The organism is Burkholderia sp. MSMB1078WGS (assembly GCF_001528895.1).
GTDB lineage: Bacteria > Pseudomonadota > Gammaproteobacteria > Burkholderiales > Burkholderiaceae > Burkholderia.
Window position 1 is genome coordinate 55,530 of sequence record NZ_LPDI01000037.1, and the last position, 107,435, is coordinate 162,964.

Consider the following 107,435-nt stretch of genomic DNA (forward strand, 5'->3'; position numbering starts at 1 on the left):
CGGCCATGCGGCCTGTTCGGCGAGCCGTTCGTCCGCATCGCCCGCCAGCAGATCGACCCACGCGACGAGCGCCGACGGCAGCGCGTGCGCGGCCGCGACCTCGTGCAGCCAGCGCGTTTCCGCGAGCGCCTCATCGCGCGCACGTTCGGCTTCGACGTGCACGCTGGCGACGAGCGGTGCACACTGCGCCGTGCGCCGGAAATCGTCGACGCCGAAGTTGCGGCACAGCGCCGCGTAGTCGCCGAACATGAAGCGCGCCGGGTCGTAGTGCGTCTGCAGCCACGGGTAGTGCGCGCCCGCATCGAGTCGCCACAGATGATGATGCGCGTCGACGAGCGCGTCGGGCATGCCGTCGGGCGGCGCTTCGTCGCGCATGTCAGAGCGCGCCGGCGAGCACGTACGACGCATCGGGCTCGCGCAGCGTCGGCAGCGCACCGACGAAGTGCCATGCGTCGAGGTCGAGTTCGCGCACGTGGTCGTCCTGGAACGATACGTATGCGACGCGCCGCGACGGATGAAACGACAGCGCGGTCGGGTTCGCGGGCAGCGCGATGCGCTCGATCTCCTCGAGCTGCCGCGCATCGAATACCGAGATCGACTGCTCGCCCGAATTGGTCAACAGCAGCAGGTCGCGACCGTCGGGCGCGCTCGCCCGGTAGATGCGGTTCGGATCGCTGCGGGTTTTGACGCGACGGCGGCAGGTCATCGTTTCGGTGTCGATCTCGACCAGCGTGTCGTCGCCGCGATTCGCGACGAACAGCGTGCGCTCGTCGCTCGACAGTGCATTGCCTTCGGGGCGCGGGCCGGGCATCACCGCGCGCGGCGCGACCGTCGCGTCGCGCGGATGGAATTGCGTGACCGTGTTCGACAGCAGATGCACGCCGTACGCGCGGCTCGCGTCGCGCGTGAGCGTCACGAGGTGCGTTTTCACGCCGCCGGACGGCACGGCCATGTTCGGTACCGGCTGCCGGGTCGGCTCGTCGAATACGAGCAGCATGTCGTGCGCCTCGCTCATCGCGTACAGCCGGCCGTCGCGGTCGCTCGCCATCCCGTGCGGCCGGTAGTACGGCCACAGGTCGAGCATGCGCGTGTGCGTGCGCTCGACGAGATCGATCTCGGCGATCCGGTGATCGCCTTCATGGCCGCGCGACCATGCGGTCTCGATCCCGAAAATGCCGACGTACGCGTAGCGGTCGTTCACGTCGACGGTGAACTCGTGCGGAAAGTTCGGCAACACGATGTGCTTGAGCGCGGCTTTGGTTTCGAGATCGTAGAAGCTGAAGGTGTGGGCGCATTTCTGCACCAGCAACAGGATGTCGTTCATGGTGTGTCTCCGTTGTTTCGTTCGCGTGCCCGCCGTGTGTCGGCGCGCGCGTCAGTCTTCGCAGCGGCGGGGCAGCGTCAACGCGAGCAAGCCTGCCACGGCCAGCGTGACGGCGAGGCTGTACACGCCGGCCGCCGCGCTCACGTGCTGCGTCAGCACGCCGACCGCATACGGGCCGCAGAAGCCGCCGAGGTTGCCGAGCGCGTTGATCAGGCCGCGTGCACTGCCGGCCGCCTCGACGCTGCAGAGCTTCGGCGGAATCGCCCAGAACACGCCGGCCGCCGCCTGCAGGAAGAAGCCGCAGCCGATCAGGAACGCGAACGACACGACCATCGACGCATGCGTGAGCACCGACAGCGCGAGGCACGCGGCGAAGCCGACGAGCGGCAGCAGCACGAACAGCCGCCGCTTGCCGGTCCGGTCGGACCAATACGACGTGACGAGCATCCCGATCACCATCGCGACGTACGGCAGCATCGCGAGCACGCCGATCCTGCCCATCCCGCTGTGCGTGAGGTTTTTCAGCAGGGTCGGCAGCCACATCGTATAGCCGTAGATACCGGCCTGATAGCAGAAGTTGATCGCGATGAGCAGCCAGATCGTCGGGTGGCGCAGCAGCGCGCCGAACGAGGCGGCAGCCGGCGTGCCGGCCGCGCGCTTGCGTTCCTGCTCGTCGCGCAGCGCGTCGAGGATGTACGCCTTCTCGCGCGGCGACACCCAGCGTGCGGTCTGCGGACCGTCGTCGGCGAACAGCATCCACACGACCAGGCACAGCAGCGACAGCGCGCCCGCGCTGAAGAACAGGTGATGCCAGTCGTACGCGGCGAGAATGAAGCCGGACAGCGGCGCGGTGATCATGCCGGCGAGCGGCACGAACAGGATGACCATCGCATTCGCGCGGCCGCGTTCGCGATCGGGAAACCAGTGGCTGACCATCGTCAGCACGACGGGCAGCATCCCGCCCTCGGCCACGCCGAGCAGGAAGCGTAGCGTCAACAGTTGCCACGTATGGGTGACGAGCCCGGTCAGTGCCGACAGCACGGCCCAGCTCACGAGCGACCACGCGATGAAGGTCTTGCCGCTGCCGAGCGCCGCATGCCGGCCGCCGGGAATCTGCAGGAACAGGTAGCCGAAGAAGAAGATGCCGCCGGCGAGACCGGCCATCGTCGCGTTCATGCCGAGATCGGCGTTCATTCCGCCCGGCATCGCGAACGCGATGTTCACGCGGTCCATGTAGGAAATGATGCAGGCGAGCAGCAGCGGCGGGATCACGCGCAGCCAGCGGCGGCGCGGAATGGCTTCGCCGGCTTCGTATGCCGGGGTCGCGGGGTTCAGCAGATTCATGGTGTCTCCGTCCATCCGATGAGCGGCGGCGGCTTTCTGTCGGGCCGCTGTCACGCCGATGCGCAACGCACGCGCGTTGCGGGTGAAAAAACGATGTCTAGCGCCCCCAGCGCAGTACGAGCGGGTCGAGCCGCCGCGCCGTGTCGAGCAGGCCGGCACGTACCTGCGGATGCAGCTCGGGCCACGGCGCGCGCGGCCGGTCGCACGCGATCACGCCGCCTTCCTTCATCAGCGCCTTCGCGGTGAGGAAGCCCGACTGGCGGTTCTCGTAGTTGATCAGCGGCAGCCAGCGCGCGTATTCGTCGTACGCGTCGTCGCGACGCCCGGCGAAATACGCGTCGGTGATCCGGCGAATCCCGTCCGGATAGCCGCCGCCCGTCATCGCGCCGGTCGCGCCGGCATCGAGGTCGGCGAGCAACGTGATGCCTTCCTCGCCGTCCCACGGCCCTTCGATCGCGTCGCCGCCGAGCGCGATCAGCTCGCGCAGCTTCGACGCGGCGCCGGCGGTCTCGATCTTGAAGTACGACACCGCGTCGATCTCGCGCGCGAGCGCCGCGAGCAGAGACGCGGGCAGTGCGACGCCACTGGCCGGTGCGTCCTGGATCATCAGCGGAATGGCGAGGCCGTCGGCGATTTCGCGGAAGTACGCGCGGATCTGCGCGTCGGAGACGCGGAACGTCGCGCCGTGGTACGGCGGCATCGCCATCACCATCGCGGCGCCGAGCGCCTGGGCGTGCCGGTTGCGTTGCGCGCAGATCCGCGCGCTGAAGTGCGACGTCGTGACGATCACCGGCACGCGGGCCGCGACGTGCTCGAGCGTGGTGCGCGTGAGCAGATCGCGTTCGTCGTCGCCGAGCGCGAACTGCTCGGAATAGTTCGCGTGGATGCAAAGGCCGTGCGAGCCGGCATCGATCATGAAATCGATGCAGCGGCGCTGGCCGTCGAGATCGAGCGCGCCGTGCGCGTCGAAAATCGTCGGCACGACGGGAAAGACGCCCTGGTAGCGTGTGCTCATGGCCGGCCTCACTCGACGATGTCGAACTGGTCGAGGAATTCGGTCTTCAACGTGAGGCCGAGGCCCGGCACGTCGTCGCGCAGTTGCAGGAAGCCGTTCTCGGCCACCGGCTCGCCGTCGAAGATGTAATAGAACAGCTCGTTGCCGACCTCGACGTCGAACATCGGGAAGTACTCGCTCATCGGCGACGCGAGCGTGCTCATCGTCAGATGGTAGTTGTGCATCTGGCCCGCGTGCGGAATCACCGGCACGCTGTACGCCTCGCACAGCGCGTTGATCTTGTGCGCCATCGTGATCCCGCCGACGCGGTTCGTGTCGTACTGGACGACCGACACGGCCTTGCGGTCGAGCAACTGCTTGAAGCCGTACAGCGTGAATTCGTGCTCGCCGCCGGAGATCGGGATGGTCGTGAGCCGGTTCAGTTCCGCGTAGCCGTCGATGTCGTCGGCGATCACCGGCTCTTCCAGCCAGCGCGGCTGGTACTTCTCCAGCTTCGGCAGGATGCGCTTCGCATACTCGAGGTTCCAGCCCATGTAGCACTCGAGCATCAGGTCGTTGTCGTAGCCGATCACCTCGCGGATCGCCGCGACCGACTTCAGGTTCTCGACCACGCCCTGCTGCCCGTGCGCGGGCCCGTAGCCGAAGCGCATCTTGAACGCGCGAAAGCCTTCCTTCAGGTACTGCTGCGCTTCCTCCTGCATTGCCCTCAGGTCGGTGCGGTAGAGCTTCGAGTAGTAGCACGGGATCCGTTCCTTGGTGCGGCCGCCGAGCAGCTTGAACACAGGCTTGCCGACGCTCTTGCCGAGGATGTCCCAGATCGCGATGTCGACCGCCGAGATCGCGGCCATGCCGATGCCCTTGCGGCCCCAGGCGTGCGTCGCGCGGTACATGCGCTGGCTCAGGTACTCGTAGTCCCACGGGTCCTGGCCGATCACGAGCGGCGCGAGGTACTGGTCGACGATCGCCTTCGCGACGTGCGGCGCGAGCGCGACGTTGCCGAGGCCGACGATGCCGTCGTCGGTTTCGACTTCGACGACCGTCCACGCATGGAAGCGGAACGTGCTCATTGTTTCCTGCGGCGCATACAGCAGGTCCATCGCGTTCGAGCAGAAGTTGCCTTGCGGCGGGACGGTCTTGCCTTTCCACTGGAATACGCGGGCGCGTACGGAGCGAATCTTCATGGTGGTGTCTCCGGAATCGATGTCGTCGGTGTAGAGGGCGTGCGAGCGTCACGCCGAAACGGTGGGCGAGCGCCGCGCGGCGCCCATTCGGCACGCGATCTGCAGCGCCTGCCAGGATGCGCCGACGTCGGCCGTGCCGCGGCCCGCGATGTCGTACGCGGTGCCGTGCGCGGGCGTCGTGATCGGCACGGGCAGCCCGCCCTGCACGGTCACGCCGCGCGAGAAGCCGAGCAGCTTGATCGCGATCTGCCCCTGGTCGTGATACATCGTGACGACCGCCTGGTAATCGCCGGCCTGTGCCTTCAGGAAGATCGTGTCGGCCGGGAACGGGCCGTGGAACGGCGCGTCGGTCGGCCAGTCGCGTGCCTGCAACCGGCGCACGGCCGGCTCGATGACGTCGACTTCCTCGCGGCCGCAACTGCCGCCGTCGCCGCCGTGCGGGTTGAACGCGGCGATCGCGACCTTCGGCGCGGCGACGCCGTTCGCGAGCAGCGACCGGTAGATCAGCTCCGACGCCTGTTCGATCCGTTCGATGCTCAGCTGGGCGGCCGCATCCTTGAGCGGAATGTGCGACGAGATCCGCGCCGTCCACAGTTCGCCAAGCGTGTTGAATTCGCAGAAGTAGCCGGTCACGCCGAGCGCTTCGGCGAAGTGGTGCAGTTCGTCGTCGTGACGCAGGCCGCCGAGCTTCATCGCGTACTTGTTCAGGGGTGCGAAGCAGATCGCATCGACGTCGCCGGCGCGCGCGGCGTCGAGGCAACGGTCGAGCACGGTCAGCGCCGAGCGGCCGCCGGCAGCGCCCGCCTCGCCGACCGTGACCAGCGCGGGATCGATCGTATCGACCGCGACGAACGCGGCGCGCTCGGTGGACGGCCGGCCGCGCACGGCGGCGAGCGACGCGACGGGTTCGACGTCGACCTCGACGCCGGCGACACGCTGGCCGGCTTCCCACAGCCAGCGATCGCCGATCAGTACGAGGTTCGCGCGGGCGGTCGCATCGGGGCGGGCGAGCAGTTTCGCGATCAGTTCGGCGCCGATGCCGGCGGGGTCGCCGAGCGTCAGCGCGACGACGGGCAGGGCGGCGTCGGTCGAGAGGGTGTGCATGCGGTGTCTCCGGTGGCGGCGCACGGCCGTTGGTCTATGGGGTTGATGCTAGGTAGACGGAATGAGTCGGTAAATTGAAAACTCTTGATGAATCGATAACCAGGAGTAATCGAAGATGGGCTCGATCGACCGACGAGATTCGACCCCGCAATTGCTGAACCGGCTGCGCATGCGCCAGATCGCGCTGCTGCTCGCCGTGGACGAATGCTCGACGCTGCGCGCGGCGGCCGAGCAGATGGGCCTTACGCAACCGGCCGCGACGAAGATGCTGGCCGAACTGGAGAGCGCGCTCGGCCAGCGGCTGTTCGATCGCATCGGGCGCGGGCTCGTGCTGAATCCGGCCGGCGAGCGCGTGCTCGGCTATTTCCGCGGCATCCGCGGCAGCATGGAGGCACTGAACCGCGAACTCGGCGAGCTGCAACTGGGCAGCGCGGGGCGGCTCGCGATCGGCAGCATCATGGCGGCGTCGCCGGGGCGGCTGACCGAGGCGCTGGTGCGGTTGAAGGCGCGTTATCCGCTGCTTGCGATCGACATCGCGGTGGATACGAGCGACCGGCTGATGCCGCAGCTTCGCGAAGGCGTGCTCGAAGTGGTGATCGGGCGCAACGTGGGGACCGACTGCGACTTCCGCGTGGTCGACGACGAGGCGCTCGCGATCATCGCGGGCCGCGACCATCCGCTCGCGGGCGCGGGGCCGGTCGAATTCGACGCGTTGCTCGAGTACGCGTGGATCCTGCAGCCGGCCGGCAGCCCGGCGCGCGAGGTCGTCGAGCGCGAATTCCGCGCGCGTCACCAGCCGATGCCGCGCGGGCTCGTCGAAACGGGCTCGATCCTGACCACGATGAACCTCGTCGACCGTTCGTCGATGCTCGGCGTGATTCCGCTGACGGTCGCGCAGCGCAACGCGGCGCACGGGCTCGTCGCGATCGTCGATTACACGCTGGAGCAGAAGCTGCCGTCGTACGGCAGCCTCGTGCGGCGCGACCGGCCGTTGAGCATCCCCGCCCGGCAGTTTCTCGCGCTGTTTCACCAGGACGCCGTGGGCGCGGACGGCGGCGCCTGATCCGGCGGTGCGCCGCCGCGTCGGTCACGTGTCGCGGAACGCGGCGATGCGTGACGACGGCGCGGAAGGGACGACAGAGGCAGCGAAGACCGGCTTCAGTGTGCCGACGGCGCGGCGGGCGCGTCGGCGAGCGCCGGCATCGAGTCGGACAGCGCGCGGTCCGGCCGAATCCGCAGCGCGGCGACGATGCCGAACAGCAGCATCGCGACCGAGCCGATGAACGGCACCGTCCAACTGCCGGTGCGATCGACGAGATAGCCGAACAGGATCGGCGACAGGATTCCCGAGATCGCGGAACCGGCGTTCATCATTCCGCTCGCGATGCCGGCATGGGCCGGCGCGATATCGCTCGGCACGGCCCAGATCGGCCCGATCGTCAGTTCGAGGCACAGGAACGAGCCCGACAGGCACAGCGCGACGCCGGCCGTCGAGTGCACGAAGGCGAGCGGCAGCAGGCAGGCGAGCGCACCGACGAAGCTCGTCACGATCACGCTCTGGCGCGACAGCGCGAGGTTGCCGGTCTTCCGGTAGATGCGGTCGCAGAGCCAGCCGCCGAGCGTGTCGCCGACGACGCCCGCGAAGAACACGCCGGACGCGAACAACGCGGTCGATTTCAGGTTGAGGCCCTGGCCGTTCAAGAAAAAGGTCGGCAGCCACGTGAAGAACAGCCACGCGGTCCAGCCGTAGCAGAAGTACACGAAGATGGTCGGCGCCATCCGGCGCAACAGCGGGCCCCACGGCGTGGGCCCGGAGAGTGCGGCGGGGCGGCGGGTGCGCGTGCGGCCATCGTCGTCGCCGAGCGGATGCTCGCGGAAACCGGCGATCCACCATGCGAGCCACGCCAGCGTGACCGCGCCGATCACGAAGAACGCCGCGCGCCACGACAGCCACGTCATCAGCGCGGCGACGATCGGCGGCGTGACCGCGTTGCCGAGCCGGGAGAACGAATGCGTGAAGCCCTGCACGACGCCGCGCCGCTCGCGCGGGAACCACTGCGTGATCGCTCGGGCCTGGGCCGGCAGCGTCGCGCCTTCGCCGATGCCGAGCAGCAGGCGCGCGGCGAACAGCAGCCCGAGGCTGTGCACGAGCCCGGTCGCGAACGTGGAGACGACCCAGATCAGCCCGCAGCCGATCAGCGTGATGCGGGCGCCGAACCGGTCGGCGATCCAGCCGCCGCCGATCTGGCAAATTGCATACGAATACGCGAACGCGGAGAAGGCGACGCCAAGCTCGGTATTCGACAGCCCGAGTTCGGCCTTGATCGCGCCGGCTGCGGTCGCGAGATTGACGCGGTCGACGTAGAGGATGAACGAAAGCGCGCACAGCAGCCACAGCGTGTGGCGCCGTTGACGGTGGTCGGTGGGCATCTGTCTCACTCCATGTTCGTGCGCGGCGTTGCAATGACGCTGCGTTCACGGGCCGGCCCAGCATCGCGCGGCGGTGGAGACGCTGTCCAATGAATCTTTGGGATCAATCGATAACCCCAGGTGTTCATTTCCGCTTCAGCCGCACGTGTCCGGCGCGGTGCGCAAGCTGGCGATTGCGCGAAGCGAGGCACTGGAGGTGGTGCGCTACGTGACCATCCGCACGCGGCCGGCATTCGACTGTGCCGGCGCCGTGCGCGCGGGGGCGTGCAGCGCGCGGCCGGGAAGGGGACGGTGCCCGTGATGGTGCATACGACGCCGGGTTCGGTCCGCCGCTCGAACAGGTCGGGCGCGAGCCGCGCGCGTGAGCGCCGGGGCCCGCGCGTTACGCCGGGAAGCGCTCGCCGTCGGGCGCCGGCACGAGATCGTCGGGCCACTGCACGTCGAACCGCGTGCCGCCCGCGCCGGTCGGCACGCACAGCGCTTCGCCGCGATGCGCATGCGCGATCGCCGCGACGACGGCGAGCCCGAGGCCGGTGCCGCCGGGTTGCGACTCGTCGACGCGCCGGAACGCCTGGAACACGTGCGGCGCGAACTCGGCGGGAATGCCCGGGCCGTCGTCCTCGACGCGCAGCCGGCACATTCCGTTCTCGATGCGTGTCTGGATCCGGATCGCGCCGGGCACCGCATGGCGGCGTGCGTTCTCCAGCAGCGCGAGCAATGCCTGGCGGACGCGGACCGGGTCGCAGCGCATGCGACGCGGGTCGAGGTCGAGTTCCGGATGCTGGCCGGCGGCCTGCAGCGCGTGCGCGAACACGTCGACCACGGCGCGCACTTCGGCGCCGAGATCGGTGTCGCGGATCTCGATGCTCAGGTGGCCGCTGTCGGCGAGGCTGACCACGCGCAGATCCTCGATCAGCCGCGTCAGCCCTTCGACTTGCGCGAGCAGGCTGCGGTACAGCGCCTCGCTCGGCGTGAACACGCCTTCGGCGAGCCCCTGCAGCCGGCCGCGCAGCACGGTCACGGGCGTGCGCAGCTCGTGCGCGATCGCCGCGTTCCAGAAGGTTTGTTCGTCGGTCACGCGCTGCAGCTCGCTCGCGAGCGCGTTGAAGTTGTCGGCGAGCAGCGCCGCTTCCTTCAACGAACGGTCGCCGGCAACCGCGCGTGCGCCGAGATCGCCGCGCGCGACCCGGCGAATGCTGTCCGTCACCGAATTCAGCGGCACGAGGATGCGGCGCGACAGGTTGATCGCGACGACGATCGCGATCAGCAGGCCGACCAGCGTGGTCGAGATGATCCATACCCACTCCGGCCCGCTCGGGAGCCAGCTCTGCGGCTGGAACGACTCCGGCGAGTACTGGTACAGCAGGTAGTAGAACGCATAGGCCGTCACGACGATCAGCACCGTGACGCCGAAGGCGATCGCGCCCATCGTCAGCGCGATCTGGCGGCTCAGGCCATCGAGTCTCACTCGCCGCTCCACAGTTTGTAGCCGACGCCGCGCACGCTGGCCGGCACGCCCGCGACGCCGAGATCGTCGAGTTTCTTGCGCAGCTTGCTGACGTGGCTGTCGACCGTGCGCTCCAGCGCGTCGCCTTCCGGCAGGCAGGTGGCCATCAGCTCGGCGCGGCTGAACACGCGGCGCGGCGCGCGCGCGAGCTGCGCGAGCAGCTTGAATTCGGTGAGCGTCAGCACGAGCGTGTGGCGCGCGCCGTCGATTTCGACCGTCGCTTCGTGGTGCTCGAGATCGATCTCGAACGGTGCGGCGCGCAGCACGCGCTGCTCTTCCTGGCGCGAGCCGCCCATCGACCGGCGCAGCACCACCTGGGCGCGCGCGACGACTTCGGCCGGGTTGAACGGCTTGACCACGTAGTCGTCGGCGCCGATGCGCAGCCCGGTCAGCTTGTCGATGTCCTGGTCGAGCGCGGTCAGCATGATGACCGGCGTATCGCCGCGATGGCGGATCTCGGCGAGCACCTTCCAGCCGTCGACGTGCGGCATCTGCACGTCGAGCAGCACGAGATCGGGCTTCAGCGACAGGTGGAGTTCGAGCGCGCGGCGGCCGTCGGCGGCGTGCACGGTACGCAGGCCGTTGCGCGCGAAATAGGCGATCAGGATCTCGGCGATCTCGGGTTCGTCCTCGGCGATGAGGACGAGCGCCTGTGCGCGCTGGCCGGCGCCGGGAGATGAAGAAAATTCGGGCATGGCCACTCGTTCGGATCTATCGGGGTTCCATCGAATCGCCATACTACCGCACGGCCCGCGCAACCGAACGGAGACGGGCGAAGCCGCGCCGATCATCGTCGCGTGCGCGGGCTTTCCGCGACCTTTCGGAAGCGCTGCGATGCATTGCCCGACAGGGGAATACCCTGTCTTTTTTTTTCGATCCTGTTTTATGTATCATGACCTAACTTTTGCAACATGTACTAATTAGAGGCGCCGGAAAATCCATATCGGTACGGGCAGTCCGGCGCGTGTTCAGGCAGGAATGCGAACCGGATTCGCGCGCGCCGTCAGAGGGGCGGGTGGGCCGGCGGCAGGTGAAGCGGATCGGGATCGCATCCCGTCGTCAGACTCCGCGCGAACGATGGCTGTCTCCCGGCAGGGCGGCCGGCGTTCGCGCCCATTGCAGGCGTCATTTACCGATCATGTCCAGGAAGTCATCCATCAGCGGGTCGGCCGACCTGCAGCGCAGGCAGTGGCTCAAGGCCGCGGGCGCGTCGGTCGCGGCGAGCGGTCTTGCACTCGGCGCTGCGCGGGCGAAGGCCGATTCGGCGTCAGCCGCCGGCCAGGGCGGCGACGTCCTCGATGTCGCGATCGTCGGCGCCGGGTTGGCCGGCCTGACGGCCGCGCGCGACCTGCGCTACGCGGGCTGCGAATCCTTCGTCGTGCTGGAGGCGCGCGACCGCGTGGGCGGCCGCACGCTGAACTACGACGTCGGCGGCGGCTTCGTGACCGAAGTCGGCGGCCAGTGGATCGGCCCGGGCCAGACGGCGATCGCCGATCTTGCCCGCGAGCTGGAAGTCGGCACGTTTCCGAGCTACTACGCGGGCAAGACGGTGATCCTGGGCGGCGACGGGCGCGCCGAGATCGACCTGGAGGGCACCTTCGGCACCGACGAGGCCGTCGCGGCGAAGCTCGGCAGGTTGTCGCGCGACGTGCCGTCCGGTGCGCCGTGGACGTCGCCGAAGGTCGGCGAGCTCGACCGGCTGTCGGTCGGCGACTGGCTCGCGACACAGGGCATCAAGGCGGAAGACCGGATGGGCTGGAACGCATCGATCTCGCTGTCGGGCGGCGTCGCGCCGGCGAAGATGGGGCTGCTGCACTTCCTGTCGATGATCAACTCCGCCGATTGCGATTACGCGCAGCTCGACTCGATCAAGCACAGCGCACAGGAAACGCGGTTCGTCGGCGGCTCGCAGCGCCTGAGCATCCGGATGGCGCAGCAACTGGGCGACAAGGTGCGGCTGTCGTCGCCGGTGCGGCGGATCGTCGGCTGGGATCGCGACGTCGTCACGTTGCAGACCGATCGCGGCACGGTGCGCGCGAAAAAGGTCGTGATGGCGCTTCACCCGGCGCTGTGCCACCAGGTGCAGTTCGATCCGCCGCTGCCTGAAAAGCGCCACGCGCTGCAGCGCGCGTGGCCGGCCCATTCGCCGGCGCGCAAGACGGCGATGGTCTATCGCCGCCCGTTCTGGCGCGACAAGGGACTGAACGGCCACATCTTCCAGACCGACGGGCCGATCTTCTGGGCCTACGACAATTCGCCGCCGGGCGGCGAGATCGGCGTGATCAACGCATTCGTGCGGAATGCGCTGATGCCGTCGGATCCGCAGGCCGCGCAGCAGATGCACATGGATCTCTATGCGCAGGCGTGGGGCGACGAAGCGCGTGCGCCGGTGTCGTACCACGATCGCGACTGGGGGCTGGCCGACCCGTGGACGATCACGTGCGTGTCGGCGATCCCGCCCGGCTTCTGGAGCGCGCACGGCGACGCGTTGCGCGCGCCGTGCGGCAACCTGATCTGGTCGGGCACCGAGACCGCGAACATCTGGGCCGGCTACATGGACGGCGCCGTGCGTGCCGGTCACCAAAGCGCGCTTCAGGCGCTCAATGCGCTGCGTCGTGCTTAGGAGACCGAAAATGAAGAAACGCATGCTGCTCGTCGCGGCGCTCGTGGTGATCGGTGCGTTGCTGGTGCTCTACGGCCCGACGCTGCTCGGCTTCTATCGCCTGCAGCGCCATATCGATACGGCCGCGCAAGCCGATGACGCCGACGGCGGCCCGTGGCCGCGCGTGACCGACGCGTGCATGGGCTGCCATGGCATGAAGGGCACGTCGCTCAGCCAGGCGTATCCGAGCCTCGCCGGCCAGCCGGCGCAATACGTGGCCGCGCAGCTTCGCGCGTTTGCGGGCGGGCAACGCACGAACCCGACGATGGGCCCGCTCGCGATGACGATGAGCGAAGCCGAGATCACGCGTGTGGCCGGCTATTACGCGAAGCAGGCGCCGCTGGACAACCGCTATTTCAAGCCGGATGCACGACTGCGCGCGAAAGGCGAACAACTCGTGACGGCCGGCGCGTGCGCGGCCTGCCACGGCGCACGGCTGACGGGGCAGGCGCAGTTCCCGCGTCTGGCCGGCCAGGGCTACGACTATCTGCTCGCGCAGCTCGACGCGTTCGCGATGGGCTCGCGCAGCGAGGCGACCGGCACGATGCAGCGCGTCGCGCAGGCGATGTCGGCGGACGATCGGGCGGCGGTGGCGACCTATCTTGCAAGCCTCGGCCCCGCCAGGCAGTGAATCAACGGCAGCAATCGACTTCGGGAGTTCGAACCATGGATCACAGATCACTTGTCCTTTGTCTTGCCAGCGCGACGCTCGCGATGACGACCGGCGTCTACGGCTTCAAGTTCGTGCGCAAGCGCAACTTCCTGCTCGGCTTCGAATGGTGGATCGTGACGATCTCCGCGTCCAACGCAGTGATCTTCTTCGCGACGGAATCGCCGGTGTCGTACTTCGTTTCGCACTTCCTCGACGCGTTCTCGCGCGGGTTCGGGATGCCGGTGATCGCGGTCGCGGGCCTGATGGCCGTCACGCACGGCTACCGGCCGTCGATGCGGCAGGACGTGACGCTGTTCGTGCTCGCGACGCTCGGGACGGTCGCGCTCGTGGCCGGCGCGTTGCAGCATGCGCTGCCGTACTTTTACGTGGCGATGTGGACGCTGATGTCGATCTATCTCGCCGGTTTCGTGTGGCGGCTCGTGCGTGCCGGCCACGCGGTCCACGCGCTGACGACGACGCTCGCGCTCGTCGCTTCGCAGGCGATCGCGTGCATCTACGATTTCTACAAGATTCCCGGCGAGGAAACCAACGTCGTGTTCAATTTCTACGTACTGGCGTTGCTGACCTGGTCGTACCTGACCGCCACGCTCTATTACGCGTATTGCGCGCTGGAGCGCGACGCCGGGCCCGGCAAGGTGAACGCGAGCGTCCTGTCGTATCCGAAATGAGTCGCGCCATCGAGGAAGCGGACACGGCACGCGCCGGTCGCGGGTCTGGCTGCGGCGATCGCGGAGCGCGCGGATGGACCGGGTTCGCCTGACCCGCGCCGAGCGGCGCAATGCGACGCGCGAACGCCTGATCGATGCCGCGCGCGCGATCTTCGCGGAGAAGGGGTATGCGGCCGCGAGCGTGGAAGACATTGCCGCGACGGCCGGGCATACCCGCGGCGCGTTCTACTCGAACTTCCGCGGCAAGGCCGACGCGCTGTTCGAGTTGCTACGACGCGATCAGGGCGAGGCTGCCGCGGCATTGCAGCGGATCGTCGGTTCGCATGACCCCGCCGACGACGCGCAGCGCGCGATGCTCGCGTACTGGCGAAGGGGCACGACCCGGTCTGCATCGCGCCTGATGTGGCTCGACGCGCAGCTCCAGGCGGCGCGCGATACGCGGTTCCGCGCGCGCTTCGGCGCGTTGCTGCGCGAGCGGCAGGCGCTCGCGGTCGCGTGCATCGACGCGTATGCGGCGCGGGCCGGCGTGTCGCTGCCGTTGCCTGCGCCGGTGCTGGCGCGCGGCCTGACCGCGCTGTGCGACGGCATGCAGTCGGACGGCGCGGCCGATGCACGGAGCACGGTCGACGCGCCGGCCGACGCGGTGTTGGACGGCTTCATCACGCACATGGTGTTCGACCGCGTGCGCGGATGAACGCGCGAAGAAGCGGCGGCGGTGCGTTGTCGTGTGCGTGTATGAAGGCCGAAAGCCGATTGTCATGACGGGCCGGCGGCGGACGGCGACGGACGTTCGATCATGCAGACGAAACAGGGAATACCCCGTCTTTTTCTTTTCATTATTTTTGTCATGATGACCTAACATAGTCATCGTGTTCTACTGGTGACCGGCAATGAAGGCGAACCGCCGGTCGTGGCTGAACGAATCGGGAGATGGACGATGGATGCAATGACGCGCAAGGCGTTCTTCGAGGACGGAGCCGTGCTCATCGAAGGCGTGCTGAACGACGAACAACTCGCGCAATGCCGCGCGGTGTTCGACTGGGGGATGGAGAACCCGGGCCCGATGGCGACGACGCTGCTCGACGGCACCGAATACAAGTCGCACAACGACAACGCGAATCCGTACGCGAAGGCGCGGCTCGACGCACTGGTCGGCACGCTGCCGTTCGGGCAACTGTTCGCCGACCTTTGGGGCTCGAAGCACGTGTGGTACTTCGCCGAGGAGCTGTTCATGAAGGCCGGCGGCAAGAGCGCACGCTCGCCGTGGCACCAGGACACGTCGTACCTGCCGTGGCAGGGGATGCATTTCGGCAACGCGTGGATCAGCTTCGAGCACGTCCCGAAGCGCAATGCGCTCGAGATCGTGCGCGGCTCGCATCACGGTGTGCGCCATGACGGCACGACGTTCCAGAACGCCGACGATCCGACCGACCCGTTGCATGGCGGCGACGTGTGGCCGCGCTTGCCGGACATCGAGGCCGAGCGCCGTGCGGCGCCGGATGCGTACGACATCCTGTCGTGGGAAACGAAACCGGGCGACGTGCTGCTGCTTCATCCGGGCGTGCTGCACGGCGGCGGCGCGGTCGACGCCGATTTCCCCGATCGCCACACGCTCGTGCTGCGCTTTTTCGGCGACGACGCGGTGTTCAGTCCGCTGCCCGACGAAAGCCGCTCGGGATTCACGCCGGCCGGCGTGCTGTTCGTCGAGGAACTCGCCGCGCTGAAGGCCGGCGATCCGTTTCGCGCGCCGTGTTTCCGTCAACTCGTCTGAACCGGGAGATTTTCAACATGACAGCCACTCCGAAGCGGCAATCGATCGTGCCGGCAGCGTTCCAGCCGTGGTACGACGCGTACCACTTTTCGCCGGCGACGCGCGTCGGCGACACGATCTGGGTGTCGGGCCAAGTCGGCCTCGACGCGCAGATGCAGCCGGCCGACGGCGTGCAAGCGCAGGCGCGGATCGCGTTCGAATGCCTGAAGACGATTCTCGAGGAAGCCGGCGCGAGTCTCGCCGACGTCGTCGAACTGACGACCTTCCATACGGATCTGCAGCGCGAGACCGAAGGCTTCGCAGCGGTCAAGGACGTGTATTTCCCCGACCGTTACCCGTCGTGGACGGCGGTGGGCGTCACGCAGCTGGCGCTGCCGGGGCTGTGCGTCGAGATTCGCGCGGTGGCGGTGGCCGGGTCCGGCAAGGGCTGACGGAAGGCACGAGGGTTGTTCGCCGATTCTGCGTTCCAGTCGAATCGCAGTCCTGACGAAAAATACTGGAATGGCAGTCGAGCGGCAAACGGTCGGCCGGAGAAACTCCGGCCGGCGCGACAAGGTGCGACGTCGCCGTCGACTGACGGCGACGATCGAAGCAAACGGGTTTCGTCCGGAATGGACGAGCGAAGGCGGAGCAGCAAGGAGAACCATGATGAAGAAGCATCGTTTCTGGACCACGTCCGCGATCGCGGCCGCTGCATGTGTCGCGATCGGCACCGCCGTCGCGGCGGACGACCTGACGCCGGCCGGCGCCGACCGCTCGGCGAGCAAGGACGGCACGGTGCCGGCTTATGCGGGCAAGCAGTCGCCCGACGCCGGCTGGGAGTGGGGCAAGGTGCGCGGCGATTTCTGGAAGCATCGCAACGAGAAGCCGCTCTACTCGATCGACGCGGCGAACGTCGACAAGTATGCGGACAAGCTGTCGCCCGGCCAGGTGGCGCTGATCAAGCAGAAGAAGGGCTACCGGATGGACGTCTATCCGTCCCATCGCGAATGCCAGTTGCCGGATGCCGTCGAGCAGAACTCGAAGGCGAACCTCACCGCCGCGAAGCTGGATGCGAGCGGCGAGAACCTCGCCGCGGCCGCGTTGCCCGGCGTGCCGTTTCCGCAACCGAAAAGCGGCATCGAAGCGATCCTGAACTACGAGATGCGCTATCGCGGCGAAGGCGTCGACTGGGCGCAGGTCGCCACGACGATTTCACCGCGTCCGGGCAGCAGCGAATGGATCGACGCAGTCGGCCCGCAGACGTATTACTTCCCGTCCGGCAAGCTCGGCAAGACGTCGCCGCAGGAGGTCGACCAGCTCAGCACGGCCGTCTACTTCCAGATGAATTCGCCGGCGGCGCTGGCCGGCCAGGCGTTCGTGCAGCGCCAGTACTTCAACAAGCCGTCGGAGACCTACTACTACTTCCCGGGCCAGCGCCGCGTGCGACGCATGCCGGCCTACACGCACGACGCGCCGCTGATCGGCTTCGAGAACCAGTACCTGATCGACGAAGGGAACATGATCAACGGCTCGCTCGACCGCTTCAACTGGAAGCTGGTCGGCAAGAAGGAAATGATCGTTCCGTACAACGCGTTCGGCCTGTACCGGTTCAAGAGCAAGCTGCACGACGTCGCGACGCCCGACGGCCTCGCCGCCGCGAGCCGGCGCTACGAGACGCATCGCGTGTGGGTGGTCGAAGCGGCGTTGAAGCCGAGCGCGCGGCACGTCGCGTCGAAGAAGGTGTTCTATCTCGACGAAGACAGCTGGCTCGCGCTGGTGGGCGAGGACTACGACGCGCAGGGCAAGCTGTGGAAGGTGCGGGAAAGTTACCCGATTCCGGTGTGGGAGCTCGGCGGCACCTGCGACAACGAACCGCTCGCGCAATACGACATGATCAACGGCCGTTACGTGTTCGATGCGTCGTCGATCGGCCAGGGCAAGGACGTGCGCTGGCTCGAGCACGCGGACGATCCTCGCTTCAAGCAGGATTTCTATACGGCGGAATCGCTGCGCTCGGTCAGCGAGCGGTGACGTAAACCGGCTGACGGATACAAGGACCGGCGCGCGCAACGATCGTGCGCCGGCATCGAACAGGGGCGGAGGCGTATCATGGAACCGGCACGATTGTTAAGGAATACTACGGTATCGTTGGCGATGGCGGGCGCCGCGACGTCGAGCGCGTATGCGTACGATTTCATGGCGGGCGGCGGCGCCGTGCAGGGCTCATGGGTGACGAACCTGACGGCGGGCGCCGGCATCCGGACCAAAAACCCGAGCTGCTCGCTCACCGGCGACCCGAACGCCTTCGGCTGCGGTGCGGGCGCGAACACGAACCAATGGGGCTACGCGGACGACGGCGATCTGAACTATCGCAAGGGCCAGCCGTTCAGCACCTACGTCAGCGCGACCAGCGAGCTGCTGCTGAAGATGCCGGGCGAAGGGCTGAAGTTCATGGTGCGCGGCACGGGCATGTACGACTTCATGGCCCGGAACACGAACCGCACGCCGTTGTCGAGCACGGCGGCCGCGCAGGTCGTCTACAACGCGCAGCTGCTCGACCTGTGGGCGCAGAAGGATTTCACGATCGGCGGGCGCAACGCGCACGTGCGGCTCGGCAACCAGGTGATCAACTGGGGCGAGAGCATGTTCGCGCAGAGCGGCATCAACGCGACGAACTCGATCGATGCGCAGAAACTGCTGATTCCCGGCTCGCAGCTCAAGCAGGCGCTGCTGCCCGCGCCGATGGCGAGCTTCGCGGCCGACCTCTCGCACGGGTTCAGTACCGAAGCGTATTACCAGTTCCAGTGGAACGGCAACCGCTACCCGCCGGTCGGGTCGTACTGGTCGGTGACGAACGGCTTCGGCCGCGGCGCGGAACCGTTCACGATCAACACGAACAACCTGAACGTGACCGGCCCGAGCGCGGGCACGATCGCCAACGCGATCGGCGGATCGGGCGCGGCCGGCAACCAGGACACGCTCAACGCGATCAGGAACGGGCTCGTGAACGGCACCTACGCCGGGCCGCCGTTCAACGACATCGGCCTGCCGAGCACGACGACCCTGCCGGCCAAATACCGCCCGCAGTTCGGCGTGAAGTTCAACTATTCGCCGCGCGCGTTCGACGCGAACTTCGCGTTCTACTACCTGAACTACACCGACAAGTCGCCGGTGCTCGCGTCGCTCGCGAACGGCACCGAGCAATGGTCGTATCTCGGCCGGCGCCAGTTGTTCGGCGTCAGCGCGAACTTCGGCGTCGGGCCGTGGGCAATCGGCACCGAATTGTCGTACCGTCCGCGCGACGCGGTCGCGCTGTCGAGCTGCTATGGCGCGGGCGGCCCGCTCGACCTGAACACGAACGGCGTGGCCGGCGTGGACTGCCCGCAATGGGTCGACAAGAAGAAGTTCCAGTACGACATCAACGGCCTGCTCGCGCTTACGCGCAGCGAGTACCCGTTCCTGAAACTGCTCGGCGCCGATTCGGCCGCACTGACGTGGGAACTGACGTGGATCTACTACCCGGGACTGAGTTCGAGCGGCGTCACCCGCACGGTCGGCGGGCAGACCGTCACGCAGGTGCCGCAGACCGGCTACCTGCCGTGGCTGAACAACGGGTCGGCGGCCGGCTATCCGATCGGGATGGGCCAGGGTACGTCGAGCTCGGTGGGCGCGACGATCGACTTCAACTGGACCTATGACGGCTCGCTGATTCCCGGCTGGCAGGTCACGCCGGGCATGACGTTCTCGACCGGCCTGTACGGCTACACGCCGACCTTCACCGCGAATTACATGCAGGGCGCGAAGTCGCTGAACGTCTACGTGCTGTTCAACCAGAACCCGCCGAACTGGCAGGCCGGCATCAATTTCACCGCGTTCTGGGGCGGCCACAACACGGTGGGCCAGCCTTATGCGGACCGCAATTTCGTCGGCTTGTTCGTCACGCGGAATTTCTGACGGCGGCGGATAGCAACCGGCAGGTGGCGTACGCCACCGGAATACATGAAGGGGTAACGTCGTGCTCAATCGTCTGGTCAGTCGCCTGGAAAGGCTTTTCTTCGGTCACCGCGCGATCGTGCTCGCGGCGATCGCGTTGTTCACCGTCGCGATGGCCGTGTTCGCCGTGCAACTGCGCATGGATGCCGGCTTCGACAAGCAGATGCCGATCGGGCACGAGTACATCCGCACGTTCCAGCAATACCGCAAGGACTTGCTCGGCGCGAACCGGATCACGGTGGTCGTGCGCGCGAAGCACGGCTCGATCTGGTCGAAGCAGGGGCTGACGCGCCTGTACGACGTCACGCAGGCCGTCACGTACCTGCCGAACGTCGACCGGATCGGCGTGCGCTCGCTGTGGACGCCGAACGCGTTCGTCAACGAAGTGACCGACGAGGGGTTTCGTGCGGAGCCGATTATCCCGGGCACGATCACGCCCGACCAGTTGACGCCCGACATCGTGGCGCGCGTGCGCCGCGCCACGACGCTCGGCGGCTACGTCGGCACGCTCGTGTCGCACGGCGAGGACAGCGCGATGATCACGGCCGAGCTGAACGAGCGCGACAGCGCCGGCCAGGTGCTCGACTACGTCGCATTCAATCGCCTGCTCGAAGACAAGATCCGCAAGCCGTTCGAGGATGCCGGCTATGAGATCCAGATCATCGGCTTCGCGAAACAGATCGGCGATATCGCCGACGGCGCGACGGCCGTGCTCGGCTTCTGCGCGATCGCGCTCTTGCTGACCACGCTTGCGGTGTACTGGTACTGCCATTCGGTGCGCTTCACGGTGCTGCTGGTCGCGTGCTCGCTCACGTCGCTCGTGTGGCAGTTCGGCACGTTGAAGCTGCTCGGTTTCGGCCTCGATCCGCTCGCGGTGCTCGTGCCGTTCCTCGTGTTCGCGATTGGCGTGTCGCATGGGGTGCAACAGGTGAACTTCATCGTCCGCGAGATCGCGCACGGGCGGAGTTCGTTCGATGCGGCGCGCCACAGCTTCAGCGGCCTGCTGGTCCCCGGCGCGCTCGCGCTGATCACCGCGTTCGTGTCGTTCATCACGCTGCTGCTGATCCCGATCCCGATGGTGCGCGAACTGGCGATCACCGCGTCGCTCGGCGTCGCGTACAAGATCGTGACGAACCTGATCCTGCTGCCCGTCGCGGCATCGTGCTTCAACTTCACGAAAACCTATGCGGACGCTTCGCTGAAGCGCGCGCAGCAACGTGCGAAGCCGCTGCGTGTGCTTGCCCGCGTGGCGGAGCCGAAGGTCGCAGGCGTCGCCGTCGCGCTGACGGTGGCGATCTTCGCGCTCGCCGCGTGGCAGAGCCGCGACCGCGTGATCGGCACGCTGCAGCCGGGCGCGCCGGAGCTGCGCGCGGACGCGCGCTTCAACCGCGACGCGACGTCGATTGCCGGCAACTACGACATGGGCCTCGACTGGCTGACGGTGGCGATCGAATCGACCGGCAACGCGTGCGACAACCCGGCGGTCGGGCTGTACGAGGACGACTTTTCGGCGGCGATGAAGACCGAGCCGGGCGTCGTGTCGGTGCAGTCGTACTCGGCGATGCTGCGCGCGTACAACCAGGGCTACAACGAGGACTTCCCGAAGATGAACGTCGTGCCGATCGCGCCCGAGAACTACGGCGCGGTGTCGGTCGACGTGTCGCGCGTGAAGGGCTTCATGAGCCGCGACTGCGGGATGACGGCCGTGCACCTGTTCCTGACCGACCACAAGGCGACGACGATCAACCGCATCCTCGACGACGTGAAGCAATACCGCGCATCGCATCCGTTCCCGGGCATCACGGTGCGGCTGGCCGCGGGCAACGCGGGCGTGCTCGCCGCGACCAACGACGAAGTCGAGAAGAGTGAGCTGCCGATGATGCTCTACGTGTATGCGGCGATCCTGGTGCTCGTGTTCCTCGCCTATCGCGACTGGCGCGCGATGCTCGCCTGTTGCGTACCGCTGTCGGTCGCGACCTTCATCGGCTACTGGTTCATGAAGGAACTGCAGATCGGGCTGACGGTCGCGACGTTGCCGGTGATGGTGCTGGCGGTGGGGATCGGCGTCGATTACGCGTTCTACATCTACAACCGGCTGCAGGTGCATCTCGCAGGCGGGCAGGACATCGTGAAGGCCGTGCAGCACGCGATGCTCGAAGTGGGCGTGGCCACGATCTTCACTGCGATCACGCTGGCGATCGGCGTCGCGACGTGGAGCTTCTCGGCGCTCAAGTTCCAGGCCGACATGGGCAAGCTGCTCGCGTTCATGTTCATCGTGAACCTGGTGATGGCGATGACCGCGCTGCCCGCGCTCGCGTCGCTGCTCGAGCGCTGGTTCCCGCGCCGCAAGCCGGCTCGCGCGCCGGGCCTGTTCAGCCACTGAAGCCGACGAACATTCCGACGGAGATCCGGTCATGGTCAAGACCTTCGCTGTTTGCGGCACGCTTTGCCTCGCGGCGGCCGCCTTCGCACGCTTTCATGAAACGGCCGCGCAGCAGCCTGCGCCGGCCCGCGCGTTCTCGACCGACGTGAAACGCGTTAGCGTGCGTCACGCGACGGGTGACGAAACGGCTGCGGCTCCGTCGTCGAATGACGGCGACGCCGGACGTCAGACGGCGGCCGAACAGGGTGCCGACAAGCCCCCCGTCGTCGCGCTCGGCGTCGCGCATGCCGGCTGGTCGGCGCTGTTCAGCCACTGATGCCCGCGCACACCACCACGGAGGTTCATCGATGATCAAGACACTCGTTGCCTGTACCGCGCTCTGCGCGGCCGCCGCGGCCCTCGCGCAACCGCAGAACGGAACGGTGGCGGCCTGGGCCGCGAAGCCCGCGCATGCATGGGCCGCGCCGACGCACCGGATGCTGATGGACGCGGCGCGCGCTGGCGCGCGGATCGTCGCGGTCGGCGAGCACGGCATCGTGCTGCTGTCCGACGACGACGGCAAGACCTGGCGGCAGGCGCGACGCGTGCCGGTATCGGCGACGCTGTCGGCCGTGTCGTTCGCCGACGCGAAGCACGGCTGGGCCGTCGGCCAGTGGGGGGCGATTCTCGCGACCGACGACGGCGGCGACACGTGGATCACACAACGGCTCGATACGTCGGTCGATCAGCCGCTGTTCTCGGTGCTGTTCACGAACGCGCGGGACGGCATTGCCGTCGGCCTGTGGTCGCTGATGCTGCAGACGCACGACGGCGGCAAGACGTGGGCGCGCACGACGCTGCCGAAGCCGCCGGGCGGCGGCAAGGCCGACCGCAACCTCTATCACGTGTTCGCCGACGCCGTGCAGGCGATCTACATCGTCTCCGAACAGGGAATGGTGCTCAAGTCGGCCGACGGTGGCGCGAACTGGACCTATCTGCCGACGGGCGGCAAGGGCACGTTGTGGTCCGGCGTCGCGATGCCGGACGGGCGGATCGTGGTGGGCGGGCTGCTCGGCAGCCTGTTCGAGAGCCGCGACGGCGGCGCGACGTGGGCGGCGCAGCACACCGGCACGCGCAGCTCGATCACCGATCTCGTCGCGACCGGTGGCGGCCTGACCGGCGTCGGGCTGGACGGCCTCGTGCTGACGCAGCGCGTGGCAGGCGGCCCGTTCGACGTCGCGCAGCGCGCGGATCGCGCGACGCTGACCGCCGCGCTGATCGACGCGCGCGGCAAGCCGGTGCTGTTTTCGCAGGATGGCGTGCTGGCCGCGCCATGAGTCGAATCGATCGAGAAAAACGAGGAAGCATGGAGCCGTTGAAATGAATCGCAAGCACAAGCCGGACATGCAGGCCCGGCGGCGGATATTGCGCGCTGCGGCCGCGGGCGCTGCGTCGCTCGCCGCCGGCGAGGTGTCGTTCGCCGAAGGCGCGGCGTCGGCATCGGCCGATCGCGGCGTGTTCGATGTCGTCGTCATCGGCGCAGGGCTCGCGGGGCTGACCGCCGCGCGCGACCTGAAGCGCGCCGGATGCGAATCGTTCGTCGTGGTCGAGGCGCGCGATCGCGTCGGCGGACGGACCTACAACCACGACCTCGGCCGTGGCGTGGTGTCCGAAGCCGGCGGCCAGTGGATCGGCCCGGGGCAGACGGCGATCGCCGATCTCGCGCGCGAACTCGGGGTCGATACGTTCCCGACGTATTACGCGGGCAAGACCGTCGTGTTGGCGGGCGACACGCGCGTCGCCCAGGATTTCCACGGCGGCTCGGGCGGCGACGACGCGATCGGCGCGAAGCTCGGCGCACTCGCACGCGGCGTGCCGTCGCGCGAACCGTGGACCGCGCAGCGCGCGGCGGAGTTCGACAAGCTCACCTACGGCGACTGGCTGCTCAAGCAGGGCGTGACCTATGAGGACGGCTACTTCCTCGGCCTCGCGGCAAAGCTGTCGCTCGGCGGCGCACCGGCGCAGCTCGGATTGCTGCACTACCTGTCGATGATCAACAGCGCCGATTGCGACTACGCGAAGCTCGAATCGACCAAGGGCGGCGCACAGGAAACGCGCTTCGTCGGCGGCTCGCAGGTGTTGAGCCTCCGGATGGCGAGCGAACTCGGCGCGAAGGTGCGACTGTCCTGCCCGGTGCGCAAGATCTCGGGCTGGGATCGCGACGTGGTCGACGTGCAGACCGATCGCGGCGTGCTGCGCGCGCGGCGCGTGATCGTCGCGCTCAATCCGGCGCTGTGTCAGCAGATCGTGTTCGATCCGCCGCTGCCGGAGGGCCGCGCGCAGTTGCAGCGGAACTGGCCGGCGAATGCGCCGATGCGCAAGACGGTGCACGTGTACGACCGGCCGATCTGGCGCGACGACGGCTACAACGGACAGATCTTCGAGGTCGGCGGCCCGGTGTTCATGGCGTACGACAACTCGCCGCCGGACGGCTCGGTCGGCGTGCTCGCCGCGTTCGTCGCGCCGGGCGCGCTGCCGGCCGAACCGAAGGCGGCCGAGCGAACGCTATCGGCCATCTTTGCGCGCGCGCTCGGCGACAGGGCGCTGCATCCGACGCAGTTCCACGACTACGACTGGGGCCGCGTCGATCCGTGGACGCTGCAGTGCATCCACCCGCTGCCGCCCGGCTTCTGGACGAAATGGGGCAAGTTCCTGCGGCCGGAGGCAGGCCGGCTGATCTGGTCGGGCACCGAGACGGCCGACCTGTGGGCCGGCGCGATGGACGGCGCGGTGCGCTCCGGGCATCGCGCGGCGTTGCAGGCGCTCGGCAAGCTGGCCGGCGGGGAGGCCTGAGTGAAACGAACCTGGATGATCGGCGCGGCGCTGCTGTTGGCGGGCGGCGCGGCGGCCGGCGTGCTGTACGGACCGGACCTCGTCGACGGCATGCGTTACCAGAAGGCGATGGCCGCGATCGGCGAAGCCGACAAGGCCAACGGCGGCGCGTGGCCGCAGCCTCAGGAGACGTGCTTCTTCTGCCACGGCGCGCACGGACAGTCGCAGAACGCGTGGTATCCGTCGCTGTCCGGCCAGCCGGCCCCGTATATCGCCGCGCAATTGCGCGCGTTCGCCACGGACCGGCGCCGCAACGCGTACATGGGGCCGCTTTCGCGCGAACTCGACGACGCGAAGATCGACGCGCTGGCGACCTACTTCGCGCGACAGGCACCGGCGCGCAACGAACCCGTGCCGGCCGACGCGGCGCTCGACAAGCGCGGGATGGCGCTGGTCGACGCGCGAAGCTGCCGCGCGTGTCACGGCGCGGCGCTGACGGGCAAGGATCCGGCCCCGCGCCTCGCCGGCCAGGGGCAGTTTTACCTGGAAGCGCAACTGGCGGCGTTCCGCTCGGGCGAGCGGCACGATCCGACCGGTGCGATGAACGCGTTGGCCGCGACGTTGTCGGGCGACGACACGCGTGCCGTTGCGCATTATCTGGCCGGTCTGTCGCCGGGCGGAGCGGCGAAATGATGCGCAAAACGCGTCGGGGCCGGGAATACCCTGCCTTTTTCTTTGCCTTTTACTTTGTCATAGTGACCTAAGATTGGTAATGTGTTCTACAAAAGGACGCGCCGGATACGAAGCAGCAGTACCCGACCTCGAACCGAACCGGTTCTCGACAACTCACGTTTCAGGAGACAACCATGGCTAAGCACCCCGTCGTCGTTTATGGCGCAAGCGGTTACACCGGCATGTTGATCATGGACTGGCTGATCGACCAGAACATCCCGTTCACGGCGGTCGCGCGCAATGCGGGCCGCGCGAAGGAAATGATGGCGCAGCGCGTCGTGCGGCTCGAATCCGCGCAATACGAAATCATCGAAGCGGAGCACAACGTCGATGCGCTCGTGAAGGCTTTCCGCGGTGCGAAGGTGGTGTGCAACACGGTCGGACCGTTCTCGAGCTTCGGGCTCGTCGGCGTCGAGGCCGCGCTGAAGGCCGGCTGCCACCACCTCGATACGACCGGCGAGCAGTCGTACATCCGTGCGGTGCGCGACGAATTCGGCGAGCAGTATCGCCAGGCCGGCCTGCTGGTGTCGTCGTCGAACGCCTACATGTACACGTTCGCCGAGATCGCCGCCGAGCTCGCGCTCGAAACGCCGGGCATCGATGCGCTGGAGACGGCCACGCTGACGCGCGGCCCGCGCGGTGCGGCCGGCGTAAGCATCGGCTCGACCGCGACGATCTTCGACGGCGCCCGCCATGAGTCCTGCTACCTGTGGGAGAAGGCGCTCGTGCCGCACGCCGCGGACGCGTCGTTCACCGTCGCGACGCCCGAGCTGATGCAGCCGGTGTTCTGCCTGCCGTGGGGCGGCACGTCGCTGCCCGTCTATTTCGAGCACGATGCGCGCGTGCGCAGCTGCATCTCGTGCGTGGGCTTCTACGACAACAACGTGATGAAGCTGGTGCACCAGTTCGGGCAGAAGTGGGAAGCCGAATACAAGCACCTGCCGCGCGAGCAGCAGGACGAGGTGCTGAAGCAGGTCGTCGCGTCGACCACGCCGACGATGCCGCCGCGCGAGCGCACGACGATCCAGCGCAGCGTCGATTTCGCGATCGGCCGCGGCCAGCTCGCGGCGGTGCGCGCGACCGTGCACGGCGTCACGCCGTACATCTCGACGGGCGCGATTCATGCGGCCGGCGTGCTGAAGCTGCTCGACGGCGATACCGCGCGCACGGGCTTCGCGTCCGGCTCGAAGGCATTCGGCCATCGCTACCTGCTCGGCTTCCTCGAACAGCGCGGGCTCGCGCGCGCGACGGTCACGCAACTGTGACGACCGCCGCCGCATCGGTACAGATCCAACGGAATTTGTGACATGGCCATTATCGATTTCTACGACCGCGGGTGGCGGCTCAATCCCGACGGCATCGCGTACATCCAGGACGAGCGCAACTACACGTTCCAGGAGATCGGCGAGCTGTCGTGCCGCATCGCCAACGGGCTGCTCGCCGCCGGCTTCGCGAAGGAGGCGAAGGCGGCGGTGTGGGCCGACAATGACGTGATCGGCTGGAGCTGCGCGCTCGGGATGTGGCGCGCCGGGCTCGCGTACATCCCGGTGAACGGCCGCAACGCGGTGGCCGAGAACCAATACGTGCTCGATGCGTTCGACTGCGAAGTGCTGTTTTTCCATCAGGCGTTCGCGGACGCGATCGATGCGCTGAGGCCGAGCCTGCCGAAGATCCGGCTGTGGGTGTGTCTCGACGCCGACCTGCCGTGGGCGCCGTCGCTGGCCGCGTGGAGCGAGCGCCAGCCGGCGACGCAGCCAGCCGTCGATTACGCGATGGACGACGTCGTCGCGCTGTCGGCCACGGGCGGCACGACGGGTGCGCCGAAGGGCGTGATGAACACGCATCGTTCGCTGCAGACGTACTTCGCCCAATTCATGATCGCGATGACGTACGACGATGTGCGCCCCGTGAATCTCGCCGCGGCGCCGATGACGCATACGGCCGGCATGATGTCGCTGCCGTGCACCGCGCGCGGTGGCACGGTGGTCGTGCTGCCGAAGCCCGATCCGGCGTTGCTGCTCGGCGCGATCGTCAAGCATCGCGTGACCGAGTTCTTCCTGCCGCCGACCGTGATCTATCGGCTCCTCGATATCCCCGGCATCGAGCAGGTCGATTTCTCGTCGCTGCGCTACTTCCTGTACGGTGCCGCGCCGATGTCGGTCGAGAAGCTCAAGCGCGCGATCGACGTGTTTGGCCCCGTGATGACGGGCGGCTACGGGCAGACCGAGGCGCCCGCGTCGATTTCGTACCTGACGCCGGCCGAGCATTTCGTCGACGGCAAGCTGGCGCCCGACACGCGACTCGCGTCGGTCGGCCGCCCGAATCCGCTGGTGCGCGTCGAGATCGTCGGCGAGCGCGGCGAGTTGCTGAAGCAGGGCGAGACCGGCGAGATCTGCGTGCGCGGCGATCTCGTGATGAAGGGCTACTACCGCGCGCCGGACAAGACGGCCGAGACGATCGTCGATGGCTGGCTGCACACCGGCGATATCGGCCATCTCGATCGCGACGGCTATCTGCACATCACCGACCGCAAGAAGGACATGATAATCAGCGGCGGCTTCAACGTCTATCCGAGCGAGATCGAGCAGGTGATCTGGGCGCATCCGGCCGTGCAGGACTGCGCGGTGATCGGCGTGCCCGACGACAAGTGGGGCGAGGCGGTGAAGGCCGTGGTGGAGCTCAACGCCGGGCAGCAGGTGAGCGCCGAAGAACTCGTCGCGCTGTGCAAGGAGAAGCTCGGCTCGGTGAAGGCGCCGAAGAGCGTGGACTTCGTCGCTGCGCTGCCGCGCAGCACGGCCGGCAAGGTGCTGAAGAAGGACCTGCGCGAACGGTACTGGCAAGGCCAGCAACGCAGGATATGAACCTGATTCATACGGATTCCATACGATGAGCAACATCTACATCGCCGGCATCGCGATGACCGTGTTCGGCCGGCATCTCGAGCGCAGCCTCGACGATCTGGCGAGAGAGGCGCTGCAGCGCGCATTGCGGGACGCCGGCTGCCACGCCGATGCGATCCGCGCCGCGTTCTACGCGGGCATCACCAACGGCGCACTGCAGGGGCAGCTGTCGATTCCCGGGCAGGTCGTGTTCAGCAAGATCGGCCTCGAAGGCATTCCGGTGTTCAACGTCGAGAATGCGTGCGCGTCGGGCAGTACGGCCGTGCACCTCGCCGTGCGGCAGTTGCAGTCGGGCGCATGCGACGTCGCGCTCGCGCTCGGCGCGGAAAAGATGAACGTCGCGGACAAGGCGAAATCGTTCGCGCTGTTCGAGGCCGGCTGGGACGTGTCGCGCGTCGACGAGAATTTCGCGATGCTCGCGCGGCTCGGCGAAGGGATCGAGCCGCCGCCCGGCTCGGAATCCGACCGCCCGTACAGCCGCTTCATGAAGATCTACGCGGCGCTGTGCCGGCATCACATGCGCACGTACGGCACGACGCAGCGGCAGATCGCCGCCGTGTCGGCGAAGAACCACGGGCATTCGGTGCACAACCCGTACTCGCAGTTCCGCCAGCCGTTCACGATCGACGAGGTGCTGGCGGCCGCACCGATCACGTATCCGATCACGCTGCCGATGTGCGCACCGCTGTCGGATGGCGCGGCGGCCGCGATCCTCTGTACGGAAGAAGGGCTGGAACGCATCGGCGCCGACCGCAGCCGCTGCATCCGGATCGCCGCGAGCGTGATCCGCAGCTTCACGCGGCGGCGCATCGACGAGCCGCACAAGCACATCGGCCGGCTCGCCGCATTCCAGGCGTACGAGCAGGCCGGCGTGGGGCCGGAGGACATGGACGTGGCCGAAGTGCACGACGCGTCGGCGATGGGTGAAATCATCCAGGCCGAGAACCTCGGCTTCGTGCCGCTCGGTGAAGGCGGCCCGGCCGCCGAGCGCGGCGAGTTCACGCTCGGCGGGCGCATCCCGATCAACACGTCCGGCGGCCTCGAATCGAAGGGGCATCCGCTCGGCGCGACCGGCATCGGTCAGTTATACGAACTGGTCACGCAGTTGCGCGGCGAAGCGGGCGCACGGCAGGTGGACGGCGCGCGTCATGCGATCCAGGAAAACGGCGGTGGCTTGCAGGGCGTCGAAGAGGCGGCACTGGCGATTCACATTCTCAGCAGGGATTGACGGAGACGGACATGGGCGACGCACACGGCGCAATGGCGCTCGGGCAAGTAGCGCAGGCAGGGCAGGCGACGCGACCGGCGTCGGGCGGGGTCGGTTCGGCAGCGGCGATGCAGGCGGCGGGCACCGATGCGGGCGGGCCGCTCGCGCGCTGGGGCGAGGGCATTCGCGCCGACGCCGCATTGCGGAAATATCGCCCCGTCGGCGGCTGGATCGAGCCGCCCGAGCGTGCGCAACCGGCGCTCGAAGGCGACGTGCAGGCGGACGCGATCGTCGTCGGCGCGGGCTTTGCCGGCCTGTCGACCGCGCTGGAACTGGCCGCGCGCGGCGCGAGCGTCGTCGTGCTCGAACGCGAGTTCGCGGGCTTCGGCGCGAGCGGGCGCAACGCCGGCTATCTCGCCGGCGGCCAGGGGCTCGAATACGAGCTGTTTCTCAAGCGGGTCGGCCACGAACAGGCGAAGCGGATCGTCGGCTTCTACGACGAAGGCGTCGCGTACGTCGAACGCAAGCTCGCCGAATACGCGATCGACTGCGACTACCGCGCGTCGGGCATCATTCGCGCGGGCGTGCATCCGTCGCAGGAGAAGCGCCTGCGCGAGAGCATGGCCACCGGGATCGAACTCGGCTCGCCTGCGGAGTTTCTCGATGGCGCGGCGATGCGCGAGCGCGGGATTCCGCCGGCGTTCCTGTTCGGCGCGTACGTGCCGGGCGGCGGCACGCTCGATCCCGGCAAGTACGTGACGGGCTTGCGGCGGGCTGCGCTCGCGGCCGGCGTGAGACTTTACGAGAACACCGCGCTGCTCGAATTCGACGCCGGCGAGACGGTGCGCGTGCGCACCGCACGCGGCAGCGCGAGTGCGCCGGTGCTGGTGCTCGCGACCAACGCGTACACGCCGCAACTCGGCTTGCTCGGCGACAAGGTGATGCCGCTGCGCGTATCGGCGCTCGAGACCGAGCCGCTGTCCGACGCGCAGCTCGAGGCGCTCGGCTGGCCGAATCGCGAGGGCATCGTCACGCCGCATCTGACGATGGAGAGCCATCGCCTGACCGCGCGCAACACGCTGTTGCTGACGACCAAGCGGCTGCATTACGTCTACGGCTCGCAGACGCCGAACGTGCCGGACGGCGACACGTATCGCGCGCTTCTGAAGACGCTGCACGCGCGCTTTCCGCAACTCGGCGACGTGCCGGTGCGCGCATGCTGGAGCGGCTACATCTCGTTCGCGGGCGATGCGTTGCCGGTGGTCGGCGCGGCCGGCGCACACGGCAACGTGTTCTACACGGCCGGGTGCTCGGGGCATGGCGTCGGCACGCAATCGCTGATCGGCCGCGTGCTGGCCGAGCGCATTCACGATGGGCGATCGTCGCTGCTCGACGCGTTGACGCACAAGACGCCGTCGGTGCCGCCCGAGCCGCTGCGATGGTGTGCGATGACCGCGATGCTCGGCGTCGCGAACCTGCTCGACGAACGCGTGAATCGCAAGGTGCGGACGATGTAGCGGCGCATGCGGTCGTCGCGACGCGAAAACGCGCATCCGGCCGGGCCACCCGACGGAAGGGCGGCTCGATGGAAAATGCAGCTCGCATCGGGTATAGTCGTTGGCGCTCCGTAAGGGACGGAGCGTCCATTCGACGAAGCCGAAACGCCCTCTTCACGACGAACACGATGACAGTGTCCAACGAGCCGCGCAGCACGAAAAAGCGACGCACCTCGACTCCCGCCGCCGCAGCCGGCAACACCGACGGCTTGCGGGCGCAGGGCCTGCGCACCCGCAACACGATCATTCGCGTCGCACGCAAGCTGCTGCTCGACGGCGGCCCGCTGGAATTCTCGCAGCGCGCGGTTGCCGCGGCCGCAGGCATCAGCGTCAGCAATCTGCAGTACTACTTCCCGACCCGCATCGCCGTGTTGCGGGCCGTCATCGAACCGGTCATCGACACCTATCTCGACGACATGAAGCGCGCGATGAGCAGCGAAGCGTCCCCGCGCGACGTGTTCGAAGAGATCATGCAGCGCTCGATCGCCGATGCGAAGGATGCCAAGTACAACGCACTGTTCCGGCATTTGCTGTCGTTTGCGGCTACCGATGCCGAATGTTTCAAACTCTACGACGAGTGGTACACGACGCTGACGCGCGACCTCGCGCAACTGCTGCGCGCCGTCAATCCGGCGTTCAGCGCGGCCGACAGCCGGCATGCGGCCACGATGCTGATCGCGCTTGCCGACGGCCTCGCGATGCAGTACGGCACCGGGCGGCAGACGCAGGCGCTCGAAGCGTATTTCCTCGCGACGTCGCGCGCGATCGCCTACGGCACGCTGACGGGTCCGGCCGGCAAATAACTGCACGAGCCTGCAGCGCCAAGCGAATCGGGACAGGGGAATACCCTGTCTTTTTTTTGCTTCCCGTGTTTGTCATGATGACCTATGTTTGGTATGTATTACTAGATGTTGGATGGCCGGGCGCATCCGCTGCCGGGCCGACATGATTCGAGTCCAGGAGGAGAACGGAGATGATTCGTCTGAACAAGTCCGCGGCGCTGCCCGCGGTCGGCATGACCGGCTTCGAGACGCCGCTGAGCGAAGAGGAAAGCGCAATCCAGCACACGGTTCATCGTTTTGCGCGCGATGTGCTGCGGCCGATCGGTCGCGAGCTCGACCGGATGACGGCGGAGGACGTGATCGCTCCAGGCTCGCCGTACTGGGCCGCGATCGTCGAGAGCGCGAAGCTCGGGCTCGATCCGCAACTGATCGCGCAGTTTCCGGCGGAGACAGCCGTGCGCATCGAGTCGTTGATCGGCGAGGAACTTGGCTGGGGCGATTCGGGCCTCGCCGTGTCGATCGGCGCGGCCACGATGCCGCTGATGATGGCGCACACGGTCGGCAACGCCGAACTGATCGAGATGTGCGCGGGCAAGGTCGGCTGCTGGATGAACACGCAGCCCGATCGCGGGTCGGATGCGGCGATCCTGTATCGGCAGGAGCTTGCCGGGAATGGCCGGCAGCCGGTCGGCAACGTGACCGCGAAGGTCGGCGCCGACGAGATCGTGATCAACGGGCAAAGCTCGGCGTGGATCTCGAACGGCTCGGTCGCGCAGGTCGCGCTCGCGTACATGGCGGCCGACTACGGCGACGGCTTCTATGGCGAAGGCGAGCGCAGCGCGTTCACGAACGGCATCGCGATGATCCTGCCGCTCGATCTGCCCGGCGTGTCGCGCGGCAAGCCGCTCGACAAGATCGGCCAGCGCGCGCTGCCGCAGGGCGAGATCTATTTCGACAACGTGAAGGTGCCGAAGCGCTTCGCGGTCGCGCTGAAGGACGACTATCTCGGCAACCTCGCGTCGACGTGGTCGTATGCGGGCACGCACATGTGCCAGGTGTTCGTCGGGGCGGCGCGGGCCGCGTTCGAACTGGCGCTCGCGTATTGCCACGAGCGCAAGCAGGGCGGCGCGCTGCTGATGGATCACCAGATGACGCACCTGCGCATCGGCGAGATGCTGCGCCGGCTCGAGATGGCGCGCGCGATCGCGCGCCGCAGCCTCGCGTTCTCGCGGATGTCGCCGCAAAGCCATCCGTATGCGACCGCGCAAGCAAAGGTGAGCGTGACCGAGGAGGCGATGAAGATCACGCACGAGGCATTCCAGCTGTTCGGCGGCAACGGCACCACGCGCGAATTCCCGATCGAGAAGCTGTTCCGCGACGTGCGTTCGGCCTTGATCGAGGATGGCGAGAACTACATCCTCGCGTCGCGTCTCGGCGTGCTGGCGGGCCAGCTTTACGAGAACGGGTGGACGCGCGAATAAGCGCGGGTCACACGGGCGGTGTGGGCGGGCTTTCCTTTACGGCTTACTTTCGCGTGTAAAGAAGACACGGCGGCCGGATCGGAACGCGCGTGCCCATCCAGCGGCACGCGCGTCCGTACTCAGATGCGACCGAGCAGCACCAGTATCACGACAATGACGACGATCAGCCCGACGGTCCCCGATGGCCAATAACCCCAGCTTCGGCTATGCGGCCATGAAGGAAATGCTCCGATGAGCAGCAGAATCAGAACGATGATGAGGATCGTACCGAGCATCGCATCCCTCCTGGATTTATTCGACACGGTATGCGCCGACGCAATTCGCGTGCCGCGACGCGGGTGCCGGTGAAAGTCGGTGCAAGCGCATTGTTCGAATTCCGCGAATTCATGTGGTGAATACCGATCGATTCAGAAAATAAATTTCAAAAATGTATGCCCGGTCGCTATGCTGGGCCTTCGGTTTTCCTCAGGCGAGCGCAATGGCTGAACTCTTTCTGGTACGGCACGGGCAGGCGTCGTTCGGCACCGACGACTACGACCGGCTTTCCGCTGCGGGCGACCAGCAGGGCGTCTGGCTCGGCGAATACTTCGCACGGCAGGGCCTGACGTTCGACCGCGTGATCTGCGGCACGATGAACCGCCATGCGCAGACGGTCGCCGCGATCCTGCGCGGGATGGGCCGCGAAGGCGTCGCGGTCGACCGCCATCCGGGCCTGAACGAATACGATTTCCAGGGGCTGTTCGCGGCAGCCGCCAGCGACTACCCGGAGATCGCGCGGCTCGCGGCCGGCTCGATGAAGGAACACTTCCGCGCGCTGCGGCAGGTGCTGCACCTGTGGACCGAAGACAAGCTCGGCGATGCGGCCCCCGAAACCTGGGCCAGTTTCCAGCAGCGCGTGGCCGACGCGCGCGCCGCGATCCGCCACGGCGGCGGCCAGCGCGTGCTGGCGGTGAGTTCCGGCGGCCCGATCGCGGTCACCGTGCAGCAGGTGCTCGCGGCGCCGCCGTCGAGCGCGATCGCGCTGAACCTGCAGATCCGCAACAGCAGTCTTTCGCAGTTTTTCTTCAACGCCGACGCGTTCCACCTCGCGTCGTTCAACGGCATCCCGCATCTGGAGGATCCTGAACGACATGCGCTGCGGACCTACGGCTGACCCACGAACGATCGCGACGATGACGAACCCTTCCCCGCAACTCGACGTAGCCCGCCTCACGCGTTATCTGGAAACGCACGTGCCGGGCTTCGAAGGCCCGGTCGACATGGAGAAGTTTGCCGGCGGCCAGTCGAATCCGACTTTCCTGCTGAAGGCGAAGAGCGGCCGCTACGTGCTGCGCCGCCAGCCGCCGGGCGAACTGCTGAAATCCGCGCACGCGGTCGACCGCGAATTCCGCGTGCTGAGCGCGCTGTCGGGTACCGCGGTGCCGGTCGCGCATCCGTATCACCTCTGCGAAGACCGCGACGTGATCGGCAGCCTGTTCTACGTGATGAGTTTCGAGGATGGCCGGATTTTCTGGGATCCCGCACTGCCGGAACTGCCGAAGGCCGAGCGCGCGACCTGCTACGACGCGCTGCTGCAGACGATGGCCGCGCTGCACGACGTCGATGTCGACGCGGTGGGCCTCGCCGACTACGGCCGCCCGGGCAACTACTTCGAACGCCAGATCGGCGTGTGGACGAAGCAGTATCGCGCGGCCGAAACCGGGCGCCTCGACGCGATGGAGACGCTGATCGACTGGCTGCCCAAAGCGTGCCCCGAGGACACGGGCCGGCCGGCGCTGGTGCACGGCGATTTCCGGATCGACAACCTGATGTTCGCGCGTGACGACTATCGCGTGCAGGCCGTGCTCGACTGGGAACTGTCGACGCTCGGCAACCCGCTCGCCGACCTCGCGTATTTCTGCATGTGCCTGCGGCTGCCGTCCGGCGGGCAGGTGCGCGGGCTGGCGGGCCAGGATCGCGCGGCGCCCGGCATTCCGGACGAAGCGGCGATCGTCGCGCGCTACTGCGAGCTGCGCGGCATCGCGCCGATCCGCGACTGGCACTTCTACCTCGCGTTCAGTTTCTTCCGGCTCGCGGCGATCGCGCAGGGCGTGAAGGCGCGCGCGCTGCAGGGCAATGCATCGAGCGAGCAGGCGCTGCGCGTCGGCGAAATGGCCGGCCGGCTGGCCGAAATGGCCGTCGGCGTGATCGACGCGCATCGCTGACGTCGCCGCGAAGCGCCACGATCGCCGCGCGGCGGCACGACATCCCAATCAATGGAGGAGCACAGCAACATGGCAACGAACCTGTTCGATCTGACGGGCAAGATCGCGCTGGTGACGGGCGCGAGCCGCGGCATCGGCGAGGAAATCGCGAAGCTGCTCGCGCAGCAGGGCGCGCACGTGATCGTATCCAGCCGCAAGCTCGACGACTGCCGGGCCGTGGCCGATGCGATCGCCGCCGCGGGCGGCCGCGCCGAGGCGCTGGCGTGCCACGTCGGGCGTCTGGAGGACATCGCCGCGACGTTCGAGCACATCCGCGGCAAGCACGGCCGTCTCGACATCCTCGTGAACAATGCGGCCGCGAACCCGTATTTCGGGCACATCCTCGATACCGATCTCGCCGCGTACGAGAAGACCGTCGACGTGAACATCCGCGGCTACTTCTTCATGTCGGTCGAGGCCGGCAAGCTGATGAAGACGCACGGCGGCGGCGCGATCGTCAACACGGCGTCGGTGAACGCGCTGCAGCCGGGCGACCGGCAAGGCATCTACTCGATCACGAAGGCGGCCGTCGTCAACATGACGAAGGCGTTCGCGAAGGAATGCGGCCCGCTCGGCATCCGCGTGAACGCGCTGCTGCCGGGGCTCACGAAGACCAAGTTCGCGGGTGCGCTGTTCGCCGACAAGGACATCTACGAAGCGTGGATGACGAAGATCCCGCTGCGCCGCCACGCGGAGCCACGCGAAATGGCCGGCACCGTGCTGTATCTGGTGTCGGACGCGGCGAGCTACACGAACGGCGAATGCATCGTCGTCGACGGTGGCCTGACGATCTGAGCACGCGATGAAACTCGACAGCTATGCCGGCCAGACCGTGATGATCACCGGCGCCGCGAGCGGCTTCGGCGCGCTGCTCGCGAGCGAACTCGCCGCGATGGGCGCGCGGCTCGCGCTCGGCGACCTGAACGGTGAGGCGCTCGAACGCGTGGCCGCACCGCTGCGCGCGGCCGGCGCCGACGTGCTCGCGCAGCGCTGCGATGTGCGTGTCGAAACGGACGTCGCTGCGCTGGTGCATGACGCCGTCGCGCGTTTCGGGCGGCTCGACGTCGGCATCAACAACGCGGGCATCGCACCGCCGATGAAGGCGCTGATCGACACCGACGAAGCCGATCTCGATCTGAGCTTCGCGGTGAACGCGAAAGGCGTGTTCTTCGGGATGAAGCATCAGATCCGCCAGATGCTTGCGCAGCGCGAAGGCGTGATCCTGAACGTCGCGTCGATGGCCGGGCTCGGCGGTGCGCCGAAGCTGGCCGCGTATGCGGCGTCGAAGCATGCGGTGGTCGGGCTCACGAAGACGGCCGCGCTCGAATACGCGCGCCATGGCATCCGCGTGAATGCGGTGTGCCCGTTCTACAGCACGACGCCGATGGTCACCGACGGCGATATCGGCGATCGCCAGGATTTTCTCGCAAAGGGCTCGCCGATGAAGCGGCTCGGCCGGCCCGACGAAGTCGTCGCGGCGATGCTGATGCTGTGCGCGAAGGAAAACACCTATCTGACCGGGCAGGCCGTCGCCGTCGACGGCGGCGTCTCGGCCTTCTGAACCGGACGAACGGATCACGACAATCTCGAGGAGTCGATCATGGACTTTGGCTACACCCCGAAAGTGGAAGCGCTGCGCGAACGTGTGCGCGCGTTCATGGACGCGCACATCGTGCCGCGCATCCGCCAGTGGAACGACGAAGTGCACGCGGGCCGGTATCCGGTGTCGTTCATGGAGGAGCTGAAGGAGCGCGCGAAAGCGGAAGGGCTGTGGAACCTGTTCCTGCCGCACCTGAAGGACGACGAGCCGGGCACGGGCCTGACGAACCTCGAATACGCGCCGCTCGCCGAGATCATGGGGCGCGTGAGCTGGGCGTCGGAAGTATTCAACTGCAACGCGCCGGACACCGGCAACATGGAGCTGCTGCACATGTTCGCGACGCCCGAGCAGCGCGAACAGTGGCTGCTGCCGCTGCTGCGCGGCGAGATCCGCTCGGCGTTCGCGATGACGGAGCCCGACGTCGCGTCGTCGGATGCGACCAACATCACGACGCGTATCGAGCGCGTGGGCGACGAGTACGTGATCAACGGCCGCAAATGGTTCATCACGAATGCCGCGCATCCGAACTGCAAGATCTTCATCGTGATGGGCAAGACCGATCCCGATGCCGAATCGCACCAGCAGCAAAGCATGATCCTCGTGCCGCGCGACACGCCGGGTGTGACGGTCGTGCGCAACATCACGGTGGTCAATCACCACGCGCCGGAAGGACACTGCGAGATCACGTTCGACAACGTGCGCGTACCGGCGCGCAACCTGCTCGGCGAGGAAGGCAGCGGCTTCGCGCTCGCGCAGGCGCGCCTCGGGCCGGGCCGCATCCACCACTGCATGCGTTCGATCGGCGCGGCCGAGCTGGCGCTGGAGCTGATGATCGACCGCGCGCAGTCGCGCGTCGCGTTCGGCAAGCCGCTGAACCGGCACGGCACCGTCGGCGAATGGATCGCGCGCTCGCGCATCGAGATCGACCAGGCGCGCCTGCTGGTGCTGAAGGCCGCGTGGATGATCGACAAGGTCGGTGCCAAGGCCGCGCGCAAGGAAATCTCGATGATCAAGGCGCTCGTGCCGACCGTTTATACGGACGTGTGCGACCGCGCGATGCAGGTATTCGGCGCAGCGGGCTTGAGCCCGGATACGCCGCTGGCCGACCTGTGGACCTGGGGCCGCGCGCTGCGCTTCGCCGACGGCCCGGACGAGGTGCACCTGCAGGCGATCGCGCGGATGGAGATCAAGGACGGCGAGCCCGGTGCGACGGCGCCGTACCTGACGCCGCCACCGCGCGGCTGAGCGGGGCGACGTGGACGAACGAATGGCGCCCGCCGTAAGATCTCGGCAAGGAGATTCGGCGATGCGCCTTTCGAAGATTGATCTGAACCTGTTCGTCGTATTCGAGGCGATCTACAACAAGCGCAACCTGACGCGCGCGGCCGAGGTGCTGAACCTCACGCAGCCGGCCGTCAGCAACGCGCTGGCGCGGCTGCGCAAGACGCTGAACGATCCGCTGTTCGTCAGCACGCCGGCCGGGATGATGCCGACGCCGATGGCCGAGAACATCGTCGGCCGCGTGCGCGAGGCGTTGCAACTGCTCGATTCGAGCGCGCACGAAGGCGACGTGTTCGATCCGGCTTCGTCCGAGCGCGTATTCCGGCTCAGCATGAGCGACCTGACCGAAGCGCTGCTGCTGCCGGCGCTCGGCGAGTTGCTGCAGACGCATGCGCCCGGCATGCACGTGCGCAGCTACACGATGGATCGACGCGAAGTCGCGACCGCGCTCGCGAACGGGTCGGTCGACCTCGCGATCGACGCGCCGCTGATCGGCGACCCGCACCTGCACCAGGCGCTGCTCGTGCAGGACCGCTACGCGTGCATGATCCGCGACGATCACCCGTTCAAGGGCGATACGCTGACCATGGACGACTACCTGTCGATGGGCCACATCCACGTATCGAGCCGGCGCAAGGGCAGCGGGCACGTCGACGCGGAACTGACGCGGCTCGGGCTGCGCCGCAACATCCAGATGCGCGTGCAGCACTACATGGTCGCGCCGCTGATCGCGATGCGCGGCGATCTCGCGCTGACGGCGCCGCTGCGGCTGCTGCGGCGCTATCCGGCGCGGATTCTCGAACTGCCGTTCGAGATGCCGGGGCTCGACTACTTCTGCTACTGGCATCGCAGTGCCGATCAGGATCAGGGCAGCCGGTGGCTGCGCGAGCAGTTGATGACGCTGATGGGCGGGATGGGGGAGGGGCGGTGAGGAAACGCCGTGCATGCGGTCGTCGCCGTCGACGCGATCGATCGCGCGCACCGTCCTGAGCGGTGGTCCTCGATAAGGCGTTTTTCGACAGTTGCGGCGACGTCATCCGTCGGTAGAATCGGTACTTCCCTACCGGAGTGCCTCGCATGGACTCTCACGCCCCGAATCGCCACGCGCTGGCGCCGCTCGCGTACCACGAAACCGTGGCCGACTATTTGCGCCGGCACGAGCCGGACGTCTGGCGCTGGACCGGCGAGCGCCAGACGCATGCCGAACAGCTCGAATCGCTGCGCGCTTCGTTGCTGCGGGAAACCTACCGGATCGACGCCGATGCGCACGGCAACGTCCATGCCGCCCTGGCGCTGGCGATGGAGCGACTCGGGATCGTCGACGTGCCGGCCACGCTCTATCAGTCGCCAGGCACCCAGATGAATGCGTCGCTCGTATTCGTACCGGGCGAGATCCACATCCTGTTGCAGGGCCCCGTTCTGGAGCGGCTGGCACCGGAGGAGCTGCTGGCGATCCTCGGGCACGAGCTCGCACACTATGTGCTGTGGTCGCTCGACGGCGGCCGGTTCCTGACCGCGGACCGGATCCTTAGCGATGCGGTGGCCGCTCCCGGCGGAGCCGACAGCCATCGCGAGACGTTTCGGCGTTATGCGTTGCACACCGAACTCTTTGCCGATCGCGGGGGCGCATTGGCGGCGAATGCGGTGGCGCCTGCCGTTTCGACACTCGTGAAGGTGCAGACGGGCATCAGCACGGTGGATGCAGCGGCTTATCTACGTCAGGCCGCCGAGATCGAATCGAACGAATCGGGCGCCAGCGCGGCATTGAGCCACCCCGAGACTTTCATCCGTGCCCGTGCGCTTGCGCTGTGGTGGGACGGCGAGGCAAGCCTCGACAGTTGGATCGACACGCGCCTGCACGGCCCGCTTTCGCTGGAGCGGCTCGACTTGCCGGGTCAGGCGCGCCTGCAGGCGCTGACGCGCGGATTCCTCGCGCATTACCTCGACGGCGCGTCGCTGGCCAGCGACGCCGTGCTGGCCCAGGTGCGCATGCTGTTCCCGGACTGGCGTGACGATGAGCCCGTCGCCGGCCCGGATGCATTCGACGCGGCAGGTGTCGACGACAGCGTGCGCAGCTACCTGAACGCCCTGATGATGGATCTCGCGCTGGCGGACCCCGATCAGCGCGACGTGGCGTTGTTGCGCGCCGGGCAGGTTGCCCGGTCGCTCGGCAGTCTCGACGCATTGCAGCTCAACCTCCGGCGCGACGCGGGCCTCGGCAAGCGCGAATTCGAACGCTACAAGCGGCAACTGGCCGAGGAGAAGGACGCATGAACGACAGGATCGCCGACGGTGCGCCGCGCACGCTGCGTACGCTGATTGCCGCGCAGGCCGGTGCGGCATTGTCGACCGACGACGTGCTCGTGCTGGTGCTGCCGTTGTTCGCGCAGGTGGCGGAACTTCACGCGCAGGGCAAGGTGGCGTCGCTGGACGCGGACAGCATCGTGATCGACGAAGGGGGCGGCCTGGCGCTGCGACGCCCCGACGGCGAAGCGCCGCAGATGGACGTCGGCGCCGTGCATCGCGTCCAGCCGCACCCTGCGTCGGGCCTGAACATCGTCGGTGCGCTGCAACTGGAGCACACGCCCGATGGCCATCACAGCCAGACCGATCTTGCATTGCAGCTTGACGCAGCGGCTCCGGTCGTGCGGCCCGTCTATTTGCCAGGGTACGCGAGCTGGGAGCGATCCATCGGGCATCACGACGAGATCACCGACGTGTTCATGCTGGGGATGGTGCTGGCCAGCCTCGCATGCGGGCTGAACTTCGAAACCGAAAGCGACCTGCGCGCGTTCGTCGAGCATCGACGCAATCTGTTCGTGCTTCATGAACGGCTGCATCCGATCGTTGCGGCGGCGATCGTCGAAATGACGGAAGTGAACCGCCATGATCGCGCGACCGACGTGGCCGCGCTTGCGATGCGCCTGCGCACCTGGCGCGAGCAGCCGCTCGGCCTGGACGTCGAGCGTGCATTGGCCGGGGCGACAGGGGCGGCGTCGCGCCGCGGTGCAGTGCTGACGCACCTGCGCGACCGCTTGTTCGATCTGTCGCGTCGCAACCGGCTGCTGCATTTCCGGCCGACCGCGGCGACCGTCAACCTGACCGTGGCCAGCGTGCCGCTGATGCTGCATATCGAAAGCGTGCGCCCGGAGCACATCTGCACGTGGGGCGGACCGTTCGCCGCCGACCTCGTGGCCGGCAAGGCGGTGGCGTTACAGCAATGGCTGCGGTTCGACGATCAACCGTACCTGCCCGCGTCGCTGGACCGGCTGATCGCCGATACTCGCCGCGAACGGGCCGAATTCGGCTTCAGCAACCTGCGTCTCGTGATCGCGTTCCTGCGCTGGCACAACCTGAAGGACGCCCCCGACGAGCGTATCGTCTCGCCCCTGCTCTGGTTGCCGGTCGAACTCGTCAAGCGCAAGGGCGTGCGCGATCAGTACGTGATCCAGTGCGCTGGCGGCGACGCCGAATTCAATCCGGCGCTGCGGCACCATCTCAGTCAGCTCTACGACATCCGGTTACCCGAGACGGTCGACCTGGGCAAGATCACGCTGGCTGAGATTCATGCGGATATCCTGACGCAGATCCGGAGGTCGGAACCCTCGGTCGAGCTTCGGCTCGTCGACAAGGCGTCCGTACGGCTGGTGCGCCAGAAGGCACAACAGCGCATGCAGCAATACCGACGGCGGAAGCCCGCGGCACGTGCAGGCGGTTCGCACGGCGGTCGGCTGCCCTCTTTCAGCTATGCGCAAGACGATTACCGACCGCTCGGCCGCGCGTTGTTCGAGGAATGGGTGCGGCCGAGCGAACTGCCGCAGCGTTTCGAGGCCGGCGCCACGCCGGGCGCCAGCCTGCGTCGGCCGCAGATGGCGGGCGCAGCGGCAGAGGCCGTCGACGAGCGGCAGGGTTACGTGCTGCAGGAATCTGACGGGCATCGCTATGCGTGGGATTTCGATCTGACGCAGGTCACGCTGGCCAATTTCAACTACAGGAAGATGTCGCTGGTGCGTGACTACGCGCAACTGCTCGACGAGACCACCGCGAATCCCGCCTTCGACCGGGTGTTCTCGATCGAGCCGCGCGAGGTCGAAGCGTCGGCGGCCGCGCCGCTGCCGGCAGGAGAGCAATGGAACGTGGTGGCTTCCGATGCGACCCAGAATGCGTCGGTGAGCCTGGCGCGCAGCCAGCGCAGCTTCATCATCCAAGGGCCGCCGGGCACCGGCAAGTCGCAAACCATTACCAACCTCATCGCCGATTACGCGGGGCGCGGCAAGCGTGTGCTGTTCGTATGCGAAAAGCGTGCGGCGCTGGACGTGGTGTTCCACCGGCTCAAGCAGAGCGGGCTGGACGCGCTGTGTTGCCTCATCCACGATTCGCAGTCGGACAAGAAGGCGTTCGTCGCCGATCTGAAGGGCTGCTACGAGCGATGGATCGCCCAACCGCACGACAGCGAAGCGCTGCACGCACGACGAGCGGCGTTGATCGATGCGCTCGACGTACAGCAGCGACGCATCGATGCATTCGAAGCGGCGATGGCGGCTGCGCCCGACGCGCTGGGTGGCAGCGTGCGCACCTTGCTGCGGCGGCTGGTCGCGCTGCCGGCGGTACCGGATGTCGGCTTTGCTTTGCGCGAGCGCTTGCCGGCGCTGGCCGTTTGGGACCGGCATGGCGAGCTGACCCGGCGCGTGCATCGTGCGATGCGCGAACGGTTCGGCGCGAACAGTCTGGCCTCGCAACCTTTCGCACGGCTGTCTGCGGCGCTGCTGGCCGACGAGCGGGCATTCGGGCGGGTCGAGCAACTGTGCCAGGACGCCGACGCGCTGTTCGACGCGCTCGATCCGGTGCTCGACAGCACGGTGGCGTCGATCGGACACGCCACGGCGCTGTCGCGCGCATGCGCGATCGCAGCCGATTGCCAGTGGCTGATCGATACCGGCCTCGCCGCGCATCTCGACGTGCTCGATCCGGCGTCGTCCGCACAGACGGTATTGCGAGAAGCCCGCGATGCGTTGTCCGCGCACGCAGACGCGCTCACGGCCGCGCAGGCTGCCACCGTGCACTGGCGAGACAAGCTGTCGCCGGGCGATACCGTGTCGGCGCTCGCACTCGCGCGCCGGCTCGAGGCGTCGGCGATGCGATGGCTGCAGCCGGCATGGTGGCGGTTGCGCGGCGAGCTTCGGCGTCGCTACGACTTCGCGCAGCATGCGGTGCATCCCGGCTACGTCAAGGTGCTGGAGCAGCTTGCCGCCGAGCAGGCCGCGGCTGCGGCACTCGACGCAGCCGATGTCGAGTGCCGCAAGCGCTATGGCGTGAGCGAAATGGCGGCGTTTCTGCGCGCGCTGGCCGAGCTGGAGGCGCGGCTGGCGTCGGACGGCGATCTGCGCGAACGGATCGCGAATCTGCGTCAGGCTGTCGATCCGCTTGCTGCCGCGCGTATCGATGCCGGCGCACGCGAGGCCCTCGACAAGCTCGAGCGTCGCATCCGCGACAACCTGGTCATGGACGATGACGTGTCGCTGGCTGAAATCGCCGAGGCGCTGCGCGATCTTCGGGAGGGACTGGACGACCTGCCTGATTTGCTGCCGCTGTTGCGTGCGGTCCACGCGGCCGACCCCGCCTATGCGGCGACGCTGCAGTCCGTCGACCTCGCGCCCGCGGAGCTGGAGGCGCTGATTGCCGACGAGGCGTTGCGCCGCCTGGAGCGCGAGAATCCGGTGCTCGCGCGATTCGGCGGCGTGGCGCTCGCACAGGCCGCGCGTGCCGCGGCCCGGATCCAGCGCGAATTGCTGACCGTGAATGCCCAGGTCGTGAGCGCGACGTTGCATCGGCAGTTTGCCGACCACGTGCGCCAGTCGTCGTTATCGGCGACGCAACTCGATGCCGACGGCAAGACCTTCAAGAAGCGCTACGCAACCGGCCGGCGCGAGCTCGAACACGAGTTCGGCAAAAGCATGCGCCACCGTTCGATCCGCGATCTCGCCGATGACGAAACGGGCATGGTCGTCAACGACCTGAAGCCGATCTGGCTGATGAGCCCGCTATCCGTATCCGATACGCTGCCGCTGTCGCCCGATCTGTTCGACGTGGTGATTTTCGATGAGGCCAGTCAGATTCCCACCGAGGAAGCCGTGCCTGCGCTCAGCCGTGCCCGTCAGGTCGTGGTGGTCGGCGACGAGATGCAGTTGCCGCCGACGAGCTTTTTCACGGCAGCGGGCGCGGATGGCGACGACGAGATCGTGATCGAGGAAGAGGGCGAGCGCATCGCCATCAATCTCGACTCCGACAGCTTGTTGAATCAGGCGGCGCGCAATCTGCCCGCGACGCTGCTGGCGTGGCACTACCGCAGCCGGCACGAAGCATTGATCAGCTTCTCCAATGCGGCGTTCTACGATGGTCGTCTCGTTACGATTCCGGACCGCGTGCTGGAGCGCGCCGACGAGGACGGGTGGTCGGTGCGGTCGAGCCAGGACGATGCCGGCATCGTGGGCGCCGATGCGTTGCTCGCGCGGCCGATCAGTTTTCATCGGCTCGACGACGGCGTGTACGTCGAGCGGGGCAACGTGCCCGAAGCGCGCTATATCGCGTCGCTCGTACGCGAGATGCTGCGCCGGGAGACGGGCCTGAGCCTCGGCATCGTCGCGTTTTCCGAGGCGCAGCAGAACGCGATCGAAGCGGCGCTGGAGGCACTGGCGGCCGAAGACGCCGACTTCGCCACGCTGCTCGAGCGCGAGTACGTGCGCGAGGACGACGACCAGTTCAACGGCCTGTTCGTGAAGAACCTGGAAAACGTTCAGGGCGACGAACGCGATGTGATCATTCTCAGCATCTGCTACGCACCGGGCCCGGACGGCAGGATGCTGATGAATTTCGGGCCGATCAACCAGCGTGGCGGCGAAAAGCGTCTGAACGTCATCTTCAGCCGCGCAAGGCACCGGATGGCGGTGGTTTCCACGATTCAAGCCGATGCGATCACGAACGTGCACAACGACGGCGCGGCCGCGCTGCGGGCATTCCTGCAATTTGCGCAGGCGAGCGCCACAGGCCAGTTCGACCGTGCACAGGCGGTGCTCGGTGCGCTGAATCAGGGTGCGCGCGATGCGTTCACGCGGCGGACATCGCCTGACGCCATTCGCGATGCGTTGGCCGAAGCACTGCGCGCACGCGGTCACCAGGTCGATATCGACGTCGGCCGTTCGCAATTCCGCTGCGACCTGGCGATCGTCGATTCGTCGAAGCGGGACTACGCGCTTGCGATCCTGCTCGACAACCCAGCCCATGTCGTGACCGATACGGCGGAGCGCTATGTATTCCGGCCCGGCATCCTGCGCGGCTTCGGCTGGCGTGTGCTGGACATCCCCGGGAAAGATTGGCTTGATGACCCGGCCGCGGTGCTGGCGCGCATCGAGGCAATGCTTGCTGACGGTGAAGATCGAGCACTCGATCAGGAAATCGAGCTGCCGACGCCGGTTGTTCAGACGCCCGCGCAGGAGGCGGAAACTGTGCAGGGCGAGACTGCAGCGGCGACTGGCGTGTCGACGGAACGCGTGAGATCGCTGCGATTCGAGCAAGGCACTTCCAGCAAGTTCTGGCGCGCCAGCCTGCGGGGCACGGAGCTGAACGTGACGTACGGTCGGATCGGATCGGCAGGACAAGCCAACCTCAAGCAATTCGAAACCGTCGAGCGTGCACAGCGCGAGATGGACAAGCTGGTGGCGGAGAAACTGCGCAAGGGCTATGTCGAAGACCCGGCCGGGTGACGGCCGGCGTTCGATCCGCCGTTCATGCACGCGTTCCGCACGCAGCTGTGGTGCGACTTCACGTTTTCGACGTTCCTCGCGTGGATCGACGGCGTGTTCGATTTGACCGGACGAAACGGGGCGACCCCGGGACGCCGGGTGTTCACGCGGGGCGGATGAACGGGGATAGCGGCGGCGCGCGGATGCGTGCCGCCGTATCGTTAGTATGAGTCGTCGTCGAAGCGAGACGCCGCCGGCTGGCGCTTCATGTCCTTCAGCCAGCGCCTGACGTTGTCCGGATCCTCGAATTCGCGCAGCGCGACGGCCAGGTCCTGGTTGCTCCGCTGCATGCCGGCAATGTCGCGCGTCAGCATGCGCAGCACGGTATCGGGCGCGACCTTGGTGGACGACGCGATCCCGTACGTGCCCCTGAAATCGTTCTCGACGTGCACGATCTCCCGATCGAGCTCGCGCAACTGTTCCTCGAGGATGCCGTTGTAGCGCATGAGCCGTGCTTCGCCGAGGCCGTCGATCGCGCGCCGGTCGATCTGTTCGATTTCCAGCTGCAATTCCAGCAACTGCAGCAGGTTGCCCTTGTCGTAAGCGTGATTGACGCGCTGCATCAGCGCGGTCTTGCGTGCCTGTTCGTTCGGATCGGATTCGCGATCGGGGTGCAGCGCGCTGGCCAGCTTGCGATAGATTTCGCGGATCGATTTGTTCGATTCGGCCTGCTCGGCTTCGATCCGCGCCTGCGCGGCCGATTGCTTCGGTGCTTTCTTGCGCTTCGCACGCTGCGCCTCGCGGGCCGCGTGAGCGGCCATGTCGCGCTCGAACTGGGCGTCGAGTTCGGCCTGCATCCGCTCGGCGAGTTCGTTGGCGGACAGCGAGTCGAGATCCTCGGGCGAGGGCGACTGCGATTCGGGTTCCCGTTTCGGTTTCGTCGGCTCGGGAGCGGCCGTTGCGTTGCCGACGTGGTCGGATCCGGCATGCCGGTGGTAAATCACCTTCAACGCCGCGTCGTCGCTGGTGTGCAGCAAATCGCGCGCCATGTCGGCGATCAGGTCGGACAGCGTGCGCTGCTCGGCTTTGCTCAAGCCCTTCTGCAGGAACGCGTCGTCGAGCAGATGGATCAGCCGGATGCGCAGCGCCGTTGCCTCCTGTTCGAGCGGCAATAGAGCGTCGACGAATTTCTTCTGGAACGCCGGCATGACGGCTTCCCACGCACCGAGACGTTCGCGCCGCTTTTCGATTTGCTCGACGAGCGTATTGAACGTCTTCTGGGCTTTCGACAGGCTGGCTGTCTCGTGGCTGGGCGCGATGGCGACCGCGGCACCGCGACGTGCGGTCATGATTGATGTCCTCCGGCCGCGGCGGGACGCGCGGCAGGCCGGTATTTTAGCCGGATGGGTGCGCCCCCGAAACGGCTCGCGGTGCGTTAGTGCTTCATCGTCGCAGCCGCCGGCGCGCCCGAATCCATGCCCGGTGCGCCGTTCGCCCCGTAAGCGGCTTCCGCGCGCTTGCGGTCCGCGAGGCGCTTGGCGGCGAGGCGTTCCTGCGCGGCGACGATGTCGCCCGGATAGTTGTCGCCGTCGCCGGCAACCGGCTCGTAGCCGACCGACTCGAGGTCGAGCAGTTCCTGGCGCACTTGCGCGCGCGTGAGCGTCGAGTGCGACGACTGTGCGTACGACGCGGCCGGTGCGGCGAGAAGAGCGGTAGCGGCGACAGTGGCGATGGCGGCGATGATGGATTTCACGGTTTCCTCGGACGATTTCGTTGCGGTTTGCTGAACCGACGAGGAAAGTTTAGGAACCTTGACCGGCCTGATAAATGGCGATTCCAGGCGAACTGTGTTCCAGAATGAGTGAGAGTGCGCGATGCTGACGGAATGCGATGGTGATCGACGTCATGTGAAAGCGCGATGCGACGACTGCGCTGACGCGTGTTCCGGCGCGTCAGCGTTCCGTCAGTCGCCGAACAACTGCCCTTGTCCGGAGATCACGCGCTCGAAATCGTCCCGCAGGAACGGCAGGATCGCATCGGCGACAGGCTGAAGCTGACGGCTCAGATAGAACGCATAGTCGATCGGCGAACGCATCGTCTCGAGCGGCTCGGGGCCGGCCGTCGTCATCACGTAGCTGATCCAGCCACCGCGCTGATACTGCAGCGGCCGGCCCTGCGCGAGGTTGAATTCGTCGGCGATGCGCGCCGCGCGCACGTGCGGCGGCACGTTGCGTTCGTACTCGCGCAGCGGCCGACGCACGCGCTTGCGGTAGACGAGCTGGTCGTCGAATTCGCCGGCGAGCGTGCGCCGCACGTAATCGCGAATGAAATCCCGGTACGGCTCGCGCCTGAATACGCGCCGGTACAGCTCGCGCTGGAACTGCTGCGCGAGCGGCGTCCAGTCGGTGCGTACCGTTTCGAGCCCCTTGAACACGAGATCCTCGCTACCGTCGGCCGTCGCCGCGAGGCCCGCGTAGCGCTTCTTGCTGCCTTCTTCCGCACCGCGTACGGTCGGCATCAGGAACCGGCGGTAATGCCGCTCGTACTGCAGCTCCAGCGCGCTGTCGAGCCCGAAGCGGTCGCGCAGGTGCGCATGCCACCAGCGGTTCACGTGCTCGACGAGCGCGCGGCCCTTGGCGCCGGCTTCGTCGTCGTCGTGCGCGCGGCCGAGCCACACGAAGGTCGAATCGGTATCGCCGTAAATCACTTCGTACCCCTGCGCTTCGATCAGCTTGCGCGTGCGATGCATGATCTCGTGGCCGCGCATCGTGATCGACGACGCAAGGCGCGGATCGAAGAAGCGGCAGCCCGTCGAGCCGAGCACCCCGTAGAACGAATTCATGATGATCTTCAGCGCCTGCGACAGCGGCGCGTTGCGCTGCCGCTTCGCGTCGTCGCGGCCTTCCCATACGCGGCGCACGATATCGGGCAGGCAGTGCGCGGTGCGCGAGAAGCGCGCGCCGAGAAAGCCGGGCACCGATGCGTCGTCGCCGGGATTTGCGAGCCCTTCGATCAGGCCGACCGGATCGATCAGGAACGTGCGGATGATCGACGGATAGAGGCTCTTGTAGTCGAACACGAGCACCGAGTCGTACAGCCCGGGGCGCGAATCCATCACGAAGCCGCCGGGGCTGTTCTGCCCCGTCACGTCGCCGAGGTTCGGCGCGACATAGCCGAGCCGGTGCATGCGCGGCAGGTACAGGTGCGTGAAGGCCGCCACCGACCCGCCGGTGCGGTCGGCCGCGAGCCCCGTGACGCTCGCGCGTTCCAGCGCGAAGGACAGCAGGTCGGCCTTGTCGAAGATGCGCGTGACGAGCTCGCAGTCCTTCAGGTTGTAGCGCGCGAGCGCGGGCTTGTCGTGGTCGAAGCGGCGCTGGATCTCGTCCATCCGCTGGTACGGATTGTCGATCGACTTGCCTTCGCCGAGCAGCGCTTGCGACACGTATTCGAGGCTGAACGACGGGAACGTCCACGTCGCCGATTTCAGCATGTCGATGCCGTCGAGGATCAGCCGGCCGGCCGCGCCCGCGAAGAAGTGGTCGGGCTGCTGGCCGTGCGCGCGCCAGTCGAGCACGCTGCCGCCGCGCCCGAGCTTGAGCGGCACGCCGTATTGCTCCGCGTGCGCATGCAGGATGCGCAGGTCGAATTGCACGAGGTTCCAGCCGATCACCGCATCGGGATCGTGTTCGTCGAACCAGTCGTTCAGGCGCGCGAGCATCGCGGCCCGGGTGTCGCAGTAGTCGAGGCGGAAGTCGACGGCGCTCGCGCCGGCATCGCCGTTCGGCGGTCCGAGCATGTAGACCTGCCGTTGCCCGCAGCCTTCGAGCGCGATCGAATACAGCTCGCCGTGGACGCTGGTTTCGATGTCGAGCGACACGCAGCGCAGCGCCGGGCGGTAGCCGGCCGCGGGCTTCAGCTCGCCGCCGGTCAGCGTGCCGTCGCGGCCGGGCTGGCCGCGAAACTCGACGCATGCGGTGATGAAGCGCTCCATCGCATAGCGATCGGGCGGCTGCACGTCGGTTTCGTAGACGTCGACGCCGGCCGCCGCGAGGCGCTTCTGGAGCCCGGACAGGTGGCGATAGCGCCGGCAATAGAGGCCGACGACCGGGCGTCGGCTGAAATCGCGCAGCGCGAGCGGGCGCAGTTCCGCCTCGCGTTCGCCGGCCAGCGTGCGTTCGGCGAGCGCCTGCTGTTCGGCCGGAATGAACGCGACGGCTTCCTGCGGGCGCAACCGCACGCGGCGCGGACCGCGTTCGGTTGCCAGCCAGAACTCGATCTCGATACCGGATGCGGTGTCCCGCCAGTGGCGGGTAAGGATGAAACCCTGCTCGAACGCCGTCAAAACGCTTGCTCGTCGTGGATGCCCAGGCGGCGGATTTTAGCGCTTGAATGGCAGTCGTGCCGCCGGCGGGCGTTTGGCACCAGGCGGCAGGAAGTCGTCGGGCGATGCGCTTGCAGCGCAATGGAAGCGACGGCATGTCGCTGACGGCGGAAGCGGACGGCCACGCGCACGATGGGCAACGGACGCTATTCGCGACGCAGCGCTTCGAGCACGGTTGAGGGCGACCGCTGGCCGGCGCCATACCCGTTCGACTGTAGCCTGGGCATCATGCCGACCACGAAGTCGATGAACGCCCTGACCTTGGCCGGGACGTGGTTTCGACTGGGATAGTAGACGTAAAGAGGAAACGTCTCGCCGCACCAGTCCGTCAAAACCGGCTCCAGCGTGCCCGCGCGCAGGTGCGTGTCGATTCCGAGGTCGATCACCTGGGCGATCCCGAAGCCGGCGAGGCAGGCGCCGATCTTGGTTCCCGCATCCGTGACGGTCAGGGAGCCGCTGACGGCCACTTTCACTTTCTCGTCGTCACGCCAGAACTCCCAGTCGAAGGGCCTGCCGGTGGCCGGGTCGATCGCGAGGATGCATTCATGGCCGCCGTCGACCAGATCCTGCGGCGACCTTGGCCGACCGCGCTGCTCCAGGTAGGACGGCGCGGCCAGAGTCAGTACCCGAGGACTGTATAGCCTGCGGCAGACCAAGGTCGAAATAGAAGGCGGTCCAAATCGGATGGCGAGATCGAATCCCTCGCTGACCAGGTCCGACAGATCGCTCCGGGTTTCCAGCTTCAGGTGAAGCGCGGGGTGATCCTTCATGAACCGGGTCAGCTCCGGTGCCAGCACGAGGCGCGCGAACACGGCATCGCACGCGACACGGAGCGTTCCGTTGACGACCGAGGTCTGGTCGGAGGCGTCGACGGCCGCCTCTTCGATTCCGTGGAGTAACGGCAGCACTTTCGACAACAACGCATGGCCGGCGTCCGTCACTTCGACGTGCCGGCTGGTGCGATGCACGAGCTTCGCGCGCAGGCGGTCCTCCAGTCGCTGGATGGCGCGACTGACCGCCGGCTGAGTCTTGCCCAGACGAGATGCTGCACGGCTGAAGCTGCCGGATTCGGCCAGGGCTGCCAGGACGAGCAAGCCGCTGACCAGCCCTCCATCGAGGTCTTCCATCATCCATGTGTTCCTGTAATGGCAGCGATAACCGGGTCGCCGTAGCAGAGAGCGGGAAGGATCGCTCACTATACGAGCCGTTCACTACCGAGGAAAGCCGACAATGACCCAGACCCAAGCCGTCGTCGCCTTGATCGACGATTATTTCAACCTCGCTTATGAGCCGAAGAGCCGTGACTTCGACAAGATTTTCCATCCGAACGGCTTCGTTCAGTGGCTGGATGAAGGCCGGTTGCGCACGCTGTCGTCGTCGGAGTACGCGGCGCTCGTCAACGGGAGGCCCAGTCCGCGATCGGCCGGCGCGCCCCGAGACGAGGCGATCCTCGCGATGCAGCATGTCTCGGACGGTCTTTCGACGGCGACGGTGCGAGTGCGGATAGGCAACAGGCTGTTCAACGATCACTTCGTCATGCACAAGGTGGAGGGCCGCTGGTTGATCGCGACCAAGGCGTCCGCCATCGTGCGTACGTTCGACTGAAGCGCGGCGCGGCAGATGCGCATCGGTGTCCGGTTTTCGCAAGCGCGCGACAAGGTGTGCGCTGATACCGACGAATAAAAACCCCGGGAAATTCATCGATTTCCCGGGGTTTTTACGCCGTTGAACATTGACCGACTTGAGGCGGGTGCCTGAGACTCGACTCGAATCGGCACCCTTCAAACATGCCCCTCATGCTCGATCGCCCCACCATTCCCGACCCGCGCCGCGACCCTCACCGGCGCCCCTGAAGCCCGCGCCGCCCGCTTCGCCCACATCGCCGTCAGAATCGGCACGAGTATCGCCGTCACGAGGCACGCGGTCGCGACGATCGCGGTCGCCGCCGGCACCATCGGCTTGAACTTCGGAATCATCTCGCCGATGATCGCCGGGTTCGCGACCGCGGCGCCCGCCGTCGACGACGCGGCAAGCCCGGCCGTCCCGTTGCCGCCGCCCAGAAACTTGTCGGCGAGCATCAACGGCACGCCCGTCACGACGATCACCGCGAGCCCGAGCGCGATGCCCGGCAGCCCGCTCTTCGCGATCACGTTCAGATCGATGCCGTTGCCGAGTGCGAACCCGAAGAACGGAATCAGCGGATGCACGCAGCGTCCGAACAATTCGCGCAGCTCCACATCGAGGTTGCCGAGCGTGAAGCCGATCAGGAACGGCAGCACCGCGCCGACGAAGAGCCGCGTCTCGAACACCGCGACGCCGGCCGCGCCGAGAATCAGCATGCTGACGAGCGGCCCCGATTCGATCGACATCAGCACGAACGCGCCGGCCTCTTCCTTGCTGCCGTACTGCTGCATCACGGCCGCATAAAGGCCGCCGTTGGTCATGTCCATCGACGTCGTGATCGCGAGCAGCGACAGTCCCGCGAAGAGGCCCGTGCGGATGCCGTCGTCGGGGATGAACTGCGCGGCGATCAGCGTCGCGAGCCAGGCGACCACGATCTTCGTCGCGAGCAGCGTGCCCGATTTGCGCAGCACGACGCCCGTCGCGCGCAGGTTGATCGTCGCGCCCATGCAGAAGAACCAGACGGCGAGGATCGGCACCGTGCCCGCGATCAGGCCGTTGGTGAACGAGCCGAGGTATTTCCCGGCATTCGGTGCGAACGTGTGCACGCACGCGCCCAGCAGCATCGGGACCAGCATGAGCCCGCCCGGAATGCGGTCGATGGCCTGTTTCAGCTTCAAGTCTCCTCCGTGGACGTCGATGCGTCCCGTTGTCGAATGATGTCTGCCGACTGACTATAGGACATGATTCGGAACGATGGTCCGTTTTTGTGAATTTAGGCGGTAGTCGTATACCCGTAATACGTAACGGCATTGATAAGAAAGGAATTTATCGACCTGCCAAGCGAGATCGAAAATCCGGATCGACGTTCCGAATTCAAGAAATGTGTGCTTCAATCTTCATCAGGGCGATCGGCGGCGACGATGCCGGCGGCGTGTCCGTTTCCCATGGAGAACCGGCATGGAAGTGCGGCAGGGCATTCACAGCGAGCACGCGAAGGCGCTCGACACCCCCGGCTTGCGCCGGCATTTCCTGGTGGAGAACGTGTTCGCGCCGGACGCGCTGTCGCTCACCTACAGCCATATCGACCGCATCATCGTCGGCGGCGCGTGGCCCGCCACGCGGCCGGTCGAAGTGCCGGCGTCGCTCGGCGCCGCGATGGGCGTGAGCCATCTGCTGGAGCGGCGCGAACTCGGGGCGATCAACATCGGCGGGGCCGGCTGGGTCGAGGTCGACGGGCAGCGTCATGCGGTGGGCACGGAGGAGGCGATCTACGTCGGGCAAGGCGGGCAGGCCGTCGTGTTCGGCAGCGACGATCGCGCGCAGCCCGCGAAGTTCTACCTGAACTGCGCGCCCGCGCACACGGCTTATCCGACCCGCACGATCACGCTCGCGCAGGCATCGCCCGAAACGCTCGGCGACGCGGCCACGAGCAACCGCCGCACGATCTACAAGTTCATCGTGCCCGACGTATTGCCGACCTGCCAGTTGTCGATGGGGATGACGAAACTCGAGCCCGGCAGCCTGTGGAACACGATGCCGTGTCACACGCACGAGCGACGGATGGAGGTGTATTTCTACTTCAACCTCGCCGCCGACGCGGCCGTGTTCCACATGCTCGGCGAGCCGCAGGAGACGCGTCACGTGGTGGTGCACAACGAGCAGGCCGTGATCTCGCCGAGCTGGTCGATTCATTCCGGCGTCGGCACGAAGGCGTACACGTTCATCTGGGGGATGGTCGGCGAGAACCAGGTGTTCAAGGACATGGACCACATCGCCGTTGCCGACCTGCGCTGACATCATGAAACGCGATACGACCGATCTTCCCGCCGCCGATGCGCATGCCGCGCTCGCCGGCCTGTTCGACCTGACCGGCAAGGTCGCGATCGTCACCGGCTGCAACACCGGGCTGGGCGCGGCGATGGCCGTCGCGCTCGCGTCGGCCGGGTGCGACATCGTCGGCGCGAACCGTTCGTCGTCCGATGCAACGTCGGCGCGCGTGACGGCCGCGGGACGGCGTTTCGTCGACGTGCGCGCGGATCTGTCGACGCTCGAGCCGGTCGAGCGGATCGTCGGCGGCGCGCTCGACGCGTTCGGCCATGTCGACATCCTCGTCAACAACGCGGGCATGATCCACCGCTGCGATGCGCTCGAGTTCACCGAGGCCGACTGGGACGCGGTGATCGACGTGAACCTGAAGAGCGTATTTTTCCTGTCGCAGGCGGTCGCGCGGCAGATGGTGCGGCAAGGGCGTGGCGGCAAGATCGTGAACGTCGCGTCGATGCTGTCGTTCCAGGGCGGCATTCGCGTGGCGTCGTACACGGCGTCGAAGAGCGGCGTGCTGGGCCTCACCCGGCTGCTCGCGAACGAATGGGCCGCGCACGGGATCAACGTGAACGCGATCGCGCCCGGCTACATGGCGACCGACAACACCGCACAGCTGCGCGAGGACAGCCGGCGCAGCGACGAAATCCTCGCCCGCATCCCGGCCGGCCGCTGGGGCGTGCCGGACGATCTCGCGGGCGCGGCGGTGTTTCTCGCGTCGCGCGCGTCGGACTACGTGCACGGCCACACGCTCGCCGTCGACGGCGGCTGGCTCGCGCGCTGACCGTATTGCGCGACGAACGCGTTATGCTCTCCCGATTCGCATCTCACGGATTCACGGACATGACAGCAACGCCCAGGCAGCGCAAGCGCGATCACGCGAACCAGGAAACCGGGGCGGACCTTTCGGCGGCAGGCGCCGTCGAGAAGCCCGATTCGGTTGCCGCCGTCGGCAAGGTCTTCACGATCCTCGCCGCGCTCGGCGAGCGCCGCGAGGTCGGCATCAGCGAACTGTCGCACCAGCTCGGCATGTCGAAGACGACGGTGCATCGCTTCCTGCAGACGCTCAAGGCGCTCGGCTATGTCGCGCAGGAAGGCGAGACCGATCGCTACCGGCTGACGATCCGGCTGTTCGAGCTCGGCAGCAAGGCACTGGAGAGCGTGGATCTCGTGCGCGAGGCCGATCTCGAGATGCGCCGCATCGGGCAACTGACGCGCGAAGCCGTGCATCTCGGCGCGTTCGACGAGGACGCGATCATCTACATCCACAAGATCGACGCCGATTACGGGCTGCGCATGCAGTCGCGCATCGGCCGGCGCAATCCGCTGTACAGCACGGCGATCGGCAAGGTGCTGCTCGCATGGATGTCGCCAGCCGACGCGCGGGCGGTGCTGGCCGGCATCGAGTTCAGGAAGTCGACCGCGAAAACGCTCGCGTCGGCGGATGCGGTGATGAGCATCCTGCCGCACGTGCGGCGGCAGGGCTATGGCGAGGACAACGAGGAGCAGGAAGATGGCCTGCTGTGTCTCGCGGTGCCCGTGTTCGATCGTTTCGGTCGCGTGATCGCGGGGCTGTCGCTGTCGTTTCCGACGATGCGGTGCGGTGCGGACACGAAAGCGCATTACGTCGCGTTGCTGAAGGAGGCCGGGCAGGCGATTTCCGAGCGGCTCGGGCATCGTCCGGAAGCGGCCGGGGTCGAAGCGACGACGGTCGCGCAGGATTGAACGTGGGCCGGCCGCGAACCGGCAAACCGAAAAAATACGGTATCCAGAACGAATCATGCAGATGAAAGCGACGATGCGCATCGGCGTCGCGATGCTGGTGCTCGGCGCGAGCCTGGGCGCGAACGGCACGCACGCGAAGAGCACGGTCGATTGCGGCAAGCTCGACGCAGCCACGAGCGGCCCGGACGACAACTTCCGGCCGCCTGCGTCCGGCACGGTCGTCGGCGCGGGGCGCGCGTATTTCTACTCGGCGCCCGACGCGCAGTGCGTCACGAAGCGGACCTTCATCGTCCCCGGCGATTCGGTGACCGTCTACAAGTCGCACGGGCGCTGGTACAACGTCATGTACGTGAACGGCGAGACCGGCGACGATTTCGAAGGATGGATCGAGCAGGGCCGCGTACACCTCGGCGGTCAATACGGTGCGCAGTAGTCGCCGTCCGCGGCGCCGCTACACCGCTGCCCCGGCGAAATCCCGTGTCAGGTGCTCCGCGCGCATGGGGCGCTGATACAGGTAGCCCTGCGCATACTGGATCCCGACCGCTTGCAACGCGCGATGCTGCGCTTCCGTCTCCACGCCTTCCGCGATGATCTTCAGGCCGTAGTGATGCGCGACGGCCGCGATCCCCTCGATCAGCCTCGCGCTGCCATGGTCCAGTTGCGAGACGAACTGTCGATCGATCTTCACGTAGTCGAACGGAAAGCGCGACAGCATGTCGAGATTGCTGTGATGCGTGCCGAAGTCGTCGATCGCGAACTTCGCGCCTTTCGACCGCAGCGCCTGGAAGATCTCGGTGGTTCGCGCGTTCTTCTCGAGCAGGATGCGTTCGGTGACTTCGAGCACCAGCGTGAAGCCGGGCGGCAGCGCACGGATCGCTTCCTCGACGACGGCCACGAACCGTCCGCGCTCGAGGTCCTGCGGTGCGACGTTCACCGCGATGCGCAGCGGCGCGGACGGCGTCAGCGCGGTCAGCTCCGACACGGCGGTGCGCAGCACGAATTCGGTGACCTTCGGCAGCACGGTGCTCGATTCCACCTGCGGGATGAACACGGCCGGGCTGATGGCCCCCCACTTCGGATGGTGCCAGCGCAGCAGCGCTTCGACGCCGACCGTCCTGCGCGTCCGCACATCGACGATCGGCTGGTACACGACATGGAATTCGTTGCGCCGGAGCGCGTGGCGCACGGCCTTCAGCAACAGCCGCCGCGGCGCCATCGCGAGCAGGTAGGCGGCCATCACGAGGCTGTCGGCCAGCAGCACGATCGTCGCGCAGATCAACCGGTAGTGGCGCTGGACTTGCGACGCGTAGTGCGTCGATGCGATGACCGACACCGTGAACGGCCAGCGCTGCGAAGCGATCGTGCTGCCGCCCGCGGGACCTGTGTCCGTTTCCGGCGTGAACTTCCCGTGCTGATCGAGACGGCCCGAACCTGCGATCGACAGCACGGCCGTCGCCGCTTCATTGCCGGTGCCGTGGGCGAGCGCGTCGGCTACGTAGTCGCCTTCGATCAGGTACAGGACGCCCGCGCCGCGCGCGGTGGCGCGAAACGCGGACAGCACCGGAATGTCGTGCTGGAACGGCGTCTGCCGCAGCAGCGTGACGACCGTCGAGCCTGGGTCCGGTTCGCGTGCATAGGCGGCGAGCGGCAGGTCGATCGAACCGAGCGCCGACGAGCACATGACGCGCCCGTCATTCACCAGCGCGACCGCACGCAGGTAGCGCAGGCGAGTGCCCACTTCGGCCAGCGTCCGGAACACCGTCGCGCAGGGCCGGCCGACGAGTGCGGTCAGCTCGTCCGCGTGCCGAAGGCGAACGCCGTCCAGGATGCGGTCTACGGAATTCACGATGTCGTTTGCGACGACGCGCTCATGCGCGGTGACGGCGTCGCCCGCGTAGCGGTCGGCCAGCACGATCGCGAACGCGGGCACGAGCACGCAAATGATCGCGGCGGCGAGAAACACGATGCGCGGCCACGCGCCGCTGCGGTGGAAAACGGGCTTCGAGCCGCGGGGGCGCGCCCACGGTCCTCCGGTTGCCTTTGGTGTTGTTCGCATGGCGTGGCAAATCGAACCGGTCGATGTGCAAACGGCGCGCATGCCGCATGCCTGATCCGGGCCATGCGGCTCGCGCGCCGGTTTCGGGACGCCGGTCGATTCGGCCGCTGCGACGGGCATCGGCGCGAGCCTGTCGCGATCGACCATCTATCCGGCAGCATTCCGTAATAACATGCTCGCATCAAGCATGTATATGGACGCAGCGTACCGAAAAAAGCCCCGGCCGCACGATGTGTGCAGCCGGGACAAAGACACCGTCTCTTGGCACGAGGATGGTGCGCGGCAAGTATAAGATGCGACGCGCCATTGCGAAATATTGTTGTTTAAATATTGATGCGATTTCTCGATTGTGTCTCAAAAAGAAACATTTTCATGCGGAGCCGTTGTCGGTCCGCTGCCAACCGGGGCGTTGCGATGGAAGAAAATTCCGCATCCCCGGTCATTGTGACCGATGGCGCCGCCGCGGCGGACGGTGGTTCACTGTGGATTCGGATCTCGGTGGACGGAGCCGCCCGCGACTATTCGCTCGATCGCGCGCTTGCATCGCGCGGTACGCCGCGTTACGACAGCATTCGCGGCGCGCACGGCGTGCTGTCGAGCGAAGAACGGCGGGAATTGCGGGGGCTGCTGGAGCGCATTGCCGACGCCGCGATGTGGGCCGGCATCGTCGGCACGTTCATCGAGGTGCTGAAGCGTCCCGACGCGTCATGAGCGTGCGGTGCCCGCGGCGATTCAGAAATCGTTGTGCATCTTGCGGAGCAGGCCGCCGGGCGACTGGTGCGTGTCCACGGCGGTGAGGACATCGGTCAGGAACCACGGCAGGTTCAGTTGCGTGTCGGAATCGCCGACGCAGACGCGGATCGGCGGCGCATGGGAGGATGAACCGGCGCCCTGGGCGGTGTCTCGCGACGGTACGCAATTCTTTGCGTATGCCTGAGTCGGGGCCGCCGAGGCGGCGCCCGATGGCGCGCCGGCGACAGCCGGCACACCGATGGCGGCAAACAGGGTCAGGACGGCGGCAAGCGCGACGCGTTTCATGGGAGTCCTCCGACGATGCTCGTTCGACCCGGCGAGCCGCCGCGAGTTCGTCGGCGCGAGATGCCGGCCGGCCACACCGCTGCAGGCTGCGGCGCTGCGCTTCACGTCACTGATACCCGTAACACTGCTTCAGCCCCGCGTAGTCGTAGAAGTGGCTGCCCGGCGCGATCTTCGCGCCGTCGCACGCGGCCTGAAAATCCGTCTCGCGCTCGTTGTACAGCATCTTCACGATGAGCCGCGACCCGTTGTGATAGACGTCCCACTGCATGTTCGCGGCCATCGGCGACACCTGGTCGCCGCGCCACGGGTTGTTCGCATACGTGTACGTCTGTGCCTGCGGTGTCGGCACGAACACGTTCTTCAGATTCATGATCGACGCGAACGGAATCACGATCTCCGCATGCGTGAAGCGCAGCTTCGCGGCGTGCGTCAGGTCCCCGCGCGCGATTGCGTCGACTTCGCCGAAGAAGTCGTCCTGCAGCACCTTCGCCATCCGGTACGTCACCGGGTTCGCTTCCTGGATGCCGGGCCCTTTCTGATAGTAGTCCTCGGCATCCTGCAGATACGCGAGATACTGCGCCTGCTCGGCGCCGATGTACTTCTCCATCGTGACGCCGCCGGTTTCCGCGGTCATGGCGGGCGCAACCTGCAACAGGTTGTACAGCACGTTCACCGCGTCGACGGCCGTCGCGATCTTCGTCTTGCCGTCGCCCTTCAGCGTGTTGGTGAATTTGCCGTCCGACGACGTGAACGCATAGGTGCCGGTGTTCGCGAACGTGTAGCCGTCGGAGCCGAGCTTCGCGATGAAGGCCGGCGACACGAGTGCGGACAGCACCGTCTGCGCGACGTCGGCCGCCTGCGGCGCGGCCTTGATCGCCTTCAGCTTCGCGGCCACCGTCGCGTCGTTTGCGTAGGCCTGGTACGCCTGGCTCGCCTGATAGGTCGCGTAGTACGGATCGCTCGTGTCGGTCACGAGATCGGTGGCCGGCTTCAGCGAGTGGAAATACAGCAGGAAGCGGTTGGTGCCGGCCGGCTGCGCGACCGGTGCGCTCGCCGGATAGCCGGCCGGCGCGGCCGGCAGCGTGATGGCCGGCGCCAGTGCCGGCTGCGCGGCGACGAGTGCCGCCGAGAAATACGTCGAGCTTTCGACCGCGCGATCCTGGCCCGAGTTGACGACGACCACCTGCCGATTGCCCGTCGCGAACAGCGCGGGCAGCCGCTGCGCGAGACGCGCGGCGAGTTGCTGATGTTCGCGGATGCCGGTTTGAGTCAGGTTGCCGTAACCGGGTGTCGAGATGCCCTGCACGCCGTAGCCGAGCAGCGCATTGGCCTTCATCATCGCGTACGTGTCGGCCTTGAGCTGCGCGCCGAGCGTGGTCAGCGCGCCGTCGGCCTCGGCCTTGGCCAGCATCGCGTAGATCGCGCCGTCGTACTTGAAGCCCGACAGCCCGCGCGAGCCGTGACGTGCGACGAGTTCGGTATAGACCGGCGCGTAGCCGGCCGGCGGCGCTTCATACGTTGCGGCGTCCTGCTGCGGGCGGTACGGCGTCTTCGTCTGGTAGTAGGTCGCGGGTGCCGGGGCCGGCGCGGGCTCAGGCATGGGCTGCGGCGCGGGCGCCGTGCCGTTGTTGTCGGCCGACGTGGCAGGCGGCGTCGAGTCATCCCCGCCGCAAGCGGCGAGCAACAGGCAGGCAATCGTGAGAGCGGCGGCGGTGCGGATCGGGCGTGTCATCGTGGCGGGCAACGGACGGGACGATGCGCATGCGCGTCGTCCCGTCGCCGGGGGAAAGTGGTCGAGCCCCGCAGTGTTGCAAGCGACTTTGACAGCAGAATGTCAGGATGCGGTCGGGCAATCGTCGGATTGCCGCCGGATCGATGACGATGGCCGGCTCGAGCCGGCCCGGGCGCTGGCGTTCAGTGCAGCCCGGCCGATGCGATCGAGCGCACCGTGTCGGTGATGTTCACACAGCGCGACAACCCGAAATGCTCAGCTTCGCGGCGTTCCGGTTCGCTGCTCGCGATCCCGACCGCGCGCTCCCGCGGCACGCCGAGCGCCTGCAGCGCGACGTCGAACGGATGCCGATTCGATCGGGAGTCCTGTTGATCAGTGTCCGTGACGACGACCGAGAAGCGGTCGAGGTTCGCGCGGCCGAACTGGCCTTCGAACATGTCGTTGAGCCGCGCGGCCGGCAGCGTCGTGACGAGGCCGAGCCGATATCCTTCTTCCGATGCCCGGTCCAGCCAACGGAGGATCGCGTCGCGTTGATGGCGCGACTCGCGCGAATCCGGCGTTGCTTCGATCTGCGCGAATGCTGCGTCGAGACGGGTGACGATGGCTTCGATGACCACGGTGATTCCTTTTCAGAAACGTGATGATCCGTTCGCCGACGGGAATGCCACACACCTTAGCGTCGATGCGGAAAACGCGACCAATCAATATTTATAGCCGACTCATACGATTCGACTTATGAATGGGGTGGCGAGCCAGAGCGGGCGCGGGATACGCGCAGCACGGCATTTCACGCACGCATCGCATTGTATTGACGGCGTTCGATGCGATGCACCGGCGTGGCGCACATTCCGGCTGCATCGCGCATATCGATATAAAAAAAACGGCATATCGGACGATGTTCGCCCGATATGCCGCGCTGTGAGGCTGCGTGCGAACGGCGACGATCAATGCAACTTGATCGACGGCTGGTTGCGGCTTTGCAGCCAGTGGCTCAGCGACTGGAACAGCGCGCGCTTCATGCCGACCACGCTGAACAGGTGCTTGCGATACAGGAACTTGTACAGCCCGATCGCCGCCAGGCCGTCGACGATCAGCGAGCGCATGCGGATATCCGCCTGATACACGGCGCCCGCATGCCCGAGCGACACGACGGTGCCCGCATCGCGGAACGTGAAGCCGGGCACGGGCTTGCCGGCGACGCGGCGTGCGAATGCGTCGGCCAGATACAGGGCCTGCTGATGCGCGACCTGCGCACGCGGCGGCAGGAACGCGCCTGCACCGGCCGACGGGCACGCGGCGCAGTCGCCGAACGCGTACACGTGCGGATCGTCGGGCGTCTGCAGCGTGTCGGTCACGATCACCTGGTTCGAGCGGTTGAGCGCGATGTCGCCGATGTCCCGCAGCATCGCGGGGCCGGCGACGCCGGCTGCCCAGATCGTGATGTCGCTCGCGAGGCGTTCGCCGGTTGCGGTCGTCACGGCATCCGCGCCGACTTCCGCCACGCGCGTATCGGTCAGCACGTCGACGTTCAGCGCGCGAAGCTGCGCGTGCATCTTGCCGGACAGCCGTTCGTCGAGCGCCGGCAGGATGCGCGGGCCGCCTTCGATCAGCCGGATATGCACGTCGCGCGCGGACACCAGCGCCTTGAAGCGATACGTCGTCAGTTGCTGGACCGCATGCCGCAGCGCGGCGGCCAGCTCGACGCCCGTTGCGCCCGCACCGATCACGTTGATGCAGATCGGCGCGCCACGCCGTGCCGGCTGCTGCTCGGCCAGGTGATTCGCCTTCGTGCAGGCAGCAAGGAACTTGCGGCGGAAATCCTCGGCCTGGTCGAGGTTTTCGAGCGGCAGCGCATGACGCGCGGCGCCCGGCACGTTGAAGTAGTTCGTCACGCTGCCGACCGCCAGCACGAGATCGTCATAGTCGAGCACGCGTTGCGGCAGGATTTCCGTGCCGTCCGCATCCTGCACGGCCGCGATCGTCGCCGTGCGTGCCGCGCGATCGACCCGCTGCAGCGCGCCCTGCACGAAGCGAAAGCCGTGGCGCTTCGCCTGCGCCGCGTATTCGATCGTGTGGGAAGCCGGATCGCGATGGCCCGACGCGGCTTCGTGCAGCAGCGGCTTCCAGAAGTGCGTCGGATAGCGGTCGACGAGCACGACCTCGGCTTGCCCGCGGCGTCCGACCGTATCGGCGAGACGCGTCGCGAGCTGCAGGCCGCCGGCGCCGCCGCCGACGATCACGATGCGCGGCGGGTGCGGTGCGCGGTTCGCTGCAAGGTTGGGCGTGACGTTGTCCATGTTGGGCTCCCGCTGAATGACGATTCGGATGACATTGCTCAGGAACCGACGATATAGTTTCGAACCCACTCGAACAATTTAATGTTTATAAGCGACTCATATGTATTCACTTATAGGAAAGACCGCGACGTTCCGGCAATTGAAGGCGCTGGACATGATTGCGCGGCTCGGCAGCGTGTCGCGCGCGGCCGAGGAGCTGAACCTGACGCAGCCGGCGGTGTCGCTGCAGGTTCGGCTGCTCGAAGAGGCCGTGGGCGCCGCGTTGCTGCAGCGAGTGGGGCGCGGCGTGCAACTGACCGCGACCGGCGAGATCGTCGCGCGCTACGCGCGCGAGATCCTGCATCTGTGGAGCGAGGCCGGCGACGAAGTGGCCGCGCTGACGGGCGATCTCGGCGGCACGCTGCGGATCGGCGCGATCACGACGGCCGAATACCTGATCCCGCCGCTGCTCGTCAAATTCACCGCGACGCGTCCGCACGTGAAGACGTATTTCAAGGTCGGTAATCGCGACGACATCATCCGCATGCTCGCGACGCATGAAATCGATCTCGCGGTGATGGGCAGCGCACCGAAGGAACTGCGTACGCATGCGGTCGAGTTCGCGAAGCACCCGATGGTGTTCGTCGCGGCGCCCGGCCACCCGCTGATGCGGCGCAAGCGCGTCGCGCTGAAGGATCTCGAATCCGCGCACCTGCTCGTGCGCGAACGCGGCGCCGGCACGCGCTCGACCGTCGAGAGCCTGTTCAAGAATGCGGGCCACCGCTTTCATGTGGGCTCCGAACTGTCGAGCAACGAGGCGATCAAGCAGATGGCCGAAGCCGGGCTCGGCGTCGCGTTCCTGTCGTTGCACGCGTGTGCGCTCGAACTGCGCACGGGGCTGCTCGGGCAACTGCCGTTTCCCGGCAACCCGATCGAGCGCGAATGGTATGTGGTGACGCTCGCCGACCGGCGCATCTCGCAGGTGACGGGGTTGTTTCGCGATTTCCTGATCAAGCAGGGCGCGCCGGTGATCGACGGCGCGACGGTGGCGCCGCACGAGCGGCGGCGCAAGTAGGCGGCCGCAAGTAGGCGACGCAAGTAAGCGGGGTGTCGACCGGCCGGTCAGACGAGCCCGAAATCGTCGTTGCTGTCGGGAATCGACGCGAGCAACCGTTCGAGCCGGTGCCAGCCGACGATGCGCAGGCACCACGCTGCGATGGCGGTGCGGCCGCGGCGGGCGTGGGCGCCGGATGAAGGGCGGCCGGCGCGGGGCGAGCGCGCGACGAACGCCGCGCGTTGCGGGCAGTAATGGGGCATGACGGGCTCCGTAGGTGTCGGATGAGCCGATCGTAAGCGGGGCGGCGCCCGTCTGCGCGCACGCAAGGATCGTCCCGAGCAGAAACGGATGATCTTTTTCTGCTTGACCCGGAGACGGCCGGGCACGGCCGGCACGCCGGCGCGAAACGCGTCACAATGCGCATTCGTCACCCGATCTGGTGGAGACCCTCGATGAGCGATCCGATTCTTGCCGCACCGACGGACAACGGCGTCCCGGTCAGCCTGCGCTCCAGCCGCGGGCTCGGCTGGCACGGCTTCGGCGCGTCGCTGCTGGAGATCCGCGCGGGCACGTACCGGATTCCGGCAGCCGAGCATCACCGGATCGGCGTGCATATCGGCGCGCCGGTGCGGGCGGATTGCGTATGCGACGGCGAGCGCGTGTCGCGTATCCAGGCGCACGGCGACGTCGACGTGATTCCGGCCGGCCTGCCCGGCCAGTGGACCGACAGCGCCGACTGCCGGATCCTGCACATCGCGCTCAGCGACACCTTCGTGCGGCGCACGGTCGAGCAGCTCGACCTGAAGCCGTCGCACGCGCAGATCCGCCGGCGGCTGCAGGTGCGCGACCCGAGGCTGCAGCACATCGCATGGGCGATGGCCGCCGAACTCGAAGCGGAAGACGCATCGGATCCGCTCTATGCGGAAAGCCTGTGCACGGCGCTCGTCGCGCGGCTGGTCGACGGCCGGCCCGCGTTTCGCGAACGCCGGCGCACGCTGGCGCCGAAGGCCGCGGCGCGCGTGATCGACTATGTCGAGGCGAATCTCGACCGGCGCATGACACTGGCCGAGCTCGCGGCGCTCGTGTCGATCAGCGTGCCGCATTTCAAGGTGCTGTTCCGCGAAACGCTCGGGATGCCCGTGCATCAGTACGTCGTGCGGCGGCGGGTGGAGCGCGCGAAGGCGCTGCTGCTCGAAGGCCGGCTCAGCATCAGCCAGATTGCGCTGGAAGCCGGGTTTGCGCATCAGAGTCACATGGCGAACTGGATGAACCGCGTGCTCGGCGCGACGCCGACGGAGATTGCGCGGTCGGGTGCGCGAGGCGGGTTGCGGCTTGCCTATGACGGCGAGGATGGGGGCAGGGACGCATGACGAAACAGCGGTGCACGGGCGTTGCATGCGATTCGACGGCAATTGTCCGACAGGTGTTGGACAATTGCCGTGCTCGCTTCTCCGGCGCACACGAGCGCTGTCGACGCGCGACGCGTCGGATGTGAGCGGCGGTTCGTTTCAGGTGGGTTGTGCCTCGTGATCGGCAGATCGCCCGACCCGACGCGATCGGTGTCGCATCCAGCAGCGCGCATGGCAACGGCCGTTCATCCCGCCATCCTTTTCTGCTCGATTCATCCGTCCGTGCGCGCCACCCGGGCCGCGCATGCCGACAATCACAGCACTTCCATCCCCCAAGGAGCGAATCGTGTTCGTGATCTTCGGCGCATCCGGCAACGTCGGCCAGTCGACCGTGACGACCTTGCGCAACGCAGGCCATTCCGTGCGCGCGGTGCTGCGCGACGCACGCCATCGTGAACGCTTCGTGCAACTCGGCTGCGATGTCGCGATCGCGGACCTGACCGACGCGCACGCGATCGCCGAGGCGATCGACGGCGCGCAGGTCGTGCAGATGCTGTGCCCGGTGCCAGTTGCCGACCCCGATCCGGCCGCGACGATGACGCGGACGACCGACGCGGCGACCGCCGCGCTCGCCGTGAACCCGCCGCCCGCGCTGCTGGCGTTGTCGGATTACGGCGCGGAGCTTGAAGGCAATACGGGTATCACGCGCCTGTTCCATGACTTCGAGGAACGGCTGAAGACGATCCCCACGCAATTGACGCTGCTGCGGTCGGCCGAGCATGTGCAGAACTGGGCCCGCGTGCTGTCGGTCGCGCTGGGCACCGGCGTGCTGCCGAGCTTCCACCATCCGGTCGACAAGGTGTTTCCGACGGTCTGGGCGCCCGACGTGGGCGTCGTCGCGGCGCGGCTGCTGCTCGATGCGCCGGAAGGCGGCAGCGGGCCGCGCATCGTCAGCGTCGAAGGGCCGCGGCGGGTGAGCGTGACGGCGATCGCGGCTACGTTGGGCACGGCGGCGGGCCGTGCGATCGTCGCGCACGAGCTGCCGCGCGACACGTGGAGCGCGACGCTGCTGCGCGCCGGGCTCAGCGAACGCCATGCGCAGCTGATCGTCGATTTGTACGACGTGCACAACGCGGGGCGGATCGACGTCGAGGCCGACGTGTCGGAGCGGGTGTACGGTACGACTCCGCTGGAGGAGGCCCTTGCGCAACTGGTGCGCCGGCATGCGCGTTGAGCGAAGCGTCGGCGCGCGGCGCGTCACGCAGGCCGTCGCACCTTGTTCAACACCGCATACGACAGGGATCCGATCACGATCCCCCAGAACGCTGACCCGAGCCCGAGCCACGTCATTCCCGACGCGGTCGCGAGGAACGTGATCACCGACGCTTCGCGATGGTTCTCGTCCTCGAAGATGCCGTGCACGTTCGCGCCGATCGCGCCGATCAGCGCGAGCCCCGCCAGAATCGCGACGAACGCCTTCGGCAGTGCGAAGAACACCGTGACGATCGTGCCGGCGAAGAGGCCGCCGATCAGGTAGAACGCGCCGTTCGCGAGCCCGGCGACGTACCGTCGTTCCGCGTCCTCGTGCGCGTCCTTGCCGGTGCACAGCGCCGCGGTAATCGCCGCGACGACGATCGTGATCCCGCCGAAGCACGCGACGACCAGCGACATCACGCTGGTCGCCGTAATGATCGGGCGCGCCGGCGTGCGATAGCCGGACACGCGCAAAATCGTCATCCCCGGCAGGAACTGGCCGGTGAGGCTGACGACGACGAGCGGCAGCGCCAGGCTGAGCGTCGTGCCGAGCGTCCACTCGGGGGCGATGAAGATCGGCCGCGCGAGGCTCGGCGACACGTTGCCGAGATGCGTCATCCCGAGCAGCGTCGCGAGCGCGGCGCCCGTCAGCAGCACGAGCACGATGCTGTAGCGCGGCAGCAGGCGCCTGAAGATCACGTAGGCGGCGATCATCCCGAACGCGAGCGCGGGCTGCGCGGACGCGGCCGAGAACGCATGCATGCCGAACGGCAGCAGGATGCCGGCCATCATCCCGCAGGCGATGCCGCGCGGGATGTGGCGCACCAGCCGGTCGAAATAGCCGGAGACGCCGATTGCCAGGATGATCAGCGCGGCCGTGATGTACGCGCCGACGGCCTGATTGAGCGTCAGTTGCGGAAACAGGCCGACGAGCAGCGCGGTGCCGGGCGCCGACCACGCGGTGACGACCGGCACCTTCAGCTTCCAGCTGGCGACGAGGCCCGACACGCCCGCGCCGATCGAGATCGCCCAGACCCATGACGACACCATGTCGTTGGACGCGTGCGCGGCCTGCGACGCCTGGAAGAAGATCGCGAGCGGGCCTGCATAGGAAATCAGGACCGCAAGAAAACCCGCGGTGATCGCGGAAACGGACCAGTCGTGGCCGAGCGTGCGGATCGCGCCGGATGGGGTGTTCGGTTGCATCGTCGTCGGGGAATGCGGCGCGCGGCCGGGCGGCGGAGCCGGGGCGAATGATGGTCGGAAGCCCGGATGAGCCGCCATTCTGGACATTGCCGACGCAATTGGCAATTCGGGCGCGGCCGAGCGGCATTGTCGGCATTTCGTAAGAATTGGCGCGCAAGCCCGGAGGGTCGACAGCGCGTGCCGGGCGACGTCACGTGCTGATCTGCAACACCTCGTCGATCACCGCCACTTTGATCCCGCTGCCCGTCGACAGCGACGCCGTGCCCTCGCCGAACGGATGCACGGGCGGATCGGTCGGCGTCCACGCATGGCGTGCGAGCAGTTCGCGATAGCCGCCGCGGATCACGAAGCCCCCGCATTTGCGCGCATATGCGTCGCGTCGCATCCGGTACGCGCGCGGCAGGTCGTACCACGGCAGCTTCGGCAGGTCGTGATGGACGAGGTGATAGTTGTTGTTCAGGTACAGCAGCCGCATCGCGAACCCGGCTTCGTTGATCGCGATGCGCGCCTTCGGATGCGGTGCGGCGCGATGCTCGTACAGCGAGCGGATCATCGCGAGCGACAGCGCGGGCCATGTCACGAGCAGCAGGTAGTACCACCACGGCACGCCGATCGCGCAGTGCAGCCACGCGAGCAGCGCCGCCACGCACGCGGCATGCGTCGCCCACATCGGCAGATAACGAAAGTCGCCGCGCCGGAACGCGGCGAACGCATCGCCGAACGTCGCGGCGATGGCCAGCGGCGGCCCGACGACGATTCGTCCGACGAAAGTCTTGCGCGCGACCGTCAGCGCCCGGCGCCAGCGTGGCAGCCGCGCCCAGCGTTCGCGCGTCACGTAGTTCGTTTCGGGATCGATGCCCGGCACGGTCAGGTCTTCGTCGCGGTGATGGTCGAGGTGCGTGTCGCGATACAGCGTGTACGGATACCAGACGGTCAGCGGCGGATAGCCGAGCAGCTTGTTCACGAACGCGGAACGCGTCGGGTGGCCGTGCAGCAGTTCGTGCTGCAGCGACAGATGCCACGCGCCGAGCAGGATCAGCGGCGGCGTCGCGGCGGCGAGCGACAGGTGCCCGTCGCGCACGAGCAGCAGCACGGCGAGCCAGCCGCCGTAGATGACGACGACCAGCAGCCAGGTCGGCCACTCGGTGCGGGCGGTGAAGCGGGCGTCGAGCGCGGCGATCGCGCGCGCGTGGTCGACGTCGAAATATTCGGCCATGGCGTTGAGGCGGGGTGGATCGGGCAGTGCGGGGAACGAGCGGGGGAACCGGGGCGCTCGGCCCGGGTGCGCTGGTGTCTCGCGGATCACGGTCGACCTGCACGGCGTCGCACACGGTGGCGGCGCCGACAGGCATTCGAACGGTACCGGGGCGGAGCGGCCACGCCAACCAATCGATTCGCATTTGCTTATCGTGCCGGCGCCGATAAGCATCGGGGCCGCCGCCGATGCGTAGAATGTCCGCATGAAGCCCTGGATCGCAGTCTTGCCGATGTACAACGTGACGCCGCGCCACACGGCCCTTTGGCGCGCGCTGCTGCGCGACGCGCTCGATGGGTTCGCGAAGGCGGGCGGGCCCGCCGGCGTTGCGCTGCCCAACGCGCCGTTCGACGACCTGCATGCGCTGTGGCGGCGCGACGATCTGCTGCTGTCGCAGACCTGCGGCTATCCGTACCGGATGCTGGGCCTGCGTGATGCCGTGCGATTGATCGCGACCCCGGTGTTCGACGCGCCCGGTTGCGACGGTGCACGCTACAGCAGCGTGCTGGTCGTGTCGGCGCGCGCGCATGCGGGCGGCGCGACGACGCTCGCCGCATGCCGCGGACTGCGGGCTGCCTTCAACGGCGAGGATTCACACAGCGGGATGAATGCATTCCGGCACGCGATCGCGCCGCATGCGCACGACGGCCGGTTTTTCGGCTCGGTCACGCCGTTCGGTTCGCACCTGAACGTGCTGCGTGCGCTGGCGTCGGGGGAGGCCGATTGCGCGGCGATCGACTGCGTGACGTTCGCGTACGTGCGCGACGCGCTGCCCGGTCTGCTGACGGATATCCGGATCGTCGGCACGACGGCATCCGCGCCGGGATTGCCGTTCATCGCATCGCGGGCGCTGGCGGACACGCAGGTCGGTGCGTTGCAGGATGCGCTCGATCGCGCGGTCGCGGCCGATGCGCAGCGCGCGCGCGTGCTGAGGCTGAAGGGATTCGACCGGCTGTCGCCGGCCGACTACGACGCGATTGCGCGGTTCGAGCGGGAAGCCGTCGCGCACGGCTATCCCGAACTCGCGTGACGCATGGGGCGCGGCGGCGCCGCGGCCGTCCGCCCCGCGGCCCGCTTACTCCTCGTCCATCAACCGGACCTTGACCCGCTTGCCCTTGATCTTCCCGGCATTGAGCTTGCGCAGCGCGTCGCGCGCGACGCCGCGCTCGATCGCGACATAGGTCGAGAACTCGGTCACGTTGATCTTGCCGATCTGCTTGCCGTCGAACCCGGCGTCGCCGGTCAGTGCGCCGAGCACGTCGCCCGGACGAATCTTGTCCTTGCGTCCGCCGAGAATCTGCAGCGTTTCCATCGGCGGCAGCAGTACACTGTCGTCCGCCGGCGTCAGTTCGGCGAGCGGATGCCATTCGACGTCGCGCTTCTGCGCCTGTTCGATCGCGCCGACGCGGCCCATCTCGTCCATGCTCGCGAGGCTCAGCGCCCAGCCGTCCTGATCCGCGCGGCCCGTGCGACCGATGCGGTGCACGTGCACTTCGGGGTCGGGCGTCACGTCGACGTTGATCACCGCTTCGAGCTGCGCGATGTCGAGCCCGCGCGCGGCGACGTCGGTCGCGACCAGCACCGAGCAGCTGCGGTTCGCGAACTGGATCAGCACCTGGTCGCGCTCGCGCTGATCGAGCTCGCCGTGCAGCGCGAGCGCGTGAAAGCCCTGCGCGTGCAGCACGTCGAGCAGATCGCGGCACTGCTGCTTGGTGTTGCAGAACGCGATCGTGCTCACCGGCCGGTAGTGGTTCAGCAACTGGCCGACCGCATGCAGCCGCTCGTCCTCGGTCACTTCATAGAAGCGCTGGCGGATCTTGCTGTCGTCGTGGCGTTCCGCGAGCTTGATTTCCTTCGGATTGCGCAGGAACTGTTGGCTCAGTTTCGCGATGCCGTCCGGATAGGTCGCGGAGAACAGCAGCGTCTGGCGCGTCGTCGGGCACATCCGCGCGACCTTCGCGATGTCGTCGAAGAAGCCCATGTCGAGCATCCGGTCGGCTTCGTCGAGCACCAGCGTAGTCAGCGCGTCGAGCTTCAGGTTGCCGCGATCGAGGTGATCCATGATGCGGCCCGGCGTGCCGACGACGATATGCGCACCGTGCTCGAGGCTCTGCGCCTGCGGACGCATCGGCGTGCCGCCGCACAGCGTCAGCACCTTCACGTTTTCCTCGGCGCGCGCGAGGCGGCGCACTTCCTGCGCGACCTGGTCGGCGAGCTCGCGCGTCGGGCACAGGATCATCGCCTGCACGTCGAAACGGCGCGCATCGAGGCGCGCGAGCAGCGCGAGCGAGAACGCGGCGGTCTTGCCGCTGCCCGTCTTCGCCTGCGCGATCAGGTCCTGGCCGGCCAGCGCGACCGGCAGGCTGGCCGCCTGGATCGGCGTCATGTCGACATAGCCGAGCTGCGCGAGGTTCGCGAGCGTGGCGGGCGTCAGCGGCAGCGCGCTGAACGGCGTGGCGGTCGGTTGGGTCAAGACAGGTCTCCGAGGTAGGGGCGGCCTTCCATCTGCTCGTAGACGACGTTGCCTTCGTCGTCCTCGAAGCGTTCGAGATAGTTGCGGGCGCCGCACAGCGGGCAGCGGAACAGCAGCCCCTGGCCCTCGTCCTTGATGACGACGTCGGACTGCTCCCACTGCGTGCCGCAGCTCTGGTTTCGGCAGGTAAACACGGTCTTTCTCCAGCTGAATTCGGTTGTGCGCCCTTTGCGGGCGGTCGCGGGCGTCGCACGGCCGCGGCGCTCGCGTGCACCCGCGGGCGCGGGGCGGTGCAGACGGAGGCGCAAGGGTGCGACGCTGCGGATGATGGATCGGGAGGGCGATTCGGGATCGCGCGTGCCGCAATTCTAGCGGATACCGCGCGCCACGCCGGGCCGGATGCGGCGGAACCGGCGCCATCGGTCGATTTCGCCCGGATATCGCGACCGTGCGGCCGGTGGCGCGCATCGGGCGCGCCGGGCGTCGACGCAAAAACGGCCATCCTCCCGGATGGCCGTGGATCGCCGCCTGCCTCCCCGTGCTCCGGGGCGAGACGATGTCCGCCTTTCAGGCGAAACAGGCCGGAACGGGCGACGGTCGCCCGTCGGGTTCGCGTGGCGTGTCGCGGTTCGGCGCGTTACAGCGCCATGTCGGCCGACGCCTTCGCCGGGCGGGCCGGCGCGGCACCGGCGCCGGACGGAGCCGGCGCGCCCAGGTCGATCTTCGGCGGCGGCGCGAGTTGCAGCACGTCGCTCGTGTAGGTCCATTCCTCGACGACCTTCGCCGGGCTGTCGTTCAGCTTGGTGCCGTAGCTCGGCACGATCTGGCGGATCTTCTGCTGCCACTCGGGCGTCGCGACCTTGTCCTTGAACACCTTCTGCATCAGGTTCAGCATGATCGGCGCGGCGGTCGATGCGCCCGGCGACGCGCCGAGCAGGCCCGCGATGCTGCCGTCCTTCGAGCTGACGATTTCGGTGCCGAGCTTCAGCACGCCGCCCTTGACCGGGTCGCGCTTGATGATCTGCACGCGCTGGCCGGCCTGCCACAGGCGCCAGTCTTCCTTCTTCGCGTTCGGGAAGTATTCCTTCAGCGCGTTGAAGCGGTCGTCGTCGGACAGCATCAACTGGCCGGCGAGGTACTGCACCAGCGGGAATTCGTCGACGCCCACGCGCATCATCGGCGCGACGTTGTGCAGATTGGTGCTCTTCGCAAGGTCGAAGTACGAGCCGTTCTTCAGGAACTTGGTCGAGAACGTCGCGAACGGCCCGAACAGGATGATCTTCTTGCCGTCGATGATCCGCGTGTCGAGGTGCGGCACCGACATCGGCGGCGAGCCGACCGACGCCTTGCCGTATGCCTTCGCGAGATGCTGCTTCACGACCTCGGGGTTGTCGGTCACGAGGAACGAGCCGCCGACCGGGAACGCGCCGTAGTCCTTCGCTTCGGGGATGCCCGACGCCTGCAGCAGGTGCAGCGCACCGCCGCCCGCGCCGATGAACACGAATTTCGCGTCGACCGCTTGCGGCGGTTCGTCCGAGTGCAGCTTGACCCACGACACGTGCCACGTGCCGTCGGCGTTGCGCGAGATCTCGCGTACTTCGCTCGACAGCGACAGCGTGAAGTTCGGCTGCGTCTTCAGGTAGCCGACGAACTGGCGCGTGATCTCGCCGAAGTTCACGTCGGTGCCGATCGGCGTCCACGTCGCGGCCACCTTCTGGTTGCGATCGCGGCCTTCCATCATCAGCGGCACCCACTGCTTGATCTGGTCGTAGTCTTCCGAATACTGCATCCCGCGGAACAGCGGGCTGGCCTGCAGCGCTTCGTAGCGTTTCTTCAGGAAGCGGACGTTGTCGTCGCCCCAGACGAAGCTCATGTGCGGCGTCGAGTTGATGAACGAATGCGGGTTCTTCAGCACGCCCTGTTTCACCTGCCACGCCCAGAACTGGCGCGAGATCTGGAACGACTCGTTGATCTCGATCGCCTTCGAGATGTCGATCTTGCCGTCCGCCTTCCCCGGCGTGTAGTTCAGCTCCGCGAGCGCCGAGTGGCCGGTGCCGGCGTTGTTCCAGCCGTTCGAGCTTTCCAGCGCGACGCCGTCGAGGCGCTCGACCATCGTCATCGACCAGTCGGGCTGGAGTTCGTGCAGCCAGACGCCGAGCGTCGAGCTCATGATGCCGCCGCCCACCAGCAGGACGTCGACCTTCTTCGTGTCGGCGGCGTGCGCGGACGATGTCGCGACGCACAGCGCGAGCGCCGACAGTATTACCCGTAACGTTTTGATCACAGCAGATCCCTTTTTCAACTTGGATGCATCGGTTTGCCATGCCGCCCGGCGCACGGTTCCCGCGATTTCGTTACGCCGAAACACGGGTCCGGAGATCCGGACCGCGAATCCGGAACTCCGGATCGACGCTGCGCGCCGTTGCATTTGCGCACGCGAAGCCATTCGGAAGGACACCTTCGGATCGGCTTCCCGCGAGCCGGCAAGCGCCTGCGTCGCGACGGTGCGCCACGCGTCCGGGCCGTGGCGGCAAGCCTGGGCGGACGGCGCTTCGGGCCGCGTCGAAAGCGGCCGCGTGCGACGCGTTTTGCCAGGGCGGGACGGCAAGGGGCGCGTAATATAACCGAACTCGGACAACGTGTCGCAGACGCTGAATATCCCTGTTTTTGTGGGGTTTTTCGTGCGTCCGGGTTTCCGGAATGGCGGGGCGGAAAAGCGAGATTTCGTGGGAAGCGCAGGGGCGTCGGGCGGCCGACGTCAACGCTTCGCAGGCGAGGCTGACCGGCTGCGCCGTGCGATGGCTGAAGGGAAGCGCAAGCGGCGGACTCGAGCCGTATCGTGACCGGCGCGCGCGGCTACGATGGAGAGTGGGTCGAATCCATCTTTGCGCAAATTACTGGATGTGGTGAGTGCCGGTTGACGTGTCGTCGCCTCCCCTTCCGCCCGCGTCGCTTCGAGCGAAACGAGTCGGAACGGCTGAACGAAACCTGACGTTCGTCGCAGCCTCGCTTTTTCTTCGACTGACGTTCAAGAAATCAATTCGAAGTGTTTTCTGCCGTTCGGCACTGCATCGATGACAAGTCGCCGATCGAAGCTCGCGAGCTTGCCGCTGTGCGCGCGAGCGAGCGCGAGCAGATACGTGTCGGTCAGCTGCGCAGAGGACAACAAGCGAGTCGCATCGACGTGTTCTGCGTCGAGCAAGCTCACATCGTCCGGCCAGAAAGTATGGCCTGCGTGGCCCCGCAGTTGCGCGACGAGCGGTGCAACGGATACCGGCGAACCCATCGTATTCGGATATTTTGGATCACCGATGATCCGCAGAATGCCGTTCTCGGTCAGGGGGCATGTGGCCCAGCTAGCGTATCCGACGCGACCGAACCATGCGTGCGCGGATTCGTGCTGAACGTGCGAAGGTCCTGCAATGCAATAAGAACATTGACGTCGGTAAGGTAGGTAATCAAAGCGAATCGTCACGAAGTTGATTAACGGTATCGAGCGTGACCGGGTGGGGCGACGACGAGACCGGCATCAGAGGTAACCCGTTGCGGCTCGTCTGGCTGGCCGGCGTTCGCTGCAATTCGGCGCGAGCGAGTTCGGAAATGACCTTGCCGATACTCATACCCGGCCTTGCACGTTCCCTGGCGAATGCGAGGACGTCGTCATCGATATCGATCGTGGTACGCATGAGGTGGTTCTCCCATTCGGCATCAAACGCCACCCATTTTTACTACGACCGCTTCAAACATCAAGCATCAGTCATCAAGAGGCTCCGAAGTATGGCGGCGCCTTTGATTTATCGGAAATTCGACCCGGGTATTCAATCAAGTATTTGATTTTATGGAAATTATTGTGCGCTCCATACCGCGGGTGATCGATCCGGTTCTGCATGCTGGCGCTGCGTCGAGGTGCGAAATGACCGGCGCCAGAACCTTCGCTATCTGTAACGGGTGCGTATGCCGACCTGATTGCACAGGATCCGCACCTTTGAGAGGGGCGGTCAGCCGCAGGGGCGCCTGCAATCGCGCTCAGGCTACCGCATCCGCGTAACGACGCCAGAAGCAGCGACATCGGGACGGATACGTCCGTCCTCACGCCGCAGGGCGACCTGAAGCACGGCGCGATCTCGGTGTTCACGTACAAGAGCGGCAGGAGGGCGCTGCTCGACAGCGTCAGGATGCAATGCGGGGCGGCCGGTATCGCGCGCCAGCCGCAGGCGAAGACCTCAGGCCGCGATATCGGCGAACACGTCGCGGTCGATCACACCGGGCACGAGGCGCGGCTGCCGCAACCACTCGAACGCGAGCTCGACGATCGACGGCGTCGGCCGGCTGCAATGTAGCGACCTGAGCGATTCACGGTCGATCCACGCGCAGTGTGCGATCTCCTGCGCGGGACGCGCGATCGCAGCCGGATCGATCTCGGCGAGAAACACGTGATGCAGCTTGTGCGTGCCCGCGATCCGGAACAGATAACGGGCGCGGCCGCATGTGAGCCCGGTTTCTTCCAGCAGCTCGCGCCGCGCGGCGTCGCGCAGCGATTCGCCGTCGTGCGGCTTGCCGCCGGGCAGCGCCCAGCGGGCATTCAACCGGGCGACCAGAAGGATCCGGTCGCCGCGTCGACAAAGGACGGTGGCGCGTTCTTTCATTTCGGTTTCCTGATTGCATGCCCGCGTCGAACGGCGGACAAAAAGACGCCGCCCGCGAAGGGCGGCAAGGTAAGGACAGGTTCGCTACTGCGTGCCGGACGAGATGACCGTTTCGTCCGGCACGGCCATTGTCGCGAGGCGATGCCGCGCAGTGAATCAGACGGGTCCGATTCGAAGGCGGATCGGGCGGAAACTCGACCCGGCGCGGTTGCATACCGTGACGCGGTGATCGCCGCCGTGGTCGTGATGGCGGTGGGGTGCTCCGGGCGCGCCGCCGCCGCGGCGATTACACGCGTCGAACGCGCGTGCTGTCTGCGCCACGCTCCGCGTCGTGCACGATGTGCAGCTCGCGCGTGCGGATCGGCAGCGACGACCGGCAGGACGATATCGGCGACATGGCCGTCATCGACCACGCGCGCACCGAGGCGACGCTGCGCCGGCTCGGCCTCACGTATCTGGACAAGGACGACGCGCTGCTCGATGCGCATTTCGGCTATCTCGCCGAATGCGGCTTCATGCCGCCGCCGGCCGAGCCGACGCCGCGCGCGAACGATGCCCGCCGCGACGCCGAGCCCGAACCCGCGTGGTGAAGACGTACCCCGTTTGATCATTCGCTGTCATCGCATCATTCATCAAGGAGGCATCATGCTGCAACGTACTGCGACGCAACCTCGTCCGTCCACGCTCGTCTACGCGCCGCAAACGCCGATCCTGTCCGGCTCGGCCGATCTCGACGTGCCGGCGCGTGACGCGTGGCGCGTGGTCGGTGATTTCGCCGGCTTCTCGCGCTTCATCACGGGGCTCGACCATACCGACATGATCGGCGAAGGCGTGCGCTTGCTGCGCATCAAGCATTTCGCGGACGGCAACGTCGTCGTCGAACAGCTCAACAGCCACGACGACGAAGCGATGGTGATGACGTGGAGCCTGATCCATACGTCGTTCGACATCGGCAATCTGTGGGCGCTGATGCGCGTCGAGCCGCGCGGCGACCAGGCCTGCACGGTGACGTGGGACATCGCCGGCGAACCGTCGCACGGCGGCGCCGCGCGCCAGCCGGAATTCGACGCGTTCGTCACCGGCTTCCTCGACATGGCGATGACGAACCTGCGCGCGCTGTTCAAGTCGCAGTAACCGTGTATCGCCCGCCGGCGCCGTGCCGCTACGCGGCGGCGCCGGTCCACGCGTCCGCCTTGCCCGGCGCGTGGCTTTTTTTCCTGGCCGGTGGTGCGCACGCGTCGTCGTGCATCTGTGCGAACGCATCGCGTAACGCGGCCTTCATGAAGTCGACCCACGCGCGCGTTTTCGCATCGAGATGCTGACGTGACGCGTACACCAGGAACACGCCGATTTCTTCCGCCTGGTAGTCGGGCAGCACGCGCACCAGCGCGCCCGAGCTCAAGTCTGCCGCGGCGCCGAAGTCCGGCAGCAAGCCGATCCCCGCGCCTTCGCGCACCGCGATCGCGAGCGACGCGGCGACGTCGGCCGTCATCGACGGATTGACGTCCACCGTTTGTGCTTGCCCGCCGTTCCACAGCGTCCAGATGCGCTCGTGATACGCGGGCGCGACCAGCTGTACGCAGCGATGGTGAACGAGCGCGCCCGGCGAATCGGGCGCGCCGTGCGCATCGAGATACGCGGGCGATGCGCACAGCACGCTGCGGATGCGGCCGACATCGATTGCGACCTGTTCGGAACTCGGCAGGCTCGGCATCGCGATCACCGCGACGTCGTAGCTGTCGCGCACCAGTTTCGGCAAGTGCGGCGCGAGCGTCAGGTCGACGCTGACGTCCGGGCAGCGCGCCTGGAATTGCCCGATCAGCGGAATCACGAAATGGTTCGCGATGCTGGCGCTGCAATGCGCGCGCAGCCGGCCGTGCGGATGCACGCGCGCGTCGCGCGCCTCCCGCTCGCTCGCATCGACGGCCAGCGTGATGTCGCGGGCGCGCGCCAGATAGCGCTCGCCCGCTTCGGTCAGGCACATCGAACGCGTCGTGCGGTTCAGCAACCGGATGCCGAGACGATGCTCGAGCGACGCGACGAGCCGGCTGACGTGTGCGGTCGTGATGCCGAGCCGTTTGCCGGTCTCGGTGAAGGTGCCCGCCTCCGCGAGCGTGACGAACGCCTGCATGCTTTGAATCAGATCCATCGGGGTATCGGAGTCTCCGGCCGGCCAGGTGGCAATGCCGCTACTGTAGCGACGGCTGCGGCACGCCGCGCGCGCATCAGCGATCGATCGTCGCAAAACGGACAATCGACACGCGGCTTAGCGCCGCCGGAAGTATTCGCTCGGCGCAACGCCCAGCGCTTTGCGGAACATCGCCGCGAACGCGCTGGGGCTGTCGTAGCCGTGTTCAAGCGCGAGTTCGAGGATCGGCGTGCCGGCGGCGAGGCGCGGCAGGCTCAGCAGCAGCCGCGCGTGGCGGCACCACGCGCCGTGCGTCATGCCCGTCTCGCGCTTGAACGCGCGGGCGAGCGTGCGCTCGTTCATGTGCGCGTCGCGCGCCCACGCCTGCAGCGTGACGACCGACGACGGGTCGTTGATGAGCCGCGTGCACAGCGCGACGAGCGCGGGATGGCGCGGCATCGGCACGTGCAGCGACAGCGACGGCGCGATCTCGATCTCGTCGAGGATCAGTGCGAGCACGCGGCCCGCGCGATGCGACAGGTCGTAGTCGGCGGGCAGGTCGCAGGCCGTTACGATCAGTTCGCGCAGCAGCGTGCTGACCTCGATCACCCGGCATTCGGTCGGCAGGCTCGGCCGAACTTCCGGGCCGACGAACACGGTGCGCATCTGCACGTCGCCGGCCGAGCGGATCTCGTGCTGCGTGCCGCCCGGCACCCATACCGCGCGGCCCGTCGGCACGACCCAGCTACCCGCGTCCGCATGCACGATCATCACGCCGGAAATCGCATGGATCAGCTGGCCCTGGCGGTGCGAATGCGGCGGGTACGCCGTGCCCGCCGGCGAGTCGGATGCGACGACGGCGATTTGCTTTTCGCGCGCTTGACGCTCGAGTGCGACGAAGAAGTTTTCCAATTGATCAGTGTGTCCTTTTCTCGACGACGAATGCGCTTTACGCGCGAGATCGACCACATAGGTCGAAATTACCATAAGCCCATCGTTTGTTCGACCTCCTTGCCACCCGATGCGCGTTCCGTCCATTCCGTCCGCTTCGCCCGTTTCTCCCGCCGTCGAGACACGCTTGCCGCGCGTGCGGCGTGCCACCTGTGCGGCCGTGCTGCTGGCATCAGCAGCGCTGGCCGCGTGTTCGGTCGGCGAGCCGTACCGGCCGCCCGTGTCCGACGCGGCGCGCACCGGGCCATTCGACGCGGTGGCCGACGTGCCGGCCGCGGCGGCGGGCGAGCCGCCGCAACGCTGGTGGCGCCTCTACGACGATCCCGTGCTCGACGGCCTCGTGCGCGATGCGCTCGCGCAGAACCGCGATCTCGCGGCGGCCGTGGCGCGGGTCGAACGCGCGCGTGCCGTGTTCGACGAGGCCGGCGCCGCGCGGCTGCCCGATACGACGGCCGGGTTCGGCATCGATTACGGCAAGCACGCGCCCGACCAGATCGTCGCGGCGGCCAAGGACACCGATGCGCATACGCGCTGGGGCTTCGCGCCGTCGTTTTCGCTGTCGTGGGAAGTCGATCTGTGGGGCCGCGTGCGTCATCTGCTCGATGCCGCGCGCGCGGATGCGGATGCGGTGCAGGCCGCGTCCGATGCGATGCGCGTGGTGGTGGCCGCCGAGACGACGGCCGCGTATGCGCAAGTGTGCGCGTATGGCGAACGGATCGACGTGGCCCAGCAGTCGGTCGGGATCGCGGACCGGCTGGCCGCGCTGACGGCGAAGCAGCGCGCGCACGGGCTCGTGTCCGATCTCGAAGTGGCGCGGTCACGCGCGTTCGCCGACGACACGCGCGCCGATCTGCCCGCGCTCGTCGGCTCGCGCCACGCCGCCCTGTACGAACTCGCGGTGCTGACCGGGCGTGCGCCCGGCGCGTTGCCCGACGCCGTCGCGCATTGCCGTACCGCGCCGGTGCTCGCCCGGCCGTTCCCGGTCGGCGACGGCGCGTCGCTGCTGCGCCGCCGTCCCGACCTGCGTGAAAGCGAGCGTCAGCTGGCCGCCGCGAATGCGCGAATCGGCGTGGCGACGGCCGAGCTGTATCCGTCGATTTCGATCGGCGGCTCGGTCAACTGGCTGTCGACCGGCGGCGATCCGTCGACGCTTGGCGACAAGTACGCGATCGCCTGGGGCGTCGGCCCGCTGATCACGTGGCGCTTTCCGAACATGGCGGCGAGCCGCGCGCGGCTCGCGCAGGCCCGCGCCGACGACACGCTCGCCCGTGCCCAGTTCGATGCGCAGGTGCTGCGCGCGCTGAAGGAAACCGAGCAGGCGCTGGCTCGCTACGGTGCCGCGTGGCGCCGCCGCGCCGCGCTCGAAACCGCGCGCGCCGAGCATGCGCGCGCCTATCGCCTCGCCGAGCTGAACTACGAGGCCGGCGCACTCGATTTCCTCGGCGTGCTCGACGCGCAGCGCAGCCTCGTCGCGGTCGATTCGGCGCTGGCCGAGTCGACGCAGCAGGTCTCGCTCGACCAGGTCGCCGTGTTCAAGGCGCTCGGAGGCGGCTGGCAACCATAGCCTGCCGCGTTCGCAGCATCCCTGCCCGTTCTCTTGCACGCCAACCCATCATTTCGATCATGAGCACGACTGCCGTACCCGAAAAAGCCAAATCCGCCCGGTTCTCCCGGCGCCAACTGATCGCTGCGGGCGTCGTGCTCGCCGTCATCGCGCTCGCCGTGTTCGGCTGGCACTGGTGGACCGTCGGCCGTTTCATCGAGAGCACCGACGACGCGTACGTGCGCGCCGACGTCGTGACCGTCAGCTCGCGCGTGTCGGGTTACGTCACGCAGGTCGCCGTCGACGATAACCAGCCGGTCAAGCGCGGCGACGTGCTCGTGCGGCTCGACGATAGCGACTATCGCGCGAAGGTCGACGATGCGCAGGCCGCCGTCGCGGCGGCCGAGGCGACGCTGCAGGCCGAGCAGGCCGCAGCCGCGACGCTCGACGCCCAGATCGGCCAGCAGCGTAGCCAGGTCGCGCAAGCCGACGCCGACGCCGCCGCCGCGCGTGCCGAAGCCGCGCGGCGCGATGCCGATGCGACGCGCTACAAGCAACTGCTGGCCGAATCCGCCGCGAGCGGACAGCGCTGGGAGCAGGCCCACGCGGATGCGCTCAAGGCGCGCGCCGAGCTGGCCCGTGCTGGCGCGGCCGTGCGCGTGCAAACCGACCAGCAGACCGTGCTGCAGCGCCGTCGTGAACAGAGCACGGCGGCGATCGCGCAGGCGCGTGCGCGGCTCGCAGCCGCCCAGGCGAAGCTGGCGCTCGCGCAGCTCGATCTCGACCACACGGTGATCCGAGCGACGCGAGACGGTAGCGTCGGTCAGCGCGCGGTGCGGGCGGGCCAGTACGTCGAAGTCGGGATGCCGCTGCTCGCGGTGGTGCCGCTGAGCGACGTGTACGTGGTCGCGAACTTCAAGGAAACGCAGTTGGGCGCGATGCACGACGGCCAGCCCGCCGAGATCGACGTCGACACCTATTCGGGCCACACGTTGCACGGCCGTGTGGTCGGACTTGCGCCGGGCTCCGGCGCACAGTTCGCGCTGCTGCCGCCCGACAACGCGACTGGCAACTTCACGAAAATCGTGCAGCGCATCCCGGTGAAGATCCGCGTCGATGCGCCGCCGGCCGGCGTCGTGCTGCGGCCCGGTATGTCCGTGATCGCGCGCGTGGACACGCGCAGCACGCAGGAGGCCGGCTCGTGAGCGCGACGACCGCGCAGGTTGCGCAAGAAGACACCGTTTCGCTTCGCGCGTGGGTCGCCGTGCTCGGCGGCGTGTTCGGCTGCTTCATGGCCGGCATGAACGTGCACGTGACCAATGCGTCGCTGCCCGACATCCGCGGCTCGCTCGGCGCGAGCTTCGAGGAAGGCTCGTGGATCACCACCGCGTACCTGGTTGCCGAGATCGTCGTGATTCCGCTCACCGGCTGGCTCGTGCAGGTGTTTTCCGCACGACGCGTGCTGTTGGTTGGCGCCACCGGCTTTCTCGCGTTTTCGCTCGCGTGTTCGGTCGCGCCGAGCATCTCGACGATGATCGTCGCGCGCGCGCTGCAGGGCGCGTTCGGCGGCGTGCTGATTCCGCTGTCGTTCCAGCTGATCGTCACGGAATTGCCCCCGTCGAAACATCCGCGCGGGATGGCGCTGTTCGCGATCGCGAACAACGTCGCGCAGGCAGCGGGCCCGTCGGTCGGCGGCTGGCTGACCGACATGTATTCGTGGCGCTGGATCTTCTATCTGCAGATTCCGCCGGCGATCGCGCTGGTCGCGGCAATCGGCTGGGCGATCCGGCCCGTACCCGTGCAGCTCGGGATGCTCAGGCGCGCCGACTGGTTCGGGATCGCGACGATGGCGGTGGGCCTGAGCGCGCTGCAGATCGTGCTGGAGGAGGGCGGGCGCAAGGACTGGTTCGCGTCGGACCTGATCGTCGAGCTGTCGATCGTCGCGGCGCTCGGGTTGGCCGCGTTCGTCGCGATGGAGCTGCGGCGCAAGGACCCGTTCATCAACCTGCGGCTGCTCGGCCAGTACAACTTCGGGATCGCGAGCCTGATGCAGTTCCTGTTCGGCGCGGTGGTGTTCGGCGTGGTGTTTCTCGTGCCGAACTACTTTGCCGAGCTGCACGGCTACAGCGCGCGCGACATCGGTCTCGCGATGATTCCGTACGGGCTCGTGCAGTTCGCGATGTCGTTCCTGACGCCGCCCTTGATGCGCCGCACGAGCCCGCGCACGACGATCGTGCTCGGCTTCGTGCTGGTCGCCGCGGGCTGCCTGATGAACATCCACCTCGACGCCGATGCGGCGTCGAACGTGATCGTTCCGTCGTTGATCGTGCGCGGGATCGGGCAGTCGTTCGTCGTGATCGCGCTGGCCGTGATGGCCGTCGACGGGATCGAGAAGGCGCAGCTCGGCTCGGCGTCGGGCGTGTTCAACATGGTCCGCAACGTAGGCGGCGCGATCGGCATCGCGGTGATGAGCCAGATCGTCGTCGAGCGGCAGAAGCTGCATGCGATGCGCATCGGCGAGGCGGTCACGCCGTTTTCCGAAGCGTTCCAGGAACGCATGGCGATGCTCGCGCGGTTGCTTGCCCGCGTGCACGCGCCGCGCGCGGACGTGCTGCCCGGCGGGTCGATCTCCGGCGTGCACGAGCTGGCGCTCGGGCTCGTCAACCAGCGCGTGATGCGTGAGGCGCTGCTCATGGCGTACAGCGATACGTTCCTGATCGCGGGCATCGCGATGATCGGGTGTACGGCAGCTGCGTTCATACTCAAGGGCAAGAAGCAGGCATGACGCAGCAGATAGGACATGTCGAAGGCGGCCGTTCGCACCTCCACAGGGCCGACCCGTACGGCTAGCTTCGTGTAGCTCGCCCCGCTTTCAATTGGCGACACGCGGCGTCTGAGAAGCGATGCGGATCGAACGTCAAGCCTGGCGCTACACATTGTCGCGCGGCGATGCCGATCTCGTTGGGTGTCGCGGGTAGTTGTTCTCGGCCGATGTCACGGGGGTATCGCGTGTTTTCCGCGCACTCAATCGACGAGCGTCGCGCGGAGCGCATAGCGGCGTGGCGGGCACGCCGAGGGCACGTGAGGCACCGCAGTAAGACGGCAACATCGCGCAACGCATGTAACGAACGCGTCTGATGCGACCCGTGGCCACGGTATTTCGCGCCACGGGCCATCTAGCACGCGCTTACTCCTACTCGATCAGGAACCGCTCACGCCTTTTACCCCTAATCCAACCCGGTTCGCGTCCGCGACCGCTCCACGTTGCGCCTGTCTTTGGATCACGATATTTGGGTGGCACGCTGCTTTGAGCTGCACGTGTGCCAGGTGCCGCCCGGCGACGCCCGAAGACTTGCTCAGGCGTTATCCCATATTCGGCCACGCGGGCGCGCACTTCCTGAAGGACGGCTTCAAGCTCCGCTTGTCGTGCTTGCTCCGCTTGCTGCATCAGTTGTTCTGCTTGGGCTTTCAGCTCAAGATACGTTGCCATCGAAGTTCCTCCTGTCGGATGTACTGCGACTATAGACGGGACTGTCCCACTCAAACACCTGAAGCGAGGGCAATACGATGTGGCTACATATATTTAAATTTCAATCACCGACATGAATTCACCGGTATCGGCCGGTGCTGGATAAAAAAATTACAACGTCATCGTAAAATAACCATCAACTGTTTCAATTTCAGAAATATCAAGCGAAATTTTGGTAATGCGTTTTTAAGAATGATGTGTGATACGTGCGAATGATATTTTGTCGTGAAGATCGAGCGCCTCTATCCTCCCGAGTTTGGTAGTTGACGATCCGCAATACACGAACCAACAATGCCGTGGCAAGCCCCCGACTTCCGATGGTGACTGCGATATGGGCGGGTGGCAGCAGAGTCAAATGGGTGTGTGGTGCAAGTGGACCGTCTCGAGCGAAACGGTACGTGATGAGCGAATGCCGGTACGACTCGAGAGTGTTCGCATTCAGGTTGAGGCAAATCCATGGAGCAACGTGAGAATACATGTCAATCCGACGAGAAGGTGGCGTGCACGCTGCCGACTGACGAATGCGCGGTGTTGCGCGAGCGGCTGCGGCTTGCGGAACTGGAAATCGGCCGGTTGCAAAACTGCTTGGGGCTCAAGACCCAGGAGCTTGACAGGTTGACCCGGGTTATCGTCAATTTCTCGATTGTTCATTGTGATGTTGAGACAAGGTTGCAACGTGAGCTCGACGCGGCGCGCACTGGCGTGTGCGGTAACGCAATATCGAATCCCAACGCCTTCGTCAATGTTGATTCGTCGGATAGTCTCATTACTGTAAAGCTGCCTTATATAACCAGCATTCTGTCCGTGTTGTTCGACAGCATGTTCGAATTCTGGGCTGACTGTGATCCTCAGCGCTTACCCAAATCCTCTGCTGTCGCGCATGCGATCGATGCGCGCCTGGGGCTGGCCGCTCAAACTAACGGCGAAGCTTCTCGAAGCGGCCAGGCATACGCGTCGGCAATTCGCCCCGATTGGGTCAAAGACGCGGATCGCCGACATCATCGCCACGGGCAGCGACACTGAGCCGGCCACGGACTCGCGTTCCGGATGCAAAATGGCCGCACAAGCTAAGGCCGACACCGAGCACCACGTTCAACGGGTTTGGCCGCTTTGCGAACGGTTGTACGCTCAATGATCAGGGGATGGGGTATGACCGACCGAGCTCGCAAACGAGGCGACAGAGCACGGGCTGAGCCAGGTCACATGGCGTAGCAACGCGCTGGCATCGCAGTCCAAACGCTCGAACGTCGAAGCGCGGAGATTGATGGCGCAGACGAGATAGTTCGTCGCATTCGCACGTTCGGCAATTGGCAGAGTGTCGAGTTCAAGCCCGGCGCGTCGGTAAAGGCGCGCTATCGCGTAAGAGAGCGCGCCGATAATGCGCGTTGCTCCTAATGAAGCCGCGATCGCAAGGACCGGTGGGAAGAACTGCATCCCGTTCGAGCGACCCTTTGATCGAACGAGCCGGGCGTTGGCGGCAAACCGAGATAACTCCCATACGGTGTGCGAGATGGGTAATGCGCAATTCGGTGCATGTGCGTGCAGCGTCTGGAGCAAATACGGTTTGGTCGTTGGCATCAGCCTCGCACAGCCGCAGACTTGTTCCATCGGATCCAGTAACACGACGTGGATCGTATCTCCTCGGTCGAAGTGGTCCCATTCGGTGGCCCTGACGGCATCGGCATTGGGCAACTGCCAACCGAGGCGTTTAACGAAGACTTCATATCGGAACTCGCCAAGGCCATGGCGCAACGGGGCGGGTATATCGACAAGCCTGCCTGCAAAGATCGATTGCACGGTTTTTCCCTCGCACTAAAGAAACCGTGTCACGCTAGCAAGCAGGCGGTCTGAACGGAACTAGTGATATAGGGAGGGTGTAGGTCGCAAAAGGCACGTGCGGGTGCGCACACGGGAGTGCGAACGTTAGGTGTCGCTGCGATGTGTGTGCGCGAGAGGCATCGGGTATTCCGACAGCGTAAGGCCGACAGCGTAAGGCATGCGCGAGAAGGCGCGTGAGATGATACGGCGCGCCGGGCAGATGAATTGCCGATCAGACCAGAATCAATCCGCGGGCGGCCGCATACACGGCCGCGGCGGTTCGGCTATTGACGCGCAGGCTCCTCTTTGCCTCGTCGATGTGGTAGTCAACTGTATGGGGCGATATACCGAGAATGCCTGCAATCTCCCATGATGATTTGCCGCGCGCGACCCACGCGAGACATTCCTTTTGGCGCGGGGATAGCTTGGGCAAGGGGCCGACACAGCGCGGGCGGGCCAATCGATTCAGCTCTTGATGAAACAATGCGCTAATGAGGCTTGCGAGCCGCAAATTGACCTCGGTCTTGATCTCCGGTGAAGGGCTTGCGAGATTGACGAGCAAGATGTTGCCATCGGGCTCGTGAATCGGGATGCTTACCCCATTAACTAATCCGGCCTCGCGCGCTTCGTCGAGCACGCGCTGCTCGATGTGGTTTAACCCCGCTATATCGGTCCAACGATAGGGTGTGGCATGCACGAGCGCCATGCGATGAACGGGATCGACCGGACCATAGTCGTGCTTCGCATAATGAAAAACCCAATTGTCGGGATAGCGCGTGCAAAGCGTGTCGACGGCCATCGCTACGCGCGAGCGAGCACGTGCGCGCGAAAGGCGGCTGACAGCAAAACGAGGAAACCCTAACGAAGCGGCCACGTCACCGAAGAGTTTCATGAGTGACGAGAGATCCACGGTATCGAGAAAGGATGTGGCCAGTGGCGCCCATCGCGCAATCGCGTGTGAAGGTTGCAGCGCCGCGACGGGCGTGTTGCCCACGCTGCAGGGAAAGATCTGATCCACCGATGTCCCTCGCAGAAAATCGTCGCGCATCGCACTCGCGTGATGACCATGCGCGCAAAATTCAGGCTCAAACAACACAATGTTTGGCAATGGCGCTTGTTTTACTCGTGACGGATATATGCGTGTTGCCTGACGTTATTTTAGACCCGTGTGGGCCAATCGTGGGTATCAATATTTAGCGTCGCGATACATCAACGAGCAACCAACCCAGCACACAGGAACGGTATTCGCTATATCCGGAACTCAGGTTGCGCGCTTGCCCCTGGCCGCATTCGAACGGCGCGCCTAATGAATGAGTAGCGTTGCCGCGGAAAAGCCGCCAACACCCTGCGCGTAGAGCATGAGCGGGGTGCCTGGCGCGAGCGCATGGCAGTCGGCAAGGTTGATAAAGGGATCGCTCACCGTCACGTGTGCGATGCGCGAGAAGTTGCGAATAAAAAGACGCGCAGGTGGCAGACCCAGCGACTGGACGAGCCGCTGCCACGACGGCAGGTCGAGATGCGGTGGCAAGATGTGACACGCATCGGCTAGCGCAATCTGGGCGTTGCTCGCGAGATGCGTGATGAGCTTTCTGGCGGCAAGCTGGTATTGGGCGACGGAGTTCGGTTCGGCCTGGTCAAGCATGCCGCGCCAACCTTGCCCGGTGGCATGCGTGGCTATCGCAACAAGGCGGTTGATATGGGCGTGGCGCTCAATCGTTGCGGCAAACGCCCCGTCGCCCAGGAGCGCGGAGGTACCCATGCGGCGCTCTGCCTCAATGGGCATCGTGTCTGCTCCGACGAGCAGCACGCGATTGAGCGAGCGGTGCGCGGCGAATAGCGCGCGCACAATGCGCAGCGCGCCGAGCGAGGACGCGCAGTGCTGTTGGGCAAACGAAAACGACTGCGCGCGGGTGAATCCAAATCGCTCGCATAGCGCGCGCGGCAGCGACTGCGGCGGCGGCGCGATGCTGCCTTGCAGCGTATGGGTGTACACGAGATAGTCGATCGAGTCTGGTGCGATCGGCGCGGTGCACAACAACGACTCGACGGCTTTGACCGCGAGGCTTAGCGCACTGTGCTCATATGCCACGTGAAAATCGCACACGCCTGATCGTTCGAGCTTTGCGATGATCGTGTCGGGCTGGCGCGTACGGCGGCCCCATGCCCGGACCGTGTCGACACGCTCGGGCAGATAGTATGCGACATACGGAATACCGATCGACACGTCCGTCATCGATTGCTCCGACCGGGCTCACGCGAGATGGCGGGCGCACCGCGCGCGTCAAGCAGGGCGCAGCCCACGTAGCCGCACAAGCTCATCCCCCATATCAGGACAGGATCGTGTGTAGGCAGTGTGTTGTCCGTGAGCCTCTCGCTCAGTTGGATAATTGGTTCTGCTGCACCGAGGTGCGCATCATGACAGCGCGCGTGGGCGCGTGCCTTCATGTCCAGATGATGCGATACGCGCTCGGTAGGTGCCGGATTGAGATCCTGTCCGATGCCAGTGACATCGCACGCCGCGAGCGCGTGTTGCGCGAGCATCGCGTCAATGAGTTGCAGCAGAGTCCGCTCCGAGGCGGAATCGAAATATGAGCGTTGACCCAACGGGCAGTCGGGCCGCACCGGGCATTGACGCGTTTGCGCGTCCATCACGCGAAAGCCGCGGGTTGTTGCCGTGGCCCGCTCAAGCAAAGCGGCGGCTGCGGCATCACCTTGCGCTGCCCCCTGCGCGGTCCATCGTGAAAACGGTGGTGTCCATTTTTCTGCCGCGACAATCAGTGCACACTGGACGTCGGGCTCAGCGACCATCAGGTCCCGGACGAGCTGCAAGGCGGAAAATAGTGAGACAGCATGCTGCTGGGAGATCGAAAACGCAAAGCATGGCGGGCCCACTACGCTTGCCAGACGCCCCGCCGTTGTGGTCGATACGTGCTCATCGACGCTGCTGTGACAAAACACAATGATATCGATGGGGACAGCAGCCGGATGCCGGGTGGCGAGTATCTCCTTGGCCACGCGCACGGCGAGCCCCGATAGCTGCTCTTCGCGTTCAACGGGAATACGAAGCGGCCGCGCGTGGTGATCGGCACTATCACCGGCGTAGGCTGACGGCGTATCGAATGCATCGAAGTCAGCACGCCAGGCCGTGATCCAGGCATCCCAGCCGGTGCGAGTCGTAGAGTGTGACGCGGTGAGCGTAGCCTCTGCCGATCGCGGCGCGTGCGTGAGCGCCATGGCGGGCGGCACATAGGTACTGAGCGCGGTAATGATTGGCGACATCGTGGTGCGCGTCAGGCGAGATTGTCCGGGAGCAGATCGTAGAGTAGACGCCCCACGCGCTCGCCGGCGATGATATGGCAGTTGCGCTGCAGGCCGATCAGGCAAAAGCCCAGGCGTGTGAGTAGGCGTTGTGATCGTACATTCGTCTGAACGGCCCAGGCGCTGATGCAGTGCAGCCGATCCAGTTCGAAGCCGTCGCGCAGCACGCGTCGGGAAGCGTCGAACGTCATGTTCGCGCAAGTGGGGCGCAAAGGGTCACGCAGCACCCAGAACGAGCCCAAACCGAAGCGATGCGTGATATCGCTAATCGCCACCAGACCGCTCGGTTCGGCCGTTCCGAGCGAGCCAAATACGCGTATGCGGTGCCGCTCGCTTTGCACCATCGCCTGAACGGCGAGTGTGCTCAATCCTTGCCGGCCCAGTCCGAAATCGAACCACTGCGCGATCTCCGGGCGCGCAAGCCAGTGCGTGATATCGCGAACGTCTTCTGAATTTGCATCGCGCAGCCAGCAACCAATCGACGATCTCGCGGCAACTCTGGAGGGTGAGTTGCAATGCCGGCGGGGGCGTTTCTCCTCGTTCATGGCTAGGCTCCCGGTACCGAGCGGGGTGAGCCCAGACTATCGAGCTCGCCGAGCGCTGCATCGACTTGCCTGAGCAACATGGCAAACCAGTGACATGTTGTCAGGCGCGCAGCAGGCGCCAGTCCCTCGACATAGCCATGGGCGCCGCAGAACTGAACGAGCTCGTGCGTGAATTCAACAGATTCGGCTGCGACATGCCGGGCTAGCTGGCGCACCAGTGCCAATGATGTGCCGGGCTGGGCAAGCGCGAGCATGCGCACAAAGAGTTGCGTGCCTTGCACTGCAATAAGCATATCGGCCAAGCGCGTAGCGACACGTTGATGCATCACCAACGGTTTGCGAAATGCCTGCCGCTCTGCCCCGTAGCTCAGCGCAAACGTCACGCCGTGCTGCATGGCGCCACTGAGCAGGGCCGACAAATAGAGCGCGGTGTTGGTGAGCCACGTCTGGGTGGGCGAGACGCCGTGCGCGTCAGGCCGCTCGAGCGTGACCAGCGCAGCGGCGTACAAAGCGTCGTCGCAGCGCGCCCGATCAAGCGTCAGTGCACCAAGGCAGGTGACGTGTTGCCGAGCGAGCTTGGACGGGGCACACGTCGATTCGACCAGGGTAACGCCAGGTGCAGCCGGCGCGGGAATCAATGTCAGCGCTGACGGGGTGGTGTGGTCACACAGGCGCCAAAGTGTGGCGGTACGAAAATCGGGCACGGTAAGCGCAATCGGGTGCGTGCCATCGAAGTATTCGCCGATTCGGGCAAAACCGAGTGACTGAAGCGCATCATGCGCGCGCAGCGTCATGAGTGCAGGAATGCTCTGCGTCAATTGCACGACGCGCTCGATAGGCCCGCAGGCCAGCGCGCCGAGAATGCAGGACAGATCGTGGTGGCCGATGGCCATGCCGTCGAGCTCCAGTGGCAAAATCATGGTACCCAGATCGAGTGCACCCGCTTGCTCGACGATCTCGTGCCAGGCCTTTTCCGACGGCGGTTGTGAGAGCAGCGGCTCAAGTTTTTCGCGAGCAAACCGTTGGCTTGCCGCGACGAGTGCGCGCTGATCCTCGGACAGATGCCACGAGTGTGGCGCAAGGTCGGGTAACGAAAAGTCGGGCTGGTGCATCGCAGTTCTCCGTGTACGGAATTCAGACGAGCATCTCGATTGCTTCGGGGTGGCCGAGGAAGTCCCTGGGACTGGCCGAGCGGGCATAGGCGCCTGATTGCAGCACCACCACGAAGTCGCCAATTTGCGCGCGCGGGAGCAGCACATCGTCGGCGATGCGATCGAGCGGCGTGCACGAGCACCCAACGATGTGGCACCGCTCGGCCGGTAGATCGTTGGGCCGATTGCCGAGCAGCACCGGGAAATTGCGGCGCAACACTTGCCCAAAATTGCCGGAGGCTGCGAGATGGTGATGCAGACCGCCGTCGGTGACGAGGAAGGTGGTGCCGCGCGAGACTTTACGGTCAATAATGCGACATACGTAGATACCTGCTTCTCCAACCAAGTAGCGCCCAAGCTCAAGCACCGGCACCGCCCCGGGCAACGCACGTTGTAGCTGTGCGAGCCACGTGTGCATGGGCTGGGTGACCGCATCCAGATCAAGCGGCTTATCTCCGTCGAAATAGGGGATGCCGAAACCGCCGCCGAGATTCACATATCGGGGCGGTGTCGGTAAATCGCGGGCAAGCCTTATAACAAGCTCCGCGCTGTGTTGCTGCGCTTTGACGATGGTGGGTGCGTGCAGGCACTGCGATCCCCAGAAGATGTGAAAACCGGCCAATGTCACCTCGCGCGCGGCAAGTTCCTGCAGCAATGCCGGCACTTGTTCGACGTCAACGCCGAACTGGGCGGCTCCCCCGCCCATGCGCATGCCGCTGTGGCCGATGTGGAAGTCCGGGTTCACGCGAAGGGTGACCTTCGGCTGCACGCCCAGTTCCCAACCGATCGCGGTCACCAAATGCAGTTGAGTGGCGGACTCGATATGAACGTTCACACCGTTGGCCACCGCACGTCGGAGCTCGTCGCGCGCCTTACCCGGCCCTGCAAAGCCGATTTGATCGGGCGGTGTGCCTGCGTTAAGCGCCAGCGCCATCTCCGCGGCGGATGCGACATCAAACCCATCGACGCGGGTTGTCAGATGATGCACGAGCGCCGGCATCGGGTTAGCCTTGATGGAGTAATGCAAATGGACCGAAGTCGGCAGCTTTGCGCGCAACAGGCGCACACGGGCGTCGATCGCCGCGCGCGCGTAGGCAAAAAAAGGCGTCGATCCGGCACAGTGAGCCAAGCGGGCGACGTCGATGCCCTCGGCTGGCAAGACGCTGCTACGGTTGATCAACGATGCACTCATACGGACCTCGCTTGGTCTTGAGCTGTGGATCGGACGAGCGCATTTCGCAGTGCTGGCCGATCAAATTTGCCGTTTGCGTTGCGCGGCACATCGGTTTGCACGACGATGCGCTTCGGTACCATGTAGCCCGGCAGGTGTTGCGTGCACCATGCCATGAGCGTTTGCGGGACAAAGGGTTTTGCCGCCGGCACGACAACGAGCGCTATGGCCTCGCCCAGCGCATCATCGGGCACGCCCACGGCGACCGCTTCGGTCACGAGTTCGCTGCGGTGCACGGTCTCTTCGATTTCTTCTGGGCTGATCCGGTAGCCGGAACTTTTGATTTGCGCATCGTTGCGCGCAATGAAGTAAAGAAAGCCCTCTTCATCGCGTCGTACGAGGTCCCCCGACCACACGGCAGTGTCCGGTATGGCTCCGCCCGGCTTGGCTTCGGGCGAGGGCCGATAACGCTCGGCCGTTCGAGCCGGATCGTTCCAGTAGCCCATTGTCACGCACGCGCCTACATGGACGAGCTCGCCCGTCTCGCCGGCAGCGCAAGGTGCGCCGTCCGGACGCACGACTAGGATTCGCGCGTTGGGCACGGCCTTGCCGATCGAGTCAGGGCGACGGTCTACCTCGGACGGATCGAGATAGGTGGAGCGGAATGCCTCGGTCAACCCGTACATCAAATAAGGTTTTGCCTGGGGAAAGAGCGTGCGCAGGCGGTGCAATATCGGAACGGGTAGTCGGCCGCCGGTGTTGGCGAAATAGCGCAGTGTGGTGCGTGCCGCGTGCGGCCAGCTCGCGCGCGTCAATTGCATCCATAGCGGTGGCACGCCCGTGAGGGCGGTGATACGTTCTCTCGTGCAGGCGTCGATAACGTCTTGCGGGCTGAGATAATTGACGAGGACAGCGGCGGCGCCGGCCGCCCACGCGGATGTGAGCTGACTGAGACCCGCATCGAAGCTGAGCGGCAGCGCCGCGAGAATGCGATCGGAGCTTGTATGCTGCAGATAATGGGCGACGCTCCACGCACCCTCGAGCAGATTGCGATGACTGAGCATCACGCCTTTGGGCAAGCCGGTAGAGCCTGATGTGTACAGAATAGCTGCCAAGTCTGTGTCGATTGCCGTTTCTGCTACGGGTCCGGTGTCGCTCGGCGGGCCGAAAGCGTGTGCACTGACGCACGCACTCCAGCTGTGAACGCAGTCCTTCTCGTGCGACGCATGCTCGGTCACATCGATTGAGTCGATGAGGATCGTATGCGGCACGCCAGACAACCCGTTTTCGGCGAGCAGGCGCGCGCGCAATGCGCTCGTAATCAGGCAGCTCGCACCGCAGTCACGCAGAATATGGGCGACCTGCTGGGGCTTCAGAAGCGGATTGATGGGAACGAACACGCATTGGGCGGCGGCCGCACCAAGCAGCGAGACGACCGTTTCGATGCGCTTGTCCAGGAAGATGCCGACTCGTGAGCCCGGCGCGATTCCTATCGAGACGAGGCCGTGGCCCAGTGTGCTGGCGCGCGTTGCTAGTTCCTGGTAGCTCAGACTGGTGTTTGCGAAGACGATTGCTGGCGAATCGGGCGCATGCCGCGCAGCGGTGAGTATGAGATCGAGTATGTTTCGCATGGTAAGGCCATTGGTGTCTGGTTAAGGAGTCGACGCGTGTCAGTGATGAATCACCATGGCGCCGAAGCAACCGGCAAGGCCGCTGGAAAAAAGCAAGGACCATTCGTTGGCTTGTGCGCGACAGGTCTGAAAATTGATGAACGGGTCCGCTCCGAATACGTGGCCAAGCGCGGCGAAGTTCGGCACGAATAGTCGCGCTGGCGGAATGTCGAGCATCGTCATCAACCGCATCCATCCCGGTAGATTCACGTGGTGCGGCAACACGTGGGCGATATCGCCCGTCGTGATGCCGGCTCGGCGGATCGCTGCGCGCATGGTCGTGAACGCGGACCAGTAATACCGATCGTCAGCGATCGGCTGCAAGCTCTCATCAGTGCCGCGCGAAAAGCGCGCGTCGGTATACAAGTGCAAACCGCTGATGACGTTGCGTTGCGCGCAGCGCTCGAGCAGCAAGGCGCACGCTCCGTCACTATGCAATGCGAGGTCATGGATTGCGCGCAATTGATCGCACCCGGAGCCGATGACGTCGGCACATACGACGATTGCACGTTCGAGTGAGGGCTCTCGTGCGGCAAGTGTGAGCAGGACGCGAATAGCTGCCATCGGCGACACGCACTGTTGCTGCGTGATGGAGAACGTCAACGCGCGAGTGAGTCCAACGCGACGCTGAATGTGATGAGCGCTACCGGCGGGCGGCGCGAGTACGCTCGTCTGGATCGTATGTGTATAGACGAGTGCATCAATTGCCGACCCCGGGGTCGAGGTGTCGCGTAATAGCGTCGTGACAGCACGTTCGGCAAGGCTGACGGGCGACTCGCCCGCGGCATCATAAAATTGCGTGGCGCCATGAGCGCGCAAAGCGATAACGCGCGAAGCAGGTAGACCACAACGCGATGCCCACTGATGCACGTTGACGATGCGCTCCGGAAGGCTGTGAGCGACGCCTGAAATCGAGAAAGAGTGCGTTCTCATGAGTGCACACTCCGGAATTCGAGGATTGCGCAGGCACTTTGGCCTTGAAGTCCCGTGGACCACACAAGCACACGCTGACCGTCACGTGGCGAAATCACACCGAGCAGGTCATCAAGGCGTGCCGGTGTCTGTGCCGCACATAGATGGCTTTGGCGGCCGTCGCTCATGCCTCTGATGCGCTCAGGGGCCAGTTGGCATTGGGCACAGACGGCGCGAATGATGGCGCTGTCGGCTGTAGGCGGAAGAATCCAGTCGATTTGCGTGGCACGAAGTGCGGCGCGTGACAATGACTTGTTGATCGCCCCGACTAGTGTGGTTGAATCGAGGCCTGTATTTACGGTTTCCTCACAACTCAGTTGCGTACCGGGCGTGCAGATCGAAAGACCGCGGACACGCCATCCTGGCATGGGGCTGCGAGCGATCAGCACGGCAGCAGCGCCGTCTGCGAGCGAGATCCGCGGGCTGACCTGCCGGGACAAGGCGCGATGCCAACACTCGGCCGCGACAATCAGAACGGTGTTCAGTGTGTTGTCCGTGTCCATCATCGCAAGCGCCACGTCCACCGCGGTCAGAAACGACACATCCTGGAGTTGCCCGATCGCGAAGGGCGCGCGGCTGGAGCCGAGTTCGCTATGCAAGCGTCCTGCGCAGGACAAGGCCAAATCATGTTCGAAGCTTGTCGTGCAAACGATGATCTGGTCAGGGCCGGGCTGCGTTTGTGCATTGGGATAGATCATGCGCGCCACGCGTAGCGCCATGTCCGACAGCGACAAATTCGTTTCGGTTGCGATTCGATTGTCTGGCCGAAAGGTGGCGTCGGTCATCGAGCAGTTGTCGCCGCATGGCGCGCATTGAGCGCGCCACCGCAGCGTATCGGCGTAGAGCGCGTGCATGACAATGTCGAGCGCGCTCGGTTGTGCGGACGAGACCGTCTCGGCTACCGCGCGGTCTACGTGGCGCCGACGCGGCACGTATTGCGCGGTGGCAACGATTCGGGGCTCGGCGCTCGTGGGGTCAGCTCGATGCAACATGGGAAGCGACGAACCCGACGAGATTGTCGAACCGTATAAATAGGTCGCTGGACAGATCTTCGGGGTCCAGAACAAATCCGAAGCGTTGCTCGAGCTCGAGCAGAAGATCGGTCATGTTCATGGAATCCACACCCAGATCGAACAGATTCGTATCGTTGTTGATGAGGTCGGCGCTCAGATGGGTGCCCAGTACTGATAGCAGGCAAGCTTTGACCGAGGCGGGGATATCGCCGTGACGACTTGATTCGAGACGAGAGCTCATGAAATTCTCCAGTAACGGTTCTAAGACGAAAGCGTGTTCACGTGCATGCGGGGCGATGCACGGACGCACTGGGTTGGATCGTCTCCCACGGCGGGCGTGACGCGCGCTGGGCGGCTCGAGCAATCATCAGGCGTTGCATGTCTCCGGTGCCTTCCATGATGTCGAACGCTTTGGCATCTCGGCAGCTTTGCTCCAGCGACGGGAAACTGGCGATGCCGTCCAGACCAACGAGCGTGAGGGCCGTGCGAGTGACGTGCGCGACCATGCGTGCGGCGTACGCCTTTGCGATCGAAGCGTGCATGGCGCTTGTGCTGCCTTGATCTGCGTGCCACGCAGCGTGATGGCAGAGCAGATAAGCTGTCGTGATATGCCGGTCGAGCTCCAAAAGACTCGCTTGTACGTTGCTCGCGCCGCAGTGCAGATTGACGGGACGTGCGCCTGCTTCAAGATAGGTGGCGAGGTCGTCGCGTACGCGTCGACAGGCGCCGATCATTACGGCGGACAGAAGCGGCCGAAAATAGTCCCACGACTGTTGCGCGCCTGAGAACGCATCGCTAAGCGGCGTCTCATGGTCGTGCGTGAGCCGGGCGTCATCTGGCACCTCGCAGTCGGTAAAGGACAGCACAGCCAGTTGGGTCACGCGCAAGCCGACCATGCGTTCGATGCGCGTCACCGCGAAACCCGGGGTGTCGTGTTGGACACGAAACGCCCTGATGCCGAAACGGCCCGCGTTTCGATTGATCGTTGCAAACGTGATAACGGTGTCAGCACGCGCCCCATTCGTGATGAAGCACTTGGTTCCGTTAAGGACCCAGCCGTGAGCCGTCTTGCGTGCCGACGTGCGCATGGCTGTCGCGTCGGATCCGCAGTCGGGCTCGGTAATCGCAAATGCGCCCCAGCGTGGCGTATCGCTTTGAAAGTGCGCGAAGAATGCCGCCTGCTGCTTACGGTTGGCAAGCGCAAGAACCGGCGGCATTGCCAGTCCCGGGCCAGGAAGCGCGAGCGCAAGCGCCGCATCCGCGTACCCAAGATGCTCCATTAGCATGACGCGCGAGGCGAGCGATTGGGCCTGCGGGCATCCGCCGTACTCCTGCGGAACGAGGTTCAGGTTTAGCGCCCGTACCGCATCGGATTGCCAGAATGCATCAGGGATTTGCCCGGTGCGATCGGCTGCCTCACGATGCGTGCGCATCTGTGAAGTAAGCCGGTCAAGGTCCAGGCCAAACGCCGAGAGGCTTGCCTTGAGCGCCGATACAGTGGGAGATTGTTGCGATTCTTGCGACGAGTTGGGCATATGCGATCTTCCCCAATGGCGCACTGGCGCCGCACAGTGGAGCAGTATGGAAACCACGCTCACGCCATATCCGTACTGATTGATCTGCAGCGTAGGCATTCTCGGCGATGCCCGCTACCTCCCAAGGTTGGGAGGGTATGGACGGCAGCGAGACCTGATTCTCGCCAGGGCGATTTGCGGATGTCCGATAATGGCGCCGTTAGGAAATGCCGAAGGCTAACCACGGACTTGATGGACATGGCAGGACGACAACGGACAACGCGCAAGATACAGTTGGTGCAGCCGGACAGGCGCGGCCCGCGCACGACCAAGCGTGGCGATCAGGTAGCCGATTCGATCAAAGGGTGGATCAACGACGGTCGGGCCCGGCCCGGGAAGCGTCTGAGTAAGGAAGCCGAGCTGCAGCAAATATTCAATGTCAGTCGTGGCTCGATGCGCGATGCACTCAAGGCGCTGGAGGTGCAGGGGCTTGTTAGCTTGAGCACTGGGCCCGATGGCGGAGCGACAATTACTCGTGTGCCGCTTGCGCGGGCGTTCCAGTCGCTGCAGAACTATCTGTTCTTTGAGCAGATTACGCTGGAGGACATTTATGTGGTGCGGCGCACGCTTGAGCCCATGGTGGCCGCGGGCGCGGTGGCGTATTTGACGGATGCGGATTTCGAAGCACTCGAGCGCAGCATTTCAGTGTGTGAACCATTCGTGGTCGGTCACGAGCAAGCGCTTGATCAACGTTGCGAGGACATTCATTTTCACGACGTGCTTGCTGCCGCGCATCCCAACGCGTTTTTGCGTTGCCTTTGCCAAATCATCAACCAGATGCTGCACTCACTGGTGATCGTGGCAGGGAACGTCACGCAGCGGGACTATCAAGCGTTTGGGCGGACGACTGTCGCCGCACATCGCGCGATCTTGGATGCCGCAAGGCGGCGTGATGCGCAGGCCGTCGAGCGATTGATGCTCGCGCATATGGACGAGGCCGAGGCGCAGTTGCGCAAGGTGCGTGCGGCGCTGAGGCAAAAGCTCGTGCTGGATTCCGAGCTTAATTTGCATGTGGATCGCGACGTGTGCTGACGTGGTTTGGCGCGGTGGTCAGGGAATGGAGGCTTGGATTGCTGACGCTCGATTTCGCTTGCACCGGGTTACAAAGCGCTACGGCGAAGAGCGAAAAATTAATTATAATAAATATCCGAAGGTGGAGGTCTGGTCCAAGCGCGTTGCTCGCACGCGGACCCTATTTTCTACGTATTCTTCGGGTAAACACCAGCGTCACGCGGATTGACAGCACTATATCTGCCTCGTAGATTCCCTGACAATAAATTGGCTGGCTGTGCGCACACGGCGCGCGGAAGGCTATCGTTCCCTGCGTCAATACACGCTCACGGGCCCCTTGAATCTCGTCATGAGGTGGCTGGGGATGGGCGTGGCGCAGAGGATGAATGGGGGAAGATGTGGTTGCGAGCTCCCGTCGGGAGCGGCTCATGATGTTTTCATGAGCTCTGAGCGGCAGAAGCGTGGTGAGTTTAGCGAAGGTTCAAGCGATCTTCCGCGCCCTTGAGCAATTGCGAGAGAGGGGTATCGAGAGCAGCAGAGAGAACGAGCAACGCGTCGATTTTCGCGACTATTTGAGCACGCTCAATTAACGAGACGGTGTTCGGATGGACGTTGGCGCGGAGCGCGAGACCGACCTGGGTAAGTTTCTTCATCTTGCGGCGCGCGCGGATCTCATTTCCGAGGGCCTCGATAAATTTTTCTGTGGGCATGCGGACTCGATAGGACAGGGCACATCGAGTATCCCGGAAGGTGTACCTAAAAATTCACAATACATTGTGAATTTGTGCTTGCCTGTTTTTGGATTCACAATGTATTGTGATATTTGAGTTGCGCGCCATCAGGGTGCGCCGCTGAACAGAATGGCCTGCCTTGTGGGTTAGACGCTTTGGCATACCGATGCAGGGTGGCGAGTGTTGGAGGCCCCCGGGCTTCAGAATTTCGCTTTTGGAGATGATATGTTAGGACTATTAAATATTTTGAATTATGTATCTTTGTTAATTTTGGTCGCTCTTGGCCTCGCGATCGTGTTTGGCATGATGGACATCGTGAATCTTGCACACGCAGAGTGGGTCACGATGGGGGCATATACGCTTGCCGTGGCGCAATCACTAGGCGGTCAACACGCGTTTTGGGTTGCGCTGGTCGTGGCGCCGATTGTTGGCGCGTTGCTCGGCTGGTGTCTCGAGCGCTTCGTTATCCGGCTACTTTATGACCGACCGCTGGACACGCTTCTGGCGACATACGCGGTCAGTCTGATCGTTCAGAAGGTGCTGGAGCTCGTTTTCGGCACACAACCGATGCTCGTCTATGCGCCATTTAACGGAACCATCGACGTGCCGGGCGGCGGCTATCCCGCATATCGGATGTTCGTGATCGGTGTGGCATTGGCCGCCACCGTCGGGTGCTGGCTACTTTTTGCGCGAACGCGCTTTGGGACGAAGTTGCGTGCGGTCATTCAACATCCTGCAATGGCAGAGGCCGCTGGCATCAATACCAAGCGACTCAATCGAGCAGCATTTTGTGGCGGTGCGGCGCTCGCCTCGCTTGCCGGTGTGCTCGTCGCGCCGATGGTGTCGGTGGAGTCCCATCTCGGGGTGTCCTATCTGGCCAAGGCATTTTTCGTGATTGTACTGGGTGGTATCGGCTCGGTCGCCGGCAGTGTACTCGGTAGTGCCTTCGTTGGCACGGTCGAAACCTTGCTCAGCTATCGCGTCGATCCTTCGCTTGCCTCAGCGATCGTTTTGATCGTCTCCATTGTCCTGATCCGCTTCCGCCCACAAGGCTTGCTTCCGGGTTTCAGTGCCGCTCACCAGCTTCTCGGAAAGGGGTAAGGCGATGTTCGAACGTCATCTTTTGCGTGCCCGTACCTGGTTGTCACAGCCAGCACTGAGCCGCACGGACCTCTCTCCTGTCGCGATCGGGTTGGCGACGGCAGCCGCCGGCGTGATTCTTCCTGTTGTCGTGGGCGCTTATCAGCTCACCGTGATACGAGACGCGCTGGTGTTGGCGATATTGGCGCTCAGTTACGACCTTCTTTGGGGCAAGGCTGGCGTCCTGACGCTTGGACATACGACATTCTTTGGGCTTGGTGCATATGGGTTTGCCGTGGCTACCGTCCAGTTTGGTCAAGCGCCGCTGGTCGGGATGCTCGCAGGTCTTGCATGTGCTGCCATCGTGGCAGTCGTTCTTGGCTACTTCCTGCTGTATGCGGGTGTCAGATTGCATTTCTTTGCCATTCTCAGCATGGCCGTTCTGATCATCGTGCAGCAGTTGGCCACAAGTTGGCAGTCCATCACGGGGGGCGATACCGGCTTGCTCGGCATTCCAGGGTTGTCCTTGCAACTCGGGAGATTCGCAGCGGATCTCAGTAGCCCGGTGGCGTCCTGGTATGTCGTTACGGCTGTACTCATTCTGATCCTAAGTGCGACGTGGCTGCTCTGTCGAAGTCGCTACGGGAAGGTGCTCATGGCGATTTCGACCAACGAGTGGCGTGCGCAAGCGTGCGGATACCACACGTCGTGGCATTTGCTGTTGGCGTTCGTTGCCTCAGGGGTGGTAGCTGCAGTTGCCGGCTGCCTGATGGCAGCATGCGCTGGCGTCGTGGCCCCGGACGTATTTTCTCCGGTACTGGCCACTGAAGTCATCCTTTGGGTTGCCGTGGGCGGCCGCGGCACTCTCGGTGGACCGGTGATGGCAGCCGTCGCAATGACCCTTCTTAAGCACTCCGCGTCCAGTCTTAGCACGCAATGGTGGCCGTTGGTACTCGGCGCAATCTTCCTGATGTGTGTGCTGTGCTTGCCGAACGGCATTCGGATCGGTCGCTTAGTCGCGCGGTTGCATTACGTCGCCCGATTCCGGATCGGACGTGTGCCACAGCATTGCGCCAAGCGAGCCGAAGGAGGGCAGTGATGGAAAGACCGCTTATGAAGGGCATCCGACTACGCCGCGCGTTCGGTGGCATCAATGCGATCGCCGGCATTGACGTCGAAATCGGTCCACGCGACCTGGTCTGCGTCATTGGTCCGAACGGGGCTGGAAAAAGCACGTTAGTGGGACTGTTATCCGGCGCGGTTATCCCAGGAGCGGGAGAACTGTATCTGTCTGGAGAGCGGATGACTGGCCGGCCTATGTATCAGTATTGCCGGCGTGGCGTTGTCCGGAAATTCCAGGGGACCAACGTTTTTCTCAAGATGAGCGTTCGGGAGAACCTGGAAGTCGCCGCGCTCGGCGTTGCGGCTCGCAGGCCATCTGTGATGCGAGAGATCGATTTTGTTCTGGACGAGATCGGACTCACGTCGCAGGCAGACGTGCTCGCCATGCATCTCCCGCACGGAGAGCGCCAGTGGCTGGAGATCGGTATGGCCATGATGTGTCGGCCGGCGTTGTTGTTGCTTGACGAGCCTGCTGCGGGATTGTCCGCCAATGAGGTTCAGCGGCTCGTGCGCCTTCTTCACCGCCTGCGCGAACAATGTGCGGTGCTTGCCATCGAGCATGATCTGAGTTTCGTTCAGTCGCTTAAATGTGACACGTGGGTTATGCATCGCGGGGAAATTGTTCGGCAGGGCAGCTATGACGACATTGCCAGGGACGAAGAAATCCGACGCATTTATCTTGGGCAGGGAGCGGGCCATGCTGCACATTGAAAGTCTGTCGGCCGGATACGGCGAAATCTCGATTTTGAATCAGATTGACCTTACCGTTCAGCCTAATGAAGTGGTCGGTGTGCTGGGGTGCAATGGCGCGGGTAAGTCAACGCTTGTCAAGGCCATCATGGGGCTGTTGCCGCGCGTGAGTGGTGATATTCGCTTCGGCGGGCAGGCCATTCGGGGTTTGCGCACGCATGAAATCGCTCGACTGGGCATCGGCCTGGTGCCGCAGGGCCGTTGGATTTTCCCCAAGCTGACAGTACGGGAGAACTTGGCAATGGGTACCGCGGCCGCTGGTGACGGCGAGATTCTGGACGAGGTGTTCGAGTATTTCCCAGTATTGAAATCGAGACTTGCTCAGCATGGAGGGACATTGTCAGGAGGTGAACAGCAGGTCCTGGCCATCGCGCGAGCGTTGTGCGGCCGCCCGAAGTTGTTGCTATTGGACGAACCCTCGGACGGCGTGCAACCGAATCTTGTTGAGCTGATCGGTGACGTCATTCCGACGCTTTGTCGTCGATCGAAGCTCGCTGTGCTTCTGGTCGAGCAGAACCTCAATCTGGTATTGCGCTGCGCGCAACGATGCATCGTTCTGAAAAACGGTCGACTTGTGCATGCAGGCGCAGTTGAACTCCGACACGGCGCTAGCAGCACCCACCCGCTGGCTCACTTTCTGTCACCTGCTGCGGAACGAACCATGGGTTCGCCGGCAGCGTCTATCGAATGAAATGATCATGAATCGACGCGATTTTTCACGTATGACGATGCTCGGTGTGGTTGGCGCATTGGCCGCCTCCACTTATCCGACGCGCGCGCGTACGGTGGCGCCCATCAAGATCGGTTTGCTCGCGCCGTTGAGCGGGCCGCTCACCCGCGTGGGTGAAACAAATCGACATTGTGCGGCGCTTGCTATCGAGGAAATCAATGCAGCGGGCGGACTGCTGGGGCGTCCGCTGCAACTGGCTGTCGAGGATACGCAGATGTCGACGACCGTGACGCTCGAGAAAGCGCGGCAGCTCTTTATGCGCGATGAGGCGGCAATGATTACGGGCATGGTGCTGCCTGCCGAACGCGAAGCAGCGCTGCAGGCGGCCAGAGGCGCGGCTCGCCTTGTTATCTACCCGAATTTCGACGAGGGGCGCTGTGATCCGCAGTTGTTGAGCACGGGGCTCAGTGTCGCGCAACGGGTCGAGCCGCTCATTGGTTGGCTGATGCGTGCCGGCGGCAAGAGCGTGAGCGCGGTGGTGTCGGACGTCGGCAGCAACCGTAAGGTACTGATTCCCTCGCTGGAGGCGGCCGTCACGCGTCACGGCGGTCGGTTTCTCAGTGTGTACTGGCTGCCGTTCGGCACGCGCGACTATGGGGCAGTGCTTCAGCGGATTGCTGGGGAGCAGCCGCAGCTTGTTTGGCACAGCGTCGGCGACGATCCGGTGACGTTCGTCAAGCAGTATCGGTCATTTGCGATGAAGCCGCAGTTGGTGACGGATATTGCGCACGAGTCGCTGTCGATTGCTACTGCCGGTGCGTCGACGGGCATCGTCGGTGTCTCGTCCTACTTTATGAGTCTCGATAGTTTCGAAAACCGAACCTTCCTTGCACGTTATACCGCGCGCGTAGCCGACACTCATGTTCCCCGATTGGGTTCTTATGCGGTGATGCTTCCGCATGGCGAATGCACGTACGCAGGCGTCCGGCTCTTCGCGCAGGCCGTGCGCGCAGCCGGCAGTCTCGATGTGACGCGCATCAAGTCCGTCTTGCCGGGCATTTCGCTGGATTTGCCGCGAGGCAAGGCGGGTGTGAGCCAAGGCGGCGACCACGTTACTTGTGAGGCACGTATTGCTCAGGCGCGCGGAGACAACAGCTTTGCAGTTTTGGATTCGATCGGGTCGATCCAAGCAGTGTGTCAGAGGTAGAGCAGTCTCGGGACGATTCTATCAACTTAATTTGATCAATTAGGAATACATATGAATGACATTGCATCGATGAGAGCGGAAGAGCTGACTACTGAGTATCGGCGTCATGCGCTTTCTCCGCTTGAGAGCATGAAAGCGGTCCTGGACCGCGTTGAGCGCTTCAATCCCCTTGTGAACTGTATGTGCGCCCTTGACGAGGAGGCGGCGCTGGAGGCGGCGCGCGAATCGGAGCGGCGCTGGATGCGGCGTGAGCCATGCGGGCTGCTCGATGGCGTGCCTGTATCGGTCAAGGATTTGATCGATGTAGCCGGATTTCCGACGCGATACGGATCGTTGACGACGCCGGACACGCCCCAGCGCGAGGACGGACCCGCCGTGGCGCGTCTGCGGCGGGCCGGTGCGCTGCTTTTTGGCAAGACGACCACTTCGGAATACGGCAACAAGATCGTGACTGATTGTCCGCTGACCGGCATCACGCGCAATCCCTGGGACCGGCGCTTGACGCCAGGTGGCAGCAGCGGTGGTTCATCAGTGGCAATCGCACTCGGTATGGGGCCGCTCGCGCTTGCGACCGATGGTGGTGGGTCGATTCGTGTGCCCGCCTGCTGGACTGGGGTGGTGGGGTTTAAACCAACGTTCGACCGTGTTCCGACGGGCGTAGCCGGTTCGTGGACGCGCCTGTCTACGTTCGGGCCGATGGCGCGTAATGTGCGCGATGCAGCGTTAATGCTGAGTGTGGTAGCCGGTCAACATGGATCTGGGCCATCGGGCTATGTCGCCCCGCAGGATTATCGAGTCGGTCTGGAGGAGGGCGTCTCGGGGCTGCGTATTGCATATTGCCCGTCCATTCCGGGCGTCATCGTGGACCCTGTGATTGCCGCGAGTGTGGCGCACGCCGCAGAGGTCATCGAAACATTGGGCGCACACGTCGAGCAAGTCGACGTAAAGCCGCTCGGCGACTATCTGGGTAGTCGCATGCACGCGATCCAATGGTCGGTGTTTTTTGCGCAGCGCGCCTGCGGATTGACGGAGCCTCAACGCATGCAGCTCGATGCGGACGTGCAAGCGCTTGTGCGGGCCGGTTTGCGCGTCACCGCGCTCGAGCTTGCCGACGCATTGCGTGCGCGCCACACGCTCGGCGTCGAGATGGCGGCGTTCTTCGAGCGCTATGACTTGCTTGTGACGCCAGTGTTCCACTGTGGGCCTCTGCCCGTTCCAGGTCTGCCTGAGACGCTGCTCACGGCACCTCAGCAGACGTCGTGGTGCAACCAAACTGGGTTGCCCGCCATCAGTGTTCCTTGTGGATTGCCCGCAGGACTGCCGACCGGCGTTCAGATTGTCGGCCCCTTGCACGGAGATGCCCTTGTGCTGCGCGCGGCACGGGCTTATGAATCTGCACGCGGGACGTTTCCTATACCGGCCGCGGCACCAGCCGAGAATGCGATGGTCGCTGAGGTATGACCGTGAACATACAGATTGAGAAGATTGTTGTTCACGTGATCGAACGGCGCGCGGAGCTTGGTATCGCGGTCCATCCGGCGCATCGTCAAGCGATTGCAGCCGCGGTTCTGACATCGAAGAACTGGTGTACCGATACTTCGATCGAGCCTCTGTACGAAGTTGGTGCGGAGCTCGGGACGCTATTGAGCGAGCGTGCGAGAGACGCCCTTGACACACCGCGCGCGCAGATACAAGCGTATGGCAAGGCCGCGCTCGTGGGTACTGCCGTGCCGCTTGAGTGTGCGGCGGCGATCCTGCATCCGCGAATGGGCAAGGCAATACGTGCGTGTCTGCCCGGCACCATATCGCTTATCCCATCTGTTACCAAGCGCGGCGCGGCCGGTGCATGCATGGATATTCCTGTGCATGGTGCTCTGGATATGTGGAGCTTTGACCACTTTGATACGGCGTCGCTCGTTGTGCCGGATTCACCTGCACCGCATGAGATCGTGGTGGCCGTCGCGCTATCTGATCGAGGGCGGCCGCTTGCGCGCGTCACACCGGCGTAGCGCGCACACGTGTTTCGGCAAAGAAAACAAACGACAGCGAGGAGAACCAATGCAGAAAGCGTTTCGTGGTTTAGGCCGGGTATGTGCGATGGTAATGGGGATATGGGGTTTCGCAACGATCGCACACGCTCAATCTTCAGTGTCGCTTTACGGGTTGGTCGATGCTTTTGTTGGCGACACGCACGTGCCCGGCAGCGCCGGAAGTGCCTGGCAGGTCAGCTCCGGCGGGATGACGACTTCATATTGGGGCCTGTCCGGGTCGGAGGATCTCGGACGTGGGATGAAGGCGGTGTTCACGTTGGAGAGCTTTTTTAGGGTCAATAGCGGTCAGATCGGATCGTTCAATGGCCAGTCATTCTTTGGCCGCAACGCCTTTGTTGGATTGAGCGGGCGTTTCGGCGAGGTGACGATAGGTCGCAATACGGCGCCATTGTTCGTATCGACGCTGCTGTTCAACCCGTTTGGCAACTCGTTCGCGTTCTCGCCGATAGTGGCGCACAGCTATCTGGGTTCGGCCATGGGCGCGGCGTCGGTACAAAGCGATACCGCGATCGACAATTCGATGCTGTATCAAACACCGGAGGTGGGCGGATTGTCGGGGAGTTTTCTGTACAGCAATGCTGGTGTTGTGGGTGATCTGCTCTAGAAATCCTGGACACAAATGAGTGTTAGTGTTTCGGAGGCAATTTTCCCAATAGGAACGGGAGGTT

The 107,435-nt window shown here is 65.7% G+C and carries 97 protein-coding genes and 1 pseudogene (1 of these 98 only partly in view); 53 read left to right on the plus strand and 45 right to left on the minus strand.

The genetic code is table 11. From position 1 onward, the window contains the following. The 6 genes from WT24_RS08185 to WT24_RS08210 all read right to left on the minus strand — a co-directional run. Positions 1–375 carry the 5' portion of an amidohydrolase gene (locus tag WT24_RS08185; protein ID WP_060032509.1) on the minus strand. It extends 588 nt beyond the left edge of the window, so 375 of the gene's 963 nt are visible here — the first part of the coding sequence; the start codon lies at positions 373–375; its stop codon lies off the left edge, out of view. A 1-nt stretch (position 376) separates the two neighbouring features. After that, on the minus strand, positions 377–1,324 hold the full coding sequence (locus WT24_RS08190) for a YncE family protein (protein ID WP_060032512.1): 948 nt from the start codon (positions 1,322–1,324) through the stop codon (positions 377–379). A gap of 51 nt (positions 1,325–1,375) precedes the next feature. After that, a complete protein-coding gene (locus tag WT24_RS08195; RefSeq protein ID WP_060032515.1) occupies positions 1,376–2,668 on the minus strand; it encodes an MFS transporter in 1,293 nt (430 codons plus the stop codon). Between the two features lie 97 nt (positions 2,669–2,765). Further along, a complete protein-coding gene (locus tag WT24_RS08200; RefSeq protein ID WP_059792115.1) occupies positions 2,766–3,683 on the minus strand; it encodes a dihydrodipicolinate synthase family protein in 918 nt (305 codons plus the stop codon). An 8-nt stretch (positions 3,684–3,691) separates the two neighbouring features. Then, positions 3,692–4,864, minus strand: a complete 1,173-nt coding sequence (locus WT24_RS08205) for an L-rhamnonate dehydratase (protein WP_059792118.1) — start codon at positions 4,862–4,864, stop codon at positions 3,692–3,694. A gap of 48 nt (positions 4,865–4,912) precedes the next feature. Beyond that, positions 4,913–5,968, minus strand: coding sequence for a 4-hydroxythreonine-4-phosphate dehydrogenase PdxA (locus WT24_RS08210; RefSeq protein WP_060032520.1), 1,056 nt, complete (start codon positions 5,966–5,968; stop codon positions 4,913–4,915). 115 nt (positions 5,969–6,083) lie between these two features. Between WT24_RS08210 and WT24_RS08215 the strand changes: the two genes are divergently transcribed. Continuing rightward, positions 6,084–7,031 carry a LysR family transcriptional regulator gene (locus WT24_RS08215; protein WP_060032522.1) on the plus strand — a complete coding sequence of 316 codons (948 nt, stop codon included), beginning with the start codon at positions 6,084–6,086 and terminating at the stop codon, positions 7,029–7,031. Positions 7,032–7,126: 95 nt separating this feature from the next. Here WT24_RS08215 and WT24_RS08220 read toward each other — a convergent pair whose 3' ends face one another. From WT24_RS08220 to WT24_RS08230, 3 genes are all read right to left on the minus strand, one after another. Continuing rightward, positions 7,127–8,398 (minus strand): MFS transporter, encoded by a 1,272-nt coding sequence (locus WT24_RS08220; protein ID WP_059792124.1) that lies wholly within the window; start codon positions 8,396–8,398, stop codon positions 7,127–7,129. A gap of 382 nt (positions 8,399–8,780) precedes the next feature. Next, a complete protein-coding gene (locus WT24_RS08225; RefSeq protein WP_059792126.1) occupies positions 8,781–9,866 on the minus strand; it encodes an ATP-binding protein in 1,086 nt (361 codons plus the stop codon). Then, on the minus strand, positions 9,863–10,600 hold the full coding sequence (locus WT24_RS08230; RefSeq protein WP_060032525.1) for a response regulator: 738 nt from the start codon (positions 10,598–10,600) through the stop codon (positions 9,863–9,865). The genes WT24_RS08225 and WT24_RS08230 overlap by 4 nt, the downstream gene beginning before the upstream one ends. A gap of 443 nt (positions 10,601–11,043) precedes the next feature. Between WT24_RS08230 and WT24_RS08235 the strand changes: the two genes are divergently transcribed. From WT24_RS08235 to WT24_RS08325, 19 genes are all read left to right on the plus strand, one after another. Continuing rightward, positions 11,044–12,528, plus strand: coding sequence for an FAD-dependent oxidoreductase (locus WT24_RS08235; RefSeq protein ID WP_060032528.1), 1,485 nt, complete (start codon positions 11,044–11,046; stop codon positions 12,526–12,528). 10 nt (positions 12,529–12,538) lie between these two features. Next, complete coding sequence (locus tag WT24_RS08240) at positions 12,539–13,198, plus strand: c-type cytochrome (RefSeq protein WP_060032532.1); 660 nt, start codon at positions 12,539–12,541, stop codon at positions 13,196–13,198. 35 nt (positions 13,199–13,233) lie between these two features. Beyond that, complete coding sequence (locus WT24_RS08245; protein ID WP_059792135.1) at positions 13,234–13,908, plus strand: hypothetical protein; 675 nt, start codon at positions 13,234–13,236, stop codon at positions 13,906–13,908. A gap of 73 nt (positions 13,909–13,981) precedes the next feature. Then, on the plus strand, positions 13,982–14,602 hold the full coding sequence (locus tag WT24_RS08250; RefSeq protein WP_060032535.1) for a TetR/AcrR family transcriptional regulator: 621 nt from the start codon (positions 13,982–13,984) through the stop codon (positions 14,600–14,602). 243 nt (positions 14,603–14,845) lie between these two features. Further along, the gene (locus tag WT24_RS08255; RefSeq protein WP_060032538.1) at positions 14,846–15,679 is read left to right on the plus strand and encodes a phytanoyl-CoA dioxygenase family protein; all 834 of its coding nucleotides are present in this window, start codon (positions 14,846–14,848) and stop codon (positions 15,677–15,679) included. Positions 15,680–15,696: 17 nt separating this feature from the next. Next, positions 15,697–16,110, plus strand: a complete 414-nt coding sequence (locus WT24_RS08260) for a RidA family protein (RefSeq protein WP_059786396.1) — start codon at positions 15,697–15,699, stop codon at positions 16,108–16,110. A 214-nt stretch (positions 16,111–16,324) separates the two neighbouring features. Further along, positions 16,325–17,692: a DUF1329 domain-containing protein gene (locus WT24_RS08265; RefSeq protein ID WP_060032541.1), complete on the plus strand. Its 1,368-nt coding sequence runs from the start codon at positions 16,325–16,327 to the stop codon at positions 17,690–17,692. A 78-nt stretch (positions 17,693–17,770) separates the two neighbouring features. Beyond that, positions 17,771–19,615, plus strand: coding sequence for a DUF1302 domain-containing protein (locus WT24_RS08270; RefSeq protein ID WP_060032544.1), 1,845 nt, complete (start codon positions 17,771–17,773; stop codon positions 19,613–19,615). A 61-nt stretch (positions 19,616–19,676) separates the two neighbouring features. Continuing rightward, positions 19,677–22,037 (plus strand): RND family transporter, encoded by a 2,361-nt coding sequence (locus WT24_RS08275; protein WP_060032547.1) that lies wholly within the window; start codon positions 19,677–19,679, stop codon positions 22,035–22,037. A 31-nt stretch (positions 22,038–22,068) separates the two neighbouring features. Further along, complete coding sequence (locus WT24_RS08280) at positions 22,069–22,353, plus strand: hypothetical protein (protein ID WP_060032550.1); 285 nt, start codon at positions 22,069–22,071, stop codon at positions 22,351–22,353. A gap of 31 nt (positions 22,354–22,384) precedes the next feature. After that, complete coding sequence (locus tag WT24_RS08285; RefSeq protein WP_060032553.1) at positions 22,385–23,353, plus strand: YCF48-related protein; 969 nt, start codon at positions 22,385–22,387, stop codon at positions 23,351–23,353. A gap of 43 nt (positions 23,354–23,396) precedes the next feature. Then, positions 23,397–24,869 (plus strand): FAD-dependent oxidoreductase, encoded by a 1,473-nt coding sequence (locus WT24_RS08290; protein WP_060032556.1) that lies wholly within the window; start codon positions 23,397–23,399, stop codon positions 24,867–24,869. After that, positions 24,870–25,541 carry a c-type cytochrome gene (locus WT24_RS08295; protein WP_060032559.1) on the plus strand — a complete coding sequence of 224 codons (672 nt, stop codon included), beginning with the start codon at positions 24,870–24,872 and terminating at the stop codon, positions 25,539–25,541. It abuts the gene before it with no gap. Positions 25,542–25,714: 173 nt separating this feature from the next. Next, entirely contained in the window at positions 25,715–26,845 is a 1,131-nt protein-coding gene (locus WT24_RS08300) for a trans-acting enoyl reductase family protein (RefSeq protein ID WP_060032563.1), read from the plus strand. A 42-nt stretch (positions 26,846–26,887) separates the two neighbouring features. Beyond that, positions 26,888–28,441, plus strand: coding sequence for an AMP-binding protein (locus tag WT24_RS08305; RefSeq protein WP_060032565.1), 1,554 nt, complete (start codon positions 26,888–26,890; stop codon positions 28,439–28,441). A gap of 25 nt (positions 28,442–28,466) precedes the next feature. Further along, positions 28,467–29,708, plus strand: coding sequence for a thiolase family protein (locus WT24_RS08310; RefSeq protein ID WP_059503644.1), 1,242 nt, complete (start codon positions 28,467–28,469; stop codon positions 29,706–29,708). 11 nt (positions 29,709–29,719) lie between these two features. Beyond that, complete coding sequence (locus tag WT24_RS08315; protein WP_060032568.1) at positions 29,720–31,204, plus strand: FAD-binding oxidoreductase; 1,485 nt, start codon at positions 29,720–29,722, stop codon at positions 31,202–31,204. 167 nt (positions 31,205–31,371) lie between these two features. Beyond that, positions 31,372–32,046, plus strand: a complete 675-nt coding sequence (locus WT24_RS08320; RefSeq protein WP_179949326.1) for a TetR/AcrR family transcriptional regulator — start codon at positions 31,372–31,374, stop codon at positions 32,044–32,046. Positions 32,047–32,216: 170 nt separating this feature from the next. Then, positions 32,217–33,506, plus strand: a complete 1,290-nt coding sequence (locus WT24_RS08325; RefSeq protein ID WP_059503649.1) for an acyl-CoA dehydrogenase family protein — start codon at positions 32,217–32,219, stop codon at positions 33,504–33,506. A gap of 119 nt (positions 33,507–33,625) precedes the next feature. On the opposite strand, the gene WT24_RS32400 is transcribed toward WT24_RS08325, so the two are convergent. After that, on the minus strand, positions 33,626–33,781 hold the full coding sequence (locus tag WT24_RS32400; RefSeq protein WP_034185249.1) for a DUF3309 family protein: 156 nt from the start codon (positions 33,779–33,781) through the stop codon (positions 33,626–33,628). Positions 33,782–33,984: 203 nt separating this feature from the next. Here WT24_RS32400 and WT24_RS08330 point away from each other — a divergent pair, with 203 nt between their 5' ends. The 8 genes from WT24_RS08330 (at position 33,985) to WT24_RS08365 (ending at position 46,390) form a co-directional block, all read left to right on the plus strand. Continuing rightward, complete coding sequence (locus WT24_RS08330) at positions 33,985–34,659, plus strand: histidine phosphatase family protein (protein ID WP_060032573.1); 675 nt, start codon at positions 33,985–33,987, stop codon at positions 34,657–34,659. A 19-nt stretch (positions 34,660–34,678) separates the two neighbouring features. After that, on the plus strand, positions 34,679–35,710 hold the full coding sequence (locus WT24_RS08335) for a phosphotransferase (RefSeq protein ID WP_060032575.1): 1,032 nt from the start codon (positions 34,679–34,681) through the stop codon (positions 35,708–35,710). Positions 35,711–35,779: 69 nt separating this feature from the next. Further along, the gene (locus WT24_RS08340) at positions 35,780–36,544 is read left to right on the plus strand and encodes an SDR family oxidoreductase (protein WP_060032578.1); all 765 of its coding nucleotides are present in this window, start codon (positions 35,780–35,782) and stop codon (positions 36,542–36,544) included. A 7-nt stretch (positions 36,545–36,551) separates the two neighbouring features. After that, on the plus strand, positions 36,552–37,310 hold the full coding sequence (locus WT24_RS08345; protein ID WP_059503659.1) for an SDR family NAD(P)-dependent oxidoreductase: 759 nt from the start codon (positions 36,552–36,554) through the stop codon (positions 37,308–37,310). Positions 37,311–37,349: 39 nt separating this feature from the next. After that, positions 37,350–38,594, plus strand: a complete 1,245-nt coding sequence (locus WT24_RS08350) for an acyl-CoA dehydrogenase family protein (protein WP_059503661.1) — start codon at positions 37,350–37,352, stop codon at positions 38,592–38,594. A 61-nt stretch (positions 38,595–38,655) separates the two neighbouring features. Further along, entirely contained in the window at positions 38,656–39,561 is a 906-nt protein-coding gene (locus WT24_RS08355) for a LysR family transcriptional regulator (RefSeq protein WP_059833874.1), read from the plus strand. A 203-nt stretch (positions 39,562–39,764) separates the two neighbouring features. Further along, positions 39,765–40,904: a hydrolase gene (locus WT24_RS08360; RefSeq protein WP_257127453.1), complete on the plus strand. Its 1,140-nt coding sequence runs from the start codon at positions 39,765–39,767 to the stop codon at positions 40,902–40,904. Further along, positions 40,901–46,390 (plus strand): AAA domain-containing protein, encoded by a 5,490-nt coding sequence (locus tag WT24_RS08365; protein WP_060032585.1) that lies wholly within the window; start codon positions 40,901–40,903, stop codon positions 46,388–46,390. The genes WT24_RS08360 and WT24_RS08365 overlap by 4 nt, the downstream gene beginning before the upstream one ends. A 200-nt stretch (positions 46,391–46,590) precedes the next feature. Here the strand turns inward: WT24_RS08365 and WT24_RS08370 are convergent, their stop codons facing one another. The 4 genes from WT24_RS08370 to WT24_RS08385 form a co-directional block, all read right to left on the minus strand. Further along, positions 46,591–47,718, minus strand: coding sequence for a J domain-containing protein (locus WT24_RS08370; protein ID WP_060032587.1), 1,128 nt, complete (start codon positions 47,716–47,718; stop codon positions 46,591–46,593). Between the two features lie 86 nt (positions 47,719–47,804). Then, positions 47,805–48,122, minus strand: coding sequence for a DUF4148 domain-containing protein (locus WT24_RS08375; protein WP_060032589.1), 318 nt, complete (start codon positions 48,120–48,122; stop codon positions 47,805–47,807). Between the two features lie 210 nt (positions 48,123–48,332). After that, a complete protein-coding gene (locus WT24_RS08380) occupies positions 48,333–50,711 on the minus strand; it encodes a DNA polymerase II (RefSeq protein WP_060032592.1) in 2,379 nt (792 codons plus the stop codon). 185 nt (positions 50,712–50,896) lie between these two features. Then, a complete protein-coding gene (locus WT24_RS08385; RefSeq protein WP_257127332.1) occupies positions 50,897–51,880 on the minus strand; it encodes a LysR family transcriptional regulator in 984 nt (327 codons plus the stop codon). A gap of 100 nt (positions 51,881–51,980) precedes the next feature. Here WT24_RS08385 and WT24_RS08390 point away from each other — a divergent pair, with 100 nt between their 5' ends. Beyond that, positions 51,981–52,355: a nuclear transport factor 2 family protein gene (locus tag WT24_RS08390; RefSeq protein ID WP_060032596.1), complete on the plus strand. Its 375-nt coding sequence runs from the start codon at positions 51,981–51,983 to the stop codon at positions 52,353–52,355. Between the two features lie 176 nt (positions 52,356–52,531). Here WT24_RS08390 and kdgT read toward each other — a convergent pair whose 3' ends face one another. Further along, complete coding sequence (gene kdgT / locus WT24_RS08395) at positions 52,532–53,551, minus strand: 2-keto-3-deoxygluconate transporter (protein WP_060032600.1); 1,020 nt, start codon at positions 53,549–53,551, stop codon at positions 52,532–52,534. Positions 53,552–53,831: 280 nt separating this feature from the next. Here kdgT and kduI point away from each other — a divergent pair, with 280 nt between their 5' ends. The 4 genes from kduI to WT24_RS08415 all read left to right on the plus strand — a co-directional run bounded on the left by kduI (position 53,832) and on the right by WT24_RS08415 (position 56,853). Next, positions 53,832–54,668: a 5-dehydro-4-deoxy-D-glucuronate isomerase gene (gene kduI, locus WT24_RS08400; protein WP_060032603.1), complete on the plus strand. Its 837-nt coding sequence runs from the start codon at positions 53,832–53,834 to the stop codon at positions 54,666–54,668. 4 nt (positions 54,669–54,672) lie between these two features. After that, positions 54,673–55,479: a 2-dehydro-3-deoxy-D-gluconate 5-dehydrogenase KduD gene (gene kduD, locus WT24_RS08405; RefSeq protein ID WP_060032606.1), complete on the plus strand. Its 807-nt coding sequence runs from the start codon at positions 54,673–54,675 to the stop codon at positions 55,477–55,479. A 59-nt stretch (positions 55,480–55,538) separates the two neighbouring features. Next, positions 55,539–56,420: a DNA-binding transcriptional regulator KdgR gene (gene kdgR, locus WT24_RS08410; protein ID WP_060032609.1), complete on the plus strand. Its 882-nt coding sequence runs from the start codon at positions 55,539–55,541 to the stop codon at positions 56,418–56,420. 61 nt (positions 56,421–56,481) lie between these two features. After that, on the plus strand, positions 56,482–56,853 hold the full coding sequence (locus WT24_RS08415) for a hypothetical protein (protein ID WP_060032744.1): 372 nt from the start codon (positions 56,482–56,484) through the stop codon (positions 56,851–56,853). Between the two features lie 18 nt (positions 56,854–56,871). On the opposite strand, the gene WT24_RS08420 is transcribed toward WT24_RS08415, so the two are convergent. Then, positions 56,872–58,476 carry an EAL domain-containing protein gene (locus WT24_RS08420; RefSeq protein WP_060032747.1) on the minus strand — a complete coding sequence of 535 codons (1,605 nt, stop codon included), beginning with the start codon at positions 58,474–58,476 and terminating at the stop codon, positions 56,872–56,874. Between the two features lie 333 nt (positions 58,477–58,809). Here WT24_RS08420 and WT24_RS08425 point away from each other — a divergent pair, with 333 nt between their 5' ends. Then, positions 58,810–59,187 carry a hypothetical protein gene (locus WT24_RS08425; RefSeq protein ID WP_257127454.1) on the plus strand — a complete coding sequence of 126 codons (378 nt, stop codon included), beginning with the start codon at positions 58,810–58,812 and terminating at the stop codon, positions 59,185–59,187. 21 nt (positions 59,188–59,208) lie between these two features. Here WT24_RS08425 and WT24_RS08430 read toward each other — a convergent pair whose 3' ends face one another. From WT24_RS08430 to WT24_RS08445, 4 genes are all read right to left on the minus strand, one after another. After that, complete coding sequence (locus tag WT24_RS08430) at positions 59,209–59,514, minus strand: hypothetical protein (RefSeq protein WP_060032615.1); 306 nt, start codon at positions 59,512–59,514, stop codon at positions 59,209–59,211. A 106-nt stretch (positions 59,515–59,620) separates the two neighbouring features. Next, positions 59,621–61,246 (minus strand): histidine-type phosphatase, encoded by a 1,626-nt coding sequence (locus WT24_RS08435; protein WP_060032618.1) that lies wholly within the window; start codon positions 61,244–61,246, stop codon positions 59,621–59,623. Positions 61,247–61,428: 182 nt separating this feature from the next. Next, entirely contained in the window at positions 61,429–61,863 is a 435-nt protein-coding gene (locus WT24_RS08440) for a phosphatase (protein WP_060032621.1), read from the minus strand. A 327-nt stretch (positions 61,864–62,190) separates the two neighbouring features. Next, complete coding sequence (locus WT24_RS08445; RefSeq protein WP_060032624.1) at positions 62,191–63,543, minus strand: NAD(P)/FAD-dependent oxidoreductase; 1,353 nt, start codon at positions 63,541–63,543, stop codon at positions 62,191–62,193. A gap of 100 nt (positions 63,544–63,643) precedes the next feature. On the opposite strand from WT24_RS08445, the gene WT24_RS08450 reads away from it, so the two are divergent. Then, the gene (locus tag WT24_RS08450) at positions 63,644–64,597 is read left to right on the plus strand and encodes a LysR family transcriptional regulator (RefSeq protein ID WP_060032627.1); all 954 of its coding nucleotides are present in this window, start codon (positions 63,644–63,646) and stop codon (positions 64,595–64,597) included. Between the two features lie 47 nt (positions 64,598–64,644). On the opposite strand, the gene WT24_RS08455 is transcribed toward WT24_RS08450, so the two are convergent. Continuing rightward, positions 64,645–64,839 (minus strand): hypothetical protein, encoded by a 195-nt coding sequence (locus tag WT24_RS08455; RefSeq protein WP_059503691.1) that lies wholly within the window; start codon positions 64,837–64,839, stop codon positions 64,645–64,647. Between the two features lie 192 nt (positions 64,840–65,031). Between WT24_RS08455 and WT24_RS08460 the strand changes: the two genes are divergently transcribed. Further along, on the plus strand, positions 65,032–65,949 hold the full coding sequence (locus WT24_RS08460; protein WP_060032630.1) for an AraC family transcriptional regulator: 918 nt from the start codon (positions 65,032–65,034) through the stop codon (positions 65,947–65,949). Between the two features lie 325 nt (positions 65,950–66,274). Continuing rightward, entirely contained in the window at positions 66,275–67,162 is an 888-nt protein-coding gene (locus WT24_RS08465) for an NAD(P)H-binding protein (RefSeq protein ID WP_060032634.1), read from the plus strand. Positions 67,163–67,185: 23 nt separating this feature from the next. Here WT24_RS08465 and WT24_RS08470 read toward each other — a convergent pair whose 3' ends face one another. Continuing rightward, on the minus strand, positions 67,186–68,388 hold the full coding sequence (locus tag WT24_RS08470) for a benzoate/H(+) symporter BenE family transporter (RefSeq protein WP_060032636.1): 1,203 nt from the start codon (positions 68,386–68,388) through the stop codon (positions 67,186–67,188). A 190-nt stretch (positions 68,389–68,578) separates the two neighbouring features. Then, positions 68,579–69,604 carry a fatty acid desaturase gene (locus WT24_RS08475; protein WP_060032639.1) on the minus strand — a complete coding sequence of 342 codons (1,026 nt, stop codon included), beginning with the start codon at positions 69,602–69,604 and terminating at the stop codon, positions 68,579–68,581. Positions 69,605–69,848: 244 nt separating this feature from the next. On the opposite strand from WT24_RS08475, the gene WT24_RS08480 reads away from it, so the two are divergent. Beyond that, positions 69,849–70,673 carry a phosphate/phosphite/phosphonate ABC transporter substrate-binding protein gene (locus WT24_RS08480; protein ID WP_060032642.1) on the plus strand — a complete coding sequence of 275 codons (825 nt, stop codon included), beginning with the start codon at positions 69,849–69,851 and terminating at the stop codon, positions 70,671–70,673. Positions 70,674–70,718: 45 nt separating this feature from the next. On the opposite strand, the gene dbpA is transcribed toward WT24_RS08480, so the two are convergent. The 6 genes from dbpA to WT24_RS08510 form a co-directional block, all read right to left on the minus strand. Then, positions 70,719–72,116, minus strand: a complete 1,398-nt coding sequence (gene dbpA, locus WT24_RS08485; protein WP_060032645.1) for an ATP-dependent RNA helicase DbpA — start codon at positions 72,114–72,116, stop codon at positions 70,719–70,721. After that, entirely contained in the window at positions 72,113–72,310 is a 198-nt protein-coding gene (locus WT24_RS08490; RefSeq protein ID WP_006483193.1) for a hypothetical protein, read from the minus strand. Before WT24_RS08490 ends, dbpA begins: the two co-directional genes overlap by 4 nt. A gap of 443 nt (positions 72,311–72,753) precedes the next feature. Next, positions 72,754–74,400 carry a malate dehydrogenase (quinone) gene (gene mqo, locus WT24_RS08495; protein ID WP_060032648.1) on the minus strand — a complete coding sequence of 549 codons (1,647 nt, stop codon included), beginning with the start codon at positions 74,398–74,400 and terminating at the stop codon, positions 72,754–72,756. A 744-nt stretch (positions 74,401–75,144) separates the two neighbouring features. After that, positions 75,145–75,402, minus strand: a complete 258-nt coding sequence (locus WT24_RS35255) for a hypothetical protein (RefSeq protein ID WP_257127455.1) — start codon at positions 75,400–75,402, stop codon at positions 75,145–75,147. 172 nt (positions 75,403–75,574) lie between these two features. Beyond that, entirely contained in the window at positions 75,575–75,802 is a 228-nt protein-coding gene (locus WT24_RS08505) for a DUF2191 domain-containing protein (protein WP_060032750.1), read from the minus strand. Between the two features lie 537 nt (positions 75,803–76,339). Beyond that, positions 76,340–76,762, minus strand: coding sequence for an NUDIX hydrolase (locus tag WT24_RS08510; protein WP_060032650.1), 423 nt, complete (start codon positions 76,760–76,762; stop codon positions 76,340–76,342). Positions 76,763–77,067: 305 nt separating this feature from the next. Here WT24_RS08510 and WT24_RS08515 point away from each other — a divergent pair, with 305 nt between their 5' ends. Both WT24_RS08515 and WT24_RS08520 read left to right on the plus strand, forming a co-directional pair. Next, positions 77,068–77,352 (plus strand): hypothetical protein, encoded by a 285-nt coding sequence (locus WT24_RS08515; protein WP_257127456.1) that lies wholly within the window; start codon positions 77,068–77,070, stop codon positions 77,350–77,352. A gap of 55 nt (positions 77,353–77,407) precedes the next feature. After that, entirely contained in the window at positions 77,408–77,896 is a 489-nt protein-coding gene (locus tag WT24_RS08520) for an SRPBCC family protein (protein ID WP_060032657.1), read from the plus strand. A gap of 28 nt (positions 77,897–77,924) precedes the next feature. Here the strand turns inward: WT24_RS08520 and WT24_RS08525 are convergent, their stop codons facing one another. Both WT24_RS08525 and WT24_RS08530 read right to left on the minus strand, forming a co-directional pair. After that, on the minus strand, positions 77,925–78,911 hold the full coding sequence (locus WT24_RS08525) for a LysR family transcriptional regulator (RefSeq protein WP_060032660.1): 987 nt from the start codon (positions 78,909–78,911) through the stop codon (positions 77,925–77,927). Positions 78,912–79,028: 117 nt separating this feature from the next. Beyond that, entirely contained in the window at positions 79,029–79,802 is a 774-nt protein-coding gene (locus tag WT24_RS08530; RefSeq protein WP_060032664.1) for a helix-turn-helix domain-containing protein, read from the minus strand. A 199-nt stretch (positions 79,803–80,001) separates the two neighbouring features. Here WT24_RS08530 and WT24_RS08535 point away from each other — a divergent pair, with 199 nt between their 5' ends. From WT24_RS08535 to WT24_RS08545, 3 genes are read left to right on the plus strand one after another with little or no spacing between them, the layout of a single operon-like run. Beyond that, positions 80,002–81,405 carry an efflux transporter outer membrane subunit gene (locus WT24_RS08535; protein ID WP_257127457.1) on the plus strand — a complete coding sequence of 468 codons (1,404 nt, stop codon included), beginning with the start codon at positions 80,002–80,004 and terminating at the stop codon, positions 81,403–81,405. Between the two features lie 59 nt (positions 81,406–81,464). After that, entirely contained in the window at positions 81,465–82,589 is a 1,125-nt protein-coding gene (locus WT24_RS08540; protein ID WP_060032670.1) for an HlyD family secretion protein, read from the plus strand. Next, positions 82,586–84,169, plus strand: coding sequence for a DHA2 family efflux MFS transporter permease subunit (locus tag WT24_RS08545; protein WP_060032675.1), 1,584 nt, complete (start codon positions 82,586–82,588; stop codon positions 84,167–84,169). The genes WT24_RS08540 and WT24_RS08545 overlap by 4 nt, the downstream gene beginning before the upstream one ends. 408 nt (positions 84,170–84,577) lie before the next feature. Here WT24_RS08545 and WT24_RS32410 read toward each other — a convergent pair whose 3' ends face one another. Further along, positions 84,578–84,874: an H-NS histone family protein gene (locus WT24_RS32410; protein WP_082742129.1), complete on the minus strand. Its 297-nt coding sequence runs from the start codon at positions 84,872–84,874 to the stop codon at positions 84,578–84,580. Between the two features lie 495 nt (positions 84,875–85,369). On the opposite strand from WT24_RS32410, the gene WT24_RS08550 reads away from it, so the two are divergent. Next, entirely contained in the window at positions 85,370–85,936 is a 567-nt protein-coding gene (locus tag WT24_RS08550; RefSeq protein ID WP_060032678.1) for a hypothetical protein, read from the plus strand. Positions 85,937–86,041: 105 nt separating this feature from the next. Here the strand turns inward: WT24_RS08550 and WT24_RS32415 are convergent, their stop codons facing one another. The 12 genes from WT24_RS32415 to WT24_RS08605 form a co-directional block, all read right to left on the minus strand. Next, complete coding sequence (locus tag WT24_RS32415) at positions 86,042–86,710, minus strand: acyl-homoserine-lactone synthase (protein ID WP_082742130.1); 669 nt, start codon at positions 86,708–86,710, stop codon at positions 86,042–86,044. Positions 86,711–86,963: 253 nt separating this feature from the next. Next, a complete protein-coding gene (locus WT24_RS08555) occupies positions 86,964–87,779 on the minus strand; it encodes a LuxR family transcriptional regulator (protein ID WP_082742131.1) in 816 nt (271 codons plus the stop codon). A 255-nt stretch (positions 87,780–88,034) separates the two neighbouring features. Beyond that, positions 88,035–88,964, minus strand: a complete 930-nt coding sequence (locus WT24_RS08560) for a 3-oxoacyl-ACP synthase (RefSeq protein ID WP_060032684.1) — start codon at positions 88,962–88,964, stop codon at positions 88,035–88,037. Then, positions 88,961–90,010, minus strand: a complete 1,050-nt coding sequence (locus WT24_RS08565) for a hypothetical protein (RefSeq protein ID WP_082742132.1) — start codon at positions 90,008–90,010, stop codon at positions 88,961–88,963. Before WT24_RS08565 ends, WT24_RS08560 begins: the two co-directional genes overlap by 4 nt. A gap of 11 nt (positions 90,011–90,021) precedes the next feature. After that, a complete protein-coding gene (locus WT24_RS08570; protein WP_060032690.1) occupies positions 90,022–90,594 on the minus strand; it encodes a GNAT family N-acetyltransferase in 573 nt (190 codons plus the stop codon). A 2-nt stretch (positions 90,595–90,596) separates the two neighbouring features. Further along, positions 90,597–91,706, minus strand: coding sequence for an acyl-CoA dehydrogenase family protein (locus tag WT24_RS08575; protein ID WP_060032693.1), 1,110 nt, complete (start codon positions 91,704–91,706; stop codon positions 90,597–90,599). Positions 91,707–91,728: 22 nt separating this feature from the next. Then, positions 91,729–92,937: a pyridoxal-dependent decarboxylase, exosortase A system-associated gene (locus WT24_RS08580; RefSeq protein WP_060032696.1), complete on the minus strand. Its 1,209-nt coding sequence runs from the start codon at positions 92,935–92,937 to the stop codon at positions 91,729–91,731. Next, entirely contained in the window at positions 92,934–94,547 is a 1,614-nt protein-coding gene (locus tag WT24_RS08585) for an acyl-CoA ligase (AMP-forming), exosortase A system-associated (RefSeq protein ID WP_060032699.1), read from the minus strand. Before WT24_RS08585 ends, WT24_RS08580 begins: the two co-directional genes overlap by 4 nt. Positions 94,548–94,586: 39 nt before the next feature. Next, entirely contained in the window at positions 94,587–95,519 is a 933-nt protein-coding gene (locus WT24_RS08590) for a 3-oxoacyl-[acyl-carrier-protein] synthase III C-terminal domain-containing protein (RefSeq protein ID WP_060032702.1), read from the minus strand. Continuing rightward, positions 95,516–96,412: a 3-oxoacyl-[acyl-carrier-protein] synthase III C-terminal domain-containing protein gene (locus WT24_RS08595; RefSeq protein ID WP_179949328.1), complete on the minus strand. Its 897-nt coding sequence runs from the start codon at positions 96,410–96,412 to the stop codon at positions 95,516–95,518. The genes WT24_RS08590 and WT24_RS08595 overlap by 4 nt, the downstream gene beginning before the upstream one ends. A 121-nt stretch (positions 96,413–96,533) precedes the next feature. Further along, complete coding sequence (locus WT24_RS08600; protein WP_060032707.1) at positions 96,534–96,812, minus strand: acyl carrier protein; 279 nt, start codon at positions 96,810–96,812, stop codon at positions 96,534–96,536. A 37-nt stretch (positions 96,813–96,849) separates the two neighbouring features. Then, a complete protein-coding gene (locus tag WT24_RS08605; RefSeq protein WP_060032710.1) occupies positions 96,850–98,106 on the minus strand; it encodes an acyl-CoA dehydrogenase family protein in 1,257 nt (418 codons plus the stop codon). 237 nt (positions 98,107–98,343) lie between these two features. Between WT24_RS08605 and WT24_RS08610 the strand changes: the two genes are divergently transcribed. Continuing rightward, positions 98,344–99,177 (plus strand): FadR/GntR family transcriptional regulator, encoded by an 834-nt coding sequence (locus WT24_RS08610; RefSeq protein ID WP_060032753.1) that lies wholly within the window; start codon positions 98,344–98,346, stop codon positions 99,175–99,177. A 449-nt stretch (positions 99,178–99,626) separates the two neighbouring features. On the opposite strand, the gene WT24_RS08615 is transcribed toward WT24_RS08610, so the two are convergent. Continuing rightward, positions 99,627–99,866, minus strand: coding sequence for a helix-turn-helix domain-containing protein (locus WT24_RS08615; protein ID WP_060032714.1), 240 nt, complete (start codon positions 99,864–99,866; stop codon positions 99,627–99,629). A 246-nt stretch (positions 99,867–100,112) separates the two neighbouring features. On the opposite strand from WT24_RS08615, the gene urtB reads away from it, so the two are divergent. The 8 genes and pseudogenes from urtB to WT24_RS08650 all read left to right on the plus strand — a co-directional run. Next, entirely contained in the window at positions 100,113–100,988 is an 876-nt protein-coding gene (gene urtB, locus WT24_RS08620) for an urea ABC transporter permease subunit UrtB (protein ID WP_060032717.1), read from the plus strand. Between the two features lie 4 nt (positions 100,989–100,992). Continuing rightward, a complete protein-coding gene (locus tag WT24_RS08625) occupies positions 100,993–102,066 on the plus strand; it encodes a branched-chain amino acid ABC transporter permease (protein WP_060032720.1) in 1,074 nt (357 codons plus the stop codon). Further along, complete coding sequence (locus WT24_RS08630) at positions 102,066–102,800, plus strand: ABC transporter ATP-binding protein (RefSeq protein WP_060032723.1); 735 nt, start codon at positions 102,066–102,068, stop codon at positions 102,798–102,800. Before WT24_RS08625 ends, WT24_RS08630 begins: the two co-directional genes overlap by 1 nt. Next, on the plus strand, positions 102,787–103,530 hold the full coding sequence (locus WT24_RS08635) for an ABC transporter ATP-binding protein (RefSeq protein ID WP_082742135.1): 744 nt from the start codon (positions 102,787–102,789) through the stop codon (positions 103,528–103,530). The genes WT24_RS08630 and WT24_RS08635 overlap by 14 nt, the downstream gene beginning before the upstream one ends. Positions 103,531–103,537: 7 nt before the next feature. Then, on the plus strand, positions 103,538–104,716 hold the full coding sequence (locus tag WT24_RS08640; protein WP_060032757.1) for an ABC transporter substrate-binding protein: 1,179 nt from the start codon (positions 103,538–103,540) through the stop codon (positions 104,714–104,716). A gap of 51 nt (positions 104,717–104,767) precedes the next feature. Further along, on the plus strand, positions 104,768–106,177 hold the full coding sequence (locus WT24_RS08645; protein ID WP_060032729.1) for an amidase family protein: 1,410 nt from the start codon (positions 104,768–104,770) through the stop codon (positions 106,175–106,177). A 2-nt stretch (positions 106,178–106,179) separates the two neighbouring features. Then, positions 106,180–106,725 (plus strand): amino acid synthesis family protein, encoded by a 546-nt coding sequence (locus tag WT24_RS32420; protein WP_082742136.1) that lies wholly within the window; start codon positions 106,180–106,182, stop codon positions 106,723–106,725. 49 nt (positions 106,726–106,774) lie between these two features. Then, positions 106,775–107,359: pseudogene (locus WT24_RS08650) on the plus strand (porin); the annotation flags it as partial. Between the last annotated feature and the right edge of the window lie 76 nt (positions 107,360–107,435).

Bases quoted from the DNA above. Each gene is read 5' to 3' on its own strand.
- WT24_RS08350 (WP_059503661.1), top strand. From the start codon at position 37,350: ATGGACTTTGGCTACACCCCGAAAGTGGAAGCGCTGCGCGAACGTGTG.
- WT24_RS32410 (WP_082742129.1), bottom strand. From the start codon at position 84,874: ATGGCAACGTATCTTGAGCTGAAAGCCCAAGCAGAACAACTGATGCAG.
- WT24_RS08575 (WP_060032693.1), bottom strand. From the start codon at position 91,706: ATGCACCAGCCCGACTTTTCGTTACCCGACCTTGCGCCACACTCGTGG.
- WT24_RS08585 (WP_060032699.1), bottom strand. From the start codon at position 94,547: ATGCGAAACATACTCGATCTCATACTCACCGCTGCGCGGCATGCGCCC.
- WT24_RS08270 (WP_060032544.1), top strand. From the start codon at position 17,771: ATGGAACCGGCACGATTGTTAAGGAATACTACGGTATCGTTGGCGATG.
- WT24_RS08460 (WP_060032630.1), top strand. From the start codon at position 65,032: ATGAGCGATCCGATTCTTGCCGCACCGACGGACAACGGCGTCCCGGTC.
- WT24_RS35255 (WP_257127455.1), bottom strand. From the start codon at position 75,402: ATGGGTTCGCCGGTATCCGTTGCACCGCTCGTCGCGCAACTGCGGGGC.
- WT24_RS08435 (WP_060032618.1), bottom strand. From the start codon at position 61,246: ATGACACGCCCGATCCGCACCGCCGCCGCTCTCACGATTGCCTGCCTG.
- WT24_RS08470 (WP_060032636.1), bottom strand. From the start codon at position 68,388: ATGCAACCGAACACCCCATCCGGCGCGATCCGCACGCTCGGCCACGAC.
- WT24_RS08250 (WP_060032535.1), top strand. From the start codon at position 13,982: ATGGACCGGGTTCGCCTGACCCGCGCCGAGCGGCGCAATGCGACGCGC.
- WT24_RS08590 (WP_060032702.1), bottom strand. From the start codon at position 95,519: ATGAGAACGCACTCTTTCTCGATTTCAGGCGTCGCTCACAGCCTTCCG.
- WT24_RS08195 (WP_060032515.1), bottom strand. From the start codon at position 2,668: ATGAATCTGCTGAACCCCGCGACCCCGGCATACGAAGCCGGCGAAGCC.
- WT24_RS08385 (WP_257127332.1), bottom strand. From the start codon at position 51,880: ATGATGGAAGACCTCGATGGAGGGCTGGTCAGCGGCTTGCTCGTCCTG.
- WT24_RS08580 (WP_060032696.1), bottom strand. From the start codon at position 92,937: ATGAGTGCATCGTTGATCAACCGTAGCAGCGTCTTGCCAGCCGAGGGC.
- WT24_RS08525 (WP_060032660.1), bottom strand. From the start codon at position 78,911: ATGGATCTGATTCAAAGCATGCAGGCGTTCGTCACGCTCGCGGAGGCG.
- WT24_RS08625 (WP_060032720.1), top strand. From the start codon at position 100,993: ATGTTCGAACGTCATCTTTTGCGTGCCCGTACCTGGTTGTCACAGCCA.
- WT24_RS08450 (WP_060032627.1), top strand. From the start codon at position 63,644: ATGTATTCACTTATAGGAAAGACCGCGACGTTCCGGCAATTGAAGGCG.
- WT24_RS08420 (WP_060032747.1), bottom strand. From the start codon at position 58,476: ATGCGAACAACACCAAAGGCAACCGGAGGACCGTGGGCGCGCCCCCGC.
- WT24_RS32400 (WP_034185249.1), bottom strand. From the start codon at position 33,781: ATGCTCGGTACGATCCTCATCATCGTTCTGATTCTGCTGCTCATCGGA.
- WT24_RS08615 (WP_060032714.1), bottom strand. From the start codon at position 99,866: ATGCCCACAGAAAAATTTATCGAGGCCCTCGGAAATGAGATCCGCGCG.
- WT24_RS08345 (WP_059503659.1), top strand. From the start codon at position 36,552: ATGAAACTCGACAGCTATGCCGGCCAGACCGTGATGATCACCGGCGCC.
- WT24_RS08205 (WP_059792118.1), bottom strand. From the start codon at position 4,864: ATGAAGATTCGCTCCGTACGCGCCCGCGTATTCCAGTGGAAAGGCAAG.
- WT24_RS08640 (WP_060032757.1), top strand. From the start codon at position 103,538: ATGAATCGACGCGATTTTTCACGTATGACGATGCTCGGTGTGGTTGGC.
- WT24_RS08455 (WP_059503691.1), bottom strand. From the start codon at position 64,839: ATGCCCCATTACTGCCCGCAACGCGCGGCGTTCGTCGCGCGCTCGCCC.
- WT24_RS08645 (WP_060032729.1), top strand. From the start codon at position 104,768: ATGAATGACATTGCATCGATGAGAGCGGAAGAGCTGACTACTGAGTAT.
- WT24_RS08540 (WP_060032670.1), top strand. From the start codon at position 81,465: ATGAGCACGACTGCCGTACCCGAAAAAGCCAAATCCGCCCGGTTCTCC.
- WT24_RS08390 (WP_060032596.1), top strand. From the start codon at position 51,981: ATGACCCAGACCCAAGCCGTCGTCGCCTTGATCGACGATTATTTCAAC.
- WT24_RS08235 (WP_060032528.1), top strand. From the start codon at position 11,044: ATGTCCAGGAAGTCATCCATCAGCGGGTCGGCCGACCTGCAGCGCAGG.
- WT24_RS08335 (WP_060032575.1), top strand. From the start codon at position 34,679: ATGACGAACCCTTCCCCGCAACTCGACGTAGCCCGCCTCACGCGTTAT.
- WT24_RS08595 (WP_179949328.1), bottom strand. From the start codon at position 96,412: ATGCACGCGCTCTACGCCGATACGCTGCGGTGGCGCGCTCAATGCGCG.
- WT24_RS08300 (WP_060032563.1), top strand. From the start codon at position 25,715: ATGGCTAAGCACCCCGTCGTCGTTTATGGCGCAAGCGGTTACACCGGC.
- WT24_RS08425 (WP_257127454.1), top strand. From the start codon at position 58,810: ATGCGATTTCTCGATTGTGTCTCAAAAAGAAACATTTTCATGCGGAGC.
- WT24_RS08210 (WP_060032520.1), bottom strand. From the start codon at position 5,968: ATGCACACCCTCTCGACCGACGCCGCCCTGCCCGTCGTCGCGCTGACG.
- WT24_RS08550 (WP_060032678.1), top strand. From the start codon at position 85,370: ATGGAGCAACGTGAGAATACATGTCAATCCGACGAGAAGGTGGCGTGC.
- WT24_RS08560 (WP_060032684.1), bottom strand. From the start codon at position 88,964: ATGACGGACGTGTCGATCGGTATTCCGTATGTCGCATACTATCTGCCC.
- WT24_RS08430 (WP_060032615.1), bottom strand. From the start codon at position 59,514: ATGAAACGCGTCGCGCTTGCCGCCGTCCTGACCCTGTTTGCCGCCATC.
- WT24_RS08605 (WP_060032710.1), bottom strand. From the start codon at position 98,106: ATGCCCAACTCGTCGCAAGAATCGCAACAATCTCCCACTGTATCGGCG.
- WT24_RS08520 (WP_060032657.1), top strand. From the start codon at position 77,408: ATGCTGCAACGTACTGCGACGCAACCTCGTCCGTCCACGCTCGTCTAC.
- kdgR (WP_060032609.1), top strand. From the start codon at position 55,539: ATGACAGCAACGCCCAGGCAGCGCAAGCGCGATCACGCGAACCAGGAA.
- WT24_RS08255 (WP_060032538.1), top strand. From the start codon at position 14,846: ATGGATGCAATGACGCGCAAGGCGTTCTTCGAGGACGGAGCCGTGCTC.
- WT24_RS08240 (WP_060032532.1), top strand. From the start codon at position 12,539: ATGAAGAAACGCATGCTGCTCGTCGCGGCGCTCGTGGTGATCGGTGCG.
- WT24_RS08265 (WP_060032541.1), top strand. From the start codon at position 16,325: ATGATGAAGAAGCATCGTTTCTGGACCACGTCCGCGATCGCGGCCGCT.
- WT24_RS08325 (WP_059503649.1), top strand. From the start codon at position 32,217: ATGATTCGTCTGAACAAGTCCGCGGCGCTGCCCGCGGTCGGCATGACC.
- WT24_RS08315 (WP_060032568.1), top strand. From the start codon at position 29,720: ATGGGCGACGCACACGGCGCAATGGCGCTCGGGCAAGTAGCGCAGGCA.
- WT24_RS08320 (WP_179949326.1), top strand. From the start codon at position 31,372: ATGACAGTGTCCAACGAGCCGCGCAGCACGAAAAAGCGACGCACCTCG.
- WT24_RS08565 (WP_082742132.1), bottom strand. From the start codon at position 90,010: ATGTCGCCAATCATTACCGCGCTCAGTACCTATGTGCCGCCCGCCATG.
- WT24_RS08290 (WP_060032556.1), top strand. From the start codon at position 23,397: ATGAATCGCAAGCACAAGCCGGACATGCAGGCCCGGCGGCGGATATTG.
- WT24_RS08340 (WP_060032578.1), top strand. From the start codon at position 35,780: ATGGCAACGAACCTGTTCGATCTGACGGGCAAGATCGCGCTGGTGACG.
- WT24_RS08600 (WP_060032707.1), bottom strand. From the start codon at position 96,812: ATGAGCTCTCGTCTCGAATCAAGTCGTCACGGCGATATCCCCGCCTCG.
- WT24_RS08510 (WP_060032650.1), bottom strand. From the start codon at position 76,762: ATGAAAGAACGCGCCACCGTCCTTTGTCGACGCGGCGACCGGATCCTT.
- WT24_RS08445 (WP_060032624.1), bottom strand. From the start codon at position 63,543: ATGGACAACGTCACGCCCAACCTTGCAGCGAACCGCGCACCGCACCCG.
- WT24_RS08570 (WP_060032690.1), bottom strand. From the start codon at position 90,594: ATGAACGAGGAGAAACGCCCCCGCCGGCATTGCAACTCACCCTCCAGA.
- WT24_RS08630 (WP_060032723.1), top strand. From the start codon at position 102,066: ATGGAAAGACCGCTTATGAAGGGCATCCGACTACGCCGCGCGTTCGGT.
- WT24_RS08635 (WP_082742135.1), top strand. From the start codon at position 102,787: ATGCTGCACATTGAAAGTCTGTCGGCCGGATACGGCGAAATCTCGATT.
- WT24_RS08285 (WP_060032553.1), top strand. From the start codon at position 22,385: ATGATCAAGACACTCGTTGCCTGTACCGCGCTCTGCGCGGCCGCCGCG.
- kduI (WP_060032603.1), top strand. From the start codon at position 53,832: ATGGAAGTGCGGCAGGGCATTCACAGCGAGCACGCGAAGGCGCTCGAC.
- WT24_RS08610 (WP_060032753.1), top strand. From the start codon at position 98,344: ATGGCAGGACGACAACGGACAACGCGCAAGATACAGTTGGTGCAGCCG.
- kduD (WP_060032606.1), top strand. From the start codon at position 54,673: ATGAAACGCGATACGACCGATCTTCCCGCCGCCGATGCGCATGCCGCG.
- WT24_RS08355 (WP_059833874.1), top strand. From the start codon at position 38,656: ATGCGCCTTTCGAAGATTGATCTGAACCTGTTCGTCGTATTCGAGGCG.
- urtB (WP_060032717.1), top strand. From the start codon at position 100,113: ATGTTAGGACTATTAAATATTTTGAATTATGTATCTTTGTTAATTTTG.
- WT24_RS08190 (WP_060032512.1), bottom strand. From the start codon at position 1,324: ATGAACGACATCCTGTTGCTGGTGCAGAAATGCGCCCACACCTTCAGC.
- WT24_RS08280 (WP_060032550.1), top strand. From the start codon at position 22,069: ATGGTCAAGACCTTCGCTGTTTGCGGCACGCTTTGCCTCGCGGCGGCC.
- WT24_RS08260 (WP_059786396.1), top strand. From the start codon at position 15,697: ATGACAGCCACTCCGAAGCGGCAATCGATCGTGCCGGCAGCGTTCCAG.
- WT24_RS08365 (WP_060032585.1), top strand. From the start codon at position 40,901: ATGAACGACAGGATCGCCGACGGTGCGCCGCGCACGCTGCGTACGCTG.
- WT24_RS08370 (WP_060032587.1), bottom strand. From the start codon at position 47,718: ATGACCGCACGTCGCGGTGCCGCGGTCGCCATCGCGCCCAGCCACGAG.
- WT24_RS08330 (WP_060032573.1), top strand. From the start codon at position 33,985: ATGGCTGAACTCTTTCTGGTACGGCACGGGCAGGCGTCGTTCGGCACC.
- WT24_RS08555 (WP_082742131.1), bottom strand. From the start codon at position 87,779: ATGCGCGACGATTTTCTGCGAGGGACATCGGTGGATCAGATCTTTCCC.
- WT24_RS08480 (WP_060032642.1), top strand. From the start codon at position 69,849: ATGAAGCCCTGGATCGCAGTCTTGCCGATGTACAACGTGACGCCGCGC.
- WT24_RS08475 (WP_060032639.1), bottom strand. From the start codon at position 69,604: ATGGCCGAATATTTCGACGTCGACCACGCGCGCGCGATCGCCGCGCTC.
- WT24_RS08200 (WP_059792115.1), bottom strand. From the start codon at position 3,683: ATGAGCACACGCTACCAGGGCGTCTTTCCCGTCGTGCCGACGATTTTC.
- WT24_RS08415 (WP_060032744.1), top strand. From the start codon at position 56,482: ATGAAAGCGACGATGCGCATCGGCGTCGCGATGCTGGTGCTCGGCGCG.
- WT24_RS08215 (WP_060032522.1), top strand. From the start codon at position 6,084: ATGGGCTCGATCGACCGACGAGATTCGACCCCGCAATTGCTGAACCGG.
- WT24_RS08245 (WP_059792135.1), top strand. From the start codon at position 13,234: ATGGATCACAGATCACTTGTCCTTTGTCTTGCCAGCGCGACGCTCGCG.
- WT24_RS08310 (WP_059503644.1), top strand. From the start codon at position 28,467: ATGAGCAACATCTACATCGCCGGCATCGCGATGACCGTGTTCGGCCGG.
- WT24_RS08220 (WP_059792124.1), bottom strand. From the start codon at position 8,398: ATGCCCACCGACCACCGTCAACGGCGCCACACGCTGTGGCTGCTGTGC.
- WT24_RS08505 (WP_060032750.1), bottom strand. From the start codon at position 75,802: ATGCGTACCACGATCGATATCGATGACGACGTCCTCGCATTCGCCAGG.
- WT24_RS08305 (WP_060032565.1), top strand. From the start codon at position 26,888: ATGGCCATTATCGATTTCTACGACCGCGGGTGGCGGCTCAATCCCGAC.
- WT24_RS08230 (WP_060032525.1), bottom strand. From the start codon at position 10,600: ATGCCCGAATTTTCTTCATCTCCCGGCGCCGGCCAGCGCGCACAGGCG.